At 66.5% G+C, this 115,343-nt stretch carries 94 protein-coding genes, 3 tRNA genes and 1 pseudogene (2 of these 98 cut by a window edge); 65 read left to right on the top strand and 33 right to left on the bottom strand.

The window, feature by feature from the left end; all coding sequences use genetic code 11:
• The 3 genes from acs to HAV18_RS23500 form a co-directional block, all read left to right on the top strand.
• Positions 1 to 197: the 3' end of an acetate--CoA ligase gene (gene acs / locus HAV18_RS23510; RefSeq protein ID WP_166960501.1), read on the top strand. It extends 1,786 nt beyond the left edge of the window; only the last 197 of its 1,983 coding nucleotides appear in the window; its start codon lies off the left edge, out of view; it ends in the stop codon at positions 195 to 197.
• An 83-nt stretch (positions 198 to 280) separates the two neighbouring features.
• Positions 281 to 625 (top strand): DUF4212 domain-containing protein, encoded by a 345-nt coding sequence (locus tag HAV18_RS23505; protein ID WP_166960498.1) that lies wholly within the window; start codon positions 281 to 283, stop codon positions 623 to 625.
• Between the two features lie 3 nt (positions 626 to 628).
• On the top strand, positions 629 to 2,644 hold the full coding sequence (locus HAV18_RS23500) for a sodium:solute symporter family protein (RefSeq protein WP_166960495.1): 2,016 nt from the start codon (positions 629 to 631) through the stop codon (positions 2,642 to 2,644).
• A 64-nt stretch (positions 2,645 to 2,708) separates the two neighbouring features.
• Here HAV18_RS23500 and HAV18_RS23495 read toward each other — a convergent pair whose 3' ends face one another.
• The gene (locus HAV18_RS23495) at positions 2,709 to 3,284 is read right to left on the bottom strand and encodes a hypothetical protein (RefSeq protein ID WP_243771760.1); all 576 of its coding nucleotides are present in this window, start codon (positions 3,282 to 3,284) and stop codon (positions 2,709 to 2,711) included.
• A 183-nt stretch (positions 3,285 to 3,467) separates the two neighbouring features.
• Complete coding sequence (locus HAV18_RS23490; protein WP_166960492.1) at positions 3,468 to 4,076, bottom strand: DUF2939 domain-containing protein; 609 nt, start codon at positions 4,074 to 4,076, stop codon at positions 3,468 to 3,470.
• 127 nt (positions 4,077 to 4,203) lie between these two features.
• Between HAV18_RS23490 and HAV18_RS23485 the strand changes: the two genes are divergently transcribed.
• Entirely contained in the window at positions 4,204 to 4,419 is a 216-nt protein-coding gene (locus HAV18_RS23485; RefSeq protein ID WP_166960490.1) for a hypothetical protein, read from the top strand.
• Positions 4,420 to 4,479: 60 nt separating this feature from the next.
• Here HAV18_RS23485 and HAV18_RS23480 read toward each other — a convergent pair.
• Together HAV18_RS23480 and HAV18_RS23475 are read right to left on the bottom strand one after the other, a co-directional pair.
• Positions 4,480 to 4,570, bottom strand: a tRNA-Ser gene (locus tag HAV18_RS23480).
• A 57-nt stretch (positions 4,571 to 4,627) separates the two neighbouring features.
• Positions 4,628 to 6,808: a TonB-dependent siderophore receptor gene (locus HAV18_RS23475; protein WP_166960487.1), complete on the bottom strand. Its 2,181-nt coding sequence runs from the start codon at positions 6,806 to 6,808 to the stop codon at positions 4,628 to 4,630.
• 348 nt (positions 6,809 to 7,156) lie between these two features.
• Between HAV18_RS23475 and HAV18_RS23470 the strand changes: the two genes are divergently transcribed.
• From HAV18_RS23470 to HAV18_RS23410, 13 genes are all read left to right on the top strand, one after another.
• On the top strand, positions 7,157 to 7,786 hold the full coding sequence (locus tag HAV18_RS23470; RefSeq protein ID WP_166960484.1) for a LysE family translocator: 630 nt from the start codon (positions 7,157 to 7,159) through the stop codon (positions 7,784 to 7,786).
• Positions 7,787 to 7,831: 45 nt separating this feature from the next.
• Positions 7,832 to 8,245, top strand: a complete 414-nt coding sequence (locus HAV18_RS23465) for a hypothetical protein (RefSeq protein ID WP_166960481.1) — start codon at positions 7,832 to 7,834, stop codon at positions 8,243 to 8,245.
• A gap of 239 nt (positions 8,246 to 8,484) precedes the next feature.
• Positions 8,485 to 11,262 (top strand): type VI secretion system tip protein VgrG, encoded by a 2,778-nt coding sequence (locus tag HAV18_RS23460; RefSeq protein ID WP_166960478.1) that lies wholly within the window; start codon positions 8,485 to 8,487, stop codon positions 11,260 to 11,262.
• A 23-nt stretch (positions 11,263 to 11,285) separates the two neighbouring features.
• On the top strand, positions 11,286 to 13,595 hold the full coding sequence (locus HAV18_RS23455) for a hypothetical protein (RefSeq protein ID WP_166960475.1): 2,310 nt from the start codon (positions 11,286 to 11,288) through the stop codon (positions 13,593 to 13,595).
• Positions 13,592 to 15,073, top strand: coding sequence for a virulence factor (locus tag HAV18_RS23450; protein ID WP_166960472.1), 1,482 nt, complete (start codon positions 13,592 to 13,594; stop codon positions 15,071 to 15,073). Before HAV18_RS23455 ends, HAV18_RS23450 begins: the two co-directional genes overlap by 4 nt.
• Before the next feature lie 9 nt (positions 15,074 to 15,082).
• Positions 15,083 to 15,346 (top strand): PAAR domain-containing protein, encoded by a 264-nt coding sequence (locus HAV18_RS23445; RefSeq protein WP_027784933.1) that lies wholly within the window; start codon positions 15,083 to 15,085, stop codon positions 15,344 to 15,346.
• Between the two features lie 47 nt (positions 15,347 to 15,393).
• Entirely contained in the window at positions 15,394 to 16,734 is a 1,341-nt protein-coding gene (locus HAV18_RS23440) for a virulence factor (RefSeq protein WP_166960469.1), read from the top strand.
• Positions 16,735 to 17,157: 423 nt separating this feature from the next.
• Positions 17,158 to 18,249: a toxic anion resistance protein gene (locus HAV18_RS23435; protein ID WP_166960466.1), complete on the top strand. Its 1,092-nt coding sequence runs from the start codon at positions 17,158 to 17,160 to the stop codon at positions 18,247 to 18,249.
• Between the two features lie 11 nt (positions 18,250 to 18,260).
• Positions 18,261 to 19,007, top strand: coding sequence for a VWA domain-containing protein (locus HAV18_RS23430; protein WP_166960463.1), 747 nt, complete (start codon positions 18,261 to 18,263; stop codon positions 19,005 to 19,007).
• A gap of 45 nt (positions 19,008 to 19,052) precedes the next feature.
• Positions 19,053 to 20,069 carry a DUF475 domain-containing protein gene (locus HAV18_RS23425; RefSeq protein ID WP_166960460.1) on the top strand — a complete coding sequence of 339 codons (1,017 nt, stop codon included), beginning with the start codon at positions 19,053 to 19,055 and terminating at the stop codon, positions 20,067 to 20,069.
• Between the two features lie 100 nt (positions 20,070 to 20,169).
• Positions 20,170 to 20,826, top strand: a complete 657-nt coding sequence (locus HAV18_RS23420) for a TerD family protein (RefSeq protein ID WP_166960457.1) — start codon at positions 20,170 to 20,172, stop codon at positions 20,824 to 20,826.
• A 51-nt stretch (positions 20,827 to 20,877) separates the two neighbouring features.
• Positions 20,878 to 21,744, top strand: a complete 867-nt coding sequence (locus tag HAV18_RS23415; protein WP_166960454.1) for a hypothetical protein — start codon at positions 20,878 to 20,880, stop codon at positions 21,742 to 21,744.
• Between the two features lie 144 nt (positions 21,745 to 21,888).
• Complete coding sequence (locus HAV18_RS23410; protein WP_021162444.1) at positions 21,889 to 22,509, top strand: HAD family hydrolase; 621 nt, start codon at positions 21,889 to 21,891, stop codon at positions 22,507 to 22,509.
• Positions 22,510 to 22,542: 33 nt separating this feature from the next.
• Here the strand turns inward: HAV18_RS23410 and HAV18_RS23405 are convergent, their stop codons facing one another.
• The gene (locus HAV18_RS23405) at positions 22,543 to 23,652 is read right to left on the bottom strand and encodes a fatty acid desaturase (protein WP_166960451.1); all 1,110 of its coding nucleotides are present in this window, start codon (positions 23,650 to 23,652) and stop codon (positions 22,543 to 22,545) included.
• A 204-nt stretch (positions 23,653 to 23,856) separates the two neighbouring features.
• On the opposite strand from HAV18_RS23405, the gene HAV18_RS23400 reads away from it, so the two are divergent.
• Entirely contained in the window at positions 23,857 to 24,894 is a 1,038-nt protein-coding gene (locus HAV18_RS23400) for an AraC family transcriptional regulator (RefSeq protein WP_166960448.1), read from the top strand.
• 61 nt (positions 24,895 to 24,955) lie between these two features.
• Here HAV18_RS23400 and HAV18_RS23395 read toward each other — a convergent pair whose 3' ends face one another.
• From HAV18_RS23395 to cysD, 5 genes and pseudogenes are all read right to left on the bottom strand, one after another.
• Positions 24,956 to 26,002, bottom strand: coding sequence for a beta-propeller fold lactonase family protein (locus tag HAV18_RS23395; protein WP_166960445.1), 1,047 nt, complete (start codon positions 26,000 to 26,002; stop codon positions 24,956 to 24,958).
• Entirely contained in the window at positions 25,989 to 27,356 is a 1,368-nt protein-coding gene (locus HAV18_RS23390) for an MFS transporter (RefSeq protein WP_166960442.1), read from the bottom strand. The genes HAV18_RS23395 and HAV18_RS23390 overlap by 14 nt, the downstream gene beginning before the upstream one ends.
• A 298-nt stretch (positions 27,357 to 27,654) precedes the next feature.
• Positions 27,655 to 28,842 carry a helix-turn-helix transcriptional regulator gene (locus tag HAV18_RS23385; RefSeq protein ID WP_166960439.1) on the bottom strand — a complete coding sequence of 396 codons (1,188 nt, stop codon included), beginning with the start codon at positions 28,840 to 28,842 and terminating at the stop codon, positions 27,655 to 27,657.
• Positions 28,843 to 28,971: 129 nt separating this feature from the next.
• Entirely contained in the window at positions 28,972 to 30,888 is a 1,917-nt protein-coding gene (cysN, locus tag HAV18_RS23380) for a sulfate adenylyltransferase subunit CysN (protein WP_166960435.1), read from the bottom strand.
• A pseudogene (gene cysD, locus HAV18_RS23375) lies at positions 30,888 to 31,808 on the bottom strand (sulfate adenylyltransferase subunit CysD); the annotation flags it as partial. The pseudogene cysD and the gene cysN, both read right to left, overlap by 1 nt.
• Positions 31,809 to 31,998: 190 nt before the next feature.
• Here cysD and HAV18_RS23370 point away from each other — a divergent pair.
• The 4 genes from HAV18_RS23370 to HAV18_RS23355 are packed head-to-tail and all read left to right on the top strand — an operon-like array spanning position 31,999 to position 36,129.
• On the top strand, positions 31,999 to 33,108 hold the full coding sequence (locus HAV18_RS23370; RefSeq protein ID WP_166960429.1) for a DUF1214 domain-containing protein: 1,110 nt from the start codon (positions 31,999 to 32,001) through the stop codon (positions 33,106 to 33,108).
• Positions 33,105 to 34,298, top strand: a complete 1,194-nt coding sequence (locus tag HAV18_RS23365; RefSeq protein WP_166960426.1) for a sulfotransferase — start codon at positions 33,105 to 33,107, stop codon at positions 34,296 to 34,298. The genes HAV18_RS23370 and HAV18_RS23365 overlap by 4 nt, the downstream gene beginning before the upstream one ends.
• Before the next feature lie 41 nt (positions 34,299 to 34,339).
• Positions 34,340 to 35,131, top strand: coding sequence for an SDR family oxidoreductase (locus HAV18_RS23360; RefSeq protein ID WP_166960424.1), 792 nt, complete (start codon positions 34,340 to 34,342; stop codon positions 35,129 to 35,131).
• Positions 35,132 to 35,148: 17 nt separating this feature from the next.
• Complete coding sequence (locus HAV18_RS23355) at positions 35,149 to 36,129, top strand: acetyltransferase (protein ID WP_166960421.1); 981 nt, start codon at positions 35,149 to 35,151, stop codon at positions 36,127 to 36,129.
• An 89-nt stretch (positions 36,130 to 36,218) separates the two neighbouring features.
• Here the strand turns inward: HAV18_RS23355 and HAV18_RS23350 are convergent, their stop codons facing one another.
• Together HAV18_RS23350 and HAV18_RS23345 are read right to left on the bottom strand one after the other, a co-directional pair.
• Positions 36,219 to 36,671 carry a nuclear transport factor 2 family protein gene (locus tag HAV18_RS23350; RefSeq protein WP_166960418.1) on the bottom strand — a complete coding sequence of 151 codons (453 nt, stop codon included), beginning with the start codon at positions 36,669 to 36,671 and terminating at the stop codon, positions 36,219 to 36,221.
• A 13-nt stretch (positions 36,672 to 36,684) separates the two neighbouring features.
• Positions 36,685 to 37,164 carry an SRPBCC domain-containing protein gene (locus HAV18_RS23345; protein WP_166960415.1) on the bottom strand — a complete coding sequence of 160 codons (480 nt, stop codon included), beginning with the start codon at positions 37,162 to 37,164 and terminating at the stop codon, positions 36,685 to 36,687.
• 342 nt (positions 37,165 to 37,506) lie between these two features.
• Between HAV18_RS23345 and HAV18_RS23340 the strand changes: the two genes are divergently transcribed.
• Positions 37,507 to 38,985, top strand: coding sequence for a deoxyribodipyrimidine photo-lyase (locus tag HAV18_RS23340; RefSeq protein ID WP_166960412.1), 1,479 nt, complete (start codon positions 37,507 to 37,509; stop codon positions 38,983 to 38,985).
• Between the two features lie 135 nt (positions 38,986 to 39,120).
• Here the strand turns inward: HAV18_RS23340 and HAV18_RS23335 are convergent, their stop codons facing one another.
• Together HAV18_RS23335 and HAV18_RS23330 are read right to left on the bottom strand one after the other, a co-directional pair.
• A complete protein-coding gene (locus tag HAV18_RS23335; protein WP_243771759.1) occupies positions 39,121 to 40,353 on the bottom strand; it encodes an MFS transporter in 1,233 nt (410 codons plus the stop codon).
• 187 nt (positions 40,354 to 40,540) lie between these two features.
• The gene (locus tag HAV18_RS23330; protein WP_166960409.1) at positions 40,541 to 41,482 is read right to left on the bottom strand and encodes a LysR substrate-binding domain-containing protein; all 942 of its coding nucleotides are present in this window, start codon (positions 41,480 to 41,482) and stop codon (positions 40,541 to 40,543) included.
• Positions 41,483 to 41,920: 438 nt separating this feature from the next.
• Between HAV18_RS23330 and HAV18_RS23325 the strand changes: the two genes are divergently transcribed.
• Together HAV18_RS23325 and HAV18_RS23320 are read left to right on the top strand one after the other, a co-directional pair.
• Positions 41,921 to 42,961, top strand: coding sequence for an alpha/beta fold hydrolase (locus HAV18_RS23325; RefSeq protein ID WP_166960406.1), 1,041 nt, complete (start codon positions 41,921 to 41,923; stop codon positions 42,959 to 42,961).
• Positions 42,962 to 43,144: 183 nt separating this feature from the next.
• Positions 43,145 to 43,906, top strand: coding sequence for a 4'-phosphopantetheinyl transferase superfamily protein (locus HAV18_RS23320; protein ID WP_166960403.1), 762 nt, complete (start codon positions 43,145 to 43,147; stop codon positions 43,904 to 43,906).
• A 30-nt stretch (positions 43,907 to 43,936) separates the two neighbouring features.
• On the opposite strand, the gene HAV18_RS23315 is transcribed toward HAV18_RS23320, so the two are convergent.
• The gene (locus HAV18_RS23315; protein ID WP_166960401.1) at positions 43,937 to 44,857 is read right to left on the bottom strand and encodes a glutamate/aspartate ABC transporter substrate-binding protein; all 921 of its coding nucleotides are present in this window, start codon (positions 44,855 to 44,857) and stop codon (positions 43,937 to 43,939) included.
• A gap of 213 nt (positions 44,858 to 45,070) precedes the next feature.
• Here HAV18_RS23315 and hutH point away from each other — a divergent pair, with 213 nt between their 5' ends.
• The 10 genes from hutH to HAV18_RS23260 all read left to right on the top strand — a co-directional run bounded on the left by hutH (position 45,071) and on the right by HAV18_RS23260 (position 57,450).
• A complete protein-coding gene (gene hutH, locus HAV18_RS23310; RefSeq protein ID WP_166960398.1) occupies positions 45,071 to 46,594 on the top strand; it encodes a histidine ammonia-lyase in 1,524 nt (507 codons plus the stop codon).
• A gap of 4 nt (positions 46,595 to 46,598) precedes the next feature.
• Positions 46,599 to 47,294, top strand: a complete 696-nt coding sequence (gene hutC, locus HAV18_RS23305; protein ID WP_166960395.1) for a histidine utilization repressor — start codon at positions 46,599 to 46,601, stop codon at positions 47,292 to 47,294.
• A gap of 38 nt (positions 47,295 to 47,332) precedes the next feature.
• On the top strand, positions 47,333 to 49,021 hold the full coding sequence (gene hutU / locus HAV18_RS23300) for a urocanate hydratase (RefSeq protein WP_166960392.1): 1,689 nt from the start codon (positions 47,333 to 47,335) through the stop codon (positions 49,019 to 49,021).
• Between the two features lie 2 nt (positions 49,022 to 49,023).
• Positions 49,024 to 49,647 (top strand): HutD family protein, encoded by a 624-nt coding sequence (locus HAV18_RS23295; RefSeq protein ID WP_166960389.1) that lies wholly within the window; start codon positions 49,024 to 49,026, stop codon positions 49,645 to 49,647.
• A gap of 4 nt (positions 49,648 to 49,651) precedes the next feature.
• On the top strand, positions 49,652 to 50,875 hold the full coding sequence (hutI, locus tag HAV18_RS23290) for an imidazolonepropionase (RefSeq protein ID WP_166960387.1): 1,224 nt from the start codon (positions 49,652 to 49,654) through the stop codon (positions 50,873 to 50,875).
• 4 nt (positions 50,876 to 50,879) lie between these two features.
• Entirely contained in the window at positions 50,880 to 52,256 is a 1,377-nt protein-coding gene (locus HAV18_RS23285; protein ID WP_166960385.1) for a formimidoylglutamate deiminase, read from the top strand.
• Between the two features lie 59 nt (positions 52,257 to 52,315).
• The gene (hutG, locus tag HAV18_RS23280) at positions 52,316 to 53,113 is read left to right on the top strand and encodes an N-formylglutamate deformylase (protein WP_166960382.1); all 798 of its coding nucleotides are present in this window, start codon (positions 52,316 to 52,318) and stop codon (positions 53,111 to 53,113) included.
• 757 nt (positions 53,114 to 53,870) lie between these two features.
• Entirely contained in the window at positions 53,871 to 54,677 is an 807-nt protein-coding gene (locus HAV18_RS23270) for a gamma-glutamyl-gamma-aminobutyrate hydrolase family protein (protein WP_166960376.1), read from the top strand.
• A 12-nt stretch (positions 54,678 to 54,689) separates the two neighbouring features.
• A complete protein-coding gene (locus HAV18_RS23265; RefSeq protein ID WP_166960373.1) occupies positions 54,690 to 56,027 on the top strand; it encodes a glutamine synthetase family protein in 1,338 nt (445 codons plus the stop codon).
• A 28-nt stretch (positions 56,028 to 56,055) separates the two neighbouring features.
• A complete protein-coding gene (locus tag HAV18_RS23260; protein ID WP_166960370.1) occupies positions 56,056 to 57,450 on the top strand; it encodes an aspartate aminotransferase family protein in 1,395 nt (464 codons plus the stop codon).
• Between the two features lie 22 nt (positions 57,451 to 57,472).
• Here HAV18_RS23260 and cysC read toward each other — a convergent pair whose 3' ends face one another.
• From cysC to HAV18_RS23245, 3 genes are all read right to left on the bottom strand, one after another.
• Complete coding sequence (gene cysC / locus HAV18_RS23255) at positions 57,473 to 58,042, bottom strand: adenylyl-sulfate kinase (RefSeq protein ID WP_347814783.1); 570 nt, start codon at positions 58,040 to 58,042, stop codon at positions 57,473 to 57,475.
• Positions 58,043 to 58,366: 324 nt separating this feature from the next.
• Positions 58,367 to 58,441 (bottom strand) — tRNA-Val (locus HAV18_RS23250).
• Positions 58,442 to 58,539: 98 nt separating this feature from the next.
• Positions 58,540 to 59,442: a LysR family transcriptional regulator gene (locus HAV18_RS23245; protein WP_166960364.1), complete on the bottom strand. Its 903-nt coding sequence runs from the start codon at positions 59,440 to 59,442 to the stop codon at positions 58,540 to 58,542.
• 173 nt (positions 59,443 to 59,615) lie between these two features.
• Here HAV18_RS23245 and HAV18_RS23240 point away from each other — a divergent pair, with 173 nt between their 5' ends.
• The 3 genes from HAV18_RS23240 (at position 59,616) to HAV18_RS23230 (ending at position 64,156) form a co-directional block, all read left to right on the top strand.
• Complete coding sequence (locus HAV18_RS23240) at positions 59,616 to 61,367, top strand: acyl-CoA dehydrogenase family protein (RefSeq protein ID WP_166960362.1); 1,752 nt, start codon at positions 59,616 to 59,618, stop codon at positions 61,365 to 61,367.
• On the top strand, positions 61,364 to 62,566 hold the full coding sequence (locus tag HAV18_RS23235) for a CaiB/BaiF CoA-transferase family protein (protein ID WP_166960359.1): 1,203 nt from the start codon (positions 61,364 to 61,366) through the stop codon (positions 62,564 to 62,566). Before HAV18_RS23240 ends, HAV18_RS23235 begins: the two co-directional genes overlap by 4 nt.
• Positions 62,567 to 62,737: 171 nt before the next feature.
• Positions 62,738 to 64,156: an MFS transporter gene (locus tag HAV18_RS23230; RefSeq protein WP_166960356.1), complete on the top strand. Its 1,419-nt coding sequence runs from the start codon at positions 62,738 to 62,740 to the stop codon at positions 64,154 to 64,156.
• A 139-nt stretch (positions 64,157 to 64,295) separates the two neighbouring features.
• Here the strand turns inward: HAV18_RS23230 and HAV18_RS23225 are convergent, their stop codons facing one another.
• On the bottom strand, positions 64,296 to 64,571 hold the full coding sequence (locus tag HAV18_RS23225; protein ID WP_006478357.1) for an oxidative damage protection protein: 276 nt from the start codon (positions 64,569 to 64,571) through the stop codon (positions 64,296 to 64,298).
• Positions 64,572 to 64,621: 50 nt separating this feature from the next.
• A complete protein-coding gene (gene argA, locus HAV18_RS23220; RefSeq protein ID WP_039364826.1) occupies positions 64,622 to 66,001 on the bottom strand; it encodes an amino-acid N-acetyltransferase in 1,380 nt (459 codons plus the stop codon).
• Positions 66,002 to 66,024: 23 nt separating this feature from the next.
• Here argA and hrpA point away from each other — a divergent pair, with 23 nt between their 5' ends.
• The 5 genes from hrpA (at position 66,025) to HAV18_RS23195 (ending at position 74,137) form a co-directional block, all read left to right on the top strand.
• Entirely contained in the window at positions 66,025 to 70,224 is a 4,200-nt protein-coding gene (gene hrpA, locus HAV18_RS23215; protein ID WP_166960353.1) for an ATP-dependent RNA helicase HrpA, read from the top strand.
• A gap of 181 nt (positions 70,225 to 70,405) precedes the next feature.
• Positions 70,406 to 71,395, top strand: coding sequence for a beta-propeller fold lactonase family protein (locus HAV18_RS23210; protein WP_166960350.1), 990 nt, complete (start codon positions 70,406 to 70,408; stop codon positions 71,393 to 71,395).
• 16 nt (positions 71,396 to 71,411) lie between these two features.
• Entirely contained in the window at positions 71,412 to 72,386 is a 975-nt protein-coding gene (locus HAV18_RS23205; RefSeq protein WP_166960347.1) for a sterol desaturase family protein, read from the top strand.
• Positions 72,387 to 72,497: 111 nt separating this feature from the next.
• A complete protein-coding gene (locus HAV18_RS23200) occupies positions 72,498 to 73,325 on the top strand; it encodes an EI24 domain-containing protein (protein WP_166960344.1) in 828 nt (275 codons plus the stop codon).
• Entirely contained in the window at positions 73,322 to 74,137 is an 816-nt protein-coding gene (locus HAV18_RS23195) for a molybdopterin-binding protein (protein WP_166960341.1), read from the top strand. The genes HAV18_RS23200 and HAV18_RS23195 overlap by 4 nt, the downstream gene beginning before the upstream one ends.
• A gap of 115 nt (positions 74,138 to 74,252) precedes the next feature.
• Here HAV18_RS23195 and HAV18_RS23190 read toward each other — a convergent pair whose 3' ends face one another.
• Positions 74,253 to 74,717 carry a rhodanese-like domain-containing protein gene (locus tag HAV18_RS23190; RefSeq protein WP_085039235.1) on the bottom strand — a complete coding sequence of 155 codons (465 nt, stop codon included), beginning with the start codon at positions 74,715 to 74,717 and terminating at the stop codon, positions 74,253 to 74,255.
• Between the two features lie 405 nt (positions 74,718 to 75,122).
• Here HAV18_RS23190 and glnA point away from each other — a divergent pair, with 405 nt between their 5' ends.
• The 4 genes from glnA to HAV18_RS23170 all read left to right on the top strand — a co-directional run bounded on the left by glnA (position 75,123) and on the right by HAV18_RS23170 (position 81,604).
• A complete protein-coding gene (gene glnA / locus HAV18_RS23185; protein WP_129512515.1) occupies positions 75,123 to 76,538 on the top strand; it encodes a type I glutamate--ammonia ligase in 1,416 nt (471 codons plus the stop codon).
• A gap of 160 nt (positions 76,539 to 76,698) precedes the next feature.
• Entirely contained in the window at positions 76,699 to 77,841 is a 1,143-nt protein-coding gene (gene glnL, locus HAV18_RS23180; RefSeq protein WP_166960338.1) for a nitrogen regulation protein NR(II), read from the top strand.
• Positions 77,842 to 77,887: 46 nt separating this feature from the next.
• The gene (gene ntrC, locus HAV18_RS23175; protein ID WP_166960335.1) at positions 77,888 to 79,405 is read left to right on the top strand and encodes a nitrogen regulation protein NR(I); all 1,518 of its coding nucleotides are present in this window, start codon (positions 77,888 to 77,890) and stop codon (positions 79,403 to 79,405) included.
• A gap of 90 nt (positions 79,406 to 79,495) precedes the next feature.
• Positions 79,496 to 81,604 (top strand): prolyl oligopeptidase family protein, encoded by a 2,109-nt coding sequence (locus tag HAV18_RS23170; protein ID WP_166960332.1) that lies wholly within the window; start codon positions 79,496 to 79,498, stop codon positions 81,602 to 81,604.
• Positions 81,605 to 81,625: 21 nt separating this feature from the next.
• Here the strand turns inward: HAV18_RS23170 and xth are convergent, their stop codons facing one another.
• Positions 81,626 to 82,402: an exodeoxyribonuclease III gene (xth, locus tag HAV18_RS23165; protein ID WP_166960329.1), complete on the bottom strand. Its 777-nt coding sequence runs from the start codon at positions 82,400 to 82,402 to the stop codon at positions 81,626 to 81,628.
• 183 nt (positions 82,403 to 82,585) lie between these two features.
• Here xth and HAV18_RS23160 point away from each other — a divergent pair.
• Positions 82,586 to 82,662: transfer RNA gene (locus HAV18_RS23160), tRNA-Met, on the top strand.
• Between the two features lie 161 nt (positions 82,663 to 82,823).
• Here the strand turns inward: HAV18_RS23160 and HAV18_RS23155 are convergent.
• The gene (locus HAV18_RS23155) at positions 82,824 to 84,248 is read right to left on the bottom strand and encodes a PoNe immunity protein domain-containing protein (protein WP_166960326.1); all 1,425 of its coding nucleotides are present in this window, start codon (positions 84,246 to 84,248) and stop codon (positions 82,824 to 82,826) included.
• A 238-nt stretch (positions 84,249 to 84,486) separates the two neighbouring features.
• Positions 84,487 to 85,179 carry an aspartate/glutamate racemase family protein gene (locus HAV18_RS23150; RefSeq protein WP_166960323.1) on the bottom strand — a complete coding sequence of 231 codons (693 nt, stop codon included), beginning with the start codon at positions 85,177 to 85,179 and terminating at the stop codon, positions 84,487 to 84,489.
• 137 nt (positions 85,180 to 85,316) lie between these two features.
• Here HAV18_RS23150 and dinB point away from each other — a divergent pair, with 137 nt between their 5' ends.
• A complete protein-coding gene (gene dinB, locus HAV18_RS23145) occupies positions 85,317 to 86,528 on the top strand; it encodes a DNA polymerase IV (RefSeq protein WP_166960320.1) in 1,212 nt (403 codons plus the stop codon).
• A 60-nt stretch (positions 86,529 to 86,588) separates the two neighbouring features.
• Here the strand turns inward: dinB and HAV18_RS23140 are convergent, their stop codons facing one another.
• The 4 genes from HAV18_RS23140 to fixL all read right to left on the bottom strand — a co-directional run bounded on the left by HAV18_RS23140 (position 86,589) and on the right by fixL (position 93,189).
• Positions 86,589 to 88,676, bottom strand: coding sequence for a M3 family metallopeptidase (locus HAV18_RS23140; RefSeq protein ID WP_166960307.1), 2,088 nt, complete (start codon positions 88,674 to 88,676; stop codon positions 86,589 to 86,591).
• Between the two features lie 232 nt (positions 88,677 to 88,908).
• Positions 88,909 to 89,769, bottom strand: coding sequence for a bifunctional methylenetetrahydrofolate dehydrogenase/methenyltetrahydrofolate cyclohydrolase FolD (gene folD / locus HAV18_RS23135; protein ID WP_060063379.1), 861 nt, complete (start codon positions 89,767 to 89,769; stop codon positions 88,909 to 88,911).
• Positions 89,770 to 90,037: 268 nt separating this feature from the next.
• Positions 90,038 to 90,676: an oxygen response regulator transcription factor FixJ gene (gene fixJ / locus HAV18_RS23130; RefSeq protein WP_006493245.1), complete on the bottom strand. Its 639-nt coding sequence runs from the start codon at positions 90,674 to 90,676 to the stop codon at positions 90,038 to 90,040.
• Entirely contained in the window at positions 90,673 to 93,189 is a 2,517-nt protein-coding gene (gene fixL, locus HAV18_RS23125) for an oxygen sensor histidine kinase FixL (protein WP_166960304.1), read from the bottom strand. The genes fixJ and fixL overlap by 4 nt, the downstream gene beginning before the upstream one ends.
• A gap of 273 nt (positions 93,190 to 93,462) precedes the next feature.
• On the opposite strand from fixL, the gene aceE reads away from it, so the two are divergent.
• The 3 genes from aceE to lpdA all read left to right on the top strand — a co-directional run bounded on the left by aceE (position 93,463) and on the right by lpdA (position 99,912).
• Entirely contained in the window at positions 93,463 to 96,159 is a 2,697-nt protein-coding gene (aceE, locus tag HAV18_RS23120; RefSeq protein WP_166960302.1) for a pyruvate dehydrogenase (acetyl-transferring), homodimeric type, read from the top strand.
• A 68-nt stretch (positions 96,160 to 96,227) separates the two neighbouring features.
• Complete coding sequence (aceF, locus tag HAV18_RS23115; protein WP_166960300.1) at positions 96,228 to 97,871, top strand: dihydrolipoyllysine-residue acetyltransferase; 1,644 nt, start codon at positions 96,228 to 96,230, stop codon at positions 97,869 to 97,871.
• Positions 97,872 to 98,148: 277 nt separating this feature from the next.
• Positions 98,149 to 99,912 carry a dihydrolipoyl dehydrogenase gene (gene lpdA, locus HAV18_RS23110; RefSeq protein WP_166960297.1) on the top strand — a complete coding sequence of 588 codons (1,764 nt, stop codon included), beginning with the start codon at positions 98,149 to 98,151 and terminating at the stop codon, positions 99,910 to 99,912.
• Between the two features lie 149 nt (positions 99,913 to 100,061).
• Here the strand turns inward: lpdA and HAV18_RS23105 are convergent, their stop codons facing one another.
• Together HAV18_RS23105 and HAV18_RS23100 are read right to left on the bottom strand one after the other, a co-directional pair.
• Positions 100,062 to 100,508, bottom strand: coding sequence for a hypothetical protein (locus tag HAV18_RS23105; protein WP_243771758.1), 447 nt, complete (start codon positions 100,506 to 100,508; stop codon positions 100,062 to 100,064).
• Positions 100,509 to 100,672: 164 nt separating this feature from the next.
• On the bottom strand, positions 100,673 to 101,239 hold the full coding sequence (locus tag HAV18_RS23100; protein WP_048248776.1) for a phasin family protein: 567 nt from the start codon (positions 101,237 to 101,239) through the stop codon (positions 100,673 to 100,675).
• A gap of 654 nt (positions 101,240 to 101,893) precedes the next feature.
• Here HAV18_RS23100 and pbpG point away from each other — a divergent pair.
• The gene (pbpG, locus tag HAV18_RS23095; protein WP_166960295.1) at positions 101,894 to 103,060 is read left to right on the top strand and encodes a D-alanyl-D-alanine endopeptidase; all 1,167 of its coding nucleotides are present in this window, start codon (positions 101,894 to 101,896) and stop codon (positions 103,058 to 103,060) included.
• 102 nt (positions 103,061 to 103,162) lie between these two features.
• Here pbpG and HAV18_RS23090 read toward each other — a convergent pair whose 3' ends face one another.
• Positions 103,163 to 103,972, bottom strand: a complete 810-nt coding sequence (locus HAV18_RS23090; protein ID WP_166960293.1) for an IclR family transcriptional regulator — start codon at positions 103,970 to 103,972, stop codon at positions 103,163 to 103,165.
• A gap of 183 nt (positions 103,973 to 104,155) precedes the next feature.
• Between HAV18_RS23090 and HAV18_RS23085 the strand changes: the two genes are divergently transcribed.
• The 12 genes from HAV18_RS23085 to iscX all read left to right on the top strand — a co-directional run bounded on the left by HAV18_RS23085 (position 104,156) and on the right by iscX (position 113,279).
• Positions 104,156 to 104,878, top strand: coding sequence for a (Fe-S)-binding protein (locus HAV18_RS23085; protein ID WP_166960292.1), 723 nt, complete (start codon positions 104,156 to 104,158; stop codon positions 104,876 to 104,878).
• Between the two features lie 34 nt (positions 104,879 to 104,912).
• Positions 104,913 to 106,325, top strand: coding sequence for a lactate utilization protein B (locus HAV18_RS23080; RefSeq protein WP_166960289.1), 1,413 nt, complete (start codon positions 104,913 to 104,915; stop codon positions 106,323 to 106,325).
• Between the two features lie 129 nt (positions 106,326 to 106,454).
• Positions 106,455 to 106,682 carry a hypothetical protein gene (locus HAV18_RS23075; RefSeq protein ID WP_043190346.1) on the top strand — a complete coding sequence of 76 codons (228 nt, stop codon included), beginning with the start codon at positions 106,455 to 106,457 and terminating at the stop codon, positions 106,680 to 106,682.
• A 101-nt stretch (positions 106,683 to 106,783) separates the two neighbouring features.
• Entirely contained in the window at positions 106,784 to 107,266 is a 483-nt protein-coding gene (locus tag HAV18_RS23070) for a low molecular weight protein-tyrosine-phosphatase (RefSeq protein WP_166960287.1), read from the top strand.
• A gap of 114 nt (positions 107,267 to 107,380) precedes the next feature.
• Complete coding sequence (iscR, locus tag HAV18_RS23065; protein ID WP_009691731.1) at positions 107,381 to 107,920, top strand: Fe-S cluster assembly transcriptional regulator IscR; 540 nt, start codon at positions 107,381 to 107,383, stop codon at positions 107,918 to 107,920.
• Between the two features lie 64 nt (positions 107,921 to 107,984).
• The gene (locus tag HAV18_RS23060) at positions 107,985 to 109,208 is read left to right on the top strand and encodes an IscS subfamily cysteine desulfurase (protein ID WP_166960285.1); all 1,224 of its coding nucleotides are present in this window, start codon (positions 107,985 to 107,987) and stop codon (positions 109,206 to 109,208) included.
• A gap of 68 nt (positions 109,209 to 109,276) precedes the next feature.
• Positions 109,277 to 109,684, top strand: coding sequence for a Fe-S cluster assembly scaffold IscU (iscU, locus tag HAV18_RS23055; protein ID WP_006481982.1), 408 nt, complete (start codon positions 109,277 to 109,279; stop codon positions 109,682 to 109,684).
• 65 nt (positions 109,685 to 109,749) lie between these two features.
• Positions 109,750 to 110,073: an iron-sulfur cluster assembly protein IscA gene (gene iscA, locus HAV18_RS23050; RefSeq protein ID WP_014896627.1), complete on the top strand. Its 324-nt coding sequence runs from the start codon at positions 109,750 to 109,752 to the stop codon at positions 110,071 to 110,073.
• A 97-nt stretch (positions 110,074 to 110,170) separates the two neighbouring features.
• A complete protein-coding gene (gene hscB / locus HAV18_RS23045; protein ID WP_011352560.1) occupies positions 110,171 to 110,698 on the top strand; it encodes a Fe-S protein assembly co-chaperone HscB in 528 nt (175 codons plus the stop codon).
• A gap of 54 nt (positions 110,699 to 110,752) precedes the next feature.
• A complete protein-coding gene (gene hscA, locus HAV18_RS23040) occupies positions 110,753 to 112,621 on the top strand; it encodes a Fe-S protein assembly chaperone HscA (RefSeq protein ID WP_166960282.1) in 1,869 nt (622 codons plus the stop codon).
• A gap of 87 nt (positions 112,622 to 112,708) precedes the next feature.
• On the top strand, positions 112,709 to 113,050 hold the full coding sequence (gene fdx / locus HAV18_RS23035) for an ISC system 2Fe-2S type ferredoxin (RefSeq protein WP_011352558.1): 342 nt from the start codon (positions 112,709 to 112,711) through the stop codon (positions 113,048 to 113,050).
• A 19-nt stretch (positions 113,051 to 113,069) separates the two neighbouring features.
• Positions 113,070 to 113,279: a Fe-S cluster assembly protein IscX gene (iscX, locus tag HAV18_RS23030; RefSeq protein ID WP_166960280.1), complete on the top strand. Its 210-nt coding sequence runs from the start codon at positions 113,070 to 113,072 to the stop codon at positions 113,277 to 113,279.
• 141 nt (positions 113,280 to 113,420) lie between these two features.
• Here the strand turns inward: iscX and HAV18_RS23025 are convergent, their stop codons facing one another.
• Both HAV18_RS23025 and lysS read right to left on the bottom strand, forming a co-directional pair.
• Positions 113,421 to 114,149, bottom strand: a complete 729-nt coding sequence (locus HAV18_RS23025) for a glycine zipper 2TM domain-containing protein (protein ID WP_166960278.1) — start codon at positions 114,147 to 114,149, stop codon at positions 113,421 to 113,423.
• Between the two features lie 346 nt (positions 114,150 to 114,495).
• Positions 114,496 to 115,343 carry the 3' portion of a lysine--tRNA ligase gene (lysS, locus tag HAV18_RS23020; protein WP_166960275.1) on the bottom strand. 679 nt of this gene lie beyond the right edge of the window, so the window shows 848 of its 1,527 coding nt (coding positions 680–1,527); the start codon falls outside the window, past its right edge; its stop codon occupies positions 114,496 to 114,498.

The following is a 115,343-nucleotide window of genomic DNA, read 5'->3' as shown; positions in this document are numbered from 1 at the left end:
GTGACTGGGTCGGCAAGCAGATCGGGCCGATCGCGAAGCCGAAGGACATCCGCTTCGGCGACAACCTGCCGAAGACGCGCTCGGGCAAGATCATGCGGCGCCTGCTGCGCTCGCTCGCGAAGGGTGAAGCGATCACGCAGGATACGTCCACGCTCGAGAATCCGGCCATCCTCGAGCAGCTCACCGAAGTGCGCTGACCGTACCGGTCGCGCATTACGCGCACGAGCCCCTGCGCGGCAATCCCGATTGCCGGCGCAGGGGCTTTTTGTTACATAACGGGATGACCGTTCCGACCCGACCCGCGCCTGCCGCGCCACCGCCCGTTCCCGAGCCGCTCGCACGTGCCCACGCGCGTTACTGGCGCTTCAACGTCGCGCTGATCGCGGTGCTGATGGTGATCGGCTTTTCGGTGTCGTTCGTCGTACCGTTCTTCGGGCCCGCGCTCGCGGGCGTCCGCTTCGCCGGGTTCAGCCTGCCGTTCTATGTCGGCGCGCAGGGCGCGATTCTCGTGTATCTCGTGCTGATCGCCGTCTACATCGGGCTGATGCAACGTGCGGACCGCACGCTGCGCCGCGCGTACGACGATCATGCGGCGCACGCCGGTAACGTGAATGGCGGGCGCTGATTCATGCTGACGCATCGACTGATCCGCGCGTATGCGCTCTACACGCTGGGGTTTCTCGGATTCGTGCTGCTGATGTGGCGGATCGAGCGCGCCGCCGGCTCCGGCGTCTGGATCGGCTACGTGTTCCTGTTCGTGCCGATCGCCGTGTATGCGGTGATCGGGCTGCTGTCGCGCACGTCCGATCTTGTCGAGTACTACGTGGCCGGGCGGCGCGTGCCGTCCGCGTTCAACGGGATGGCGACGGCCGCCGACTGGCTGTCGGCCGCGTCGTTCATCGGCCTGGCCGGCTCGCTTTATGCGACCGGCTACGACGCGCTCGCGTACGTGATGGGCTGGACGGGCGGGTTCTGCCTCGTCGCGTTCCTGCTTGCGCCGTATGTGCGCAAGCTCGCGCGCTACACGATTCCCGATTTTCTCGGCACGCGCTTTTCGAGCACTGCCGTGCGCGCGCTCGCGGCCGGCGCGGCGATCCTGTGTTCGTTCGTGTATCTGGTCGCGCAGATCCAGGGGATCGGCCTGATCGCGACGCGCTTCATCGGCGTCGATTTCGCGATCGGGATCTTCTGCGGGCTCGCGGGCATTCTCGTGTGCTCGTTTCTCGGCGGGATGCGCGCGGTCACATGGACACAGGTGGCGCAGTACATCATCCTGATCAGCGCGATCCTGATTCCGGTGTCGCTGATCGCGATGAAGATCGGGCTCGGCCCCGTGCCGCAGTTCAGCTACGGCAAGCTGATGGAGCGCGTCGCGGCGCGCGAGGCGCAGGTGCGCGATGCGCCCGACGAGCAGCAGGTGCGCGACGCGTATCGACGACAGGCCGCGGATATCCAGACGCGGCTCGACCGGCTGCCTTCGTCGTATGCGGATGCACGCCGGCATCTCGCCGACCAGCTGGCCGACCTGCGGCGCCACAACGGGCCGCTGCGCGAGATCAGCCAGCGCGAGCGCGAGCTGGCCGACTTTCCGCGCGATCCGGCGGCGGCGCGTGTCGCGTGGACGCAGGCGCGCGACGATCTGCTGGCCCGTGCCGAGCCGCCCGTGCCGATGCACGAGCCGTTTCCCGCGGCGAGCGATGACGAACGCAAGCCGCGCGAGCGGAATTTCCTCGCGCTGCTGCTGTGCCTGTCGCTCGGTACCGCGAGCCTGCCGCACATCCTGACGCGCTACAACACGACCACGTCGGTCGCGTCGGCACGGCGCTCGGTCGGGTGGACCCTGTTCTTCATCGCGCTGTTCTACCTGAGCGTGCCGGTGCTCGCGGTGCTGATCAAGTACGAGATCCTCGCGAACCTCGTCGGGCGGCCGTTCGCCGAATTGCCGGCATGGGTCACGCAATGGCATCACTTCGAACCCGACCTGATCAGCGTCGTCGAGGTGATTCGCGACGGCATCGTGCACTGGTCGGAAATCCAGATGCAGCCGGACATGGTCGTACTGGCCGCGCCGGAGATTGCCGGGCTGCCGTATGTCGTGTCGGGACTGATCGCGGCCGGTGCGCTTGCCGCGGCGCTGTCGACCGCGGACGGGCTGCTGCTGACGATCGCGAACGCGCTGTCGCACGACGTCTATTACTGCATGGTCGCGCCCGACGCGTCGAGCCAGCGGCGCGTGACGATCTCGAAGGTGCTGCTGCTCGGCGTCGCCCTGTTCGCGTCGTATGTCGCGTCGCTCAATACCGGGAAGATCCTGTTTCTCGTCGGCGCCGCGTTCTCGCTGGCGGCCTCGAGCTTCTTTCCGGTGCTGGTGCTCGGCGTGTTCTGGAAGCGCACGACGACGCGCGGCGCCATCGCCGGGATGGTGACGGGGTTGGCGGTGTGCGTGTACTACATCGTGTCGACCTATCCGTACTTCACGCAGTTGACGGGGTTCGCGGGGCGCACGTGGTTCGGAATCGAGCCGATCAGTTCAGGGGTGTTCGGGGTGCCGGCGGGGTTCGCGGTGGCGATCGTCGTGAGTTTGCTCGATGAAAAGCCGGATGACTATACGCGGGCGCTGGTGGATTACATCCGGCATCCGTGACGTGGGCGTCGTTCGGCATGCTCACGTGCCGGAAGCCGCCCGTACTGGCGCCGTGACGAGCGCGTCAGAGCGCGGAAATGCCGAGCTCGGCCCCCTTGGTCGTCTGCACCCGGCTGAAATCGCAGCTTCCGTCCGTCATGCCCTTGGCGTTCGGTATCGCGACGCAGACATACGCACGGATGCCATGCGGCAGTGCCACGTGTCGAAACTCGCCGACCTTGATCGTCGCGACCCGGTCCACGGCAAAGCGATCGTTGATCGGTGTCGCGCTCGACGGGATCGACATCGTCACTTCCGACGCGGCGGTCCCGGATTGCGATTTCAGCGTCTGGCTGCTGCCTATATCTCCGTTGACCGAGAAGCGTATTGCCGCCTGTCCTTCGGACACGCGTTGAACCGTGACCGCGAGCGTCGGCATGGCAATTCCCGCCGCGCATTTGCCGGCAGCGCACTCGCGAACGGAAAGCAGCATGCGAAATGGGGATGCAGGCTGGCCGATGGCCGACAGGTCGGTCGACGATCCGCCGTCGCGCAGCGCTTTCTCGGGCGGCGGGGGAGAGGTCACCGCGACGGTGGTGCTGATCGACGCCGGCGAAAATGCCGTTGCGCAAGCTGACAGCATCGTCGCAGCGACAACCATCAGGGCGAACCGTGGACTAAATCGCATGGATCTGACTCGCGGAGCTGAAACCTCGGATATCGTCAGAAGAATACACATCTTTAGCGCGCGGTGTTCGGGGTTCGCTGTCCGCCGCACGTTTGGCCCGAACGGGGAAGCGGATCGGCCGCGCCAGGGCGCCGGGGCCGGTCCGCTTCCGGGCGATCAGTTCGAACCGAACTTGTCGATCGGTACGTTGATTGCGCTCAGCTTCCAGGACCAGAGGCCGTCACGCTTGAAGATGAACGTCACCTCGTCGTCCGTTCCTTGTCGCGCAGTTGCGGTGACCGTCGACCAGTTCTTGTAGCCGACCGAATAGTCGGCCTTCGGCGTGCTGCTCGATGTTTGCGGCGTGGCGCTACCGTTGGACGCTGCATGCGCCGTTTCCGATGGTTCGGGAGCGGATGCCGGCACGCTGGCGTGCGCAGGTTTGGCCGCTCCCTGAGCCATCATGGTCATGACTCCCGCCGGCGTAACCATCGTGTCGATGGCCTGATTCACAAAGCCCATCGCCATCATCATTCCCAGGTCGGCGAATGAATTGCCTTTCATTTCGGGCGAATTCGCCATTTTCGCCTGCATCATGGCCATGAGTTGCGCACGCAGGCTTTCGCGCAACGATGGAAAGTCGACATGGGAAGAAAATGAGTCGGCGTCCTTGTCGGCAATGGCCGATCGCATCTGATGCATGGTGATGTATGGGCTCGCATAACTGGTTGCCACGCCTGCGGTTATTGCGATCCCGGCGACCGCCATCAGTGTTTTCTTTTTCATGGTCTCTACACGCGTTGATATCGTTTATCGGGAACGCAGTTTAACGGCCGCATTCTGGAAAATTTGAGTTGCCGACAATCCGAGGCACGGGTACGCGATCGTTATTCCATTTCGACGGATGGATTGAATGGCGTTGTCGTCGCGTCGAAAAAACAATGAAGCGATGAAGCGTGCGTTGAATTGCAGGGCCGGCGCGCTCGTCCGATGCCTGACGGCGGAAATCGACGCGAAGCGCGTGATGGCGGGCGTGTCGGCGCAGCGGGCGTCCGGGGCAGGCGGGGAGCGAATCGACGATGCAAGAACGCACATGGGCGCCGCCAAGCGTCGGCATACCGACGATTGACGGGCGCTTTGGCGTGCAGAAATGAAAAACGGGCCGAGCGGCCCGTTTTTGCTGATGTCCTGGCGGAGAGAGGGGGATTCGAACCCCCGATAGGCGATTAACCTATACACGCTTTCCAGGCGTGCGACTTAAACCACTCATCCATCTCTCCGGAAGACCGAGAGTATAGCAAACTCTGGCGGCAACCCGCCACTCCCTTCCGCAATCGTCAAAAATCCGTCGTCATCGACAGCCACACCGACCGCGGATCGCCCTGCGTGAGGTATCCGCCGGTCGTCGACGACCAGTACGACTTGTTCGTGACATTGCGCACGGTCGCACGGAACGTCGTCTTCCTGCCGAACAGCTCCGTCGCGTAACGCGCACCGAGATCGTAGCGGTCCCATGCCGGGATCGACATCGTGTTCGCGACGTCCAGGTACTGCGGGCCCGTGTGGATCCAGCGCGCGGTCAGCGTGAGGCCGCGCAGCATCGGCACGTCATATTCGGCGCCCGCGTTGAGCAGGAACGACGGCACGCCGATCGGCCGGTTGCCGTCGTTCGCGCCGCCCGCCGTGTTCTGCAGCGTCGCGTTGATGTACGTCGCGCCTGCGATCAGCCGCACGCCTTTCCAGGGTTCGCCGTACACGGCCGTCTCGACGCCGCGGTGCCGCTGCGTGCCGTCGGCGCCGAACAGGTTCGACACCGGATCGGTGTACGCCATCGGCTTCTCGATCTGGAACAGCGCGAGCGACGCGCCGACCTTGCTGGTGTCGTAGCGGATGCCGGCTTCGACCTGCTTCGACCGGAACGGCGACAGCGACTGGCCTGCATTGCGCGCGGTGTTCGGCGCGATTTCGCCCTGCGCGAGCGCTTCGCTGCGGTTCGCGAAGATCGATACGTTCTGCCACGGCTTGACGACGAGACCGAACACGGGTGTCGTAATCGCGTCGCTGTACGTCGATGACACCGCGCCCGTGTAGTCGAAATTGTCGACCGAGATCGACTGGCGGCGCGCGCCGATCGTGAACAGCACGCGGTCGCCGAGGAAGCCGAGCGTGTCGGACACCGCGACGCTGCGCAGCCAGGTCTTGTTGACCGTGCCCGGATCGCTCATGTCGCCGCCCGCATAGGCGGTCGGCGGGAACGCGACCGGTGACGGATCGTAGAGCGTCGTCGGGAACGCGCCCGACATCGTGTACGCAGACTGGCTGTCGATGCGGATGAACGATGCGCCGGCCGTCACGAAGTGCGACACGGGGCCGGTGGTGAAGCGGCCGCGCACACCGGCTTCGGCCGATTGGGCGTCCTCCTTGTGCGGCACGCTCAGGCGCGAGCCGGTCGTACCGGACGACGAGTAGGTCGGCGTGTAGTAGTCGCCGTGCTCGTTCGTATGCCGTGCTCCAGCCGACACATAGGCCGTCCACGCGGGCAGGAAATCGTATTCGGCGCGCACGATCCCGACCGTATCCTCGAGCTCGCTGAAGCTCCACGGCTGCGCGTAGTTGTGCGTCGCGGACGGCACGGCCGGCGCCTGGTTGCCGCCGATCAGCACGACGGGGCGGCCGTTGTCGATCCGCTCGCGCTGATACAGGAAGTCGCCGGACAGGCGCAGCTTGTCGCCGCGCCAGTCGAGCGACACGGCCGTCACGCTGTTGCGGTGGCGTTCGTCGTCGACGGCCGTGTCGCCGCCGCCGATCGACTGGTTCACGCGCACGCCGAACTGGCCGTCGCTGCCGAAGCGGCGACCGATGTCGACGTGCGTGCCGATCGAGCCCGACACCGAGCCGTCGACGGTGACGCGCGTGAGCGGCTTGTCGTCCGCGCGCTTCAGTTGCAGGTTCACGCCGCCGCCGACGGCCGAACCGTTCGGCGATGCACCGCTCAGGAACGCATTCGCGCCCTTGAGCACGTCGACGCGTTCGACCGCATCGGTCTGGACGAGCTGTCGAGGCGTGACGCCGTACAAGCCGTTCAGCGAAACGTCGTCGCCGGCGAGCTGGAAGCCGCGGATGACGAATACCTGCGAGAAGTTGCCGTAGCCGGACGCGCTGCGCACGGCCGGATCGTTGTCGAGCACGTCGGCGAGGGTGCGTGCCTGCTGATCCTCGATCAGCTTCGACGTGTAGGTGGTCATGCTGAACGGCACGTCGCTCGACTTTTGCCGGCCGAGCACGCCGTAATCCGCACCGCGCGCGACCTGGCCGCCGGCGTAGGTCGGCGCGAGGTCGCCGGGCAGCGGCTCGGCGGCGCCCGTCACGTTGATCGACGGCAACACTGACGTGTCAGGCGCGACAGGGGCGGCGGGCGCGGCCTGCTGGGCCTGCGCGGGGGCGGCGAGCGCGCAGGTCAGCGCAATGCCGAAGGCAATCGGCGTGAGACGCCGGGCGGGTAACGAAAGTGTCGACATGGGACGCAAATCGGGTGTGGTCGGTAATCCATCCCAGGGCGGCAGGTCGGAATCCGGGCGGTGTGACGCGTCCGTGCTGTCGCGGACGTGTTTTTATCGAGCGGCGGAGTCTAACGTAAACGAGAATCATTGTCGTTTACAAAAAATGGCTGCTCATTATTCGGGATGACGGGCGGGCGCCCTGCGGGATCGACGTCACGCAACCGCCGAACGGGCCTCGGGGCGAACATGCGATCATGAGCCGTTCGAATGCGTCGTCATGATTCGCGCGTGCCGGCAGCGGCCCGCGCGGCGAAAGGCGGCGATGCCATCCCGTTCGCAAGCTCCCTTCAGAAGGAACGCCACGCCATGTCGCTGTCCGCCTTGCTCGCTTTTGCCCTGATCCTCTCCGTCGGCGTCGCCACGCCCGGCCCGACGGTGTTGCTCGCCATGAGCAACGGCTCGCGGTACGGATTGCGTCACGCGATGGTCGGCATGCTGGGCGCCGTCACGGCCGATGTCGTGATGGTCGCGCTGGTCGGGTTCGGTCTCGGGATGCTGCTCGACGCGTCGGAAGCGGCATTCGTCACGCTGAAGCTGGCCGGCGCCGCGTGGCTCGCTTATGTCGGCGTGCGGATGCTGCTCTCGTCCGGCGGCCGCGCTGCCTCGCAGGCACTCGATCATGCGATGCCCGATCGCCGGACCGCGTTCCTGAAGAGCTTTTTCGTCGCAATGAGCAACCCGAAGTACTACCTGTTCATGTCCGCGCTGCTGCCGCAGTTCGTCGACCGGTCGCACGCGATCGCGCCGCAGTACGCGATCCTCGCCGCGACGATCGTCGCGATCGACGTCGTCGGGATGACCGGCTACGCGCTGCTCGGCGTGCATTCGGTACGCGTGTGGAAAGCGGCCGGGGAGAAGTGGCTGAACCGGGTCAGCGGGTCGCTGCTGCTGATGCTCGCGGGGTACGTTGCGCTGTATCGCAAGGCCGCGAACTGACGCGGCGATGCAGCGGGGAAGCGGCGCGCCGACACCGATGCGACGATGAAGCCGGTCGATCGCTTTGCGCTCGAGACGCACGACGGTCCGTATGAGAAGTGGCCGTCGCGCACGCATGTGCTTGTCGATGGCGTGCGTTCCGCGCTCGCCGTTTCCGGCTACGTGCTGCTTCGCCAGTTCGAGACACCGGCCGCGTATCTGCTCGTCACCGACTACGACTGCCCGTTCGAGGAAGCCGTTACGTTCACGCTCGTGTCGAAGGATTCGCCGAAGGTGCTCGCGCGGCGCACGGTCGGCGCGATGTATGCGTCGTGCCATCTGGACGACCTGACCTGGGCCGACGACCGGCATTTCAGCGCGACCTTCGTCGGGTTCGACGGACGATGGGATTTCACGATTCGTGACCTGGCGGTGCCGTTCGTCCTGCCCGGATTGGGAATGCGGCACGTACGGGGCTGACACCGTGACGACGATCGGGTGCCGCGGGATGAGGCCTGAACCGATTCGAAAGAATGTGAGTTTCTGAATCCGGCCGGACGCTTTGCAAAAAGCATTCTAAATCCTGTCAAAAAGCCGTCACCAACCTGACAATTTTGCTATGCTCGCCGAAAACCAGACGGGCGGCACTCCCAGGACGGACCAGCGGGCGTGATTGTCCGACGAATAACGAAGTAAAACAAAATCCTGAGAGTCACGCTGTGAATACAGCCGAATTGCTACGCACGTTTGCGTCCGGGGTGGTCGATCAGAACAATCGGCCGGTTCGCATGAACTGGGGGCCTGCTCAGAAGACACTCGAGCAGGTGCTTGCGCTTCAGTACGCCGACATCCGCGAAGGGTTGATGACGGGCGTCGAGGGGCATCTGACCTGCGTGTCCGCACGAGCCGATCTTCCGATCCGCAGCTTCATCGGGCTGCCGGTTTCCGTCGAGATGACGACCGATCGCGGGCGACTCCACACCATCAACGGCATCGTTACCGATGTTCGCACCGGACAGTCGGACGGTTCGCTGACCTGCTACCAGCTGACGATTCGCGACGTGCTGTCCGTGATGGAGCGGCGGACCAATTCGCGTCTGTTTCGCTCCAAGAGCCTGCCCGACATTCTGGGCGTGCTGCTTCAGGAGTGGCGCCAGCGCAGTTCGGCGCTCGCCGGCGCATTCGAATTCGATTTGTCCGGCCTGCATGGTGAACGATACCCGGCGCGCGAGCTGACGCGGCAGGTCAACGAGTCGGACGCGCACTTCATCCGGCGGTTGCTGCGGCGCGACGGTGCGACCGTATTCGTCAAGGCGGGCAAGGCCGGCGAGCGGGCGAACGGCAACGCGCACGACACGCCGGTTCATACGCTCGTCTTCGCCGACGACTCGATGAAGTTGCCGGAGACGCCCGCGGGCACCATCCGTTATCACCGCGACGCCGCCACCGAAGAACGCGACTCGATCACGCTGTGGGCGACGAGCCGCCGGTTGATCCCGGGCAAGATCGTTCGGCCGACGTGGGATTACAAGAGCGGCCGGATGTCGCAAACCGAGCAGGCGACGATCGTCGACCAGGGCGACGGCGGTAACGACCTCGGGCATTTGCTGGCCGATGCCGTCATCGATATCCCGCACGCCGGGGATTCGTCGTCCGACCTCGACCGGATCGGCAAGGACCGGATGCTGGCGCATGAACTGCGTGCCGAATCCGTCGACGGCGTGAGCAATGTGCGCGATCTGGCTGTCGGCCACTGGTTTGCGCTTGCCGAGCATCCGCAACTCGACACCTTGCCGTCCGAACAGCGGCAGTTCATCGTCACGTCGCTTCATCATCGCGTGCGGAACAACCTGCCGAAGGAACTGAACGAGCGCGCGCAATCGTTGTTCGCGGCGAGCCGCGTGCTGTTCAATGCGGTGCCGGCCGACGTGAGCGGCAAATCGGGCGACGAAAGCGACAGGCGCTACGAAAACACGTTTTCGTGCGTGCGGCGTGGTGTGCCGCTGACGCCTGCATACGATCCCCACGTCGACCTGCCGCCCGTGCATCCGATGACGGCTGTCGTCGTCGGCCCGGAGGGCGAGGAGGTGTTCTGCGATGAAATGGGTCGCATCCGTGTGCGGATCCAGGGGCTGAGTGCGGACGATCATGCGCACGCGCAGGGCGCGGGAACGAGCGGCACGCCATCCGACAGTGCGCCGGTGCGCGTCGCTTGCGCGCTCGCCGGGCCGAGTTTTGGCGCGAATACGTTGCCGCGCGTCGGCATGGAGGTGCTGATCGGTCATATCGGCGGCGATCCGGACCGGCTCGTCGTGATGGGCGTGCTGGCCAACGGGCCGAACATGCCGGCGACCTTCAGCCATACCGGCGCGCTGCCGGGCAACCGTTATCTGTCCGGTACGAAGACTAAGGAAATCAAGGGGCAGCGGTACAACCAGATCCGCTTCGACGATACGCCCGGCCAGATCAGCAGCCAGTTATCTAGCGAGCATGCGTACAGTCAGCTGAACCTCGGGTATCTGACGCAGCCACGCGACAACGGACAGGGTACGGCTCGCGGCGAGGGCGCCGAGTTGCGCAGCGATGCGCACGTGGCGATTCGCAGCGGCAAGGCGATGCTGATATCGGCCTGGGAGCGGCTGCGCGCGAACGACGGGCACTTGGCGCGGGACGAGTATCTGCAACTGATGCAGGAATGCGTCGAACTGTTCAAGAGCCTCGGCGACTACGCGGGCCAGCATCAGGGTGTCGCCCCGGACACACAGCCGCACGACGCGCTCGTGACCACGGTGAACGGCTGGCCGAATGGTGAGGCGTCAGGCGGCGGTGAATCGTCAGGCGCGTCGATGGCCGCAATCGGCATCACCGCGCCGGCCGGCATCAGCATGGCGACTCCGAAGACCGTGACAACCCATGCGGGCGGCAACGTCGATGTCGTCGCGCAGAACCACCTTCAGTACACGAGCGGTCAGCGGATCAACCTGCAGGCCGGGCATGGCGTGGCGATGTTCGCGCACAGCGAAGGCGTATCGGCGATCGCCAACCAGGGGAAGGTGACGCTGCAGAGCCAGAACGACGATACGCAGATCGACTCGGCGAAGAGCATTCAGATGACGGCGGGCGGGGGGAAGCTTGCGGGCATGGCCAGCGAGCAGGTCGTGTTCGTGACGTCGGGCGGCGCGTATTTGAAGCTGCATGGCGGCGATATCGAGCTCGGGTGTCCGGGGAGTTTCACCGTCAAGTCCGCGTCGCATACGTGGGCCGGGCCGGCGAGCATGAGCGCCGATTTTCCGAAGTTCGACCAGGGCTCGCTGGGGCGCGTGCCGAAGCTGGTCCGGGCCACCGACGGGCAGCCGGTCGAGGGCATGGAAGCCGAGGTGCGAAAGGCGTCGGGCGAGTTGATCAAGGGGAAGACCGATGCGCAAGGCAAGCTGGCGCCGGTCAGCAGCGATCAGTTCGAACAATTGGCGGTTCGCTTCTTCAAGTCGAGAACCTGAGCTGAGTCTTCAAGAAAAACAACATGTTCAACTACAACTTTGCGCAGAACCCGAGCGGGCAGACGTCGGCTGACGATGCGTCGCAGACTTCAGTGGGCGGTGGAGCGGGGACGACGCTGCTCAACCGCAACGACCTCGAATGCGTGATGCAGATGCCGCTGCCGGGCGTGGTCATCTTCGTGCACGGGGTGAATTCGGAAGGCGAATGGTTCAAGGACGCCGAGAAGGGGCTTTGCGACGGATTGAACCGGCGAATGGGACGCTATGACGATCAATTGTTCCATTTTGGGCCGGTAGCCGGTCAGATGACGCCGGTCAGCTATATCGAAAGCCTGACGTCCGATGGCTTCCTGAATCCAGAAATGTCGTCGAAGACGTACATCAAGCCAGATCCGTCCTTTTCGCCCGTCATTCATTTCCGGTGGGGATATGCCGCCAATGCTGAGGAGCTGAAGGAGTATGGCGACAAGATCATGCTCAACGAGAAGAATTACTGGGGCGGCGGGCCATTCGCGGGCGGGTGTTCGAGTCTGCCGGATCTGTGGAACGACGGGTTGCACGACCGGCTTTTTCTCTGGTTGACCGTCCAGCACATGAATTCGATCGGCAATCGCAAGATCTATTCGACGCCGCCGCGTACCTATGGCGTGCTGGGTGCGCTGCGGCTTGCGCGCCTGGTCGAATCGATCCGCAAGCGTCAGGCCGACGTGCCGATCACGATCGTGTGCCACAGCCAGGGCAACATGATCGGTCTCGCCGCTGCATTCCTCGGCGATCGGTTGCCGGAGGTGCAGGATCAGTGGGGCAAGAAAGGACGCTGCGTCGCGGACACTTATGTTCTTGCCAATCCGCCGTACAGCCTTGTGGAGAGCAACTTCACCGATACCTGGGCACAGCGCGGGGTACGCGACAAGAACGGGCACGTGGGACGCGAGACCTACGTCGCACGCAAGGAAACGCTGAGGGAGTACTTCGATATCCTGCGCGCTCGAGCCGATCTGGAGATGCCTGCGGAGGATCTTGATCGGGCGATGGAAAACGCCAGGCCGTCGGAGTGCGGGGGGAAGCCGTATAGCGCAGCCAAGGACCGGGAGGCGCACGGGTTGTACCAGAAGAACACCTACGGGAGAGTGACACTGTATTGCTGTCCGCATGATCAGGTCATTTCCGCCCTGACCGTTCAAGGGATCGGATGGCGCGGCATGAGTATCGACGAGATCAGTGCGACGAACGCGTGGGGTGTTTTCTCGCAACGTGTGTTCGCGTCGAATTTCGAGGTTGGCGGTGACAACAAGCTATACCGGTATTGGGAGAATGACTGGCGTAGTGACAAGAACAAAACGGAGGGATTTTGGTATCCCCCGTCACCGCCCGCGCGGTACGGTTTTGCGCGAGGCATGCATTCCAATGAGGGGTGGCTCGCGAAGTTTGTCACGTTTGTAACGAGCCCCGCCCTCTACCTGTTCAACTTGTCGGACATGGAGGTCAATGCCCCGCCGCCGAAAGAATGGGAAATCCCGATTACGGCACCGATGCTCGACAAGGAAACGCGCTTCTTTCCAAAGGCGTTGCGCTATGGCCAGCCGTCGGGCGCGTGCGATGCGGACGGAAAGCTGCTCAAAGGAGCAGATTTCAATGAGGGCTACGATCCGCCGTCTGCCGGACGCGATGCCGGCAAGAATGACAAGCGGGATGACGATCCGTACGATAACTTTGACGAAAAGTCGGAAAAAATCGCTTCGGACGAAGGCAAGGCGCTGAAAGCGAAGGGAGACGCGGCATCAGAGGCTGCGCAGCGATACGAGGATCATTCCATTCTCCGGATGGAGGCGCGGAGATCAGGGAATCGCCGTTGGGTCGACAAGGACGGAAATGTAGTCGGAGAAGACGATCCGGACGCAGCGAGCGCTGACTATACCGAATGGAGGAACAAGGAGATCTTCGAGATTCTGAACGGTGGGGACAAGAATAACCCCACCAATCATTCGACCATCATGACCAACAGCGAGCATGCTGAAAAAGCGTTGGCTTACGATGTGGCAATTGGACTTTGCTATTTGACTGCGGCAGATTTGTCGGAATTCAGAATCCAGGCTGATTGGAGGTTTGTAAAGGGTCTGGGCGATGATGATGGCGGTGATGGCGGTGATGGCGGTGATGGCGGCGATGGCAGTAATCCAATTGGTCAGATGGCGGAATATATTTCAACCGGAAAATGCAATAGATTATTTTTAAAGGATTGGGTTGCTACGGACGATTATGCAAAAATGCCGTCCAAGATACATGATGAAAGAGATGGTGGACTTTTCCTGAAGCTTGGGGGCATTTTATGAGGTCGGTCATTGCTACCTGGCCGCGCCGATTTGGAGTCGCCATCGCCGCGTTGCTTCTTGCGTTGGGAGCATCATTCTTGATATTGGTTTCGTCTGATGGGGCGACAGGAGTATCGTTGAGTATGGGAACTCTGATGAAACGTTTAGTATTGGTCCCGGGGCTGGTGGCAATCATGGTATTTGCATTTGCAACGGTGATTGCAGGGCCGAGCGCAGTTGCTGCCTCGTCGACCGAGAAGGTGATTCCGGTTGTCGGGACAGATGCGTCCAGGCCGTTCGTTGCTCAGGTCGTTGGGCTTGGTTGGATGAACCCGCTGCAGCGTAGGGATTACCCCACAGAGTGGCAAGTATTGTGGACGCTGGGCTTGGTAAAGCCGAATATCAATGATGACATGGTTCGAACCAATCCACGAAAATATTCTACGTTACAGCCGATTTCTATCGTGGCTGACGGTCGTTTGGGGCGCGAATCTTTTTCGGGGTTCTATAAAAAATACATCAATGAACTGCTAATACTTTTTCGTACGCGATATTTTACGAATGAGGGCTATTTTTATACGGTTAGCTCGGATGACCAGAGAAAGTGGCGCGAGTTGGCTGGAATGCATGTCGAGCTGGCAATTCCCGCTGGCCGACTCAATCCTGCGTTTGCGGCCTCGTACTTGCGCGGCCAGATCGCTAATATTTTCGAAATTGGGAACCCATCCGCAAAAAATTTATGGAGCCGCGATACGCCGCCCGATGTGCACGTGACATCAGGTCAAGGCAACGCCGGCTTCACGTCGCTGAACGCGGCGCTGGACTATCTGGCCGCGCACCCCGACAAAAGCGCATGGGTGATGAACTGGGACGCGCCGAGCTTTCCGCCGCAGGACGAACAGATCAACGAGAACATGGCGGTGCTGTTCCTCGCCGGCCCGGATCTGAAGACCGAGCGTGAGCCGCTGGCATGGATCGGCAAGGCTGTACGAAGCAACGTGAAGGATTTCGAGGCGAAGCAAGGCGCGAGCCGTGCAGTGCAGGCATGGAAATCGACGATCGACGCGGCGGCGAGCAATGCTGGCGTCACTGTCTCGTCGCTGAACTACGTCATTCACGACGCAGGCAAGGGCAGCGATGCTGCGTCGACGCGGATTGCCTCCCTATCGCAAACGCTGACAGAGGTGCTGCCGGAATACGATTTCCGTACGCAGACCTTCAACACAGCGGCGCTGCTCGGTGACATGGGGGCCGGCGCGGCGTTGACAGATGTGGTTCTGGCGATCGGCCGAGCGAATCACCTCGGCGGAAACGTGCTCGTAGCCGGAACGACCGACACCGAGCATTCGACCGCTGTGGTAGTTGTCGCACCGTCGAAGCTGACGCCGATCGACGCCGGCAAGAACTGGTTCCGCGCACGCGGTGAAAACAACGCGTACTTGCCGTGGTGGGGCCGTCGTCACGACGCGCGTCCGGCATCGCAAGGCTATTCGGAATAAGGAGCACGCATGCGCGGAATCATTCGAGTCGGCGACGCGACGAGCCACGGCGGTCAGGTCGTGACCGGCAGTGCGGTCAGTGAAGTGATGGGGCGGCCGGTTGCCCGACTCGGTGATACGTGTGTCTGCCCGATCGCGGGCCATCAGGCCTGCTTTATCGCCGAAGGCGATCCGCAGGTCATCGTCGACGGAAAACCCGCCGCATTCGATGGTCACAAGACATCGTGTGGCGCGACGCTGATTTCGAGTCTGGCGTCGTCCGGACGGGAATGAATTGTCGAACCGGCAGTCGTCGTTGGCACGGTCGATCGGGAATATCCATGCATCGCATCACTCTTGCAAGACGCATTGGGCTCGTCTCATTTGTCATGGCCGCCCTCTTGTCGGGCTCGCCGTTGCGGGCTGCGACGAGTACCGCGCCGGCGCAATCTGTCGAAGGTGTATCCGCCGCGCCGTTCGTTGCCCAGGTTGTCGGACTTGAATGGCTCAATCCGCTGCAGCGTCGTGACTATCCGACGGAGTGGCAATTGCTGTGGGCACTGGGGTTGGTGAAACCGAACACCAATGACGATATGGTCCGGACCAACCCCGTGAAATACTCGACCTTGCAACCGGTATCCATCGTCGCGGATGGCAACCGGGGAAGTGAGACGTTTTCCGGATTCTATGAAAAGTACGTCGACAAGCTGCTTGTGTTGTTTCGTACGCGCTATGTGACGAATCCGGATTATTTTTACACCGTCAGTTCGAAGTACAAGAGGGAGTGGCGTGAACTGGCCGGGGTGCGAGTCGAAGTCGCACTTCCTGTCGACCGCCTCGACCCAATAGCTGCCGGAGCGTACTTGCGCGACAGAATGGTGAATGCGTATGAAATCGGCAACCCGTCCGCAAAAAATCTTTGGAGCCGTGACACGCCGCCCGATGTGCGCGTGACGTCGGGCCAGGGAAATGCCGGCTTCACGTCGCTGAACGCTGCACTGGACTACCTGGCCGCGCATCCCGACAAAAGCGTGTGGGTGATGAACTGGGACGCACCCAGTTTCCCGCCGCACGACGAACAGATCAACGAAAACATGGTTGTGCTGTTTCTCGCTGGTCCGGGCTTGAAGACTGACCGTGAGCCGCTCGCCTGGATCGGCAAGGCCGCACAGAGCAACCTTCGGGATTTCGACGGGAGCACCGATGCAAAGCGTGCGGCACATGCATGGAGGTCGACGATTATCGATGCAGCGGCACGCGATGCGGGTGTCACCGTCTCGTCGTTGAACTACGTCATTCATGACGCGGGCAAGGGCAGCGACGCCGCGTCGGCAAGGGCTGCGCTCCTCTCGCAAGGACTCGCGGAAGCTCTGCCGGAAAGCGACCTTCGCGGACAGACCTTCAACACCTCGGCATTGCTCGGTGACATGGGTGCCGGTGCAGCCTTGACCAATGTGGCCCTCGCGATCGGCCGCGCAAATCACCTCGGTGGAAACGTGCTCGTGGCGGGAACGACTGACACCGAGCATCCGACTGCAGTGGTCGTCGTCGCACCGTCGAAGCTGACGCCGATCGATTCCAGCAAGAACTGGTTCCGGGCACGCGGTGGAAACAACGCGTACTTGCCGTGGTGGGGTCGCCGTCACGATGCAGGCCCGACGACACAAGGCTACTCGGAGTAGAACCCGACGCAAGGTGATTGCCGCGATACATCGCATGTCTGCACATCGACGCATATACCGGCGCCCGAGGCGTCGCGACGACACCCTCCTGGCATTAAGCAATCTGTAACAATCAGCGAAATGGCAAGAGACATATTCTTTCAAAATACTTTCTATTTTGTGCTGACCGCACTTCCCGGAAAATCCCGGTTCGAGCGCCATCAAGGCATTGGCCCGCGCGTCACCGGAGGCTGCATCGAGGTTTTTGTCGCATACATTACGGAGCGTATGAAAAGTGAAAGATTTTCCTTGCTTGACGCGCCGCACCGTCGCCATTTATTGTCCGTCTGCCGCCCGTGAGAGAGCACGGCGGCAATCGCGGATGCGCGCCTCGCACGCATCACAACACGCAGCAGAAAGCAGAAAAGGAAACGTGGTAGCCACATGAAGCCGCTATTCGATGACAAGAACTCCGATGCGGTAAGCGTTCGTCCTTCCACTCCGTCTTCGTCACCCGTCGCCGTGCCCGCCGCCGCCATCGCCGTGCCGGCAGCACGCCCGGCGGAGAATGTCCGCCTGATCACCGTCGACGAGATCGACCAGCTCGGCGCGACGCAGGGCACGCGGATCGCCGCTTTTTCCCAACAGATTCTCGCGAGCGTCCGCGCGTCGGATGCCGACCAGTTCGGCGACAAGCTCAACGAACTGATCGCGACCGCGAAGGGGCTCGATCCGCGCGGCGCCGACAAGGGCGGGCTGCTCACGCAGGTCACGCGGCTGTTTCGCTCGACCAAGGAGAAGCTGCTGTCGCAATACGAGTCGGTGAGCAAGCGGATGGACACGCTCGTCGTCGAGCTCGAGAGTCATGCGCAGCGCCAGAAGGCCGGCATCGACGAGCTCGAGCGGATGTACAACGACAACTACGCGCTGCACCAGGCGCTCGCGCAGTCGAAGGCGCATGGCGAAACGGCGCTCGCGACGCTGCGCGCGCATCTTGCGGCCGGCCAGCAGCCGGCGGACGATGCGTTCGCCGCGCAGCGCCTGCTCGACGTGAAGCGCAAGGTCGACGCGCTGGAAAGCAAGCTCGACGACCTCGATCGCGCAATGCTGATGTCGAAGCAGCTCGCGCCGCAGATCCGGATGGAGCAGGACCAGAAACGCACGCTGACGTCGAAGTTCATGACGATCAAGACCGTGCTGATCCCCGCGTGGACCAATGCGTTCGCGCTCTACCTCGAGCAGCTCAGCACGAAGCGCGCGGCGGCGCTCGCGAACGCGACGTACGACGCGGCCGACGAGGCGATCCGCGCGCAGGCCGACCTGAACCGCCAGAACGCGCAGGAAGTCGCGAAGCTCGGCCAGCGCCCGGTGATCTCGACCGACACGTTCGAATATGCGCAGCAGCAGCTGTTCGGCGCATTCGACGACGTCACGCAGATCATCGCCGACGGCAAGCGCCAGCGCGAGCAGGACGCGCCGCGCCTGCGCCAGCTCGAACAGGACCTGATCACCCGATTCGCTCCGAAGCACAACTGAGAGAACACCGCATGATTACGCTTGAGAAACGCGCGGCGAAGGTCGCGATCGTCCTCGAAAAACGCCAGATCCTGAAGCCGCCCGTCGTGCGCGTCGGCGCGGCGCTCGACATCTCCGGCTCCGCGAAGCCGCTTTACCAGTCGGGCGTGATCCAGGAGACGCACGATCGGATCCTCGGCATCGCACTGAAATTCGACGACAACGGCGAAGTCGACACGTGGACCTTCACCGAAGGCTACGACCGGCTGCCGACCGCGACGCCGGACAACTACGGCTCGTACATCTCCGACTACGTGCTCGAAGCGCGGATCGACAAGTGGGGCGGCACGCAGTACGCGCCGGTGATGAACGACATCGTCGACTTCTTCTTCCGCGCGCCGGAGCCGTCGCCGAAGCGCGAAGAGAAGCGCGGCTTCCTGAGCCGGCTGTTCGGCGGTGCGGACGAGACGCCCGCGCCGGCCGCCACCGCGCCGGTGAACGGCCATCTGCCCGCGTGGGTGCTGTTCGTCACCGACGGGCAGAACCCGAAGAACGACCGCAAGCGCGTGCGCCAGCTGCTGGCCGAGTCGCAGCACTACCCGCTGTACTGGTCGCTCGTCGGCGTCGGCGATCCGAGCGAATTCGGCTTCCTCGCGGAAGTCGCGGACGAGATGCCGAACGTCGGCTTCCTGCATCTCGAATCGCTTGAGATCAGCGACGAACAGATCTACGAACAGCTGATCACGCAGGAATTCTGCGACTGGGTACGCGCGAAGTAAGCGCGGCCCGCAGGCCATTTTTCTCGAAACTCGAAACCCCACATCATGTTGAAAGACTTCAAGATCCCGCTGTCGCTGACGGTGCTCGCGCTGGTCGCGGCGTATTTCCTCGGCGGCGTGAAGGACATGCTGATCGTCGCGGTCCTGTGCGTGCTCGAAATCTCGCTGTCGCTCGACAACGCGGTCGTCAACGCCTCCGTGCTCAAGAACTGGTCGGAGAAGTGGCGCAACCGCTTCATGGTGTTCGGCCTGCCGGTCGCCGTGTTCGGCATGCGGCTCGTGTTCCCGCTGCTGATCGTCGCCGTGATCGGCCACATCGGCATGTGGGATGCGCTGACGCTCGCGATCGAGTCGCCGGAGAAGTACGCGGCGATCCTGACCTCGGCGCATCACCAGGTGTCGGCATTCGGCGGCGCGTTCCTGCTGATGGTGTTCTTCAAGTTCATGCTCGACACCGAGAAGGACGAGCACTGGATCGGCTTCCTCGAAGGCCCGATGCGCCATCTCGGCCGGATCACCGCTCTGGAAGTCGCGCTGACGCTCGCGATCGTGATCGTCGCGTCGTTCTACGTGCCGTCGGCGGAGCAGGTCGGCTTCCTGCTCGCGGGCGCGTTCGGCGTGATCGGCTTCGTGATCGCACACGGCATCGGCGACCTGATCGGCGGCGAGGAAACGGGCACGCGCGTGGTGCGCGAAGGCGTCGCGGGTTTCATGTATCTCGAGGTGCTCGATTCGTCGTTCAGCTTCGACGGCGTGATCGGCGCATTCGCGCTGTCGAACAACATCTTCCTGATCGCGCTCGGCCTCGGCGTCGGCGCGGCCTATATCCGGGAGATGACGCTCGTGCTGCTGAAGAAGGGCACGCTCGCGCAGTATCGCTATCTCGAACACGGCGCGTTCTGGGCGATCGGTGCGCTCGCAACGATCATGTTCCTCGGCGTGAAGTTCGAGGTGCCCGAGGTCATCACGGGCCTGGTCGGCGCGGCGATGATCGCCGCGGCCGTGTGGTCGTCGATCGTCGTGCAGCGCAAGGAAGACCGCACCGCGGTGGCCGGCGAATAAGCACGCGTCACCCGCGGCACGAAAACCATCAACGAGGGGCCGCGCAGGGCGGCCCGGCATTGCCGCCGGCGCAACGGCGGTTCCAGCAGAAGAGGTTCAGATGATCAATTTGTCGAAAGGCGGTCGCGTCAACCTGTCGAAGGAAGCGCCCGGCACGCAGAAATTCCGCATCGGTCTCGGTTGGGACGCGAACGCAACGGACACGGGTACGGATTTCGATCTCGACGTGTCGGTGTTCCTGTGCAAGTACGACGCGCAGAGCAATCCGAAGCTGATCTCGGATCAGCATTTCGTGTTCTACAACAGCGAAGTGCGCACGATGGAGCGCAAGGACACCTTCATCCAGCCGGGCGACGATTTCCCGAAGCGCGGAATGCCGGCGTCGAAGTGCCTGGGTGTCGTGCATAGCGGCGACAACCGCACGGGCAGCGGCGACGGCGACGACGAAGTGATCTTCATCGACGTGACGAAGCTCGCCGCGGACATCGAGGAAATCTCGGTGGTCGTGACGATCGACCAGGCCGAAGCGCGCCGCCAGAATTTCGGGCAGGTGCGCAACAGCTACATCCAGATCGCCGACGAGGTGTCGGGCGCGGTGATCGCGAAGTACGCGCTCGAGGAAGACTTCTCGATGGAGACGTCGGTGCAGGTCGGCAGCTTCTATCGCCGCGACGGCCACTTCATGTTCAAGGCGGTCGGCGCCGGCTACAAACGCGGCCTGGGCGATTTCGTGCGCGCGTACGGCGGCGTGGTCTGACTGGTGGCAGCCCGGCCGGCGCGACACCGCCGTGCCGGGCAGGAAGCAGCGATGACGAATCCGTCCGACGAGCCGAAGCGGCTCGAGTTCGATACGACGCCCGAGCGCACGCCCGGGCGTCTTGCGTTCGACGCGCCGCCCGCGGCTGCGGCGCCGGGCGCGCGTGCGCCCGAGCGGCCGGCACCGCAGGCGCTCGACTTCGGGCCGGCGCCCGACAAGGCCGCGCGCACGGCGCCGGCGGAGGCGGTCGGCCGCGCCTTGTTCGGCGAATCGAACCATCCGCAGCTCGAAGCCTGCTTCCGCGCCGCGCAGGCCAGCTTCCCGAATCTCTATCCCGACTTCGCGCCGCGCATCGAGCGGCACATCCGGCAACTGGTGCCGCTCAAGCTCGCGACGGTCGCGACGATCGGCGACGGCGCGCTGGAGACGGCGGGCAACCTTGTCGAAGCCGTCGCTGCCACGACGCGCGAATTCAACGAACTCAGCGCGGCTGACATGATGGCCGGCATGCTCGCGCAGGCGACGCGCAAGGCCGGCATGTTCGAACGCTGGTTCGGCGCGGCGACGGGCCATGTCGACTACCGTGCGGCGCTCGGTGCGCTCAAGCAGTCGCTCGGCTTCTTTCCGCGCCGCACCGAGGAACTCGCCGCGAAGGTCCGCCATGCGGAAGAGAACCTCGTGGTCGTGCTCGCGGCGCTGAGCGCGGTGTCGGACGTCGTGCGCGCACCGGATGACGCGGGCGTCGAGCGCACGCTGTTCGATCGCCGCAACATCGTCGGGCAGGCGGTGCAGCAGATCCGCATGCAACCCGCGCAATTGCGCGGGCTCGACGAGCGCGTGACCGATCTGCTGTCGCGTGCCGATCACCTGATGAACGTCGTGCTGCCGGCGGCGCTGGCGGCGCGGCCGCAGCGTTGAGCGAGCGGCACGAACGGTAGGAATGCGCGCGCCGCGGCGCGCGCATTCGCTGCGCAGGCACACCGCCGCGTCACCCCGTTTCGCGTGGACCGGCGCGAGTCTGCTATCTTCCCGGGCATCTCATTGCTTTCCCGCCGATTCTCCATGACTGACCGCATCGTTGCCGCATTCGATTTCGACGGCACCATCACGACGACCGACAGCTTTCGACATTTTGTCCGCTATGCGGTCGGCACGCCGCGCTTCGCCTGGGCGGGGCTCCGCGCGCTGCCGTGGATCGTCGCGATGAAGGCAGGGCTGCTTTCGCGCGGCGATGCGAAAGCGAAGTTCGCGTCGTTCGCGTTCGGGCCGGTGCGCGAGGACGCGCTCGATGCGCAGGCGCGCACGTTCGTCGACACCTACCTGCCGGGCCTCGTGCGTCCGGAAATGCTCGAACGCATTCGTGAGCACAGGGCACGCGGGCACGAAGTCGTGCTGGTGAGCGCGTCGCCGTCGCTGTATCTGGAGAAGTGGGCAAAGACGGCCGGCTTCGATGCGGTGCTCGCGACGCGGCTCGCGTTCGAGCGCGGCACGTTTGCCGGGCGGCTCGACGGCGAGAACTGCTGGGGGCCGCAGAAGGTCGTGCGGCTGCGCGGATGGTGGGGCAACCGGCCGCCGAAACAATTGTTCGCGTACGGCGACAGCCGGGGCGACAAGGAAATGGCCGAGCTCGCGAACTGGTCGTGGATCCGCGGGCAAGGGCCGATGCCGCCGATCGGCGGCTGAGTCGGCGCGGCGCCGGCGTTTGCCGGTTTTACATCAAGCGTCGGCTTGCGCGTGGCGAGCGCGACGCGCCGGACGATACACGCCCCAGCGATTCGCACGCGAGAACGTGCCGACGTCGTTGAAGCGCACGCCGACTTCACGTAGCGCCGCATGCGCGGTGCGCGCGGTCAGCTGGCGGATGTAGAACGGGTCGCGCACCACGAAGTGATGGATCGCATGCGTGCTGCCGAAGTTGAAGCAGAACAGCTGGAACGGCAGCATCCACCACGGGTTGAGCACCTGCGTCTGCTGGATCACGTTGCGCGAATCGATATCGCCGAAGTAATGCATGTTCGAGCTGACGAAGTTGATGCAGAAGCTGCGCACGAAGTTCGGCCCGAGCCACACCACTGCGAGGAAATCGACGACGCTCATCACGCGTTCGACGATGGCCGGCACCGTCACCGGGTAGCCGAACGCATGCAGCGCGAACAGGCCGACGTGATAGACGATGAACGCATGCCACAGCACGTAATACACGTGACCGACCGGCATGTACGACGACACCTGCTCGACGCGCAACTGCACGCGTTCGACCGGATCCTGCACCGGCTGCGCGGCCACATACTGCTTCACCTTGCGGCGCATCGCGGCCGGCCGCAGCACGACGGCGAGCATGCCGTCCGCGATCATCAGCAGGCGCTTCACGCCCCAGCGCTCGCCGTTGGTGATGCCGAACTCCTCGAGATCCGATTCGCCGCCCGACACCTTGTGGTGATGCAGGTGCATGCGCCGCCGCGTCCACGGGTTGATCGTGCCGGGCCGCGTGAGCCAGCACAGCGCCATCATCAGGTGATAGGCCCACGGCGTCTTCTTGAAGTACATCAGGTGGATCAGGTCGTGCTCGAGCTCGTGGATCAGCGACGTGACGAACGCGGCGAGCGGCAGCGCGACGTACCACGCGATCGCCCCGCGCGCATACAGCCAGGCGATCGCGAGCATCGCGCTCACCGAGACGGCCATCACGGTCGCGCCGACGAGGTTCTGGTTGTCGAGCAACGGAAAGCGCGCGCGGATCGCGTCGCTCGCGGCGTTGACCTCGCGGCGGACGTACGCGACCTTGTCCGCGTCGTGGCGAAAGGCGGTTCGTGCGGGTTGGCTCATCGACCGGATTCCTGCGGAAAGAGTGGGGCGCAATGCCGATGTGACTAGCATAGGCGCGCACCCGACCGCCCGCGAGGGCCGCGGGTGCCAATGACGGTGTCATTTCGGGCCAGGATGGCCGGCCGGCGCGGCTAGAGTCTCGCCCCGGTGTCATTGCGGGCCAGCGGCGCTACAATCCGCCGAAACCGCTCCGGAGTCCGCCGTATGGCCCTGTCCGTCCCGGATGCCGCGCGCCAGTTGAACAAGGCGACGGTGTCGTCCGCGTATGCGCTGTTCATGCTGATGCTGGCCGAGGAGCGCGGCATCGACGGCGGCCGGATTCTCGCCGGCTCGGGCGTCGAGCGCGACCGGCTCGCGCAGCCCGATGCGCGCATCACGCCGCTGCAACAGGCGGCGATCGTGTTCAACCTGCTCGACGCGACGGACGATCCGTCGATCGCGATCGAGATCGGCCTGCGCAGCAGCCTGACGAAAGCGGGACTGATCGGCTTCGGGCTGATGAGTTGCGCGACGCTCGGCGAGGCGATTGCGCTCGGCATCCGCTACCTGCCGACGCGCGTGCCGTTCTTCTCGGTGCGGCTCGCGCGGCTCGACGGGACCGTCGACATCGACGTACTCGAAGCGTTTCCGCTCGGCCGGCTGCGACAGTTCGCGGTCGAGAACTTCCTGGTCGAGACGGCGATCCTGTTCAATTCACTGCTGTATCCGGTGCCGGGGCGCACGCTGCAGTCGCGCGCCGAACTCCATTTCGAATGGGCCGAGCCGCCGTGGTTCGAGCGTTATCGCGCGCGGCTGCCGCGCTGCCATTTCGACGCGCGCGCGAACCGCATCCGCTGCGACGCCGCGTTGCTCGACGAACCGATCGGCACCGCGAACGCGCATACCGCACAGATGATCGTGCAGCAGTGCGAGGCTGAACTCGCGCGGCTCGGTTATGCGGAAAGCATCGTCGAGCGCGTGCGCAACCTGCTGATCTGCGGCGAGGTCGGCTATCCGGCGGTCGACGACGTCGCGCGCGAGCTGCATGTGTCGGCGCGTACGCTCAAGCGCAAGCTCGCCGAGTACGGCGCGACCTATTCGGCGCTGCTCGACGAGATCCGGTTGCGCGACGCGCTGCGGCTGCTCGAGGGGACGCGGCTGCCGGTAGACGAGATCGCCGCGCGTGTCGGCTATACGGATCGCGCGAACTTCACGCGTGCGTTCAAGCGCTGGACGGGTGTCGCGCCGAGCGAGCGGCGCTGAACGCGGGCATGAACCCGCCTGCGTGGCGGGCCTGCCGATTCATGCCCCCCGTGTCCCCTTCTCAGACGATCGCGACCCAGTTCGCGCCGCGCCCGCCCGGCACGCGCGCGTGCGGCGACAGCGCGCCATCGTCCGGCGCGATCGCATACACCGACACGTACTCCGATTGTTCGCCGCAGGCGACGAGCCAGCGCCCCGACGGGTCGATCGCGAACCCGCGTGGCTGCGTCTCGGTGGCGCTCGCGTGCGCGGGTTCGAACGTGCCTTCTTCGGTGCGGCGATAGCAGAGCAGGCGGCTCGACGTGCGTTCGCTGACGTAGGCGAAGCGCTCGTCGGGGCTCAAGTGCAGATCGGCGGCCCAGACGGAAGGCTCGGCAGGCGCGGGAGGCCGCGCATGGCCTTGCGCGAGTTCGGCGACGGCCGGATGGCGTGCGCTCACGTGCGCATCGCCGAGCCGGCCGGTGGCGGGATCGCGCGCGAACGTGGCGAGCGTGGCCTGGAATTCGCTGACGACGGCGAGCGTGCGGCCGTCATCCGCGAACTGCAGGTGACGCGGGCCGAAGCCGGCCGGCACGCGCGTTTCGCCGTGTTCGACCGCACGCAGGCCGGCCGCGTCCTCGACGAGCGCGAAGCTGAACACGCGGTCCGAGCCGAGTGAGCTGACGTACGCGAAGCGGTTGTCCGGCGACACGATCACCGAGTGCGCGTTCGCGATGCCGTCCGCGACCTGCCGCGGCGTGCCGTCGCCGTCGCGTACGCGCGCGGCGTCGTAGAGGCTGAGCGAATTCCCGCCGTACGACGCGCCGAGCAGCCAGCGGCCGCTGCGGTCGAGCGACAGGTACGCGTGGCTCGCGTCGATCGCGGTCGTGCCGATGCGCGCGAGCGCGCCGGTGACGGCGACGCGGAACGCGACGATCGTCGGCTGTTCGCCGCGCGTCGCGACGTAGAGCCGCGCGCGGTCGGCCTGCACGGCGATCGGCATCGCGACGTCGGCTGCGGGATAGCGGGCGAGCGGCGTGAGCGTGCCGTCGCCGGTGAGGGAGAACGTGGCGAGGTCGCCGTCGGCGGCATTCGAGACGACGACGGTCAGGCGGTCAGTGTTCGGCATGGCGGAGCATCGAAGCGTTCGTGAAGGATTCGTCGGCCGGCAGGCCGCGCGGCGGATCGCTGCGCCGGTGCGTGCGCGCGAACAGCGCGGCGACCGCGGCGACGAGCGAAGCGATCGCGAGCGCATACAGCCCGCCCGTGATCGAACCCGTATGTTGCTTCAGATAGCCGAACGCCGTCGGCGCGACGAAGCCGCCGAGGTTGCCGACCGAGTTGATCAGCGCGATCACGGCCGCGGCCACGCGCGTGTCGAGATAGCCTTGCGGGATCGGCCAGAACAGCGACGACGCGGCCTTGAAGCCGAGCGCGGCGAAGCAGATCGACGCGAACGACCACACCGGATCGTGCGACGTCGACGCGAACAGCCCGCACGCGGCGAGCACGAGCGCGCACGCGAGCCAGCGCTGTGGATGCTTCCATTTCGACGACAGCACCGCGAAGCCGTACATCGCGCCGATCGCGATCATCCACGGAATCGTGTTGTACAGGCCGACCTGGAAATCGGTGAGGCCGCCCATCTTGCGGATGATGGTCGGCAGCCAGAACGTGGCCGCGTAGATCGTCAGCTGGATCGAGAAATACAGGAAGCAGAACAGCATGATCTGCGGGTCGCGCAGCAGCGCGGTGGCGCGCACCGGCACGTTCGAGCGCACGTCGCGCGTCACGCGTTCCTCGTCGAGCGCGTTCTGCAGCGCCGTGCGTTCTTCCGCCGTGAGCCACGTGGCATCGCGGATGTGCGATTTCAGCAGCAGCCAGCTCGCGCCGCACAGCGCGACGGAGAACAGCCCTTCGATCAGGAACATCCATTGCCAGCCTTCGAGGCCGAAACCGCGGATCGACAGCAGCGCGCCGGTCACGGGCCCGGACAGCACCGACGCGAACGCGGAGCCGCCGAGGAAGATCGCCATCGCCTTGCCGCGTTCCTGCGGCGGCAGCCATTGCGACAGGTACAGCACGACACCGGGGAAGAAACCGGCCTCGGCCACGCCGAGCAGGAAGCGCAGCGTGTAGAACGACGTGTCGTTCCACACGAACGCCATCGCGGCCGCGACGATGCCCCACGTCGCCATGATGCGGGCAAGCCACACGCGGGCGCCGTAGCGCTGCATCAGCAGGTTCGACGGCACTTCGAACAGCGCGTAGCCGACGAAGAACAGCCCGGCGCCGAGGCCGTACGCGGCCGCGCCGATGCCGATCGACGCTTCGAGGTGGCGATCGACGAAGCCGACATTGACGCGGTCGATGTAGTTCGCGATGAACATGATGAGCACGAGCGGCAGCACATGCCACTTCACTTTCGAGACGGCGGACGCGAGCGGGTCGCGTCCGGGCAGGGCGGGCGAGGGCGGGTTCAAGCGTGTCTCCGGTCGGGCGGCGGCGGACGGGGCGGTTGCTCGCGTCGGCGTCTGGGTGGCGGTTTGTATGGTATGTCGTCGTATAACATGGTACGCCTGAGTGCCGAGGAAGACGTCGCGGGTTTACCCGAAAAATACCCGGATATTGGGGAATTTCATGAGGTGCGCGGGTGGTTCATTCATGTCTGATGACGTATGACGTGAAATGAGCATGCGTCAATCGCCGGGTAGCCGGTTGCGACCCGCGCTCGTGGGCGCAGCGGCCGGGTAGCGTGTCCGGCCGCTGCCGTTGCGGCAGCTACGCCATCGACACGACGCTGTTGAGCAGCGTCTTCACGAGCACGGCCTGCCGCGTCGCGCCCGTTTTCGCGAAGATGCCGCGCAGGTGCGCGCGGGCGGTGTTCTTCGTGATGCCCGTCGCGGCGGCCGCTTCGTCGAGCGTCAGCCCGTCGACGAGTAACAGCGCGATTTCGGTTTCCATCGGCGTGAGCCGGAACAGCCGGTGCAGCATGTCGCGCGACGTCTGCGGCGACGACGCGGGATCGCGCACGAACACCGCGACGGCCGGCCGGTGCTGGCGGTCCTCGGCGCCGCGGTAGGGCGCGAGCGGGCGCAGCAGCACGCTCAACGGCATCGCGCCGCCGGGGCGCGACAGCGTGGTGGCTTCGATGCGGGCGAGCGCGCCCGCGCGGAAATGCTCGAGCGCGGCTTGCAGCGCCTTCTGCAGCCGGCGCTCGTCGAGCGGGCACGACGCGTGGAGCCGCTCCTGGCGCACGCACAGCCCGTCCTGCTGCTCGATCAGCCGCTCGGCGATGCGGTTGCGCTTGATCACGCGGCCGTCCTCGTCGACGATCGCGGTGCCGACATCGAGCCGGTCGACGGTGCCCGCGTACAGCGCACGTTCGGCATCGAGCACGTCGAACGCGGCGTGCAGTTCGACCGCGCGCTGCAGGTGCGGCAGGAGCGTCGCGACCTGCGCGCGTTCGGCCGCGTCGAAATCGCAGCCGCCGTGCGCGCGGCTCACGAAGAACGCGCATTCGACGCCGCGTTCGCCGCGCAGGTTCGCGCCGAGGATGTAGCGCAGGTCGAGCGGCTGCAGGTACTGCCGGTAGAAATCGTGCGCGCGCCACGCGGTTTCGCCGAACAGCCGGTCGGCCGTGAAGACCTGGCCGGGCGGATGGTCGAGAAACGGGCACAGCGCATAGAACTGCTCGCTGTACGACGGCTCGCCGGGCAGCAGCGGGCCGTGCGCCGACGCGTTGATGATGAGCCCGTGCCGTGCGCCGCCCGGATTGCGCAGCACCAGTGTCGTGAAGCTCGCGTCGAGCCGCACGCGGACCGCTTCGAGGAAGCCGGCCCACGGGGTCGCTTCCGACGGGCCCTGATAGACGAGCCCGAGCCACGCGCTGAGTTCGCGTGCCGTCCACGCCGCGTCGTCGAAACCGTCGTGCGCGGCCGGATCGCCGGGTGCCAGCGCGATGGGCATGCTCGTGTTCTCCTGGATCGGGATGAAGGATTCCCGAACCAGCATACCGGCCGGCCGGCGGCCCGCGTCATCCGAACGGAGTAGGCGGCGCGGCAAGCGGGCAACCGTCAGGCTGCCCGCTTGCGGCGTTTACGCCGCGCGCTCGCGCAGCAGGTAAGCGACGATGCGGTCGGCTGCTTCCTCCGGTGACTCGGCCACCGTGTCGACGCGCAGTTCGGGCTGCGCGGGCGGCTCGTACGGCGAGTCGATGCCCGTGAAGTGCTTCAGCTCGCCGCGCCGCGCCTTCTTGTACAGGCCCTTCGGATCGCGTTCCTCGGCGACCGAGAGCGGCGTGTCGACGAACACTTCGACGAACTCGTCGGGGCCGACGAGCGCACGCGCCATCTCGCGTTCCGCGCGGAACGGCGAGATGAACGACACGAGCGTGATGAGCCCCGCGTCGAGCATCAGCCGCGCGACTTCCGCGACGCGCCGGATGTTCTCCACGCGATCGGCCTCGGTGAAGCCGAGATCGCGATTCAGCCCGTGCCGCACGTTGTCGCCGTCGAGCAGGTACGTGTGCTTGCCGAGCGCGTGCAGCCGCTTCTCGACGAGGTTCGCGATCGTCGATTTGCCGGCGCCGGACAGCCCCGTCAGCCAGACGATGCGCGGCGTCTGCGCCTTCTGCACGGCGCGCGCGGCGCGGTCTACGTCGACCGCCTGCCAGTGCACGTTGTGCGCGCGGCGCAGCGCGAAGTGCAGCATCCCGGCGCCGACCGTGTCGTTGGTGAAGCGGTCGATCACGATGAAGCCGCCCGTGTGACGGTTGCGGTCGTACGGATCGAACGCGACGGGCCGGTCGAAGCTCAGGTTGCACACGCCGATTTCGTTGAGCGCGAGCGTGCGCGCGGCGAGATGCTCGCGCGTGTTCACGTCGATCTTGTACTTCGGCGTCGCGCAGGTCGCGCCGACCGTCTGCGTGCCGAGCTTCACGAGATACGGGCGGCCGGGCAGCATCGGCTCGTCGTGCATCCACACGAGTGTCGCCTCGAACTGGTCGGCCACCTCGGGCGGCGCATCCGCGCGCGCGATCATGTCGCCACGGCTGATGTCGATCTCGTCGGCGAGCGTGAGCGTCACCGCGTCGCCGGCGCGTGCGATGTCGCTTTCGCCGCTTTGCGTGATCACCGATGCGACACGGCTCTCCTTGCCGGACGGCAGCACGCGCACGCGCTCGCCGACGCGGATCTCGCCCGACGCGATGCTGCCCGCATAGCCGCGGAAGTTCAGGTGCGGGCGGTTGACCCACTGCACGGGCAGCCGAAACGGTTCGTCGCGCGTCACGCGCGCGGCGAGCGGCAGGTGGTCGAGATGCTGCATCAGCGACGCTCCGGCGTACCACGGCATCCGCGCGCTCGGCGCGATCACGTTGTCGCCTCGCAGCGCCGACATCGGGATGCTGACGATGTCGGCGAGCCCGAGTTCGGCCGCGAACGCGCGATAGTCGGCGTCGATGCGCTCGAACACGGCCTGGTCGTAGTCGACGAGATCCATCTTGTTGATCGCGAGCACCACGCGCTTGATGCCGATCAGCGCGACGAGATGGCTATGGCGGCGCGTCTGCGTGAGCACGCCCTTGCGCGCATCGATCAGGATCACCGCGAGATCGGCGGTCGACGCGCCGGTGATCATGTTGCGCGTGTATTGCTCGTGGCCGGGCGTATCGGCGACGATGAACTTGCGTCGTGCGGTCGCGAAGAACCGGTACGCGACATCGATCGTGATTCCTTGCTCGCGCTCGGCCGACAGGCCGTCGACGAGCAGCGCGAAATCGAGTTCGCCGCCCTGCGTGCCGACTTTCTTCGAATCGGCTTCGAGCTGCGTGAGCTGGTCGTCGAACAGCATGTTCGACTCGTACAGCAGGCGGCCGATCAGCGTGCTCTTGCCGTCGTCGACGCTGCCGCACGTGATGAAACGCAGCAGGTCCTGGGTTTGGGAGGCGTCGCCGGCGGACGCGGTAGCGGCGGGGCGCGCGAGCGTGTCGGTCGCGGTGAGTACGTGTGCCATCAGAAATATCCCTCCTGTTTCTTCTTTTCCATCGAACCGGCCGAATCGCTGTCGATCAGTCGTCCTTGCCGTTCGGACGTGCGCGTCTCGCGCATCTCCTGCAGGATGTCGTCGAGCGTCGTCGCATCGCTGTCGATCGCGCCCGTCAGCGGATAGCAGCCGAGCGTGCGAAAGCGCACCTTGCGCATCTGCGGCTGCTCGCCGTCGCGCAGCGGCAATCGTTGATCGTCGACCATGATCAGCGCGCCGTCGCGTTCGACCACGGGCCGTTCCTTCGCGTAGTAGAGCGGCACGATCGGGATGTCGTGAAGCTGGATGTACTGCCAGATGTCGAGTTCGGTCCAGTTCGAGATCGGGAACACGCGCAGGCTTTCGCCCTTGCGCTTGCGCGCGTTGTACAGCGACCATAGCTCGGGGCGCTGGCGCTTCGGGTCCCAGCGGTGCTGTTCCGAGCGCAGCGACACGATGCGTTCCTTCGCGCGCGATTTCTCCTCGTCGCGGCGCGCGCCGCCGAACGCGGCGTCGAAGCCGTAGTGATCGAGCGCCTGCTTGAGCCCCTGCGTCTTCCACACGTCGGTATGCACGGCCGAGCCGTGCGTGAACGGGTTGATGTCGTTCGCGACGCCCTCGGGGTTGATGTGTACGCGCAGGTCGAGGCCGAGGCGCGCGGCCGTTTCGTCGCGAAACGCGATCATCTCGCGGAATTTCCACGTCGTATCGACGTGCAGCAGCGGAAAGGGCGGCTTCGCCGGGTAGAACGCCTTCATCGCGAGATGCAGCATGACCGAGCTGTCCTTGCCGATCGAATACAGCATCACCGGGTTTTCGCTCTCGGCGACCACCTCGCGCATGATGTGGATGCTTTCGGCCTCCAGCCGCTCCAAGTGGGTCAACATCGTTCGTCTCCTTGTTTCATGCCGGCGCCGCGCGACATGTGCGGCGTTTCGTGCATGACGCCAACGGTATCGAGCGAGCGGCCTGCCGCTCTTCGTCCGGGTGGACTAAACCGGCATGCGGCGACGGAGCGGATCTTTCCTTAGTCCACCCGGACGAAGAGGTGCGCGACGCCGGCGCTTAAGGTAAGCGCTCGACCATCGGCGGAGACGACACATGACGGACGACACACGTGCCACGCAATTGCTTTCGGGCCAGACCTGGGCCGATTTCTGCGACACCCTGAAACGCAGCGGACAACAGATCCTGCGCGCCGAAGCGCCGGACGATCCGCTGACACGCGCGGAAGGCTTCCGCTACCTGAGCCGGCTGATGCGCATCGCGCTCGAAATGCACGTCGAGTTCGCGGACGGCGCGTGGCCCGGCTTTTTCTCGCCGTCGCATGAGACCGCGAAGATCGGCGCGGACAATCCCGACAACCTGTACCAGTACGCGCGCCTCGACGGCCGCTGCGAATACCGCGTGACGGGGCGGCGCGGCACGGTCGCGTACCTGAGCTTCGGCACGCAGAAGGGCGGCTACGAAACCGACGGCAAGATGCTGCAGACGGGCTTTCTCGACGCGAAGCAGCTCGAGATCGCGCCGGACGGCAGCTTCGAGATCGTGCTGAGCGAGACGCCGCGCGCGGGCAATTGGGTGCGCATGGAGCCGGGCACGAACGCGCTGCTCGTGCGCCAGACCTTCCTCGATCGACGCACGGAAACGCCTGCTCAACTAAAGATCGAGCGCATCGGCGCCGGCGATCGCCCGGCGCCGCTCGACCCGCTCGTGCTGCACGGCGGCCTCACGCGCGCCGCGCAATTCGTCGAGCAGACGTCGAAGCTGTTCGCGGACTGGGCCGCGAGCTACCGGTCGCACGTCAACGCGCTGCCGCCCGCCGACCAGGCGCTGTGCCAGTCGGTCGGCGGCGATCCGAACATCTACTACTACCACTCGTGCTGGGCGCTGGCCGACGACGAAGCGCTCGTGATCGACGTCGATACGGTGCCCGACTGTGATTTCTGGAACGTGCAGCTCAACAACTACTGGATGGAGTCGCTCGACTATAGGCACTTCGACATCTGCGTGAACAAGCACAGCGCACGGCGCAATGCCGACGGTGGCGTGACGGTGGTCGTCGCGGCCGCGCGGCCGGGTGATGCGAACTGGCTCGATACGGCCGGGCATCGCACCGGCACGATCTGCTGGCGCTGGGTCGGTGCCGTGCAGCCGGTGCATCCGCGCACGCGGGTCGTGAAGCTCGCCGCGCTGAAGGAGGCCGCATGAATGCGCCGCTCGACCAGATTCGTACGCTGCTGGCTCCCGACGGACTGATTGCCGAGGCCGTGTCGCGCACGGGCGGGCTCACTGCATTCGGCGACGGGCCGTATCGCGAGGCGCTCGACGTGATGTGCGCGTCGCTGATCGACGAAGCGAAGCTGTCCGCACGCGGCGCGGAGATGATGCGCGAGAAGCTCGTCGGGCAACTCGTGAACCGGCTCGTCGTCGAGGATTACTTCCGGCGTCATCCGGAGATCGCGGACATCGCGATCGACGATCCGCTCGTGATCGTCGGCCTGCCGCGCACGGGTACGACGCTGCTGCAGCGGCTGCTGGCCGTCGATCCGCGCTTTCATACTGCCGCGTGGTGGGAAACGCGCTACCCGGCGCCACTCACCGGCGAGACGCTTGCCGAGCCGACCGTGCGCATTGCCCGCGCGCAGGCCGAAGTCGCGATGATGGTCGACTGCATTCCGCAGATCCTGACGATCCATCCGCTCGATGCGATGCTCGCCGACGAGGAGTTCATGCTGATGGAGCATTCGTTCGTGTGCGCGATGGATTCGTACGCGAACGTACCGCGCTACACGGCGTGGCTCGCGCGGCAGGATCTCACGCCGGTCTACACGTACCTGAAGCGGATGCTGCAGTTCCTGCAGTGGCAGAAGGCGCGGCGCGGTGTTGCGCCGGCGCAGCGCTGGCTGCTGAAGACGCCGCAGCACCTGCATGCGCTCGACGTGCTGTGCCGCGTGTTTCCGCGCGCGCAGGTCGTGCTCACGCATCGCGACCCGGCGCAGACGATTCCGTCGATGGCGAGCATGGCGCTCACGCTGTGGCAGATGTATGCCGACGATCCCGATCCGCTCGCCGTCGGCGCGCAGTGGAACGCGGGGATGGCGCGCGCGATCGGCGCGGCGATGGTGGCACGTGACGCCCTGCCGACCGGCCGGTTTCTCGACGTGCGTTTCGAGGACACGGTGTCGAATCCGCTCGGCGTTGCCGAGGCCGTGTACGCCTTCGCCGGCATGCCGCTCGATGCCGCGCAGCGCGCGGCGATGACCGACTGGATGGCGCGCAACGGCCGCGACAAGCGCGCCGCGCACGACTATTCGATCGCGCGCTTCGGCTTCACCGATGCGCAGCTCGCGCACGACTTCGCCGCGTATCGCGAGCGGCACCTGCGGGCGGCCGGCTGACGGCCGCACCCGCGAGACGAACGACAACCAGGAGACAACCCATGTTGCTGAAAGACAAGATCGTTGTAGTTTCAGGGATCGGGCCGGGGCTCGGCGTGAAGCTCGCCGTCGAGGCCGCGCGCGAAGGTGCACGCGGCGTGGTCGTCGCGGCGCGCACGATGGAGAAGCTCGACGACGCGGAGGCCCGGATCGGCGCACTCGGCGTCGACTGCGACGTGCTGAAGGTGAAGACCGACATCACCGATCGCGCGCAATGCCGGCAACTCGCGACCGAGGCCGTCGAGCGCTTCGGCCGGATCGATGCACTCGTGAACAGCGCTTTCGTGCACGGCACGTTTCCCGAACCGGTAGAGGAGGCCGACCTCGACGGCTGGCGCGCGGTGTTCGACACCAACGTGTTCGGCACGATGGCGCTCACGCAGGAAGTCGTGCCGCACATGAAGCGGCGCAAGCGCGGGGCGATCGTGATGATCAACACGCAGGCGACCCGCAAGCCGTTTGCAGGGGAAGGCGGCTACGCTGTATCGAAGGGGGCGCTCGCAGTTGCGGCAAAATACCTGGCGCGCGAACTCGGCGTGCACGGCATTCGCGCGAACAGCATCCACATGGGGTGGATGTGGGGCGTGCCGACCCAGACGTATTTCCGGCAGGCGGCCGCCGAGTACGGGATGACGGAAGAGCAGATCATCGCGCCGATCGCATCGAACATCGCGCTTGCGAAGCTGCCGACCGACGACGATTGCGCGCGTGCGGCGCTGTTCCTCGCGTCGGACTACGCGAACGCGGTGACGGGCGCGACGCTCGACGCAAATGGCGGCGATTTCATGCCCTGACGATGGAGCAAAGGATCATGCAGGACAACCATAACGAACAACACTTCTTTGCATTCAACGGCGATGCAGACGGCCTGTGCGCGCTTCAGCAACTGCGGCTCGCGGAGGGCGTGCACGGCACGCTCGTGACCGGTGTGAAGCGCGACATCAAGCTGCTCGAGCGGATCGACGCGCGCGCGGGCGACATCGTCACCGTGCTCGACGTATCGCACGACCAGAATCGCGATGCGTGCGCGCGGCTGCTGCGCGACGGCGCGACGGTCCGCTATTTCGACCATCACTTCGCGGGCGAGCTGCCCGACGATCCGCGCTTCGACGCGCATATCGACACGTCGGCCGACGTCTGCACGAGCGCGATCGTGAACCGCTATCTCGGCGGCCGGCATGTGCGCTGGGCGATCGTCGCGGCATTCGGCGACGAGTTGCCGGCGCTCGGGGGCGCGCTTGCGCGCGAGCATGCGATCGACGACGCGGAGCGCGACACGCTCGCCGAACTCGGCCTTTACCTGAACTACAACGCGTACGGCGAGTGTGTCGGCGATCTGCATTTCGACCCGGCGGCGCTCGCCGACGCGATGCTGCCATGCGTCGACCCGCTCGATTTCGTGCGCGAGACGGCCGTGTTTGCCGCACTGCGCGACGGCTACCGCGACGACATGGCTCGTGCGTGCGCACTTGCGCCGCTGCGCGAGGTTCCCGGCGCGACATTGGTCCGGATGCCTGATCATCCATGGGCGCGGCGTGCGACGGGCATGCTCGCGAACGAGCGGATGCGCAATGCGCCGCATGCGGCACTCGCGGTGCTGTCGCCGCGCGCGGACGGCGGGCTCGTCGTCAGCGTGCGCGTGCCCGATGGCCGGCCGCTCGGCGCCGACGAGTTCTGCCGCGGCTTTGCGACCGGCGGCGGGCGCAAGCGCGCGGGCGGTATCAACCATCTGCCCGAAGCCGAGTTCGACACGTTCGCCGAGCGATTCGAGGCGGCGTTCCGGCTCGATTGACGCAACGGCCTGAGATGCGCGCGCCGTGCAGCCATTGCACGGCGTGCGCATCGTGGCCGGTGCATGATGGCCCCCGCATTTTGGTCCGATCACCCGGTCGCGCCCGCGAGCACGGCCGGCACGTTGTGGCCGTAGCAGCGCTCCTCGACGCGCTCGGCGATGCGCCAGCCCGGTGCCGTACGCACGAACCGGTCGACGTACCACAGCCCGAGAAACATCACCTGCGTGCCGCCATCCGGCAGCACGACTTCCATCGGATTGAAGCAGATCGTGCGACCGCGCGCGGTGTCGCCATCGAGCCGGATCGACAGGTTGCCGACCATATGCTGGTACTGCGGAAACTGCGGCAGCACGGTGCGCAGCCACGCCTTGACTTCCGCGTAGCAGCCGGCGATGCCGCCCATCGCGCGATAGTCGATCGCCGCGTCGGGCGTGAACACCGCGTCGAGCGCGTCGAAGTCGCGGGTGTCGATCGCGCTCGAATACGCGACGATCAGTTCGCGGATGTCGTGATGGTCGGACAGCGTTTGCAGATCGGGCATCGGCGGCTCCCGGTCACGCGCTTTTGCGCTTGCGTGCCGCATGCAGTGCTTCTGCGCGCTGCTTCACGTCGCGCGCGCACTGGTCGAAACCCTGTTTCACCCACGCACCGTGGTTCTGCATGATCGTGTCCGCGTTGATGCCGAGGAACTGGTCGGTCGTGAAATAGCGGCAGCGCTGCGCGTCGATCGCATCGATGTACTGGTCGCGGCGCGCGGCGTCCTTGTTGTCGTCGGTCGGGCGCTGCTCCCACGACAGCAGGCGTTCCGGTTCGCAGGCGACGAGGATCTCGCTGACGGGAATCACGGTCTCCGTGCCGGGAATACGCACCTGCATGTGCACGAAATCGCCGAGCTTGCCGGTCGTTTCGAAACCGACGCAAAACGTGTTCCATTCGCCGTAGCGGGGGAAGTCGGTCAGCACTTCCCAGACGACGGAAGCCGGTGCGTCGATGTCGACGGTGATCGAGGTGACGAGATTCGAGGGTTTGGTCATGGGGGTTTATCGGGTGAGGCTGCGCGCCCGGCTGGCCGGGCGCCGCAGCGGTCGGATAGGTCCGCGACGGCATCGGCCGGCGCGCATGGCAGGGGCGGGACGGAACGCGCGGTGCCGGTAGCGGCCGGCAGGTGCCGCGCAGCGCACCCGACATCGAGCGTAGGCCGGCGCATGCGGCGAAGAATCGTCGGAATGGACTAAGGCGTTTCACCGGGGGGGCAGCAGCGGGTACGACGGCCGTGACCGTCGACGCCATCGGCACGCGGGGGCGTCGAACGTCGACACCACGCAGCGCAGCCGCGACAATACGGGTCTCTTCCTGCTTTCGTCATCGAGGTGCCCGTGCCCGCCAAGTCGTCCGTTGCTCCCGCGATCGTCTGGTTCCGCGACGATCTGCGCGTGACCGACCAGCCCGCGCTGACGCGCGCGGCGGCATCGGGCCGGCCGCTCGTGTGCGTATTCGTCGACGACACGGGTGCTGGCGCGGGGCGAGCGCTCGGCGGCGCGGCGCGCTGGTGGCTGCACGGGTCGCTGGCCGGGCTCGACGCGGCGCTGGCGCGTCATGGCGGACGCCTGCTGCTGTTGCGCGGCGACGCGCCGCGCGAGATCGAGCGCGTCGTGCACGACACGGGTGCGCAAGCCGTGTACTGGAACCGTCGTTATGCGCAACCGCAGCGCGACGCCGACGCGGCGCTGAAGGCGTCGCTCAAGGCGCGCGGTGTCACGGTCGAGAGCAGCAACGGCAGCCTGCTGAACGAGCCGTGGGAGGTGCTGACGGGCAGCGGTGGGCCGTACCAGGTGTTCACCGCGTACTGGCGCGCGGCGCGCCGCGATCGTGCGGTCGTCGCGCCGCTGCCGGCGCCCGAACGGATCGGCTTTTATCCGTGGCCGAAGGCGGTGAGCGACCGTGCGCTGGCGCTCGACGCGCTGGCGTTGCGTCCGCCGGTGCCGAATTGGGCCGGCGGCCTGTGCGACGCGTGGCCCGCACCCGACGAAGACGGCGCGCACGCGCAGCTCGACGCGTTCCTGACGACGTCGCTGGCCGATTACGCGGATGCGCGCGACCGTCCCGACCGGCCCGCGACGAGCCGGCTGTCGCCGTTCCTGCGCTTCGGCAACGTGTCGCCGCGACAGGTGTGGCACGCGGTGCAGGGTGCCGCGCAGGCGGGCGGCGCGGCGTGCGCGGCGGGCGCCGACAAGTTCCTGAGCGAACTCGGCTGGCGGGAATTCAGCTACATGCTGCTGTACCACTTTCCGGCACTCGCGACCGACAACTTCCGCACGCAGTTCGATGCGATGCGGTGGCGCGACGATCCCGCCGCGCTGCGTGCGTGGCAGCGCGGGCTGACCGGCTATCCGCTCGTTGATGCGGGCCTGCGCGAACTGTGGACGACCGGCTGGATGCACAACCGTGTGCGGATGGTCGTTGCGTCGTTCCTGATCAAGCACGTGCTGATCGACTGGCGCGCGGGCGAAGCGTGGTTCTGGGACACGCTGGTCGACGCCGATCCCGCGAACAACGCGGCGAGCTGGCAGTGGGTGGCCGGCTGCGGCGCCGACGCCGCGCCGTATTTCCGCATCTTCAATCCGGTCGCGCAAGGGCGGAAGTTCGACCCGGATGGCGCGTACGTGCGACGCTGGGTGCCCGAGCTTGCCGGCCTCGACACCGCATCGATTCATGCGCCGTGGGAGGCTACGCCGCTGGAGCTCGACGCGGCGGGTGTGCGGCTCGGACTCGACTATCCGGAACCGCTCGTCGAGCATGCGGCCGCGCGTGACCGCGCACTCGATGCGCTGGCGGCATTGCCGAAGCGCCGCTGACCGCCCGCATCGGGGCGCCGCATCAATTGCAGAACGCGACGTGCTCGAGCAGCGCGTACGCGACGCCCGAATCGAAGTAGGCCGCGCCGCACCACGCGACGAACGCGAGCGTGCCGGCGGCCAGTGCTGCGCGGATCATGCCCATGCCGCGTTGCCCGATGCCGGACGCGCGACGCGCGCGTCGTTGATCGGCAGGTGCAGCAACGCCGCGAGTACGCCGAGGGCGATCGAGCCGATCCACAGCGGCATGTACGAATGGGTCGCGTCGTACACGAGCGCACCGAGCCAGACACCGAAGAAGCTGCCGAGCTGGTGCCCGAAGAACACGAAGCCGAACAGCGTCGCGATGTAGCGCACGCCGAACACCTGCGAGATCACGCCGTTCGTCAGCGGCACGGTGCCGAGCCACGTGAACCCCATGACGGCCGCGAACACGTAGACGCTCGCGGGCGACAGCGGCGCGGCGACGAACGCGGCCATCGTGAGCGCACGCACGAGGTACAGCACCGACAGCACGTACTTGCGCCGCAGCAGTCCGCCGAGATGGCCGCACGCATAGGTGCCGGCCACGTTGGTCAGCGCGATCAGCGCGAGCGAGATGCTCGCGTGGCGTGCCGGCAACCCGTGGTCGAGCAGGTACGCCGGAAGATGCGTCGCGATGAAGGCGAGCTGGAAGCCGCACGCGAAGAAGCCCGCGTTCAGCAGCCAGAAGCCGCGATGCGCGAATGCCTCGCGCACGGCTTCGCCGATCGACTGGTCGGGGCCGGCGGCTGCGCCGGCAACCTGCGCGGGCCGGTCGCGCAGCAGCACGGCGAGCGGCGCGAGCAGCGCCGCGACGAGCGCCAGCGCGATGAACGCATGCCGCCAGCCGATGCCGCCGATCAGCTCCTGCGCGACGGGCACCATGCAGAACTGGCCAAGCCCGCCGATCGCGCCCGCGACGCCGAGCGCCCAGCCGCGCCGGTCGGGCGGAAACAGGCGGCTCAGTGCGCCATAGATCGAGGCGAACGCCGAGCCCGACAGCGCGATGCCGATCACGAGCCCGGCGCCGACCGTGAACATGCCGGTCGTCGCCGCATGCGCCATCGTGACGAGCCCGGCCGCATAGAGCAGCATTCCGGCGACGATCACGCGCAGCGAGCCGAAGCGATCGGCGACCATGCCCGTGAACGGCTGCGCGACGCCCCAGATCAGGTTCTGCAGCGCCAGCGCGAGCCCGAACGCTTCGCGCGACCAGCCGTGGTTGAGCGACACCGGCGCGAGGAACAGGCCCTGCACGTGGCGGATGCCGAGCGCGGCGCCCATGATCAGGCCGCCGGCCAGTACGGGCAGCCAGCGGCGGCGGACTTCCTGCTCGATCGGGGTCATGCGTGTCTCCGGATGAAGGTGCGCGGCGAAACGGCCGCGCTCGATCCGATTAGACGATCGGGACCGTTGCCGCTCAAGCGATCATTCGGTCAGGTTGGCATGCGTGCGGAGAATGCGACGAGGGGTGCTCGGGATGGGGCGGAAGCGTCCGGCCGCGGTCAGCGGCATTCGCCAAACCGGCTCCGCCCTACGCCGATGCCGGGTCGTGCGCACGTATCGCGGTATCGCATTCGGCTGCTTCGGCGAGCATCCAGTCGCGGACGTCTGCGACTTCGCGGCGCGGCGCCGGATCGTGCTGGAACAGCCAGTAGCCGTACGCCTCCGACAGCGCCTGCGTGTGCGGCCCGAGCACCGCGAGCCGCCCGTCCGCGAGCATCGGCGCGACGAGCGCGAGCCGCCCGAGCGCGATGCCCTGGCCGGCGATCGCGGCCTGGATCACCTGGTCGTACTGGTTGAAGCGCAGCACGCCTTTCGGGCGCGCGTCGCCGAGTCCGGCCGCGAGCAGGTGCGTGTGCCACTGCAATTGCGGCTGCGGCGGCCCGTCGAATTCGAGCAGCACGTGGCCGGCGATCGCGGCCGCGTTCGTGACGGGCCGCGCCGCGAGCGCGGGATGGGCGACCGGCACGACGATCTCGTCGAACAGGTGCAGCGCGCCGGCCGGCGCGCGGTCGCGCGGACAATAGCGGATGCCGAGGTCGATGCCTTCGGCGCGCAAATCGAGTACCTTGTCGTTCGCGGCGACGCGCAGGTCGATCTCCGGCAGGCGCGCCTGCAGCCGCCCGAGCCGCGGCAGCAACCACAGCGCGGTGACACCGATGCTCGCGGTGATCGTGACGGGCTGGCGCTCGCGCGCGGCGGCGAGCGACGCGACGGTGTCCTGCAGGCCGTGCAGTGCCGCATCGGCGACCCGAAACAGCCGCTCGCCTTCCGGCGTGAACGCGATCTTCCGGTAGCCGCGCTGCAGCAGCGCGACGCCGAGATGTGCTTCGAGCGCGTGCACCTGGCGGCTGACCGCCGATTGCGTGACGCACAGGTCCTGCGCGGCGAGCGTGATGCTCATGCGGCGGCCGACGGCGACGAAACCGCGGACGAGGTCGAGCGACGGGAGACGGACGAGCGGCGTTGACATGCGCGTGACTCATGCGAACGGAGCAGCAAGATTGGTTGAGAACGCGGGGCGCGTCAAGTTCAATGGAGGCTGGAGCGGGCTCGGGCGGCGAAGCATGGGGCTGGAGCAGGCGGCGGGGCGTTGACGCCCTGGCCGAGTGCGAAGCATGGGCTCGGGCAAGCACCGAGGCGCCACCCGAATCGAACGTGAAGTAGGGGGCTGAGGAAGCGCCAAAGCGCTAACTCGGGCCGACCGCGAAGCACGGGATGCGAGTAAGCGCTGAAGCGCCAACCCGGATCGACCGCGAAGCATGGGACCCGAGTAAGCGCCAAAGCGCTAACCCGGACCGACCGCGAAGCATGGGACCCGAGTAAGCGCCAAAGCGCTAACTCGGACCGACCGCGAAGCATGGGGTCCGAGTAAGCGCTAAAGCGCTAACTCGGACCGACAGGAGACTCGATGACGATTTCGAACGAAGGCAGCGGAACGACGCAGGGCAGCCGCGCGGCGGGCGCATTGCCGCCCGAGCCCGTGACGCTGCGCGCGGCCGACGGCTATGAATTGCGCGGCCATGTATGGCGCCATCGCGGCGGCAGTGTCGCGCGGCCCGTGACGGTCATCAATTGTGCGACGTCGGTGCGTTGCGATTACTACTTTCGTTTCGCGGCCTGGCTGTTCTCACAGGGGCGCGACGTGCTCGTCTACGACTATCGCGGCATCGGCGGGTCGCGCCCGGCGCAGCTCGCGAAGCTGCGCGCGAACTGGCTCGACTGGGGGCGGCTCGATTGCGAAGCCGCGCTGCAATACGCTCGCGACGCGTTTCCAGGCCAGCCGATCGACGTCGTCGCGCACAGCATCGGCGGGTTCGCGCTCGGGCTCGCGGCATCGAACGGACACGTGCGGCATGCGGTGACGGTCGGCGCGCAGTACGCGTACTGGCGCGATTACCTGCCGGCCGAACGGCGGCGCATGTGGTGGAAGTGGCACGTTGCGATGCCGGTGCTCGCGACGGTGTTCGGCTACGTGCCCGCGAAGCGGCTCGGCTGGATGGAGGACACGCCGCGCGGCGTCGCGTTGTCGTGGGTGCGCTCGCAGGCGCGCTTCGAGGATGGCTATACGAGCGGCCCGCTCGCTGAACCCGCCGCGAGCCGCGCCGCGTTGCCCGCCCGCTTCGCGGGGCTGTCGGCGCCGATGCTCGCGATCGGCCTCGACGACGACGGGTTCGGCACGGTCGAAGCGATCGAGCGGCTGGTCGGCTACTACACGGGCAGCGACGTCACGCATCTGCGGATCGGGCCGGCCGACATCGGCGTCGATGCGATCGGCCATTTCGCGTTTTTCCACAGCCGCTTCACCGACACGTTGTGGCCGCTTGCGTTGTACTGGCTGCAGCACGGCGTGCTGCCGGCCGATGCGCCGGGCCGCGTGCGCGCGCTCCACCCGGCGTCGCGCGGGCGGGCAGCGGGCAGCGGCGTGCCGGGCGTCGCCGCGAACGGGTGATGCACGGCGGCTGCCCGATGCGTCGCAGGCATCGCGTGTTGCCGTGCGCGGCCTTCGCATGCCGCTCATGAAGCCGCTCCGGTTCGATGCGGCCGCGGCGATCCGCACACCCGCCGGCTCGTACGCCGGCGCGATCGATTAACATCGGGCCTTCCCTTTCACAGCACAGGCTGCCGCGCATCGATGTCCATTCCGTCCGATTCCGCTTCTCCGGCCGACACCCCCCGCGCGTGGCGCGTGCACGCGCTCGATGTGCCGCCCGCCGCAGCCCGCGCGGGTGTGCGGGTCGTGCGCATCGATTTCGACTGGAGCATCCCGCTCGCCTCGCCGGCCTATGCGGCACTGAGCGATGGCGAACGCGCGCGTGCCGCGCGCTTCATGCGTCACGAGGATGCGGTACGCAGTGCCGCGACGCGTGCCGCGCTGCGCGACGTGCTCGGCGCGGCCCTCGGGGTCGCGCCGCACGCGGTCGCGATCGTCGTCGACGAATCGGGGCGGCCGTCGCCGGCCCCCGCGTATCAGACGGAACTCGATTTCAACGTGTCGCATGCAGGCGCCCACGCGTTGCTCGCGTGGGCGCCCGCGGGCCGCGTCGGCGTCGATATCGAGTGTTGTGACCGCGCGGCCGACTGGCGTGCGCTGACGCGCGAAGTCTGCGCGCCCGCCGAGGCCGCCTGGCTCGACAGCACGTCGCCCGCCGCGCGCGCGGCGGCGTTCATGCGCGTGTGGTCGGCGAAGGAAGCGCTGCTCAAGGCGCTCGGCACCGGCATCGTCGGCGGGTTGCGTGCGTTCGCGGTCGTGCCGCCGCGCGATGTGGCGACACCCGCGACGACGATCGTCGACCCGGCCGCGCCGGCGGCCGGCGTCGCGGCGTTCGATGCCGCGTGGCTCGATGCGGCGCCCGGCTACGCGGCGTGCGTCGCGTGGACGCGCACGCGCGCATAGCGCAGGTCACCGCACGTCAACCGGCGTCGCTCATTCGAGCGGCGCGTCGTTCGGCGCCGCGTAGCGCGCCTTGATCACGTCGCTCATCGGGAAGTCGAACGCGAGCCCCTTCGGCGGCACCGGCTTCAGGAACCACCTGTCGTACAGCGCGTCGATCTCGCCGCGCTTCATCAACTGCACGAGCACGCCGTCGACGAGCGCCTTGAACTGCGGATCGTCCTTGCGCAGCATGAACCCGTAGGCTTCCGACGACTGCGGCGTGCCGACGATCTGCCAGTCGGCCGGCTTCGCGGCGAGCTGGCGCACGCCCGCGAGCAGCACGTCGTCCATCATGTACGCGGCCGCGCGGCCCGATTCGAGCGTGAGGCGTCCTTCGCCGTAGTCCTTCGCGCTGATGATCTGCACGTTCATCTTCTTTTCCTCGTTCATCCTGCGCAGCAGGCGCTCGGACGTCGTGCCCTGGTTCGTCACGACCGTCTTGCCGGCGAGGTCGGGGAAGTCGCGGATGCCCGAGCTCGTGCGCGTGAGCAGGCGCGTCGTCGCGACGAAGAAGGTGGTCGAGAAGGCAACCTGCGCGTGACGCGCGGCGAGGTTCGTGGTGACGCCGCATTCGAGATCGACGGTGCCGTTCTGCACGAGCGGGATGCGGTTCTGCGACGTGACGGGGATGAAGCGCACCTGCAGGTCGGGCTTGCCGACGCGCGCCTTCACGGCGGCAATCACGCGGTCGCACAGGTCCTGCGAGAAGCCGATGACCTTGCCGTTCGCGTCGACGTAGGAGAACGGCACCGACGTTTCGCGGTGGCCGATCGAGATCAGGTTGCTCTGCCGGATCTTCTCGAGCGTGCCCGAGAGCGGCTCCGCGGCGAACGGGGCGCCGCATGCGAGTGCACACGCGGCGGCGAGCAGGCCGCGGCCGAGCAGGGCGGTGAAGCGGGGCGGGAAGTGCATGACGGTCTCCGTGACAAATGGTGATCCGTATGTTGCCAAAGACAAAATAATTGCAACATATGTTAAGAGTCGGATCCCGCCAACCGATCCGGCGGGCCCCACCGGGCATCAGGGAAACTCCCAAGTCGAAATCGGTGAAAAACGGGTTGTCTAGACAAGTTCAGGTGGCTACACTTCAAACCACTCCGAACTTGTCTAGACAGGATTGCTCACATGATTACGTTGACCCCCGGCCACCTGACCCTCCCGCAACTGCGCCAGATCGCACGCGAATCCGTGCAGCTGACGCTCGACCCGGCCAGCTTCGCGAAGATCGACGCCGGCGCGAAGGCCGTCGCCGACATCGCCGCGAAGGGCGAGCCGGCCTACGGCATCAACACGGGCTTCGGCCGCCTGGCCAGCACGCACATCCCGCACGACCAGCTCGAACTGCTGCAGAAGAACCTCGTGCTGTCGCACGCGGTCGGCGTCGGCGAGCCGATGGCGCGCTCGTCGGTGCGCCTGCTGATGGCGCTGAAGCTGTCGAGCCTCGGCCGCGGCCACTCGGGCATCCGTCGCGAAGTGATGGACGCGCTGATCACGCTGTTCAACGCAGACGTGCTGCCGCTGATCCCGGTGAAGGGCTCGGTCGGCGCATCGGGCGACCTCGCGCCGCTCGCGCACATGTCGGCCGTGCTGCTCGGCGTCGGCGAAGTGTTCATCCGTGGCGAGCGCGCAAGCGCAGTCGACGGTCTGCGCGTCGCGGGCCTCGCGCCGCTGACGCTGCAGGCGAAGGAAGGCCTCGCACTGCTGAACGGCACGCAGGCATCCACCGCGCTGGCGCTCGACAACATGTTCTCGATCGAAGACCTGTACCGCACCGCGCTGGTCGCGGGTGCGCTGTCGGTCGACGCGGCGGCCGGCTCGGTGAAGCCGTTCGACGCCCGCATTCATGAACTGCGCGGCCATCAAGGCCAGATCGACGCGGCAGCGTCGTATCGCGACCTGCTCGAAGGCTCGCCGATCAACCAGTCGCACCGCGATTGCGACAAGGTGCAGGATCCGTACAGCCTGCGCTGCCAGCCGCAGGTGATGGGCGCGTGTCTGGACCAGATGCGCCATGCAGCCGACGTGCTGTTGATCGAAGCGAACGCCGTATCGGACAACCCGCTGATCTTCCCGGACACCGGTGAAGTGCTGTCGGGCGGCAACTTCCACGCGGAACCCGTCGCGTTCGCGGCCGACAACCTCGCACTGGCCGCAGCTGAAATCGGTGCGCTGGCCGAGCGCCGCATCGCGCTGCTGATCGACGCGACGCTGTCGGGCCTGCCTCCGTTCCTCGTGCGGGACGGCGGCGTGAACTCGGGCTTCATGATCGCCCACGTGACGGCTGCCGCGCTCGCATCGGAAAACAAGACGCTCGCGCACCCGGCGTCGGTCGACTCGCTGCCGACTTCCGCGAACCAGGAAGACCACGTGTCAATGGCGACGTTCGCCGCGCGCAAGCTCGCCGACATCGCCGACAACACGAAGCACATCCTCGCGATCGAACTGCTGGCTGCCGCACAAGGCGTCGACCTGCGCGCGCCGTACCACACGAGCCCGAAGCTGGCGCCCGCGATGGAAACGATCCGCGGCAAGGTTGCGCACTACGAGCTCGACCACTACTTCGCACCGGACATCGCAGCGATCGCGAAGCTCGTCGGCGAGCGCGCGTTCGCGAAGATCGCGCCGTTCTCGTTCGCATCGGAACAGTAAGCCCATGAGCGCGCCGGTCTACCAGGAGATCAAGGATTTCATCCTGGGCCGCATCCACGCAGGCGAGTGGGAGGAGGGCGACCAGGTGCCGTCCGAGAACGAGCTGGCGCGCGAATTCAAGGTGGCACGCATGACCGTCAACCGCGCGCTGCGCGAGTTGACGGCCGAGCAGGTGCTCACACGCATGAAGGGCGCGGGCACCTACGTCGCGCGGCCGAAGTACGAGTCGACGCTGGTGGCGATCCGCAGCATCTCGGAGGAGGTCGGCGCGCGCGGGCATGCGTATCACGCCAGCGTGCTCGGCCTCGACACGATCCGCGCCGACGAGGCGCTCGCCGACGAGATGCAGGTGACGGTGCGCACGAAGCTGTTTCACTCGCAGGTGCTGCACTTCGAGAACGACGAGCCGGTGCAGCTCGAAGAACGGTGGGTGAATCCGGCGGTCGCGCCGGATTACGCCGGGCAGGATTTCACGAACACGACGCCGAACCTGTACCTGATGCGCGCGGCTCCGCTGCAGCGCGTCGAGTACCGGATCGAAGCGGCGGCCCCGGCGCCGGAGCGGCGCGAGCAGCTGCGGATGGACGACGTCGAGCCGTGTCTGGTTTTACATCGGCGCACCTGGTCGCAGGGCGTCGTCGCCTCGGTGGCGAATCTGTGGCATCCCGGCAGCCGTTATCGCTTCACCGGGCATTTCTGATTCCTATTTGATATTCATTTCCCTCGGGAGCAGTCGTCATGAACCATCCGAAACACATCGATCCCCGTCTCGATCCGACGCGCACGATCCGCGCGCCGCGCGGCAGCGAGAAAGTTTGCAAGACCTGGCTGGCCGAAGCGGCCTACCGGATGATCCAGAACAACCTCGACCCGGAAGTCGCCGAGCATCCGCATGCGCTCGTCGTGTACGGCGGCATCGGCCGCGCGGCGCGCAACTGGGAATGCTACGACCAGATCCTCGCGTCGCTGAAGGATCTCGAAGAGAACGAGACGCTGCTGATCCAGTCGGGCAAGCCGGTCGGTGTGTTCCGCACGCACAAGGATGCACCGCGCGTGCTGCTGGCGAATTCGAACCTCGTGCCGCACTGGGCGAACTGGGACCACTTCCACGAGCTCGACCGCAAGGGCCTGATGATGTACGGCCAGATGACGGCCGGCAGCTGGATCTACATCGGCAGCCAGGGCATCGTTCAGGGTACCTATGAAACGTTCTTCTCGGTCGCGAACCAGCACTTCAACGGCGATCCGTCGGGCCGCTGGATCCTGACGGGCGGCCTGGGTGGCATGGGCGGCGCGCAGCCGCTGGCCGCGACGATGGCCGGCTTCTCGATGATCGCGGTCGAATGCGACGAGACGCGTATCGACTTCCGCCTGAAGACGCGCTACGTCGACAAGAAGGCGACGACGCTCGACGAAGCGCTCGGCATGATCGAGGAAGCGAAGCGCACCGGCAAGCCCGTGTCGATCGGCTTGCTCGGCAACGCGGCCGACGTGTTCCCGGAACTCGTCAAGCGCGGCATCACGCCGGATTGCGTGACCGACCAGACGAGCGCGCACGACCCGATCAACGGCTACCTGCCGCAAGGCTGGACCGTCGCGCAATGGCGCGAAGCGCAGAAGGTCGATCCGCAGAGCATCGTGAAGGTCGCGAAGCAGTCGATGGCCGTCCAGGTGCAGGCGATGCTGGATCTGCAGGAGCGCGGCGCGGCAACGCTCGACTACGGCAACAACATCCGCCAGATGGCGCTGGAAATGGGCGTCGAGAACGCGTTCGACTTCCCGGGCTTCGTGCCGGCGTACATCCGCCCGCTGTTCTGCGAAGGCAAGGGCCCGTTCCGCTGGGTCGCGCTGTCGGGCGATCCGGAAGACATCTACAAGACCGACCAGAAGGTGAAGGAGCTGATCCCCGACGATCCGCACCTGCACAACTGGCTCGACATGGCGCGTGAGCGCATCGCGTTCCAGGGCCTGCCGGCACGGATCTGCTGGGTCGGCGTGAAGGATCGCTATCGCCTCGGCCAGGCGTTCAACGAGATGGTCAAGAACGGCGAACTGAAGGCCCCGATCGTGATCGGCCGCGACCACCTCGACACGGGTTCGGTCGCAAGCCCGAACCGCGAGACGGAATCGATGAAGGACGGCTCGGACGCCGTGAGCGACTGGCCGCTGCTGAACGCACTGCTGAACACCGCAGGCGGCGCATCGTGGGTGTCGCTGCACCATGGCGGCGGTGTCGGCATGGGCTTCTCGCAGCACTCGGGCGTCGTGATCGTCGCCGACGGTACCGCCGAAGCGCACGAACGCCTCGGCCGCGTGCTGCTGAACGACCCGGCGACGGGCGTGATGCGCCATGCGGATGCCGGCTACGAACTCGCGCAGCAGACGGCCCGCGAAGCCGGCCTGAAGCTGCCGATGCTCGGCCGCTGAGCATGACGGCGCTCCACCAGGCGCCGGTGAACGCGACGCTGGCCGCCGCGCTGATCCGCGCAGCGGATCTCGTCGCGTCGCCATGGAAGAACGGCGGCGGCGTGACGCGCGAAATCGGCGCGTTCCCCCCGGGCGCCGCGCTCGACGCGTTCGCGTGGCGCGTGAGCGTCGCGGACGTCGGCACGGCCGGGCCGTTCTCGCGTTTCGACGGAATCGACCGCACGCTCGTGCTGCTGTCCGGCGCGGGCATGACGCTCGCCGAGGAAGGCGGCGCACGCCACGTGCTCGACGCACCGCTGGCCCGCGCGGATTTCGCGGGCGAGGCGGCGATCGACGCGACGCTGCATGACGGCGCGACGCGCGACTTCAACCTGATGACGCGTCGTTCGGCCGCGCGCGGCACGCTCGACGTGTGGCGCGCGGGCGCGCACCGCTCCGGGCACGCCGATACTGTGCTGCTGCATTGCGCGGCCGGCGAGGCCGCCGTTGAAATCGACGGCAAGCACTACACACTGCAAGAAATGGACACGTTGCGGCTCGATGGGCCGCGGCGTGCGTTTGACGTCGTCGTGAGCGGTAGCGGCGCGTTGCTCGCCGTGTCGCTCGCCATCGGCGAACGAGACTGAACGCATGAAACCGACTGTCTGGCATCACCTGAGGCTGTGTCCGCACGGCCATCCTGACGAGACGATCGACGACGCGGCGATCGCCGTCGACGAAACCGGCACGATCGCCTGGCTCGGCGCGATGTCCGCGCTGCCGCACGGTTATGCCCACTGGCAGCGCGAGGATCTGCATGGCGCGTGGGTGACGCCTGGCCTCGTCGACTGCCATACGCACCTCGTGTACGGCGGCACGCGTGCCGACGAATTCGCGCAGCGCCTCGCGGGCGTCAGCTACGAGGAAATCGCGCGGCAGGGCGGCGGGATCGTGTCGACGGTGCGCGCGACACGCGCGGCCGACGAGACGACGCTGTTCGTGCAGGCCGCCGCGCGGCTGCAGCCGCTGCTCGCCGAAGGCGTGACCGCGATCGAGATCAAGTCGGGCTACGGGCTCGACCTCGCGAGCGAACGCAAGATGCTGCGCGTCGCGCGCCAGCTCGGCGAGCGTTTTCCGGTCACGGTCTACACGACCTTCCTCGGCGCGCATGCGCTGCCGCCCGAATACGCAGGCCGTGCGGACGCATACATCGACGAAGTGTGCAACCGGATGCTGCCGGCGCTGGCCGACGAGGGGCTCGTCGATGCGGTCGACGTGTTCTGCGAACGCATCGGCTTTTCGCTCGCCCAGACCGAGCGCGTGTTCGAAGCCGCGACACGACGCGGGCTGCCCGTGAAGCTGCATGCGGAGCAACTGTCGAACGCGGGCGGCACGGCGCTCGCCGCGCGTTATCGCGCGCTGTCTGCCGACCACCTCGAATTTCTCGACGAAGCCGGCATCGAGGCGATGAAGGCGGCCGGCACGGTCGCCGTTCTGCTGCCCGGCGCGTACTACTTCATCCGCGAGACGCAACTGCCGCCGATCGAGCTGCTGCGCAAGCACGGCGTGCCGATCGCGCTCGCGACCGATCACAACCCCGGCACGTCGCCGCTCGAATCGCTGCTGCTGACGTTGAACATGGGCTGCACGTTGTTCCGCATGACGGTGCCCGAAGTGCTGCAGGGCGTGACGCGCCATGCGGCCGCGGCGCTCGGCCGCGCGGATCGCCACGGCGCGCTCGAGGTCGGTCGCCAGGCCGACTTCGCCGCCTGGTCGGTCGGCTCGCTGGCGGAGCTCGCCTACTGGATCGGCCGGCCTCTGTGCGAGCAGGTCGTACGCGGCGGCACGACCGTGTTTCGCCGGATCAATGGATAGCCTTATGACCGACACCCTGTTGTTCGCTGACCATGCGTACCTGCCCGATGGCTGGCGCCGTAACGTGTTGCTGCGCTGGGACGCGGCCGGCACGCTGACCGGCGTGACGCCCGACACCGATGCCCCGGCAGGCGTCGCGCGTGCGGCCGGGCCGGTGCTGCCCGGCATGCCGAACCTGCATTCGCACGCGTTCCAGCGCGCGATGGCGGGGCTCACCGAATACCGCGCGAATCCGGCCGACAGCTTCTGGAGCTGGCGCGACCTGATGTACCGCTTCGCGCTGAAGATCACGCCCGACGCGCTCGCGGCGATCGCGCGCTGGCTGTATGTCGAGATGCTCAAGTGCGGCTACACGTCGGTGTGCGAATTCCACTACGTGCACCACACGCAGGACGGCTCGCGTTATCCGCAGATCGCGGAACTCGGCACGCGCGTGATCGACGCCGCGCGCGAGGCCGGCATCGGCATCACGATGCTGCCGGTGTCGTACCAGTTCGCCGGCTTCGGCAACAAGCCGCCGCGCGACGACCAGCGCCGCTTCATCAACACGCCCGATGGCCTGCTCGAGCTGCTCGACACGATGCGTCGCGTGGCGCCGGAGCACGGCGGGCTGCGCTACGGCGTTGCACCGCACTCGCTGCGGGCGGTCTCCGAGAACGGGTTGCGCGTGCTGCTCGAGGGGCTGCCCGACGATGCGCCCGTGCATATCCATATCGCCGAGCAGACGGCCGAAGTCGACGACTGCGTGCGTGCGTACGGCGCACGCCCCGTGCAATGGCTGCTCGATCGCTTCGACGTCGATGCACGCTGGTGTCTCGTGCATGCGACGCATGTCGACGCGGCCGAAACGGCAGCGCTCGCGAAGCGTCGCGCGGTCGCCGGCCTGTGCCTGACGACCGAAGCGAACCTCGGTGACGGCGTGTTCCCGGCTGTCGACTATCTCGCGCAAGGCGGCGTGATCGGCGTTGGCTCCGACAGCCATGCGTCGGTCGAATGGCGTTCCGAGCTGCGCCTGCTCGAATACGGGCAACGGCTCGTGCACCGCGCGCGCAACGTGCTGGCGAGCGGCACGCAGGCGCATGTCGCCGATCGCCTGTTCGACGCGTCGCTCGCGGGCGGCGCGCAGGCCAGCGGGCGGCGTGTCGGTGCGCTGCGTGAAGGGTGCCGCGCCGACTGGCTCGTGCTCGATCCCGATCATCCGGCGATCGCCGAACACGACAGCACGTCGTGGTTGTCGGGTATCGTGTTCGCGGAGCACGGCGAGACGCCGGTGCTCGACGTCTATACGGGCGGCGAGCGCGTCGTGAGCGGCCGCCGCCATCGCGACGAAGCCGTCGCGTATGCCGACTACCGCGCCGCGCTGGCGCAACTGCTGCGCTGACGCGCGCAACCGGCGCACGCCGCATGCGTGCGCCGGCAGACCTTTAACGGTAATGCGACATGACTGAACAACCGGCTGTATTCACGCTGAAGCAGGGCACGCTGCCGCTGCTGATCTCGATCCCGCACGCAGGCACGCACATCCCCGACGACATCGCCGCGACGATGACGGCCGACGCGCGTTTCGTCGACGATTGCGACTGGCATCTCGAGCGGCTGTACGGATTCGCGGCCGGCCTCGGCGCATCGATCCTCGTACCGTCGCATGCGCGTTACGTCGTCGACCTGAACCGTCCGCCCGACAACGAGAACCTGTACCCGGGGCAGGACACGACGGGGCTCGTGCCGGTCGATACGTTCGACAAGGCGCCGCTATATCCGGCGAACGCGCTGCCCGGCAATGACGAGATCATGCGTCGCCGCGATCGCTACTGGCTGCCGTATCACGACGCGCTGCAACGCGAGGTCGCGCGCCTGAAGCGCGAGCATGGCCGCGTGCTCGTGTGGGAAGCGCATTCGATCCGCTCGCACGTGCCGCGCTTCTTCGACGGCCGCCTGCCGGATTTCAACTTCGGCACGTCGAGCGGCACGAGTGCCGCGCCGGGTCTGGCAGAAGCGCTGGCCACGCGCGTGCTCGAACATGGCGGCTATACGGCCGTCGCGAACGGGCGCTTCAAGGGCGGCTACATCACGCGTCACTATGGCGTGCCCGATACCGGCGTCGAGGCTGTGCAGCTCGAACTCTCGCAGATCACCTACATGGAAGAGACGCGTCCTTACGCGTATGACGAAACGCGTGCGGCGCGGATTGTGCCGCTATTGCAGACGCTCGTCGAAACCGCGCTCGCGCATCGCTGAACACGGGCCGCACGGATGCGGCAGCGCGGCGGAGCAGGTGCATCGCAGCCCGCCGGCACGCAGCGTGCCGCACCGATGCAATGCACAACACGGCATCGATCCACACGATCGATGCCGTTTTTTTCGTCTGGCTTTCGTCTGATCGATGCGGTCATCGGTACCTGAAAATTTGACGCAATTTCTAGGTGATATAAGCTGAATGTCAGGAAGTCGTCACGCGCGCATCGGCGGCGGGCCATCGATCGTGGCCGCGCCGCGCCGGAATTCGCTGCGAGACACCTTGCCGACGTGTCGCCGCGCGGCATTGCCGCATGCGCTTGATCGCGACACGTGTCCTGCATTCATCCGTCAGTCGAGTACGATCGTGAAAGCCGCCAGCCCTTCGATACGCCGGACGCGAAGTCCGTCGGCGGGCGCGCCGCCTCAGGCCGGGCCGATCCGGCATGCTGATCGCGGCACGCGTGCCGCCGCTTTACGCGAGCCTCGTTTCTTCGCCATTTCCCATCGCGGCCTGCGCCGCTTCAATCTCGTGGCTGCGCACGTGTTCAGCGCGGTGCAGTGCGACGGCAGCGCATCGTTGTTGCCCTAGCGTCCTTTTCCGCTTCCGTTCCGGGTTGCACCGCCTGTTGCCGCATCGTTCGCGCGGCAGGATCGCGCTTGAGCATGCGCCGCGCCGTGGTGCGCGCGTGCGGCGCCGGCGCGAGCCTTCATCGTCCCGTGTGCGAACGTGTCGCGCACGATTGCCGGAGAGACCCCCATGCGTGCGCGCCCGATCGTAGCCGTTACCGCCGACCGTATCCTGCGCGGTGCGCATCCGAACCACACGGCGGGGGAGAAGTACCTGGCCGCGCTCGTCGACGGTGCCGGCGCGCTGGCATTCGTGCTGCCCGCGCTCGGCGCGCGCCAGCCGGCCGATGCGATCGTCGCGGCGGTCGACGGGTTGCTGTTGACCGGCAGTCATTCGAACGTCGAGCCGCATCATTACGGCGGCGCCGCGAGCGCGCCCGACACGCTGCACGATCCCGCGCGCGACGCGACCGCGCTGCCGCTGGTCCGCGCGGCGATCGAAGCGGGCGTGCCCGTGCTCGCGATCTGTCGCGGCATGCAGGAGCTGAACGTCGCCTACGGCGGCACGCTGCATCAGCGGCTGCATGCGACGGCCGGCTTCGACGATCACCGCGAGCGGCCGGCCGATCCGCTCGAGCGGCAGTACGGCCCTGCGCACGTCGTGCAGTTCGCACCGGGCGGCCTGCTGCAGCGGGTCGCACGTGGCGCGCGGGAGGCGACGGTCAATTCGCTGCACGACCAGGGCATCGCGCAGCTCGGCGCGGGGCTCGTCGTCGAAGCCAGCGCGCCGGACGGACTGGTCGAGGCCGTCAGCGTGCGCGGTGCGCACGCGTTCGCGCTCGGCGTGCAGTGGCATCCCGAATGGCGCTACGCGGAACAGCCGCTGTCGCGCGACATCTTCGCGGCATTCGGTGCGGCCTGCCGCGCGCGCATGACGCATCGCATTCATGCAGCCGGTGGCGCAATGCCGTCGCCGGCCGCATCCGACGTCGACTGATAGAGGCCGATCATGCAACCCGAACTGAGCGAATTCCTGCGACAGCACCGCATCACCGAAGTCGAGGCGATCATCCCCGACATGGCCGGCATTGCGCGCGGCAAGATCATCCCGCGCAACAAGTTCGAATCCGGCGAATCGATGCGCCTGCCGCAGGCCGTGATGGTGCAGACCGTCACCGGCGACTACCCGGAGGACGGCACGCTGACCGGCGTGACCGATCCCGACATGGTGTGCGTGCCCGATCCGTCGACGATCTGCCTGATTCCGTGGGCCGTCGATCCGACCGCGCAGGTGATCCACGACTGCGTGCACTTCGACGGCTCGCCGGTCGAGATCTCGCCGCGCTACGTGTTGCGACGCGTGCTCGACCTGTACAAGGCGAAAGGCTGGCAGCCGGTCGTTGCGCCCGAGCTCGAGTTCTATCTCGTCGACATGAACGCCGATCCCGACCTGCCGCTGCGTCCACCGGTCGGCCGCACCGGGCGCGCGGAAACCGGCCGCCAGTCGTATTCGATCGAGGCCGTGAACGAGTTCGATTCGCTGTTCGAGGACATCTACGAATACTGCGAGATGCAGGGGCTCGATATCGAGACGCTGATCCACGAGGTCGGCGCCGCGCAGATGGAGATCAACTTCGTACACGGCGATGCGCTGTCGCTGGCCGACCAGGTGTTCCTGTTCAAGCGCACGGTGCGCGAGGCGGCGCTGCGCCACAACATGTACGCGACGTTCATGGCGAAGCCGATGCAGGACGAGCCGGGCTCGGCAATGCATATTCACCAGAGCCTCGCCGACGCGCGCACGGGGCGTAACCTGTTCTCCGACGAAGACGGTGCCGTGTCGCCGATGTTTCACAGCTATCTCGCGGGGCTGCAGAAGTACACGCCCGCGCTGATGCCGATCTTCGCGCCGTACATCAACTCGTATCGCCGCCTGTCGCGCTTCATGGCCGCGCCGATCAACGTGCAGTGGGGCTACGACAACCGCACGGTCGGCTTCCGCATCCCGCAGTCGGGCCCGTCGGCGCGCCGCATCGAGAACCGGATTCCGGGCGTCGACTGCAATCCGTACCTCGCGTTCGCGGCGACGCTCGCCGCCGGCTATCTCGGCTTGTCGCAGCAGCTCGCACCGACCGAGCCGATCGCGTCGGACGGCTACAACCTGCCGTATCAGCTGCCGCGCAATCTCGAGGAAGGCATCTCGTTGATGGCGGCCAGCACGCCGCTGGCCGGCATTCTCGGCGACAAGTTCGTGAAGGCGTACCTGGCGCTGAAGGACACCGAATACGAAGCGTTCTTCCGCGTGATCAGCTCGTGGGAGCGCAGGCATCTGCTGCTGCACGTCTGAGCGTGCGGCACGGTTATCCGGAGGAAACATGACCGATCGAAACGAAGCCTTCTCACCGCACTCGACCGCCGAATACCGCGCGCTCGATGCCGCCCACCACATCCACCCGTTCTCGGACATGGGCGCACTGAACCGCGCGGGCAGCCGCGTGATCGTGAAGGCCGATGGCGTCTACCTGTGGGACTCGGACGGCAACAAGATCATCGACGGGATGGCCGGCTTGTGGTGCGTGAACGTCGGCTACGGCTGCAAGGCACTCGCCGACGCCGCGTATCGCCAGCTGCAGGAACTGCCGTTCTACAACACGTTCTTCAAGACCACACACCCGCCGGTGATCGAACTCTCCGCGATGCTCGCGGAAGTGACGCCGGCCGGCTTCAACCACTTCTTCTATTGCAACAGCGGCTCGGAAGGCAACGACACCGTGCTGCGCCTCGTGCACCAGTGCTGGCGCGTGCAGGGCCAGCCGCAGAAGAAATACGTGATCTCGCGCAGGAACGGCTACCACGGCTCGACGATCGCGGGCGGCACGCTCGGCGGGATGGGCTACATGCACGAGCAGATGCCGTCGAAGGTCGAGCACATCGTGCACATCGACCAGCCGTATTTCTTCGGCGAAGCGGCGGTCGGCGAAACGCCCGAGGCATTCGGCCTTGCCCGCGCGCAGCAACTCGAGGCGAAGATCCTCGAACTCGGCGCGGAGAACGTCGCGGCATTCATCGGCGAGCCGTTCCAGGGCGCGGGCGGCGTGATCTTCCCGCCGTCGACGTACTGGCCGGAAATCCAGCGGATCTGCCGCAAGTACGACATCCTGCTCGTCGCCGACGAAGTGATCGGCGGCTTCGGACGCACCGGCGAATGGTTCGCACACCAGCACTTCGGCTTCGAGCCGGACCTGATCACGATGGCGAAGGGCCTCACGTCGGGCTACGTGCCGATGGGTGCCGTCGGCATTCATGAACGCGTGGCGCGGCCGATCATCGACAACGGCGAATTCAACCACGGCCTCACGTACTCGGGCCACCCGGTCGCGGCGGCCGTCGCGGTCGCGAACCTGAAGCTGCTGCGCGACGAAGGGATCGTCGAGCGTGTGAAGAACGACATCGGGCCGTACTTCCAGCGCCGGCTGCGCGATGCGCTGGCCGACCATCCGATCGTCGGGGAGATTGCGGGAGCGGGGCTGGTCGCGGGCGTTCAGCTTGCGCGCGACCGTAACCGGCGCGAGCGGTTCGGTGCGAATGTCGATATCGGGACGATCTGCCGCGACTTCTGCTTCAACGGCAACCTGATCATGCGTGCGACCGGCGACCGGATGCTGCTGTCGCCGCCGCTCGTGATTCGCGAGGCGGAGGTCGACGAGATCGTCGACAAGGCGAAGCGTGCGTTCGATGCGACGGCTCAGCGGGTGGGGCGTTCCACGTGAGCCGTTGTCGCGCCCGCCGTGACTACACGTGGGCGTAGCGCTGCAGATCGAATTCGATGATGCGCGCGACGCAAGCCGGGATGCTCGTCGTTCCGGTATCGAGGACGAGATCGGCGCAGACGGGTGCTTCGTATGGATCCGAGATGCCGGTGAACTGGCGGGTCTGGCCGGTGATTGCCTTTGCATACAGACGCTTCGGATCCCGCGCGGAGCAGGTCTCGATGTCGGTCTGCAGGTAGATTTCCACGAAGCGCTCGCGGCCGATGATGTCTCGTGCGAGTTGCCGGTCCGCGGCGTAGGGGGAGATCAGCGCAACGATTACCGTGATGCCCTGGGCGTTCAGCAGCTTCGCTATTTCGGCTGTGCGTCGACAGTTCTCCGCGCGGTCTTCGCGTTTGAAGCCGAGATCGGGCGACACACCCGCGCGGAGTTCGTCGCCGTCGAGCATGCAGACGGGGATCTGGTGTTCGCGAAGGTGGGCAGCGACCTGGCGCGAAAGTGTGGATTTGCCGGCGCCGCTCAGGCCGGTCAACCACAAGGTATGTGACGTGGACAGTGTCATGGCTGCTTCGGAACGGTGCGCACGGGTCACGCGATGCGTGATCCTGTGACTGGAACGGGAGCCGACGCTGCCTCGGTCGGCCGTTATCGTTGGGCGATTCTATTCAGCCGCTATCTGGCAGATGTTACGGATTGGTTACCGTGCATTACGCATACCGGGTCGCGAGAGTGGGCGGTGCGCGTTGCGGGGCCGAGTGTTCCCGAGTGTTCGAGACGCAGGGGATGTGCGAGGGGCGATGAACGGCGTCCGGCATGCGTTGGCGGCTCGGCGCCGAGTCGGACGGGGCAGCAATGGCGTGGCGCGAAGCCAAAACGAAAAGGGCCTGCGTCGTGAGACGCAGGCCCTTGAATTCTTTGGTGGGCGGTACTGGGATCGAACCAGTGACCCCTGCCGTGTGAAGGCAGTGCTCTACCGCTGAGCTAACCGCCCAAAGAAGCTGAAATTATGTCAGTGCTTTGAGGGTCTGTAAAGCACTTTCTGCAAATATTTTTCAGATACCCGCAAATACCTGCGAGCCGGCCGTGCGCTCAGCCCGCGAGCGCGGGCAGCGCGTCGATCGATGCGCGCACGTAGTCGGCGAAGCGCAGCGCAACCGGTTCGGCCGCGCCGCTGCGCTTCAGTGCGAGCGTGCGCGATTCGAGTGATGCATCCTTCAGCGGCCGGAACGCGAGCCGGTCGCTCTTCACCTGCTGCAACACGCGCGGCACGAGCGCGATACCCATCCCGAACTCGATCATCGACAGGATCGTCTGCCACAGCCGTGCCTCGTGGCGGATCAGCGGGCTGAAGCCGGCGTTCACGCATTGCGCGATGATCAGGTCGTGATAGTGCGGTGCCGCTTCGCGCGGGAACAGGATGAAGGGTTCTGTGGCCAGCGCGGCGAGCGCGACCTGCCTGCGCCGCGCGAGCGGATGCGCGGCCGGCAGGCAGCACACGAATGGCTCCGCATAGACGGGCACCGATTCGACCTCGGGCGGGAAGTGGCCCCAGTGCGCGTAGCCGAGATCGATCTGGCCGCGCTGGATCGCCTGCACTTGCGCCTGGGTGTTCATTTCGCTCAGCACGACCTCGACGCCCGGGTAGTCGGCCTCGAAGCGCTGCACGGCATCGGGCAGCCCGCGGTACAGCATCGAATGAACGAAGCCGATCCGCAGCCGGCCCGCGAGACCGGACGCGGAGCGCACCGTCAGGCGTTCGGCCTCGGCCGCCTGCAGCAGCAGCCGGCGCGCTTCGCCGAGCAGCACCTCGCCCGCGTTGGTCAGCGCGACGGTCTTGTTGGTGCGCGAGAACAGCTGGACGCCGAGCGTGTCCTCGAACTTGCGGATATCGAAACTCAGCGCCGGCTGCGAGATGAACAGGCGCTTCGCCGCGCGCCCGAAATGCAATTCCTCGGCGACCGCCACGAAGTAGCGCAACTGCCTCAGTTCCATGGTGTCTCCTCGCGGCGTCGGCATCGATAAGCGATATCTATCGTACCGGATAAATCCTGTATTGGACGCTTATCGATCGCGCGCCTACGCTCTGCGGAAGGCTTTGCGCGGGACTGGCCGGGTGCCGCGGCGGCGCCTCCAGCCGACGTGCAGGCAACCCAGGAGACGCACGCATGAACGACACCGCTCGCACGCCGGACGCCGGCGCATCCAACATCCCCGACAGCCGGGGCATCAATTTCTTCACAGCCGATCCCGACCTCGGCGCGTTGCTGAAGCTGCATCTCGGCGACGCGCACTATGCAGCGTTGGAGCCGCGCCTGCGCGCGCTCGGCGCACGCGTGTCGGGCGAGCTCGACGAATGGGCGTCGCGCGCGGACAAGCACCCGCCCGTGCTCGAGCACCGCAACCGGCGCGGCGAGGCCGTGCAGCGGATCGACAAGGATCCCGCGTACGTCGCGCTCGAACGCGTTGCATATGCGGAGCTCGGGCTCGCGTCGCTGAGCCACGGGCCGGAATCCGTGCCGCCGCTCGTCAAGTACGCGCTGACGTTCCTGTTCGTGCAGGCGGAATTCGGGCTGTGCTGCCCGGTCAGCATGACCGATTCGCTGACGCGTACGCTGCGCCGCTTCGGCGATCCGGCGCTCGTCGCGCGCTACCTGCCGATGCTTGCGTCGCGCGACTTCGACACGCTGTACCAGGGCGCGATGTTCATGACCGAGCAGGCGGCGGGTTCCGACGTCGGCAGGATCGCCACACGGGCGACGCGCGAGACGGACGCGCACGGCGAGACCGTCTGGCGCCTGACCGGCGACAAGTGGTTCTGCTCGAACGCGGACGCCGATCTCGCGATGGTGCTCGCGCGGCCCGACGGCGCGCCGGACGGCATCAAAGGCCTTGCGCTGTTCCTGCTGCCGAAGACACTGCCGGACGGCACGCGCAACCGCTACCGGATCGTGCGCCTGAAGGACAAGCTCGGCAGCCGGTCGATGGCGAGCGGCGAGATCGCACTCGAAGGTGCGCAGGCCTGGCTGATCGGCGAAATCGGCCGCGGCTTTCACCAGATGGCCGACATGATCAACATGTCGCGGCTGTCGAACGGTGTGCGCGCGGCGGGGCTGATGCGGCGCGCGCTGAACGAGGCGCTGCACGTCGCCGCGCACCGCGAGGCGTTCGGCCGCAAGCTGATCGAGATGCCGCTGATGCAGCGCCAGTTGCTGAAGATGCTGCTGCCGGCCGAGGCCGCGCGCGCGATGTTCATGCAGATCGCGCTGCTGCTGCCGCAGGCGGATGCGGGCGACGAGCAGGCCGCGCGCTGCGTGCGGATCCTGACGCCGCTGATCAAGTTCCGCGCGTGCCGCGATGCGCGGCGCGTGACGGGCGACGCGATGGAAGTGCGCGGCGGCACCGGCTACATCGAGGAGTGGAGCGACGCGCGTGTCGTGCGCGATGCGCATCTCGGCTCGATCTGGGAAGGCACGAGCAACATCGTCGCGCTCGACGTCGCGCGGGCCGCGCAGCGCGAGCAGGCGCTCGATGCGCTGCGTACGTTTCTTGGCGACCGCCTCGGCGCGGCGCCGCTGCCCGACGCGAGCCGCGCGGCGCTGCGGCGCATCCTCGCGCGCGCCTGCGACGCGCTCGCGCGGGTCGCGGCGGAAGGCGACGACGCGCGCGTGCGGCAGGCCGCATCCGCGCTGTACTACGCAAGCGCGGCCGTGCTGATGGCGTGCGAGGGTGCGCGGCTCGCGCCGGATTTCCGGCGTCTCGCGCTTGCGCACCTGGTCGTGCGCCACAAGCTGCTGCCGGTCGATCCGCTTGCGCCGGCATCGCGCGACGACGAATCCGCCGCCTACGACGCGCTGCTGCGCGGCACGCCGATCGCGCTCGATACCGCGCTCGACCTGCTGCCGGAGGTCGAACGATGACCGCTTCGCGTGGCGCACTGGACGGCCTGAAGGTCGTCGACCTGAGCCGTGTGCTCGGCGGCCCGTACTGCACGCAGGCGCTCGCCGACCACGGCGCGACGGTGGTCAAGATCGAGCCGCCGGACGGCGACGAGACGCGCGGCTGGGGGCCGCCGTTCCTCGGCGATACCGCGTGGTATTTCATGGGCGTCAACCGCAACAAGGAAGGGCTCGCGCTCGACCTGTCGCGCGACGAGGGCCGCGCGATCCTGTGGCGCCTGCTCGAAGAGGCCGACGTGCTCGTCGAGAACTTCAAGCCCGGCACGCTCGCGCGCTGGGGGATGGATTACGCACGCGACCTGCAACCGCGCTTCCCGCGGCTGATCCACTGCGCGGTGACGGGCTTCGGCGAAGGGGGGCCGCTCGGCGGGCTGCCCGGCTACGACGCGGTGATCCAGGCGATGGCGGGGCTGATGAGCGTCAACGGTGAGCGCGACGGCGATGCGACGCGTATCGGCCTGCCGATCGTCGACATGGTCACGGGCCTCAATGCGCTCGCGGGCATCCTGCTGGCGCTCGCGGAGCGCGAGAAGAGCGGGTGCGGACAGTCGATCGACATCGCGCTGTACGACTGCGGCGTGTCGCTGCTGCATCCGCACCTGCCGAATTTCTTCGGTTCAGGGCGCGTGCCGGCGCGCAGCGGCAACGCGCATCCGAACATCGCGCCGTACGACAGCTACCGCACGGCGACCGTGCCGATCTTCCTCGCGATCGGCAACGACCGGCAGTTCGCGCGGCTCGTCGCGCATCTCGGCGTGCCGGCGCTCGCGGGCGATCCACGCTTCGTCGACAACCGCAACCGCTGCGCGCACCGTCCCGAGCTGAAGGCCGAACTGGAAGCACGGCTCGCCGAGCACGCATGCGAGCCGCTCGCGCGCGACCTGATGGCGGCCGGCGTGCCGTGCGGGCCGGTGCGAACGGTGGCCGACGTCGCGCACGATCCGCATGCGCTGCACCGGAACCTGTTCGTCGAGATCGGCGCGTATCGCGGCACGGCGTCGCCGGTGAAGTTGTCGCGCACGCCGGCCACCTATCGTTCGCCGCCGCCCGCGCTGGGCGGCGACACGCGCGCGGTGCTCGATCGCCTCGGCGTCGATCCCGCGCTTCAGCAGCAACTGCTCGAGGCCGGTGTTCTGAGGGCGGCGCCCGACCAGACGTGACCGGCCGACGGGGCCCGCAGGCGAGCATGACGGGCCGGCAGGCCGCAACGAAAAGCAGCGCAACACAGGGCAACGCAACCTGAAGCAACATCGCCGGCCGGCGGCGTAAAGCCGGTCACCCGGAAAAGGCGCGCGACAGTCGCGCCACCGATCACAGACATGGAGACATCGATGAGCCGTCCGCAATCCCCGTCCGCCGCTCAGCCGCAGCCGCGGCCCGGCCGCGCCGCCTTCGCGGCGTTCGTCGGCACCACGATCGAGTGGTACGACTTCTACATTTACGGCACCGCCGCGGCGCTCGTGTTCGGCAAGGTGTTCTTTTCGAGCACGATGGATCCCGGCGTCGCGACGCTGCTTGCGTTCGTCACGTTCTGGGCCGGCTTCGCCGCGCGGCCGCTCGGCGGCATCGTGTTCGGGCATCTCGGCGATCGTGTCGGCCGCAAGACCGCGCTCGTGATCACGCTGGTGATGATGGGGCTGGCGACGACCGGCATCGGCCTGTTGCCCGGCTACGCGCAGATCGGCGTATGGGCGCCGGCCGGCCTCGTCGTGCTGCGCGTACTGCAGGGCATCGCGGTCGGCGGCGAGTGGGGCGGCGCGGTGCTGATCGCGAGCGAGAACGCGCCGAAGCATCGCAGCATCCTGTATGCGGCGTTCGCGCAGCAGGGTTCGCCCACCGGCAACCTGCTCGCGACCGCCGCGTTCTTCGCGCTGAGCGCGCTGCCGACACCGTCGTTCCTGATGTGGGGCTGGCGCATTCCGTTCCTGCTGTCGGCCGTGCTCGTGATCATCGGCATGGTGATCCGGCTGAAGCTCGAGGAGTCGGCCGACATGCAGCGCGTGCTCGCGCGCAAGCGCACCGTGAAGCTGCCGCTGCGCGACGTCGTGCGCGATCACTGGGTGGTCGTGCTGCTCGCGGCCGGCACGCTGCCGGTGATCAACGTCACGTACTTCCGCAGCACGTTCGCGCTGTCATGGGCGACGAAGGAGCTCGGCTACGCGCAGGGCACGTTCCTCGGCATCCTGTCGATCTCGCTCGTCGTGCAGTTCCTGCTGCAGCCGGTCGGCGCGTGGTTCGTGTCGAAGGTCGACATGCGCCGCGCGATGTGCTGGATCCTGATTCCGGAAATCGTGCTGATGCCCGTGATGTTCCATGCGCTCGCGACGCGGTCGTACTGGGTGGCCGTCGCGGGCATGTGCATCTCGACGATTCCGTCGGCGATGTTCTATGGCGCGGTCGGCGGCGTGCTCGCGCGGGTGTTCCCGGCGAACATCCGCTACACGGGCCTGTCGCTCGCGTATCAACTGAGCGCGCTCGTCGTCGGCGGCGGCACGCCCGTGCTCGCGCAGGCGATCCTCAATGCGACCGGCAGCATCGTGGGCGTCGCGGTCGCATCGGGGCTTTACGCGTTCGTGTCGCTCGTCTGCATGCTGGCGCTGCTGAATCGCACCGGGTATCGCGCGGACGAACTGTCGACGGCCGAACGCAGCGACGCGGCCGAATGGGGCACCGAAGGCGGCAGCGCGGAATCCGCGGCTGACGGGAATGCACAGCCGGGCGAAGGCGGTGCGCTGAAGCCGGCCGGCTGAGCGGCACGCAACGCTGCCGCGCGGGAGGCCGGAACGCATCGGATGCGTATCGCCAAAAGAAAACGGCACCGTGCGAAACACGGTGCCGTCTTTCCCAGAGCGCGCGGCCGGCAGGCTGCCGGCCGCGCGCGTCGCGTCATCAGCCTTCCGTCGGCGGCACGTAGCCGGACGCCTGGTCCGCGCCGTCGCCGAAGAAGTACTTTTCCGTCTGCTTCATCAGGTACTGGCGCGCGCGCGGGTCGGCCATGTTCAGGCGGTTCTCGTTGATCAGCATCGTCTGCTGCTTGAGCCAGCCCTGCCACGCTTCCTTCGAGACGCTCTCGTAAATGCGCTTGCCGAGTTCGCCCGGCAGCGGCGGGAAATCGAGGCCTTCGGCTTCCTTGCCGAGCTTCGCGCATTGAATCATTCGAGCCATCGTGTACTTCTCCTGTAATCGAACTGGGGGGAGGGCAGTCGTGCCTGCGCTCAGAGCTGCTTCATCAGCACGAGCGACTTGCGCTGCCAGTTATAGAGTTTGCGGCGGTCTTCCGGCAGGTCGTCGACGCTGACCTTGACGAAGCCGCGCTTGAGGAACCAGTGCTCGGTGCGCGTCGTGAGCACGAAGATGTGCGTGAGGCCGCGCGCGCGGGCGCGCTGCTCGATGCGCTTGAGCAGGCGTTCGCCGTCGCCCGAGCCCTGTGCTTCCGGCGCGACCGTCAGGCACGCCATCTCGCCGATCTTCTCCTGCTGGTACGGATACAGCGCCGCGCAGCCGAACAGCACGCCATCGTGCTCGATCACCGAGAAGTGGTCGATGTCGCGTTCGATCTGGTGGCGGCCGCGCCGCACCAGCGTGCCGTCCGACTCGAGCGGCTCGATCAGCGACAGGATGCCGCCGACGTCGTCCGGCGTCGCCTCGCGCAGGCTCTCGAGGTTCTCGTACGAGATCATCGTGCCGACGCCATCGTGCAGGAACAGTTCGAGCAGCATGCTGCCGTCGAGCGACTGCGGGATCAGGTGGGCACGCGTCACGCCGCCGCGGCACGCGCGGATCGAGTGCTTCAGGAAGAACGCGTCGTCGCCCTGGACGTTGCCGGAATCGAGCAGCTCGGCGGCGGCGTCGAGCGACATTTCGCGCACCAGCTCGCCTTCGTCGTCGACGATGCCGGGCGCTTCGGTCAGGAAGATGATCTTGTCGGCGCGCAGCGCGATCGCGGCCGCCGACGCGACGTCTTCCATCGACAGGTTGAACGCTTCGCCGGTCGGCGAGAAGCCGAGCGGCGACAGCAGCACGAGCTTGCGGCTCGCGAGCGAATGACGGATCGATTCGGCGTCGATCTTGCGCACGATGCCCGTATGCGCGAAATCGACCCCGTCGAGAATCCCCACCGGCCGCGCGGTCACGAAGTTGCCCGACACGACGCTGATGTGCGCGTGCGCCATCGGCGAGTTCGGCAGACCCTGGCTGATCGCGGCCTCGATGTCGAGACGCACTTCACCGGCCGCTTCCTTCGCGGATTCGAGCGCGCGCGCATCGGTGATGCGCAGGCCGTGCGAAAACTCGGATTCGACACCATGCAGGCTCAGCTGCTCCTCGACCTGCGGGCGCGAGCCGTGCACCAGCACGATCTGGATACCCATCGCCTGCAGCAGCGCGATGTCGGACACGAGCGCGTTCAGGAGCCCCTGCTGCACCACCTCGCCGCCAAACCCCACGACGAACGTGCTGTTGCGGAACTTGTGGATATAGGGCGCGACGGAGCGCATCCAGTCGACGAACTGCGCGTGACTGGCGGCCGAGTCGTCGGCGGCCGGCGGCGTCGTGGCGCCGGTCTGGGCGGGGGGGAGGTCGGTTTGGGAATTCATGGGCGGGATTATAATGCGCCCCCATGTCGAATGTTTCTAAAAGTCCCGCGCCGACGCGGGCCAATACGCCGTCGGCCCGGCACCCGGATGGTGCGGCCGATGCACGCGAGCAGCAGGGCCAGCCGCCGCGCCAGCAGCAGGACAAGCCGGCGGGCACGCCGGCACACGCGCCGCGCGGTGACGAACGGCGCGGCGATGCGCGCCAGCCGGCCGCGAAGGGCGCACCGCAGGCAACGGGCGAGCGCCCCCCGCGCCGCGAGCGTGCGCCGCGCGCCATCGTCGCGCCGAATCCCGTTCCGCCGATCACGTACCCCGAAAGCCTGCCCGTGTCGGGCAAGCGCGACGAAATCGCGCGCGCGATCGCCGGTCATCAGGTTGTCATCGTCTGCGGCGAAACCGGCTCGGGCAAGACCACGCAGCTGCCGAAGATCTGTCTCGATCTCGGCCGCGGCCTCGGTGCCGGCGGCACGGGCCTGATCGGCCATACGCAGCCGCGCCGGCTCGCCGCGTCGTCCACCGGCCGCCGGATCGCCGAGGAACTCGGCACGCCGTTCGGCGAGGTGGTCGGCTACAAGGTGCGCTTTACCGACAACCTCGCACCGGGCGCGTCCGTGAAGCTGATGACGGACGGCATCCTGCTCGCCGAGACGCAGACCGACCCGCTGCTGAAGGCGTACGACACGCTGATCATCGACGAGGCGCACGAGCGCAGCCTGAACATCGACTTCCTGCTCGGCTACCTGAAGGAAATCCTGCCGCGGCGCCCGGACCTGAAGCTGATCGTCACGTCCGCGACGATCGACGCCGATCGCTTCGCGCGCCATTTCGGTACCGACGAGCGCCCGGCGCCCGTGATCGAGGTGAGCGGGCGGCTGTATCCGGTCGAGATGCGCTACCGGCCGGTGGCAGAAGATCGCCCGGCCGTGAAGAACGCCGAAGGCACGGGCGGCCGCGACCGCGTGAAGACCGCGCGCGAAGCCGAGCGCGACCTGATGGACGCGATCGTCGACGCGGTCGACGAGTTGTGCCGCGAAGGCCCCGGCGACGTGCTGGTGTTCCTGCCCGGCGAGCGCGAGATTCGCGAGGCGGCCGAGGCGCTGCGCAAGCACCATCCGCCGCACACCGAGATCCTGCCGCTGTTCGCGCGGCTCTCGGCCACCGACCAGGACAAGGTGTTCAAGGCGTCGAATGCGCGCCGGATCGTGCTCGCGACCAACGTGGCGGAAACCTCGCTGACGGTGCCGGGCATCCGCTACGTGGTCGACACGGGCCTCGCGCGCGTGAAGCGCTATTCGTACCGGAACAAGGTCGAGCAGCTGCAGGTCGAGTCGATCTCGCAGGCGGCCGCGAACCAGCGCGCGGGCCGTTGCGGCCGCGTGGCCGACGGTATCTGCATTCGCTTGTACGAGGAAAGCGACTACCAGGCGCGCGCGCGCTTCACCGATCCGGAAATCCTGCGCTCATCGCTTGCGTCGGTGATCCTGCGGATGAAGTCGCTGCACCTGACGGCGATCGAATCGTTCCCGTTCCTCGAACCGCCGCCCGGCCGCGCGATCGCGGACGGCTATCAATTGCTCAACGAACTCGGCGCGGTCGACGACGACAACGCGCTGACGCCGCTCGGCCGCGAACTCGCGCGACTGCCGCTCGACCCGCGGGTCGGCCGGATGATTCTGGCCGCACGCGACCAGCAGTCGCTGCGCGAGGTGCTGATCATCGCGAGCGCACTGTCCGTGCAGGACCCGCGCGACCGGCCGATCGAGGCGCAGGAGCAGGCCGACCAGGCGCACCGCCGGTTTGCCGACGAGCGTTCCGAATTCCTGCAGTGGCTGAAGATCTGGGCGTGGTTCGAAGAGGCGGTTGCGCACAAGAAGTCGAACCGCCAGCTCATCGACGCATGCCGGCAGAACTTCCTGTCGCACCTGCGGCTGCGCGAGTGGCGCGACGTCCATTCGCAGCTGCTGACCGTCGTGCGCGAGCACGGTTGGCGGCTCAACGAAACCGAGGCGACTTACGAGCAGGTCCATCTGGCCCTGTTGACCGGGCTGCTCGGCAACCTCGGCATGAAGGCCGACGACGATCCGCACTATCTCGGCGCGCGCGGGATCAAGTTCTACCTGTGGCCGGGCTCCGTGCTCGCGAAGAAGGCCGGCCGCTGGGTGATGGCGGCCGAGCTCGTCGAGACGAGCCGGTTGTACGCGCGCTGCCTCGCGAAGATCGAGCCCGAATGGGTCGAGAAGATCGGCGCGCACCTGCTGAAGAAATCGCTGTCGGAGCCGCACTGGGAAAAGCGCCCGGCGCAGGTCAGCGCGTTCGAGCGCGCGACGCTGTACGGGCTGCCGATCTACCACCGCCGGCGCGTCGCGTTCGGCAAGCAGGATCCGGCGCGTGCGCGCGAGCTGTTCATCCGGGGCGCGCTGGTCGAAGGCGAATTCGACACGAAGCTGCCGTTCTTCGCGCACAACCGCAAGCTGCTCGCCGACATCGAGCAGCTCGAGCACAAGTCGCGTCGGCAGGACGTGCTGGTCGACGACGAGCTGATCTACGCGTATTACGACCAGGCGATCCCGGAAGGCATCCACACGGGTGCCGCATTCGAGCGCTGGTATCGCGACGAGGTGAAGAAGGGCGGCCAGCCGGAGGACAAGCAGCGGCTGCTGTACCTGTCGCGCGACGACCTGATGCGCCACGAGGCGGCCGGCGTGACGACCGAGCTGTTCCCGAAGCGCGCGACGATGGCCGGCGTCGAGATGGCGCTCACGTATCACTTCGAGCCCGGCACGCCGCGCGACGGCGTGACGCTCGCGGTGCCGCTGTACGCACTGAACCAGGTCGACGCGCGCCGCTGCGAGTGGCTCGTGCCGGGGATGCTGAAGGAAAAGGTGCAGTTGCTGCTGAAGTCGCTGCCGCAGAAGCTGCGCCGGCACTGCGTGCCGCTGCCCGAGTACGCGGCCGGCTTCGTCGAACGGATGGGCCGCGAGCGCTTTGGCGCGGGCGGGCTCGTCGAGGCGCTGATCGCCGACGTGCGCGGCGAGACGCAAATCGCGATGAAGACGGCCGACTTCAAGCTCGAGACGCTGCCCGCGCACCTGTTCATGAACTTCAAGGTGATCGACGAGCACGGCCGCCAGCTCGCAATGGGGCGCAATCTCGCGCAGCTTCGCCAGGAGCTGGGCGCGCAGGCGCAGCAGCAGTTCCAGAAGATCGCGGCGGCGTCGACGATCGCGACGGGCGGCGATGCCGATGCAGGTCAGCCGGTCGGCCAGGCGCCGGCGGCGCCCGCCACTGCCGGCACCGCCGGTCGCGGCGCGAAGGCCGGCAAGGGCGCGGCGCCGCAGACGTCCGCTCCGGCGGAAGCCGGCGCGACCGCGCTGTACGAGAACCTGACGACGTGGAATTTCGGCAAGCTCCCCGAGCTGCTGGAGATCCGCCGGCGCGGCCAGACGCTGTACGGCTACCCGGCGCTCGTCGATCGCGGCACGCATTGCGACGTCGAGGTGTTCGATTCGCCGGAGGAGGCCGCGCGCATTCACCGGGCCGGCCTGCGGCGGTTGTTCGCGCTGCAGCTGAAGGAGCCGATCAAGTTCCTCGAGAAGAACCTGCCGGGCTTGCGCGAGATGGCGATGCAGTACATGTCGCTCGGCACGCAGGACGAGCTGCGCGACCAGCTGATCGACACGGCGCTCGACCGCGCGTGCCTGCAGGATCCGCTGCCCGACGACGATGCGAGCTTCCACGCGCGCCGCGACGAGGGCCGCAGCCGCCTGAACCTGCTCGCGCAGGAAATCGCGCGGCTGGTCGGGCAGATCCTGGCCGAATACGCGGGGCTCGTGAAGAAGCTCGCGCAGGCGAAGCCGTTCGCGCAGGCGCATGCGGACCTGCAGCAGCAGCTCGCCGCGCTGGTCGGCAAGCGTTTCGTGATCGACACGCCCTACGCGCAACTGGCGCACTTCCCGCGCTACCTGAAGGGCATCGCGCTGCGGATCGACAAGCTGAAGGCCGATCCGGCGCGCGACGCGAAGCAGTCCGGCGACCTGTTGCCGCTCGCCCAGCAGTACCAGCGCGCGGTGTCGCAGCGCGGCGGCGTCGCGGATCCGCGGCTCGCGGAATTCCGCTGGCTGCTCGAGGAATTGCGGATTTCGCTGTTCGCGCAGGAACTGCGCACGCCGATGCCTGTCTCTGTCAAGCGTCTGCACAAGGTCTGGGAGTCGATGCAGCGCTAGCGCAACATCGGCTTCCCGGGTCCCGCACCGGCGGCTGGCCCCGGCCGGCCGCGCGGCGCTTGCCGCGCCGGCCAGCCGGGCCGCCGCCGCGTGCGTCGAAGTGGCGCAATGCCGGCTTCCGTCAACCGGCCGGGCCGGTTGAACGTTTTACAATGACGGTTGTTCCACGACGTGAGTCTTCATGCGCACTTTCCTTTCCCTCGGCCGCACGCTCGCGCTGGCCGCCGCCGTGCTGGCGCCCGCCGCCCACGCGAATAACGTGATCATCCTCAATTCGGCCGAAGCGACGCTTTCCCTGATCGACCAGCAGACCCGCCAGGTCATCGGCACGATGCCGACCGGCAAGGAACCGCACCACCTGATGGCGACGCCCGATAATTCGTCGCTGATCGTTGCAAATTCGGTCTCGAACAGCCTGATGTTCCTCGATCCGAAGACGGGCAAGCTGCAGCGCACCGTCGAGGGTATCGACGATCCGTACCAGCTCGGCTTCTCGCCCGATCGCAAGTGGTTCGCGGCCGCCGGCCTGCGCCTCGATCGCGTGGACATCTACGGCTACGACGGCCGCGACCTGAAGCTCGTGAAGCGCGTGCCGCTCGAAGTGATGCCGAGCCACCTCGCGTTCACGAAGGACAGCAAGACGGTGCTCGTGTCGCTGCAGGTGTCCGGCGAGATCGCGGCGATCGATCTGCCGACGCAGACGGTCAAGTGGAAGATGAAGGTCGGCAAGGTGCCGGCCGGCCTGTGGCTCACGCCGGACGACAAATACCTGCTCGTCGGCATGACGGGCGCGGATTACGTTGCGGTGGTCGACTGGCGCAACCAGAAGGTCGTCAAGCAGATCTACACCGGCAAGGGCGCGCACAACTTCCGTTCGCTCGCCGACGGCACGCACGTCGCCGTGACGAACCGGGTCGCGAACACGATCAGCATCATCGACGAGAACACGCTCACCAACGTCGGCGACATCACCGGCCTGCTGCCGGGCCCGGACGACATGGAGCTGTCCGCCGACAAGAAGACGCTGTGGGTGACGTTCCGCTTCGCGAAGAAGGTCGGGATCATCGACCTCGCGTCGCGCAAGCTGGTGCAGACGATCGCCGTCGGCCGTTCGCCGCACGGGATCTACTTCTACGACCGCGCGCCGTGGCGCGCCGCGAACGGCGCGTGACGGGCGGGGGCGAACGATGCTGCACCTGATCGATGCGTTCGTGTCGGACATCCAGACCTGGCTGTACGTCGACGTCGTGCAACCGCTCCTCTTCAAGTTCAACCTGATGGACTATGACGAGGACACCTACGACGCGCTGTACTGGGTGATCGTCGGCGCGCTGCAGATGGTGCTGATGTTCGTGCTGCTGCGCCCGTTCGAGGCGCTGCTGCCCGTCGAGCGCTGGACGAACCGCCGTGCCGTGCGGGTCGACGTGATCTACACCGCGATCGCGAAGCTCGGCATCTACTCGCTGTTCTTCTTCTTCGCGCTGCAGCCGGTGTTCGACAACTTCCAGGCGTGGCTGCGCCTGCACGGCATCGCGAACGTCAACCTCGACTACCTGTGGCCGGGCGTGACCTCGAAGCCGATCGTCGCGTTCGCGATCTATCTCGTCGTGCTCGATTTCGCCGGCTACTGGTATCACCGCTGGCAGCACAAGTTCGGCATCTGGTGGGAGCTGCACGCGGTGCATCACAGCCAGCGCCAGATGTCGCTGTGGTGCGACGACCGCAACCACGTGCTCGACGACGTGATCCAGTCGTGCTTCTTCGCGGCGATCGCGCTCGTGATCGGCGTGACGCCGTCGCAGTTCGTCGTGCTGACTGCGTTCACCAATTTCATGCAGAGCATTCAGCACACGAATGCGCGGCTGTCGTTCGGCTGGCTCGGCGAGCGCCTGTTCGTGAGCCCGATCTTCCACCGGCGCCACCACGCGGTCGGCTACGGCCACGAAGGCACGAAGTACGGCTGCAACTTCGGCGTGCTGTTCCCGTGGTGGGACATGATGTTCGGCACCGCGTCGTGGAACCGCACGGTCGAGCCGACCGGCATCCGCGACCAGGTCGAGGGCGTGTCCTACGGCGAAGGCTTCTGGTCGCAGCACGGCCTCGCGTTCGTGCGGATCTTCCGGCGCCTGTTCCCCGCCAAGCGCGGCGCGGCATCGGCCTGATCCGGCCCTTCCCACGTTGAGCGGCTCTCCCACGCGGCCCGCATGTGCTTTGGCGCATGCGGGCCGCGTGGTTTATCCTTTCCCCGTTTTTCTCTGTCGATACAGGCTCGCATGAACGACTTGCTGCGCTCTTTCGTCCGGGCGCTCGCCAGCGCGCTGCACCCGCGCATGCTGTGGCTCACCCTGATGCCGTTCGTCGTCTCGGCGCTGCTCTGGGGTGCCGTGCTGTGGTTCTCGTGGCAGACGCTGCTGGATATCGCGCGCGGCGCGCTCGACGGCTTCGTGCTGACGGCCATGCTGTATCGCGCGTTCGACGCGATCGGCATGTCGCAGCTGCATGCGGTCGTCGCGCCGTTCGTGGTCGTGTCGCTCGCGATCCCGCTGATCGTACTGACGGTGCTGCTGCTGATCGCGACGATCTCGATGCCGGTCGTGATCAAGCACCTGTCGAACCGGCAGTTCGCGGCGCTCGAGTCGAAGCGGGGCGGCACCTTCTTCGGCAGCGCGTTCAATTCGCTCGGCGCGGCGCTCGTCGGCGTCGTGCTGCTGGTCGTCACGATCCCGCTGTGGCTGATTCCGCCGTTCTTCGCGCTGCTGCCGCCCGTGATCTGGGGCTGGCTCACGTACCGCGTGATGACCTACGACGCGCTCGCGCTGCACGCGAGCCGCGACGAGCGCCGGGCGCTCGTGCGCCAGCACCGCTGGCCGCTGATCGGCATCGGCGTCGCGACCGGGCTGCTCGGCACCGTGCCGACCTTCGTGTGGGTATCGTCGGTCTGGATGATGGTGCTGTTCCCGTTCGTCGCGGCGGCCATGATCTGGGTTTACGCTTTCATCCTCGTCTTCTCGGCGCTGTGGTTCGGGCATTACTGCCTGCGCGCGCTGGAGGACCTGCGTGCGAGTTCGCGCGCCACCGCAATCGACATGGGGCAGGCATGAGCATCGGCATCATCATCATCGGCGACGAAATCCTTTCGGGACGCCGGCAGGACAAGCATCTGGCGAAGGTCATCGAGCTGCTCGGCGCGCGCGGCCTCGCGCTCGACTGGGCCGAATACGTCGGCGACGATCCGGCGCGCATCACGGCGACCCTCGCCCGCGCGATCGCGTCGGGCGACATCGTGTTCTCGACCGGCGGGATCGGCGCGACGCCGGACGACCACACGCGCCAGTGCGCGGCCGCCGCGCTCGGCGTGACGCTCGAGCTGCATCCGGAAGCGAAGGTGCTGATTTCGGAGCGGATCCGCGAAACGCACGCCGATCCGGCCACGCCGGTCGACTTCGAGTCGCCGGAGAACCAGCACCGCTTCAACATGGGTGTGTTCCCGGTGGGCGCGACGATCATCCCGAACGGCTACAACCGGATTCCCGGTTTCTCGGTCGGCGACCTGCACTTCGTGCCGGGCTTCCCGGTGATGGCGTGGCCGATGATCGAATGGGTGCTCGATACGAAGTACGCGCATCTGCATCATGCGACGCCGCACGCGGAGCGTTCGCTGTACGTGTTCGAGCTGCCGGAATCGACGCTCACGCCGCTGATGGAGCGCATCGAGCGCGATTTCCCGGGCGTGCGCGTGTTCAGTCTGCCGAGCGTGGGCGATACGGAGCGCGGCGGGATCTATGCGCGCCGTCACATCGACCTCGGCGTGAAGGGCGAGCCGGAAGCGGTCGCGGCCGCGTACGTGAAGCTGCGCGAAGGCGTGCACCTGCTCGGCGGCGACGTCGTCGAACCCGAGACGCCGCGCGCCTGAGCGGCCCGCCAACCGGCGGCACAAAAACCACGGGCCGCGCAACGCGGCCCGTCATCGGCATGTCATCGCCCGGCTCGACGATGAGGTTGTCGTCACCGGCGGAAGCGGCGCGCCGTCAGGCGCCGATCCACGGCAGTTTCCGGAAGCACCAGCCGTCGACCGTCTTGCGGTGGCCCTCGGCGTCCTTCGCGCCCTCGAAGCCTTCGAGCAGGTCGAACGCCTTCGTGAAGCCGGCCTGCGTGGAGGCGACCGCGGCGAGTTTCGAGCGCGCGGCGCTGCGGCACAGGAACAGGATCGGTGTATCGGCCGGGAGGGCCGCCTTCAGTTCGTTGACGAATTCGGCGTTCGGCACGCCGCCCGGGTAGCGCGTCCATTCGAGGTGCAGGTACTGGCCGTCGCCGACCAGCGGGCGGCCGATCCAGTCGAGTTCGGCGCGGGTGCGCACGTCGACGAGGCGCGCCGACGGATCGAGCTGCAGCAACTCGAAGGCTTCGGCCGGCAGCAGCGCCCCGGCGTAGTTGAGCGCGCCTTGGGCGCGGCGTTCGTCGGCCTTCGTGTAAAGCTGGTCGAGCGTACTCATGGCAGGGAGCCTCCTATCGGTCAAACGAACATTCTAGCGCGGCGTCGCGGCACGGATGGCCGTGTGGGGTACGGTGCGCGCACCACACACGCGCTCACCAAAAAAGTGCAGAATGGCGCGCATGCACCAGAATGATTCCGTGGCCGCGGTGCGTTGCGACGATTGCACCATGGCGGTGCCATCGAGCGGCGGGCGGTGCGACGTCGAGCCCCGGAATTGCGCAGCCCGGCCCCGGCGCGGCGAGCGCCGGCGCGATTCGCGCCAATCTTGCGCACAGGTGGCACGGAAGCTGCTTTATAGAATTCGGTCGAATCGGGGCGCGCTGCGCCAAAGCAAGATCCCGATCAGCTCGATAAACGAGGCGGTTCCCAGTCCGCCAGAATTGTTCAATCAGGAGAAGAGGTTATGAGTAAAACCGTCGCCGACGTCATGCAACTCGTGAAGGACGAGGACTGCAAGTTTGTCGATTTCCGCTTCACGGACACGCGTGGCAAGGAACAGCACGTGTCGGTGCCGGTTTCGGCGTTCGACGAAGACAAATTCGAAAGCGGCCATGCATTCGACGGTTCGTCGATCGCGGGCTGGAAGGGTATCGAGGCGTCGGACATGCTGCTCATGCCGGACCCGAACGCAGCCTTCATCGACCCGTTCTATGAAGAGTCGACCCTCGTGCTGACCTGCGACGTGGTCGAGCCGGCCGACGGCAAGGGCTACGAGCGCGACCCGCGTTCGCTCGCGAAGCGCGGCGAAGCGTACCTGAAGAGCACGGGCATCGGCGACACGGCCTACTTCGGTCCGGAACCGGAATTCTTCATTTTCGACTCGGTCCAGTGGAACACGGACATGTCGGGCTGCTTCGTGAAGATCAACTCGGAAGAAGCGCCGTGGTCGGCAGGCAAGGAATTCGAAGGCGGCAACACGGGCCACCGTCCGGGCACGAAGGGCGGCTACTTCCCGGTCGCGCCGGTCGACACGTTCCAGGACATGCGTTCGGAAATGTGCCTGCTGCTCGAACAGCTCGGCATCCCGGTCGAAGTGCACCACCACGAAGTGGCGGGCCAGGGCCAGAACGAAATCGGCACGAAGTTCTCGACGCTGGTCGAGCGCGCCGACTGGACGCAATGGTCGAAGTACATCATCCATAACGTCGCGCACTCGTACGGCAAGACGGCGACGTTCATGCCGAAGCCGGTCGTCGGCGACAACGGTTCGGGTATGCACGTTCACCAGTCGATCTGGAAGGACGGCCAGAACCTGTTCGCGGGCAACGGTTACGCCGGCCTGTCGGAACTGGCGCTGTTCTACATCGGCGGCATCATCAAGCACGCTCGCGCGCTGAACGCGATCACGAACCCGACGACGAACTCGTACAAGCGTCTGGTCCCGCACTTCGAAGCACCGGTCAAGCTCGCTTACTCGGCACGCAACCGTTCGGCATCGATCCGCATTCCGCACGTGTCGAACCCGAAGGGCCGCCGTATCGAAACGCGCTTCCCGGATCCGATGGCGAACCCGTACCTGTGCTTCACGGCGCTGATGATGGCCGGCCTCGACGGGATCCAGAACAAGATCCATCCGGGCGAAGCAGCGGACAAGAACCTGTACGACCTGCCGCCGGAAGAGGATGCAAAGATCCCGACCGTCTGCGCGGGCCTCGACCAGGCACTCGAAGCGCTCGACAAGGATCGCGAGTTCCTGACGCGCGGCGGCGTGTTCACGGACGGCATGCTCGATGCATACCTCGCGCTGAAGGAGCAGGAGCTGGCGAAGTTCCGCATGACGACGCACCCGATCGAGTTCGAGATGTACTACTCGCTGTAATCGGCGATGGCGCTTCGATTCAGCGCCGTTTTGCCGGTTCGTTCCCGCCGCGCGGTTGGCGGCGGGGGCGGCGGAGTCTGAAAGGGGCGGCGTCCAGCCGTCCCTTTTTTGTTCCGGTGATTTTCCTTTTCTGGCCCGTTGAGGCGCGACAAGCACGCAGATGGTTCTGAAGAATCTGATCAAGGCGAAAACGGGGCAGCCCGAGCGACTGACGGACGACGAGCGGCTCGCACGCTCGGGCCTGCTGGCGGGGCTGGAAGCGCTGCCGACGGTCGTGATCGTGCTCGACCGCAAGACGCTGCGGATCGCGTTCGCGAACCCGTCGGCGGAGGCGATGCTCGACATCTCGCGCCGGCAGCTCGCACAGCGGCCGTGGGGCGAGATTTTTCCGAACGCGAACGAGCTGGCGTCGACGATCACTGCGATCGGCGAGGAACGCTTTCACGCGACGCACCTCGATACCGTGCTCGACCGGCCCGGCCGCGAACCGCTGCACGTGCATGCGATCGTCGGCTTCCTCGAGACCTCGCCCGATTTCGTGCTCGTCGAGCTGTTCGAGAACGAACGGCAGTCGCGCACCGATCGCGAGGAGCGCATCCACGACCTGACCGCGGTCAACAAGCAGTTGATCCGCAACCTCGCGCACGAGATCAAGAATCCGCTCGGCGGCATTCGCGGCGCAGCCCAGCTGCTCGAATTCGAGCTCGGCGAGCGCGAGCGCGGCGAGTTGCGCGAATACACGCAGGTGATCATCAAGGAGTCCGACCGCCTGCAGACGCTCGTCGACCGGTTGCTGGAGCCGCACCGGCACCCGCACATCGTCGGCGACGTGAACATTCATGAAGTATGCGAACGCGTGCGCGCGGTGATGCTCGCGGAATTCCCGCGCGGGCTCACGATCGAGCGCGACTACGACGTGAGCGTGCCGGACCTGCGTGGCGACAAGGAGCAACTGATCCAGGCGTTGCTCAACATCGTGCGCAACGCCGCACAGGCGCTGCGCGAACGGATCGCGCAGGGCGACGCGAAGATCGAGCTGCGCACGCGCATCGCGCGCAAGGTGACGATCGCGAAGCGCCTGTACCGGCTGGCACTGGACTTGCACGTGATCGACAACGGGCCCGGCATCCCGGAAGAAATCCGCGACCGGATCTTCTACCCGCTCGTGTCCGGGCGCGACGATGGCAGCGGTCTCGGCCTGACGCTCGCGCAGACGTTCGTGCAGCAGCATGACGGGATGATCGAGGTCGAAAGCCGGCCCGGACGTACCGAATTTCAGATCCTGCTGCCGCTCGACCATTGAGCGGCGGCATGGCGATTCACCAGATTCACCAATATCTGACCGACCTATGAAGCCGATCTGGATAGTAGACGACGACCAATCGATCCGCTGGGTGCTCGAAAAGGCGCTCGCCCGGGACAGCTTCGCGACGAAGAGCTTCGCGAACGTGCGTGATGCGCTGGCCGCGCTCGACCACGAGACACCGCAGGTGCTCGTATCCGACATCCGGATGCCGGGCGGCTCGGGCCTCGAGTTGCTGCAGGCGATGCACGAGCGCCTGCCGGGCCTGCCCGTCATCATCATGACGGCGTTCTCCGATCTCGACAGCGCCGTCGCGGCGTTCCAGGGCGGCGCGTTCGAATATCTCGCGAAGCCGTTCGACGTCGACAAGGCGGTCGAGCTGATCCGCCGCGCCGTCGAGGAAAGCCTGCGCGGCGGCGCGCCGCAGGACGAGCGCGTGGCCGAGGCGCCCGAGATGCTCGGCCAGGCGCCCGCGATGCAGGACATGTTCCGCGCGATCGGCCGCCTGTCGCATTCGGCCGCGACCGTGCTGATCACCGGCGAATCGGGCACCGGCAAGGAGCTCGTCGCGCGTGCGCTGCACCGTCACAGCCCGCGTGCGAACGGGCCGTTCATCGCGCTGAACACCGCGGCGATTCCTAAGGATCTGCTCGAATCCGAGCTGTTCGGCCATGAGCGCGGCGCGTTCACCGGCGCGCAGACCACACGGCAGGGCCGCTTCGAGCAGGCCGAGAACGGCACGCTGTTCCTCGACGAAATCGGCGACATGCCGTTCGACCTGCAGACGCGCCTGTTGCGCGTGCTGTCGGACGGGCAGTTCTATCGGGTCGGCGGGCACAACCCGCTGCGCGCGAACGTGCGCGTGATCGCCGCGACGCACCAGAATCTCGAATCGCGCGTGCGCCAGGGGCTGTTCCGCGAGGACCTTTACCACCGGCTCAACGTGATCCGGCTGCGCCTGCCGCCGCTGCGCGAACGCAGCGAGGACATCGCGCTGCTCACGCGCCACTTCCTGCAGAAGAGTGCGCGCGATCTCGGCGTCGAGCCGAAGCGCGTGTCCGACGAGGCGCTGGCTTACCTCACGTCGCTCGCGTTTCCCGGCAACGTGCGCCAGCTCGAGAACCTCGCGAACTGGCTGACCGTGATGGCGCCCGCGCAGACGGTCGAGATCAAGGACCTGCCGCCCGACCTCGTGCCGGCCGGTGCGCCGGTCGTCACCGCGGGCGACGGTGTGGACGCACACGTCGGTGGCGGCGATGCGGCGCTCTCGGCATCGCTGACCGGTGCGGCACCGGTGGCGTCCACGCCCGTTGCGGCCGCGCCGAACGGCAGCGCGCCGGCCGGCTATCCGCTGTGGGAGCACGGCCTGCGCACCGAGGTTGCACGGCTGTTGCGCGAGAACTCGGCCGACGTGATGGACGAACTTGCACGCCGCTTCGAGGCGGCCGTGATTCGCGAGGCGCTCGACTTCACGCGCGGCCGCAAGGTCGAGGCCGCGGAGCGGCTCGGCATCGGCCGCAACACGATCACGCGCAAGATCCAGGAACTCCATCTGGAGCCCTGAGCACGATTTCGCGGCATGCGCGGGCATCGCGCATGCCGCGATCGGACATAATCGCGGTTTGCACGTCGTTTGCCATTCCGCCGATCCTCAATGTCCGATTCCTTCCGCTGGCCCGCCGGGGCCGACCCGTTCCGTTTCCTCGAAGCGCTCGACAGCAAGCGCGCCCGCACGTGGGTCGACGAGCAGAATGCGCGCACGCGCGCCGCGCTGCGTGACGACGACGCGTATCGCGCGCTGACGGCGCGCCTCGCAAAGGCGTACCTGCCGCGCGAACGCCCGGTGATTCCAACCCGCTGGCGCGACTGGGCGTATGACCTGTGGCAGGACGATCTCCATCCGAAGGGGCTGTGGCGCTGCACGCGCTGGGATGACTGGCGTGCGGGCCGGCCGGCGTGGGAAACGCTGCTCGACGTCGACGCGCTCGGCGCGGAGGAGGGCGAGTCGTGGGTGTTCGAGCAGGACGCGATCCTGTATCCGGACGGCGATCGCGCGCTGCTGTCGCTGTCGCCGGGCGGTGCCGACGCGGTCGTCGTGCGCGAATTCGATCTCGTCGAACGTCGTTTCGTCGAGGGCGGCTTCACGATCGACGAGCCGGGGCATCACACGGTCGGCTGGATCGATCGCGATACCGTCTACGTGAGCTGGGATCGCGGCGAAGCGCATGCAACCGCGGCCGGCTATCCGTATGAAGCGCGGCGCTGGGTGCGCGGCACGGCGCTTGCCGATGCGCCCGTCGTCTTCCGCGGCGAACCCGACGACATCAGCGCGGGTGCGGGGTTCGATCCGACGGACAACCGCCACGTCGCGTGGCGCAGCGTCGACTTCTTCGACGCGCATGCGTACCGGCTGACCGACGCGGGCGAATGGGCGCGCTACGACGTGCCGACCCATGTCGAGGTCGGGTTCTGGGAAGGCTGGCTCGTGCTGGAGCCGCGCCTCGACTGGGATTGCGATGGCGTGCGCCACGCGGGCGGCTCGCTGTTGGCGATCCGCGAGCAGGCGTTCCTGGCCGGGTCGCGCGAACTCACGACGCTGTTCGCACCGCAACCGTCGACCTCCGCGTGCACGTGGACGCACACGCGCACGACGCTGATCGCGAGCTGGCTCGACGACGTGCACAACCGCACGATGCTGTGGCAGCCGCGGCAGGCCGACGATGGCACATGGACGTGGGATGCGCGGCCGTTCGACTGGCCGGGTGACGCGCAGATCGACGTCGAGCCCGTCGAGTCGACGCTGAACGACGAGATTTACGTGGACGTCGACACCTATCTCGATCCGCCCGAATGCTGGCTGGCCGATCTTGCCGACCGTGCGGACGATGCGTCGTCGCGCCGCGTGCTGCTCGACCGGCCGCCGGTGCAGTTCGACGCGGCGGGGCTCGTCGTGCGCCGCGCGAGCGCGCGTTCGCAAGACGGCACGATGGTGCCGTACACGCTGATCGGGCCGCGCGATGCACTCGACGTGACCGACGGCGCTGCGCGTGTCGCGCGGCCGTGCCTGCTGTCGGGCTATGGCGGTTTTGCGATCCCGAACCTGCCGGGCTACAGCGACGCGTTCGGCATCGGGTGGCTCGAGCGCGGCGGCGTGATGGCGTTCGCGCATATCCGCGGCGGTGGCGAGTTCGGGCCGCGCTGGCACGTCGATGCGCAGCGCGAACACCGCCAGCGCTCGTTCGACGATTTCATCGCGGTGGCCGAGGATCTGGCCGCGACCGGCGTGACGAGCGCCGCGCAGCTCGGTATCGAGGGCGGCAGCAACGGCGGGCTGCTGGTCGCCGCGTGCATGGTGCAGCGCCCGGAGTTGTTCGGCGCGGTGCTCTGCCGCGTGCCGCTGCTCGACATGCGGCGCTACCCGAAGCTGCACGCGGGCGCCGCGTGGCTCGACGAGTATGGCGACCCGGACGATCCGCACGAAGGTGCGGCGCTGGCCGCGTACTCGCCGTATCACTGCGTGCGCGAAGGCGCCGCATATCCGCCGTTACTGCTGACGACGTCGACGCGCGACGACCGCGTGCATCCCGCGCATGCGCGCAAGATGGCCGCACGCATGCATGCGCTCGGTCACGAACGGGTGTGGTACTGGGAGAACACCGACGGCGGCCACGGCAGCGCCGACGATCTGGAACGCGCGGAAGCCGATGCGGCGGAATTCGGGTTCCTGTGGGCCCATCTCGGGCCGGCGCCCGCGCGTCGCTGAACGCGCGGGCGGATTGGACGATCAGCCGACGACCGCGACGACGGGCGTGTGGTCGGACGGCTGTTCCCACGTGCGCGGCGTGCGATCGACCTCGCACGACGTGCAGGTCTCGGCGAGCGCCGGCGACAGTAGGATGTGGTCGATGCGCAGCCCCGCGTTGCGGCGGAAGCCCATCATCCGGTAGTCCCACCACGTGAAGGTCTTCTCCGGCTGTTCGAAGCGGCGGAACGCATCGACGAAGCCGAGTTCGATCAGCTGCGCGAAGTGCGCGCGCTCCTGCGGCGACACGAGGTTCTGGCCTTCCCATTTCGCCGGGTCGTGCACGTCGCGGTCTTCCGGTGCGATGTTGTAGTCGCCGAGTAGCGCGAGCTTCGGGTAGCGCTGCAGCTCGGTGCGCAGCCACGCCTGCAGCGCGTCGAGCCATTGCATCTTGTAGACGAACTTGTCGGAGTCGGGCGCCTGGCCGTTCGGGAAATACGCGGACACGATGCGCACGCCGTCGACCGTCGCGGCGACCACGCGCTGCTGCGGATCGTCGAAGCCGGGGATGTTGCGCACGACGTCCGCTTCGTCGACCGACAGCGTGTCACGCGCGAGGATCGCGACGCCGTTGTAGGTCTTCTGGCCCGTGAACCAGCTGCGGTAGCCGGCGGCTTCGAGATCGGCGCGCGGGAATTTCTCGTCCGGCAGCTTCAGTTCCTGCAGGCACAGCACGTCGGTGCCGCTTTGCGCGAGCCAGTCGAGCACGTGCTGCTTGCGGACGTTGAGCGAGTTGACGTTCCAGGTGGCGATTTTCATGAACGGGAGTGTGCGTGCGGGGTGAATGCGAAGGCCGCCATCTTACCGCGAGCACGCGGCGCGAACGCGCCTGTCGTGCGGGGCGAGGGCAGTGCCTCGCACCGCTGTCACGGTGGACGGAGAAGAAATTGTGACAAAAGTGTTGACGTGAGTGCTCCCTCACCCTATAATTTATTTCTCTGACGCGGGGTGGAGCAGTCTGGCAGCTCGTCGGGCTCATAACCCGAAGGTCGTAGGTTCAAATCCTACCCCCGCAACCAAGCACACCAGACGATGTGCAGCGCAAATGACCGATGCGCGCTTCGTCGACAGGAACCCGGCCTCGTGCCGGGTTTTTTGTTTTCCGGCCTCGGCACGATGTGCTGCGGTGTGCCGGCCCACGGCCGCCCGGCTCGTGCGGATTCGCCGGGCCTTGCCCCGATCAACGTATGCCGTCCCGTGCCGTGTGCTGCGCATCGTAGCTGCGCGCGAAGTCGGCGAGATCCTTCGGATACGTCAGCCGATTGCGCAGGGTGCTGTCGTCGAGCGCCAGCAGATAGGCCGCCGCTGCCGCTTCGATGGCCCAGTAGCCGAAATAGATCTTGTGACCTTTTCCCTTCGCACCGATGTCGAGATGGCCGTCGTGCCAGGTCGCGTCGTGCATCGCCGGATACCATGCGTCGAGATAGGCGGCGATATCGTCGACGCATTCGGCCTTCGTGTCGCGGTAGAAACTGAAGACGAGCGGGCGATACGGTACGTCGTGAAACCACTGGTCGACATCGAAGCGGCCTTCGAGTTCGTACGCGAGCAGGTCTTCGTACAGCGTATCGCGTGCGCGATAGGCGGGATCGAACATCGCGGCGATGCGCGGGAGCAGGTCGCGGCGATGTAGCAGGTAGCAGAAGCCGATCAGCTGCATCACGGTTTCGTAGTCTTCGATGTCGCCGAACCCGAGCGGCGGCAGGCGATCGTTCTCCTCGTGTGCGCGGCACGCGTCGGCGCAGCGCTCGTATGCCGCGATCACCGGTTCGAGCGCATCGCGCAGCAGCGTCAGGTCCATGCCGCTCGTGTACATCAGCAGAAAGCGCGGGTAGTGGCCCGAAACGAGATAGCGTGCCGCCAGCGCCTTCCGTTCGTGGTCGGTGCTGCCCACCGGTGCGACGTGTTCAGACCAGTAGGCGACGCGCTCGTCCAGATACGGCTGCAGCCAGTTGAAATAGTCCTCGCTCAGGAATCGCTGGCGCCGCGACGCGCGAAACGCATCGGAGCCGGCAGCGTCGCTGCGCAGGTCGTCGGCCGACAATCCTCCCGATGCGACGAATTCGTCGTAGGTCGCGTCACGTGGCGGCTGCTGTCGTGAGAAATAAGCGTGAGACAGGCCGCCGAAGCCGAATCCCCACACCCAGTCACGCGGCTCGTCGATCTCGAGCAGGCTTCGTACGCGTTGTGCATCGTTCGCCGTGATGCATGCCTGTATCTGCGTCCAGGTTGCGTGGCAGGATTCGCGCGCGACCGCGATGAAGTCGTCGGCGTCGGACAGCCACGACAACTCGTCGAGATCGGCCGAAAAGGCTGCGGGCCGCCCGTTCTCCGTCAGGCGAGTGGCCTGCTCTCCGAGATACCGGAGCGCGCCGTCGAACTGGCGCGCCAGCCATGGTGTCTCGCCGCGACGTGCATGCTGGCGGAGAAAGGCGGCGAGCGTGCCCAGCCGCCCGATGGCAGCGCCTGCATCGCAGGTCAGGTTGTCGGTGTCCGCGTTGCCGAATACGCGCTGATCGGCGATCGCCGCGCCTCTGGCGCCATCGGCCAGCAGGATGCGCCACAAGGTCGGAAAATGGTTGCTGGTCTCGGCGACCTGGGTCATGCGCCCGCCGTTGCCGGTGTCGCTCCGAAGGTACAGCCATGCGCGATTTCCCATTCGGCAAATCGTCCTGATCGAGGTGGGGTCGATATCCTACCAAGTCGTCCGGCGTGGCGTTTCGCGAATGCATGGTCCTGTTCGTCGACGCCTGTCCGTCGGCTGCCCGGGAACGGATCGATCAACGCATGCGTCTGGCCGCGAATCACGGTGACGCCGCCGCACGGCCGGCACATCGCGCGCGTCAGCGCGCCGCCCACTCGACCGCCGCCTTCGCATGTAGCGCGGTCGTATCGAATACCGGCAGCGGCGAGTCGTGCTCGCCGATCAGCAGCGTGATTTCCGTGCAGCCGAGGATCACGGCCTGCGCGCCTTGCTGCGCGAGTTTTTCGATGATCGTCACGTACGTCGCGCGCGATTCCGGCGAGATGATGCCGTGGCACAGCTCGTCGTAGATGATCCGGTGCACGTCGTCGCGCCCGCGTTCGTCCGGCACGAGCACCTCCATTCCGAACTTGCCGCGTAACCGCTCCGCGTAGAACGGCAGCTCCATCGTGTAGCGCGTGCCGAGCAGCGCGACGCGCTCGACGCCCGTATCGCGCAGCGCGGTGCCGGTCGGATCGGCGATGTGCAGGAACGGCAGCGTCACCGCGGCTTCGATCGCATCGCATACGCGATGCATCGTATTGGTCGTCAGCACGACGAGGTCGGCGCCGGCCGCTTCGAGCTGCCGCGCGGCGCCGGCCATCCGGTCGCCGAGCGCCGCCCAGTCGTGCGTGCGCTGCAGTGCTTCGATCTCCGCGAAATCGACCGTGACCAGCACGCTCTTCGCGTTGTGATGCCCGCCGTGCAGCGCCTTCGAATGGCGATTGATCATCCGGTAGTACTCGGCCGACGATTCCCAGCTCATTCCGCCGATCAATCCGATCGTCTTCATCCGTCACCTTTGCGTTTCGTGTATTGCGGCAGACGAGTATAGGTGCCGCGGCCCGCGCCCCGCCGGAACGATCCGCGCAAAGCGGGCCGGTACGGCGCAGCCGGGCGCGGCCGCACGCGACAGTTGAAACCGGCACTGTGTTTTTGTACAGTATCGGCACCGTGAACCCGACCATCATTCCGCCTGCCGATCCGCACGTGCCGCCGCCTGGCGACGCGCTGCCGCGCATGCGCAAGATCATTCACTGCGACTGCGACTGTTTCTACGCATCGGTCGAGATGCGAGACGACCCGTCGCTGCGCAACCGGCCGCTCGCGGTCGGCGGCCGGCCCGACCAGCGCGGCGTGATCGCGACCTGCAACTACGAGGCGCGGCGCTACGGCGTGCATTCGGCGATGTCGTCGGCGCTGGCGATGCGCAAGTGCCCGGACCTGCTGATCCTGCCGACCGCGATGGACAAGTACCGCGCGGCGTCGCGGCAGATCATGGCGATCTATCGCGACTACACGCCCGACGTCGAGCCGCTGTCGCTCGACGAGGCGTATCTCGACGTCAGCGGGTCGGAGCGGTGCCAGGGCAGTGCGACGCTGATTGCACGGGAGATCCGCCAGCGCGTGTACGACACGGTCGGCGTGACCGTGTCGGCCGGCGTCGCGCCGAACAAGTTCATCGCGAAGATCGCGTCCGACTGGAACAAGCCCGACGGGCTGTTCGTCGTGCGGCCGCACCAGATCGACGCGTTCGTCGCGGCGCTGCCGGTGCGCAAGCTGCACGGCGTCGGCAAGGTGACGGCCACGCGGCTCGACCGGCTCGGCATCCAGACCTGCGCGCAGTTGCGCGACTGGCCGCTGATCGACCTGCACCGCGAATTCGGCGCGTTCGGACGGCGGCTGTACGAACTGTCGCGCGGGATCGACGAGCGGCCCGTGCAGGCCGACCAGGAGCGCAAGTCGGTCAGCGTCGAGACGACCTACGTCACCGATCTGACGACGCTCGAACAGTGCGCGGAGGAAATCCGCCGCCTCGTCGTGCAACTCGATGGGCGAATCGCACGGGCGGGCGCCGCGCGGTCGATCCGCAAGCTGTACGTGAAGATCCGCTTCGCCGATTTCCAGCGCACGACGGTCGAGTGCGTGGCCGACGCGACGCATGCGGACACGGCCGTCACGCTGCTCGCGAAGGGGCTGCAACGCCGTGCGCAGGCGGTACGGCTGCTCGGCGTCGGCGTGCGCATCGACGAGGATACCGCCGAGCGTCACGGGCAATTCTCGCTGTTCGACGACGAAGCCGGGCACGCGGACCATGCCGACAACGCGGGCGACGCAGCCGACGAATCCCCGGCGCCATGAAAAAAGGCACCGCCGCAGCGGTGCCTTTCGATGCAGCCGGACGAACCGGACAGCGCGCGCTCAATGCGCGGGCGCGGCCATCCCGTTGTGGCGCAGCAGCGCATCGATCTGCGGCTCGCGGCCGCGGAACGCCTTGAACGATTCCATCGCCGGGCGGCTGCCGCCGACCTCGAGGATTTCACGGCGATAGCGCGTGCCGGTTGCCGCGTCGAGCACGCTGCCGCTCGCGGCAGCCGCTTCTTCGAACGCCGCGTACGCATCGGCCGACAGCACCTCGGCCCACTTGTAGCTGTAGTAGCCGGCCGCGTAGCCGCCCGCGAAGATGTGGCTGAACGTGTTCGGCCAGCGCGAGAACGCGGCTTGCGGGATCACGTGATAGCGTTCGTTGATCTCGCGCGCGAATGCGGTCACGCCGGTGGCGCCCGCCGGGTCGAAGTCGACGTGCAGCAGCATGTCGAACATCGAGAACACGATCTGGCGCAGCGTGCCGAGCCCGCTCTGGAAGTTCTTCGCGGCGATCATCTTGTCGAACAGCTCGCGCGGCAGCGCGGCGCCCGTGTCGACGTGCGACGACATCGACGACAGCACGTCCCATTCCCAGCAGAAGTTTTCCATGAACTGCGACGGCAGCTCGACGGCATCCCATTCGACGCCGTTGATGCCCGACACGCCGAGCTCGTCGACGCGCGTGAGCATGTGGTGCAGCCCGTGGCCGAATTCATGGAACAGCGTGATGACTTCGTCGTGCGTGAAGCACGCGGGCTTGCCGCCGATCGGCGCCGAGAAGTTGCAGGTGAGATAGGCGACGGGCGTTTGCACGCTGTTGCCGCGCTTCGCGCGCGAACGCGCGTCGTCCATCCACGCGCCGCCGCGCTTGCCTTCGCGCGCGTACAGGTCGAGATAGAACTGCGCGACGAGCGAGCCGTCGCGGTTCTCGACGCGGAAGAAACGCACGTCCTTGTGCCACACCGGCGCATCGTCCGGCTTGATCTGCACGCCGAACAGCGCCTCGGTGACGGTGAACAGGCCCTTCAGCGCGGCCGGTTCCGGGAAGTACTGCTTGACCTCGTTTTCCGAGAACGCGTAGCGCTGTTGGCGCAGCTTCTCGGCCGCGTACGCGACGTCCCACGGCGCGAGTTCGGCGAGGCCGAGTTCCTTCGCGGCGAACGTGCGCAGCTCGTCCCAGTCCTTGTCCGCATGCGGGCGCGCGCGCGTCGCGAGATCCTCGAGGAACGCGATCACCTGCTGCGGCGATTCGGCCATCTTCGGCGCGAGCGACACTTCGGCGAAGTTGCGGTAGCCGAGCATCTGCGCCTCTTCGCGGCGCAGCTTCAGCGCATCGGCGACGATCGCCGTGTTGTCCCATTCGGCCTTGCCGTCGCCGTACTGCGGCCCGAGTTCCGACGCGCGCGTCGCATAGGCGCGGTAGAGCGTCTCGCGCAGCGCGCGGTTGTCGGCGTATTGCAGCACCGGGAAGTACGACGGGAAGTGCAGCGTGAATTTCCAGCCGTCCTTGCCGTCCTTTTGCGCGGCTTCACGGGCGGCCTCGATCGCGTCGCCGGGCAGGCCGGCCAGTTCGGCGTCGTCCTGCACGAAGTAAGCGTACGCGTTGGTCGCGTCGAGCACGTGATCGGAGAATGCCTTCGACAACGCGGCCTGCTGTTCCTGCAGTTCGGCGAAGCGCGGCTTCTGGTCCTCGGGCAGCTCGGCGCCCGACAGGCGGAAATCGCGCAGTGCGTTGTCGAGGATCTTCTTGCGTTCGGTGGACAGCGTTGCGTATTCGGCGCTCGCGGCGATCGCCTTGTACTTCTCGTACAGCGCGAGGTTCTGGCCGACGCTCGACCAGAATTCGGTCACGCGCGGCAGGTTCTCGCCGTAGGCGGCCCGCAGTTCGGGCGTATCGGCGACCGCGTTCAGATGGCCGACGATGCCCCAGGCGCGACCGAGTGGCTCCGTCGCGTGCTCGACCGTCTCGACGATTTCTGCCCAGGTTGCCGGCGTCGCAGCCGCGCTTGCCGTTTCGACCGCGCGGTTGGCGGCATCGAGCAGCGTGTCGAGCGCGGGCGTCACGTGTTCCGGGCGGATCTCGCCGAAGCGGGGCAGGCCCGAGAAGTCGAGAAGCGGGTTGGTGTTGGCGCTGGCGGACATAAGACTCCCTGTCTGTTGCCGGATGAACCGGAGTGAAAAGGGTAAGGCGCGCAAAGCAACGCGGCGCCCGATATCGACATTATTGGGGCGCATCGCGCGCTTTCCAATCGTTAGTTTCTAACGAGGCGATTGACGCGGGGTCGAATGCGGGGCGTCGGGAGGCGCGGCCGGCGCGATGCGGCCGGCGAGGCACCGGCACGCGGAACCGCGTGCCGGTTGAACGGGCAGGGGGTCAGGCGGCTGCGTCGGCGGCGCGCTCGGCGGCTTCGATCGTATTGATCAGCAGCATCGTGATGGTCATTGGGCCGACGCCGCCCGGCACCGGCGTGATGTGGCCGGCCACTTCCTTCACGCCCGCGAAGTCGACGTCGCCGCACAGCTTGCCCGCATCGTCACGGTTCATGCCGACGTCGATCACCGTCGCGCCGGGCTTCACCATGTCGGCGGTCAGAATGTTGCGCTTGCCGACCGCGGCGACCACGACGTCGGCCTGCCGCGTGTGCGCGGCGAGGTCGCGGGTCTTGCTGTGGCAGATCGTCACGGTCGCGCCGGCGTCGAGCAGCATCATCGCCATCGGCTTGCCGACGATGTTCGAGCGGCCGATCACGACCGCGTTCGCGCCCTGCAGCGGGATGTCGTGTGCCTCGAACATCTTCATCACGCCGTACGGCGTGCACGGGCGGAACAGCGGCTTGCCGGTCATCAGCGCGCCGGCGTTCGCGATGTGGAAGCCGTCGACGTCCTTCTCCGGCGCGATCGCCTCGATCACCTTGTGACTGTCGATGTGCGCGGGCAGCGGCAGCTGGACGAGGATGCCGTGGATTTTCGGGTCGCGGTTCAGCTCGTCGATGCGTGCGAGCAGGTCGGCTTCCGACAGCGTGGCCGGGTACGCATCCTTCAGCGAGAAGAAACCGTTGTCCTCGCACGCCTTGATCTTGTTGCGCACGTAGACTTCGCTCGCCGGGTTGGCGCCGACGAGGATCACCGCGAGACCGGGCTGGTGGCCACGTGCGGTCAGGGCGGCGGCGCGTTCGGCGGCCTGTGCGCGCAGAGTCTTCGAAAGGGCGTTGCCGTCGATGAGGAGGGCTGTCATGGTGGTGGTCCTGCCGGGAAGTTGGAATGCGGGCGTGCGACGCACGAAGCGCCGCAGCAAAGCACGCAATTATACCGGTCGCTTGCTGTCGTCCGACAGCGAATGAGCGGGAAGCGTCACGGCCGCGGCGCTCGCACGCCGGGAGGAAAGGAAAGGCCGCCGCCGCGCGAGTGGGCCGCATCGCGCGGGGCGGCCGGAACAGGCCGTTACGTCATGGGCGGAAGCGCCCCGCGACCGGGCGGGCAGTGCCGCCGCGGCCGGCACGCGCTCAGGCCTGCTTCTTCGACAGCGCGAGGCGCAGCAGGTCGGCCACCGTGTTGACGTTGAGCTTTTCCATGATGTTCGCGCGGTGCGCTTCGACCGTCTTGATGCTGATGCCGAGATCGTCGGCGATCTGCTTGTTCAGGCGGCCTGCGATGATCCGTTCGAGCACCTGTTGCTCGCGCGCGGTCAGCTTCGACAGGCGTTCGCTCGCGGCACGCTGTTCCTGGACGCTCTTGCTTTCGCTTCGGGCCTTGTCGAGCATCCGCTCGACGAGCTTGCGCAGCTCGGCTTCGTCGAACGGTTTCTCGATAAAGTCCATCGCACCCTTTTTCATCGTCGAGACAGCCATCGGCACGTCGCCGTGACCCGTGACGAAGATGATCGGCAGCGCGGCATTGTCGGCGATCAGGCGTTCCTGCAGTTCGAGACCGCTCATGCCCGACATCCGCACATCGAGGATCAGACATGCGATCTGGCCGGCCTGCTGCGCCGGCTGATACGCATCGAGGAATTGCTCGGCGCTCGAGAAGCATTGCACGCGATAGCCGTTCGCCTCCAGCAGCCAGCGCAGCGAGTCCCGTACGGCCTCGTCGTCGTCGACGACGAAGACGGTTTCCTGAGTGGTGGTGACAGGGCTATTCATAGTTCTCCCGTAACGGTGTGTGATGCCGATGCCTCGCGCCCCCCTCGGCCGAGATCAGCGGGTTCCCCAATGGGCAGGCTGCAGTGGAACGTCGCGCCGGAAATGCGGCCATCCGGCTCGACGTTATTGACCACCCACAGACGCCCCCGATGCGATTCGATGATCGAACGGCAGATGTTCAGCCCCATGCCCATGCCATCGGACTTGGTGCTGTAAAACGGTTCGAACAGGCGTTCGGCGGTCGCTTCGTCGACGCCCGGACCCTGGTCGATCACGCGGATGTCGACGAATCCCGCATCGATGTCGGCGACGACGCGGATCACGCCGTCCGCCGACGCCGGCTTCACGTCGGCCATCGCCTCGGCCGCGTTCTTCATCAGGTTCATCAGCACCTGCTCGATCAGCACGGGGTCGACATAAATAATAGGCATTCTTGCGAGGATTTCCGTGACGATCCGGATCCTGCGCTTCCTGGCCTCGATTTCGGCAAGCCCGACCGCGTCGGCGACGATGTCCGCAACCCGCGCCGGCTGGCGCTTCGGCTCGCTGCGCTTCACGAATTCGCGGATCCGCTTGACGATCATCCCCGCGCGCAGCGCCTGCTGCGCGGTCTTTTCCAGCGCGGGCTGCAGCGTCTCCGGCGTGCCGCGGCCGCTCTTGACGAGTGCGAGCGTGCCCGAGCAGTAGTTGTTGATCGCGGCGAGCGGCTGGTTCAATTCGTGAGCAATCGACGACGCCATTTCACCCATCGTCATCAATCGGCTCGTGAACTGCAGCTTCTCTTCCTGCTGGTGCGCGAGTTCCTGTGCCTTCTTGCGGGTCGTGATGTCGGTCGCGATCTGCATCTGCGCGAGGTGGCCGTCCACCCACTGGATGTACTGGCGGCGCACCTCGAACCACTTCTGGATGCTCTCGACGTACACCTCCTGCGCGTCCGCCGTGCTGCTCGTCAGCGCGGCGGCCGGCAGGCCCGCGAACGCATCGACCATGTCGATCGAGTCGGACGATGCCTGTGCGCGGTCGAAGCCGCCGCCCGACAGTTCGAGATGGCCGTCCGGGCGGATGCCGAACAGGTGGCGGTAGTAGCGGTTCGCGAACAGCAGCTCGGCCTCGTCGGCGGCCAGCACCGACACCGCGGCATCGAGGCTTTCGAGCACCGTCGTGAAGCGCTCGTGCGCAGCCGCGAGTTCCTCGCGCGCGCGCTTCGGTTCGGTGATGTCGGTCATCGATGACATCCAGCCGGTCTGGCGGCCGGAGCTGTCGATCAGCGGCGACACATACAGGCGCGCATGGAACAGCGTGCCGTTCTTGCGCCGCACGCGCAGCTCGAAGCCCGAGCTCGGTGCCTTGCCGCGCAGCGTCATGTCGAGCTGGCGCTGCATTTCCGGGTAAGCGTCGCGCGGCCAGTACGGGAACGGCGCGACCTTGCCGACGAGGTCGGTTTCGTCCCAGCCCGTCATCCGGCAGAACGCGGGGTTCACGTGCGTGATGCGGCCGTGCATGTCGAGCACGCGCATGCCGATCAGCACCGAGTTTTCCATCGCGCGGCGGAAGAACGCTTCGGCGTACAGCGCCTGCTGCGCCTCGAAGCGCTGGCGCGTGTGCTTCCACAGGCTCCAGAGGCTCCACAGCACGAAGCACGACAGGCCCGCCACGAGCCACACGAGCGTGTTGTTGGTCAGGTTGGTGAGTTGCGGGAAAGCGTACACGCGCACGGTCAGCCCCTGGCCGGGCGGATCGAGCGGCAGGTCGTAATGCGAGTCGCGCGGCAGGCGCGGGCGCGTCGACGTGGACGACAGCTCGCGGTTGTTCGCGTCGGTGATCGAGATCTTGTACTTCGACGACAGTTCCTGCGGGATGTCGTGCTTCAGGATGCCTTCGACCGAGAACACCGCGGCGATCGAGCCGAGGTACTCGCGGTCGCCGCGCATCACAGGCGTCTGCAGCGTGATGAAGCCGTTGCCGAAGTCGTCGTAGATCAGCGGCGAATAGGCCTGGCGGCGCGTGCCGCGCGCTTCGTCGTAGGCGCCGCGCACGGCGTCCTGCATCTGCGCTTCGCCGGGCTTCGCGAGCCGCTGGCCGAGCAGCGGCGGATGCACGGTCGGCCAGCGCTGCACGCCGGGCGACGTGTACCAGTTCAGGTAGAGGATTTCCGGATGCGTTTGCATCACGTCAGCGACGGCCATCTGGAACGCGTTCTGGTCGAGGCGGCCGGACGCGAGATCGCGCGACAGCGCCTGAAGCTGTTCCTGCGCGCCCGTCATCGACAGGCGGATCTGCTGCTGGGCCCACGCGACGTTACGGAAGAGGGTGTCTTCCTGCTGCTGCTGTTCGCGGCGATTGAGGCTCCACAGGATGAGGCTCATCACCACCAGGAACACGAGGATCGACAGCAGTGGCGTCAGCAAATAGGAATTGGACCACCACGGTCCGTGGTGCCAACGGGACGGCTGCGACTCCGCCGGCGGGCCCGACGGTCGCGCCGAGCGTGCGAAAAGCCGATCGGTCAACATGGCAGGATTGTAGCGCAGCGCAATACATGGAAAACCTATACCGGATATGTTGAACGGAAACGGATTTGTTCCGCCGCGGCGTGCCGGAGAGCCCCGAAATATGGGTGCAGCGCAGCAATATTCCGTATTGCGAGAAAAGATCTCACAATTCGAAAATTTTGTTGCGCAGGCCCGCGCACGCTCATTACAATCCGCTGGAGCTTGCCCGCAGCCGGTCGCGTCGCGTCGTCTGCACGAGAGCGATCCTCACATTCCAGGACCCAGGAGACGAGAATGTCCGCTGTACCGAACGAAGTGATGAAATATGTCGCCGCCGAACGTGACGACGACCCGCAAGAAACCGTCGAGTGGCTGGAGTCGCTCGATGGCGTGATCTCCTCCGTGGGCACCGGCCGCGCGCATTACCTGATCGAAAAGCAGATCGAGTTCGCCCGCATGCACGGCGAACACCTGCCGTTCTCCGCTAATACCCCGTACATCAACACGATCCCGGTCGGCGCCCAGGCGAAGATCCCGGGCGACCAGGACCTCGAGCACCGCATCCGTTCGTACACGCGCTGGAACGCGCTGGCGATGGTGCTGCGTGCAGGCAAGGACACGAACGTCGGCGGCCACATCGCATCGTTCGCATCGGCCGCGACGCTCTATGACGTCGGCTACAACCACTTCTGGCACGCAGCGTCGGAGCAGCACGGCGGCGATCTCGTGTTCGTGCAGGGCCACTCGTCGCCGGGCGTCTACTCGCGCGCGTTCCTGCTCGGCCGCCTGAAGGAAGAGCAGCTCGACAACTTCCGCCAGGAAGTCGACGGCAACGGCATTTCGTCGTACCCGCACCCGTGGCTGATGCCGGACTTCTGGCAGTTCCCGACCGTGTCGATGGGCCTCGGCCCGATCATGGCGATCTACCAGGCACGCTTCATGAAGTACCTGGAGGTGCGCGGCATCACGAAGACGGAAGGCCGCAAGGTGTGGGCATTCCTCGGCGACGGCGAGACGGATGAACCGGAATCGCTCGGCGCGATCGGGATGGCGAGCCGCGAGAAGCTCGACAACCTCGTGTTCGTGATCAACTGCAACCTGCAGCGTCTCGACGGCCCGGTGCGCGGCAACGGCAAGATCATCCAGGAACTCGAATCGGAGTTCCGCGGCGCCGGCTGGAACGTGATCAAGGTCATCTGGGGCAGCCGCTGGGATGCGCTGTTCGCGCGCGACAAGTCGGGCGCGCTGATGCGCCGCATGATGGATGTCGTCGACGGCGAGTACCAGACGTACAAGTCGGAATCGGGCGCGTTCGTGCGCGAGCACTTCTTCAACACGCCTGAACTGAAGGCGCTCGTCGCCGACTGGTCGGACGACGACATCTGGGCGCTGAACCGCGGCGGCCACGATCCGCACAAGATCTACGCGGCGTTCCACGAAGCCAGCAACACGAAGGGCGCGCCGACCGTCATCCTCGCGAAGACCATCAAGGGTTACGGGATGGGCGAGTCGGGTCAGGCGATGAACATCACGCACCAGCAGAAGAAGCTGCCGGTCGAGCAACTGAAGAAGTTCCGCGACCAGTTCCGCTTGCCGATCACCGACGAACAGATCGCCGACGTGCCGTACCTGAAGTTCGAGGAAGGCTCGAAGGAACTCGAATACATGCGCAAGCAGCGCATGGACCTCGGCGGCTACCTGCCGCACCGCCGCGAGAAGGCGACGTCGCTGCCGGTGCCGGCACTCGATGCATTCGAGCCGCTGCTGAAGGGCACGGGCGAAGGCCGCGAGATCTCGACGACGATGGCGTTCGTGCGGATCCTGAACATCCTGCTGAAGGACAAGGCGCTCGGCAAGCGCGTCGTGCCGATCGTCCCGGACGAATCGCGCACGTTCGGCATGGAAGGCCTGTTCCGCCAGATCGGTATCTGGAACCAGCAGGGCCAGAAGTACGTGCCGGAAGATTCCGACCAGCTGATGTTCTACAAGGAATCGGAAACCGGCCAGATCCTGCAGGAAGGCATCAACGAAGCGGGCGGCATGTGCGACTGGATCGCGGCGGCGACGTCGTACTCGACGCACGGCGAGATCATGGTGCCGTTCTACATCTTCTATTCGATGTTCGGCTTCCAGCGGATCGGCGATCTCGCATGGGCCGCAGGCGACATGCGTTCGCGCGGCTTCCTGCTCGGCGGTACCGCGGGCCGCACGACGCTGAACGGCGAAGGTCTGCAGCACGAAGACGGCCACTCGCTCCTGTGGGCGGCATCGGTGCCGAACTGCGTGAGCTACGACCCGACGTTCGGCTATGAACTCGCGGTGATCATCCAGGACGGTCTGCGCCGCATGGTGCAAGACCAGGAAGACGTGTACTACTACGTCACGGTGATGAACGAGAACTACGAGCACCCGGCGATTCCGCAGGGCGAGCACGTGGCGGCCGACATCATCAAGGGCATGTACGCGTTCAAGAAGGCCGACGCCGACAAGAAGGCGCCGCGCGTCCAGCTGCTCGGCGCGGGCACGATCTTCAACGAAGTGATCGCTGCCGCCGAACTGCTGAAGAACGACTGGGGCGTCGCCGCCGACCTGTGGAGCGTGCCGAGCTTCACCGAGCTGGCGCGCGAAGGCCATCAGGTCGAGCGCTGGAACCTGCTCCATCCGACCGAGGAGCGCCGTCTGTCGCACGTGCAGAAGTGCCTGAAGGACACGCAGGGCCCGGTCATCGCGTCGACCGACTACGTCCGTGCGCTGGTCGACCAGATCCGCGGCCAGATCGATCGCCGCTTCGTCGTGCTGGGCACCGACGGTTTCGGCCGCTCGGATACCCGCGAGAAGCTGCGTCACTTCTTCGAAGTCGACCGTCACTGGGTCACCGTCGCCGCGCTCAACGCGCTGGCCGACGAAGGCACGATCGAGCGCAAGGTGGTCGCGGACGCGATCGCCAAGTACAACCTCGATCCGTCCAAGCCCAACCCGATGACCGTTTAACGCACACGCCGTGTGATGCCGCGCGTCGCTCCCGCGAGGAGCGCGCGCGGCCATGGAGACAGAAACAGATGAGTCAAGCGATCGAAGTGAAGGTGCCGGATATCGGCGATTACAAGGACGTGCCGGTGATCGAGATCGGCGTGAAGGTCGGCGACACGGTCGAGCCCGAGCAGTCGCTCGTCACGCTCGAGTCCGACAAGGCGACGATGGACGTCCCGAGCCCGGTAGGCGGTGTCGTGAAGGAAATCAAGGTCAAGGTGGGCGATTCCGTGTCGGAAGGCTCGCTGATCATCCTGCTCGAAGGCGGCGCCGCGGCGCAGGCCAATGGCGCGGCTGCGCCGGCCGCAGCACCGGCTCCGGCGGCAGCGCCCGCGCCGGCCGCGGCGGCACCGGCTGCCACACCGGCAGCAGCCGGCGGCACGTTCGAAGTGAAGGTGCCCGACATCGGCGACTACAAGGACGTTCCGGTCATCGAGATCGGCGTGAAGGTCGGCGACACGGTCGAGAAGGAACAGTCGCTCGTCACGCTCGAGTCGGACAAGGCGACGATGGACGTGCCGAGCCCGGCCGCCGGCGTCGTGAAGGAAATCAAGGTGAAGGTGGGCGATTCGGTGTCGGAAGGCACGCTGATCGTGCTGCTCGAAGCCGCAGGTGCAGCGGCTGCCGCACCGCAGGCGAGCGCGCCGGCTCCGGCCGCTGCAGCGCCTGCGCCGGCTGCTGCACCGGCACCCGCGAAGGCCGCGCCGGCACCGGCTGCCGCTGCGCCGGCCGCAGCGCAGTCGGGTGAATACCGCGCCAGCCACGCGTCGCCGTCTGTACGCAAGTTCGCGCGCGAACTCGGCGTCGAAGTCGCACGCGTGCAGGGCTCGGGTCCGAAGGGCCGCATCACGAAGGAAGACGTCACGGGCTTCGTGAAGGGCGTGATGACGGGCCAGCGCGCGGCACCGGTCGCGGCAGCCGCGCCGGCAGGCGGCGGCGAGCTGAACCTGCTGCCGTGGCCGAAGGTCGACTTCTCGAAGTTCGGCCCGTTCGAGGCGAAGCCGCTGTCGCGCATCAAGAAGATCTCGGGCGCGAACCTGCATCGCAACTGGGTGATGATCCCGCACGTCACGAACAACGACGAAGCGGACATCACCGAGCTCGAAGCGCTGCGCGTGCAGTTGAACAAGGAGCACGAAAAGGCGGGCGTGAAGTTCACGATGCTCGCATTCGTGATCAAGGCGGTCGTCGCCGCGCTGAAGAAATTCCCGACCTTCAACGCCAGCCTCGACGGCGACAACCTGGTGTTCAAGCAGTACTACCACGTCGGTTTTGCCGCGGACACGCCGAATGGCCTCGTCGTGCCGGTGATCCGCGATGCGGACAAGAAGGGCCTCGTCGATATCGCGAAGGAAATGGCCGAGCTGTCGAAGGCCGCACGCGACGGCAAGCTGAAGCCGGACCAGATGCAAGGCGGTTGCTTCTCGATCTCGTCGCTCGGCGGGATCGGCGGCACGAACTTCACGCCGATCATCAACGCGCCGGAAGTGGCGATCCTCGGGTTGTCGCGCGGCCAGATGAAGCCGGTGTGGGACGGCAAGCAATTCGTGCCGCGCCTGACGCTGCCGCTGTCGCTGTCGTATGACCATCGCGTGATCGATGGCGCGGAAGCCGCGCGGTTCAATGCGTATCTCGGCGCGTTGCTCGCGGATTTCCGTCGCATCATTCTTTGATGAGCGGGGAGTGGCTCGCGGGGGGCGTGGGTTTTTTGTCGGTGATCCGCGCCTCGTCGTTGAACCTGTTTTGCTAACGGTCTATTAGCGTCGCCCCTGCGCGGGGCGGCGGTCACTTTTCTTTGTCTTCCAAAGAAAAGTAACCAAAAGAAAGGCGCGTCCTTGGGCGGACGGCAAAGGTGGTTCTGCCCAGCGTCGCGTTCTTTTGCCAGGCCGTAGCGGGTTCTTCCGCGGGTTTCTCCCTCTCTGTCTGCAGTCAATCAAGAAGGGGACAGTAATGAGTCTCATCGAAGTCAAGGTTCCGGATATCGGCGATTTCAGCGGCGTCGATGTCATCGAAGTCAACGTACAACCGGGCGACGTGATCGAAAAAGAGCAGACGCTCATCACGCTCGAATCGGACAAAGCCTCCATGGAAGTGCCCAGCGACGTCGCCGGCACCGTCAAGGAAATCAAAGTCAAAGCCGGCGAGAAAGTCTCGCAAGGCACCGTCATCGCCATCGTCGAAGCAGCAGGTGCGGCCGCTCCCGCGAAAGCGCCCGAAGCGCCGAAGCCCGCAGCAGCTGCACCGGCACCGGCCGCAGCCGCTCCGGCACCCGCGCCGCAAGCCGGCAGCTACGCAGGCGCCGCCGACATCGAATGCGACATGCTCGTGCTCGGCGCCGGCCCCGGCGGTTACTCGGCCGCGTTCCGCGCAGCCGACCTCGGCATGAAGACGGTACTCGTCGAACGCTACTCGACGCTCGGCGGCGTGTGCCTGAACGTGGGCTGCATCCCGTCGAAAGCACTGCTGCATACGTCGCTCGTCGTCGAAGAAGCCGCGGCGCTCGCGTCGCACGGCATCACGTTCGGCAAGCCGGAAGTCGATCTCGACAAGCTGCGCGACTTCAAGGGCGGCGTCGTCAAGAAGCTGACGACGGGCCTCGCCGGCATGGCGAAGGCACGCAAGGTCGAAGTGGTCACGGGCGTTGGTGCATTCGTCGATCCGTTCCACATGGAAGTGCAGGGCGAAAACGGCAAGAAGGTCGTCAAGTTCAAGCAGGCGATCATCGCCGCGGGCTCGCAGGCCGTGAAACTGCCGTTCATGCCGGAAGACCCGCGTGTGGTCGATTCGACCGGCGCACTCGAACTGCGCCAGTTGCCGAAACGCATGCTCGTGATCGGCGGCGGCATCATCGGCCTCGAAATGGCGACGGTGTACTCGACGCTCGGCACCGAGATCGACGTCGTCGAAATGATGGACGGCCTGATGATGGGTGCGGACCGCGATCTCGTGAAGGTCTGGGAAAAGTACAACGCGAAGCGCTTCGGCAACGTGATGCTGAAGACCAAGACGGTCGGCGCGGAAGCGAAGGAAGACGGCATCTACGTGAAGTTCGAGGGCGAGAAGGCGCCGGCGGAAGCGCAGCGCTACGACCTCGTGCTCGTCGCGGTGGGCCGCAGCCCGAACGGCAAGAAGATCGGCGCCGACAAGGCCGGCGTCGCCGTCACGGATCGCGGTTTCATCGACGTCGACAAGCAGATGCGCACGAACGTCCCGCACATCTTCGCGATCGGCGACGTCGTCGGCCAGCCGATGCTCGCGCACAAGGCCGTGCATGAAGGCCACGTCGCAGCGGAAGCCGCGCACGGCGAAAAGGCGTACTTCGACGCACTGCAGATCCCGTCGGTGGCGTACACCGATCCGGAAGTGGCGTGGGCCGGCAAGACGGAAGACCAGTGCAAGGCCGAAGGCATCAAGTACGGCAAGGCCGTGTTCCCGTGGGCTGCATCGGGCCGCGCGATCGCGAACGGCCGCGATGAAGGCTTCACGAAGCTGATCTTCGACGAGGAAACCCATCGCGTGATCGGCGGCGCGATCGTCGGCCTGAACGCAGGCGACCTGATCAGCGAAGTGTGCCTCGCCGTCGAGATGGGCGCGGACGCGGAAGACATCGGCAAGACGATCCATCCGCACCCGACGCTCGGCGAATCGGTCGGCATGGCCGCCGAGTTGTACGAAGGCGTCTGTACGGACCTGCCGCCGCAACGCAAGAAGTAACGTGCTGGCACGGCTGGCCAGGTGCCGGTCATGAGAAACGCCGCCGCTCGGGAAACCCGAGCGGCGTTTTTTTATTGATGCGCAGCCAGGGCCGGGCGGCGCAGCCTATGCCGAAGGCGCGGTACCGCGCACACGCAGAACGGCGGGATCTACTTCGCCGCCCTGACAAATTGCGGGGTGGTGCCGAGTTTTTCGCCGAGTTGCTTCATGAACGCGTGCAATTCGTCGCGTGGCGCGGCAGCGCCGTGCGGCGGGGGCGTCTCGCCCATCGTGACATTGACCCAGAGGTAGGACTTGTTCGGATTCGATTTCGCGGGTGTCACCACGATCACGTAGCGGTAATGGCTGGTTTTATCCTCTCCCGCGATCACGTGTTCCTCGGAAATACCCACCATTCCGTTCTTCGCCAGCAATGCCTGGGCCGCGTCCACTATGCCGGCAAACGGTAGCTCGAACGCATACATTTCCATCGACTCTGGCGTTTCTGCCTGTTGAGGCGTCGCGTTGGGTGGCGCGGCCGCGACCAAACCGGGTAGCGCAAGCGTCGCGACGGAAAGGGCGGTGGCGACGGTGATGGATCCGAGCGTTCTGAACATCAATGAAATGAAGGCGAAACGTACTTCTTGTTGATTTGATTGCCCCCTGATGCCGCGCAACGGAAGACGGCAATGACCCGCAGGGACCGTCGCCGGATCGCATGTTCCGGCACCAGAAACGAAAAAGCCGCGCTGTGCGCGGCTCTTTCAGGAGCAGGGGACGCTTACGCGGCCGGCTTGCTCGTACGACGTGCGGCAGCGGCGGTGGCGGCCTTCGTTGCGACGGCAGCCGCAGCGTTGAAGTTCGTTTCAGCGATTTCGACGGCTTGCTTCGCTGCCTTCTGAACCGTTTCGTACGTGGTGTTCGCAGCGTTCAGTGCCGACTTCAGCGCGGCGACAGCCGTTTCCGAACCGGCCGGGGCGTTCTTCGCGACGTTGTCGACGAGTGCCTGGACCTTCTTGTTCTGCTCTTCGAATTGCGCTTCAGCAACCTTCGCGAATTCGGCTTGCGTCGACGACGCGATTTCGTACAGGTGACGGCCGTACGACAGCACCTTTTCCGCGACCGGCTGCGACAGGCTCGCTTGCAGCGCGATCAGTTCCTGTGCGTCCTTCACCGACAGCAGGCGCTGTGCGTTTTCCTGGCCTTCGGCCAGCGTCGACTTCACGACCTGCAGGTTGAGTTCGATCAGCTTTTCGACGCCTTCGAATGCCTTGGTCGTCAGACCGAACAGGCTTTCGAGGTTGGCTTTCTGTGCGGCGGCGATTTGCTCGGGGGTCAGCAAGGACATGTCCAGCTCCTGAAAAGCGATCGCGTCGATCGCTGGGTAAAGGGCACTACGACGGGGAACCTCGGATGCGCGTGCTTTGTGCAACGCAGCAATGAAGCCTATTTTAGGGCAGAGAAAACCGTTGTCAAGTATTTTTTGTGCGTTGCACAATCGCGACAAATTATCGATAAAACAACGAGTTATCGTGGTCGTTCGGAATCGGTTTCACGTGCGATCCCAGATGGTGCGCACGGCGGCGGGGCAGGCGCGGCGCACCATGATCATGCACAGGTAAACCTGACAGGCCTGTGGAACGTTATCCTTCTGTTCCTGTCGAAAAACGCGCCGTTTCGATGTGCGTACCGTGGCGACCTACCGCCGCCACGGCCGAGACTGGCTCTCCAGGCACGCCGAGCGCCGGATACGTAGTTTCCCCGCTTTAAATCGCCTCCGAAGTGACGTTATCTCAATTAACCGTGTGGTAATCGGGAGACGGGTACTGTCGGGCAGCGTATCCCATGAATTTTTTCGATGGGAGCGGGAGGGTTCATTGGTCAGAGGTTGGCCGACCCTTACATTCCGGTTTAACGACGATCGGTAAGTGCCTAATATTGCTCTTTTTTTCAGCTTTAACTACACTTGCGGAAACCTCCCGCCCGCTTTGTCCAGACCCCAATGAAAGCCGAATCGTTTTCACCGCGCAGATTGTTGCAGAGCATGACGCTCGGCACGGCTGTGTCGGTCGCAGTCGCCTTGCTGGCGACCACCGCGGCCGTCGCGCCCGCTGACGCCTTTGCCGCCACTGCGAAGACCCAACAAGCCGCCAAGAAAAAGGCTGTCGCTCCTGCTTCGTCCGCGAAGAAGAAGTCGGCCAAGGCCGCCTCCGACAAATCCGCCAAGGTCGCCGCAGCCGACGCGCCGCGCGCGAAGGCTTCGCGCAAGCGCATGACGCTCGCGTCGAACGTGCATGGCGGCCATCACGGCGCAGTTCGCAAGGTCGCGTTCCAGCCGCGCCGGCCGACGGTCGGCCAGGCCTTCGGCCTGCACGACACGCCCGACGCGCTCGCGCTGCGATCGAGCGTCGCGTATGTCGTCGACCAGAATTCGGGCGAGCCGCTGTTCGACAAGAATTCGCACGCCGTCGTGCCGATCGCGTCGATCTCGAAGCTGATGACGGCGATGGTCGTGCTCGACTCGAAGTCGCCGATGACCGACCAGATCGAAGTCACCGACGAAGATCGCGACTACGAGAAGGGCACGGGCTCGCGCCTGTCGGTCGGCTCGGTGCTGTCGCGTGAAGACATGCTGCACATCGCGCTGATGGCGTCGGAAAACCGCGCGGCCGCTGCGCTGTCGCGTTACTACCCGGGCGGCCGTCCGGCGTTCATCGCGGCGATGAACGCGAAGGCGAAGTCGCTTGGCATGGCCGATACGCACTTCGAGAATTCGACCGGCCTGTCGAGCTCGAACGTATCGAGCGCGCGCGATCTGGTGAAGATGGTCAATGCGGCGTACCAGTACCCGATGATCCGTCAGTTCTCGACCGATCGCAGCTACGAGGTGTACACGGGCAAGCGCAACCTCGCCTACAACAGCACGAACGCGCTGATCCGCGGCAACGGCTCGTGGGACATCGGCCTGCAGAAGACGGGCTTCATCAACGAAGCGGGTGAATGCCTCGTGATGCAGGCAACGATCCATGGCCGGCCGATGGTGATGGTGCTGCTCGATTCGTTCGGCAAGTATTCGCGTTTCGCCGACGCGGCACGCCTGCGCAACTGGCTCGACGCCGGCGGCGGCGAGCGCCTGACGGCAGCCAACACGCCGAATGGCGGGACCTGATCGCGTTTGCGGCGGTTCGCCGTCGTGCAGATCGGTCACAAGAAAAAGCCCCGCAATCGCGGGGCTTTTTCGTTCGGGAGAAGCGAGGCCGGTGAGGGCGGCTCATGCCTGCCGCTGCAACCCGTCCGCATCCTTCGCGGGCGCCGGCCGGTAGCCGAGCGATTCCGAAATGGTGAGGGCCGTACGGCTCAACTGGCCGAGCCACGCATCCTGCAGACGATCGGCCGGCGCCGACAGCGACAGGCCCGCGACGAGTTTGCCCGAGTCGTCGTAGATGCCGGCCGCGATACAGCGCACGCCGAGTTCCAGTTCCTCGTTGTCGCGTGCGCACGATTGCTGGCGCACGATCGTCAGCTCGCGCTCGAGCTTCGCGATGTCGGTGATGCTGTTCTGCGTATGGCCGGACAGCCCCGTGCGCGTCGCATAGGCGCGCACGCGCGACGTTTCGTCGGCCGCGAGGAACAGCTTGCCGACCGACGTGAGGTGCAGCGGCGCGCGGCCGCCGATCGCACGGACGACCTGCATCCCGGAACGCTCCGAATAGGCGCGCTCGATATAGACGATCTCGTCGCCCTGACGCACCGACAGGTTCACGGTCTGCCCGGTGAGGCGGTGCAGCTCGCGCATCGGCATCAGCGCCGCGTCGCGTACCGACAGGCGTGCCTTTACGAGGTTGCCGAGCTCGAGCAGCCGCATGCCGAGGCGATACGTGCCGGGATCGGAGCGGTCGACGAGACGGCAGGTCACCATGTCGTTGAGGATGCGGTGCGCGGTCGACGGGTGCAGCTCCGTCCGCTGCGCAAGTTCCTTCAGGCTGACAGGGTCGCTGTGCGCGGCGAGCGCGTCCAGCAACCGCATCATGCGTTCGATCACCTGGATCGACGTTTTTGAATCCGGGGTGGATTGGCTCATGTCGGGGGAGAAATCGGTTGACGCGTCAAGCGAGGTTGCAACGATTGTATCTCGTATCGTGAAAAAAGCGAACGCCGTTCGAGGAAGTCCTCGTTTCGCGCAGCCCGGGCTTGTGCGCGAGCCGGCGTTGGTCTTGCCGGCCAAACGGCGGATAATGAGAGCCGTTTTCTCGAAGGAGCACGTATGCGAGTCGGTTTGTTCGTGACCTGCCTGGTCGATCTGATGCGCCCCGAAATCGGTTTTTCGGCGCTCAAGCTGATTCGCGACGCCGGCTACGAGGTGATCGTGCCGCCCGCGCAGACCTGCTGTGGCCAGCCGGCCTACAACTCGGGCGAACGCGGGCTCGCCCGCGATCTCGCGGAAAAGACATTGCGCGAGTTCGAGCAGTTCGATTACGTCGTCGCGCCGTCGGGTTCGTGCGGCGGAATGATCCGCGCGCACTACGGCGACCTGTTCCGCGACGACCCCGAGCTGATGGGGCGCTACACGCGGTTCCAGCAGAAGGTCTACGAACTGACCGATTTCCTGGCGAATGTCGCGAAGGTATCGCTCGCGCCGGGTGAATTCACGGGGCCCGTCACCTATCACGATTCGTGCTCGGGCCTGCGCGAACTCGGCGTGAAGGCGCAGCCGCGCGCGCTGCTCGCGCAGCGCGGCATTGCGGTCACCGAGATGAAGGACTGCGAGCACTGCTGCGGCTTCGGCGGTACGTTTGCGATCAAGTACGGCGACATTTCGGCGGCCATCGCGGATGAAAAATGCGCGAACGTGCGCGCGTCGGGCACGGGGGCCGTCGTGCTCGGCGATCTCGGCTGCATGCTGAACATCGAAGGGCGGTTGCGCCGCACCGGCGACCGCGACACCCGCGTGCTGCACGTCGCGCAGGTGCTGGCGGGCGACGTCTGACGCCCGGTTCCGCTCACTTTTCCCCGATACCGCGATGCAAGTCCAATCGATGCATTTCAAGGCGCGCGCCGGCCAGAAGCTGGCCGACCAGCGCCTGCAGCAGAACCTGAAGAAGCTGTCGACCAAGTTCGTGTCCGCGCGCGCCGACGCGATGACCGCGATCGACTTCCCGGCCACGCGGGCCGCGCTGAAGGCGCGCCGCAATCGCGCGCTGGAGAACCTCGACGTGTGGCTCGAGGCTTTCGAGCGTGAGGCGACGCGGCGCGGCACGACGGTGCTGTTCGCCGAAACGACGGCGGACGCCGCGCGGCTCGTGGCCGACATCGCGCGCCGTCACGACGTGAAGAAGGTCATCAAGACCAAGTCGATGGTGTCCGAGGAAATGCGCCTGAACGCGGTGCTCGCGGAAATGGGCGTGCAGTCGATCGAGACGGATCTCGGCGAATACATCCTGCAGATCAACGATAACGAGCCGCCCAGCCACATCATTGCGCCCGTCGTGCACAAGGACAAGGACGAGATCGCCGACCTGTTCGCGCGCACGCACCACCGCGAGCGGCTCACCGAGATTCCGGACATGACGCGCGAGGCGCGCGAGGTGCTGCGCCCGCATTTCATGTCGGCCGACATGGGCGTGACGGGCGGCAACTTCGTGATCGCCGAGACCGGTTCGGTCGCGATCGTGACGAACGAAGGGAACGAGGGGATGTGCACGGTGATGCCGCGCGTGCATGTGGCGGTGACGGGCATCGAGAAGGTGCTGCCGACGCTCGAGGATCTCGCGACCGCGATGCGCCTGCTGCCGCGTTCCGCGACGGGGCAGAAGACGTCGAACTATTTCTCGCTGCTGACCGGGCCGCGCGGGCCGGACGACGAGGACGGCCCCGAGCACAACTACGTGGTGCTCGTTGACGGCGGCCGCACGGGGCTGATCGGCGGCGAGTTCCAGGAGATGCTGCGCTGCATCCGCTGCGGCGCTTGCATGAACCATTGCCCGGTTTACCAGAAGGTCGGCGGCCATGCGTACGGCTGGGTCTACCCGGGGCCGATGGGGTCCGTGTTGACACCGAGCTACGTCGGGCTCGACCGCGCGCTCGACCTGCCGCAGGCCGCGACGCTCTGCGGCGAATGCGACAGCGTGTGCCCGGCCGGGATCCCGTTGTCGCACCTGTTGCGCACGCTGCGCGAGAAGCAGGTTGAGCGGCACCTGCGGCCGTGGCGCGAGCGGGCGGCGCTCGCCGCATGGGGCTTCTTCGCGCGGCGGCCGATGCTGTATGCGCTGACGACCAAGCTTGCCGTGCGCGTCCTCGAGCGGCTGGGCGGCAACGGCGGCACGCTGCGGCGCCTGCCGATGATGGGCGGCTGGATGGATACGCGCGACATGCCGACACCGACCGGGCGCACGTTCCGCGAACTGTACGCGGCGTCGCAAAGCCACCTCGGCTGACGACTGTTCATCCGGCGACAACAGTGCGTTCGCTATTTGTATATTTATCTCGATAGGTGCGGTCTATAGAATCCTGTCTGTAGTCCCCGGAATTGGGTTTCGGGGTACGAGGTCAAGGAGGTCCGCATCATGAGAAAGACAATATCGATGTACTGGCCGCTGGCAATCGTCGTTCCGCTGGCTGCGGCTGCCTATCTGCACGCGATGGCCGATGCGCCGTCGCGTGGCCCGCTGGCGGTGCACCAGGCGTCTGCCGAACTGGCGCGTGCGGTGTCGTTCGGGCTGGTCGGCGATGCGGCGAAGCCGCTGCCGGCAGCGTCCGGCGACGTTGTGCTCGCCGCACCGAAGGCGCTGTAATGCACGGCGCCGTCGCTTTGCGCGGCGGCGCGATTTCGGCCGCCTTTGTATAATGGCGTGCTGTTCTCCAACGCGGTCCGCCGCGGCTTTCCGATAGTGCGATGACCCGCGTTTCGATCTGTTTCGTCTGTCTCGGCAACATCTGCCGTTCGCCCACCGCGGAAGGCGTGATGCGTCGCCAGGTCGACGCGGCCGCGCTGGCCGACCGGGTCGCGATCGATTCGGCCGGCACGGGTGACTGGCATGTCGGCGAGCCACCCGATACGCGTGCGCAGGCTGCCGCTCTTGGCCGTGGCTACGACCTGTCGGCGCTGCGCGCACGACAGGTGAGCGCGGCGGATTTCGAGCGCTTCGACCTGCTGCTCGCGATGGACGAGGCGAATCTCGCTGAGTTGCGCCGCCGCTGTCCGCCGCAGCATCACGGCAAGGTGCGTTTGCTGATGGAGTTCGCGCCGGATTCGGCCGAAACCGAAGTGGCCGATCCCTATTTCGGCGGCGCGCAGGGCTTCGAGCACGTGCTCGATCAGGTCGAGCGCGCGTGCGCGGGCCTGCTGGAGACGCTCCGGGCCCGTACGGAGCGCTGATCGCGCGGTATTCAGCGGTCTGCGAATACCCTTTCAAAAGCATGGATACTTGACTAAATTCGTCAAATATTTATACTTGACCAAAATCGTCAAGATTGCAGTCCCCTAGACACCATGAGACTCACCACCAAAGGCCGTTTCGCCGTCACGGCGATGATTGACTTGGCACTGCGCCAGGAGCAGGGCCCGGTGACGCTTGCAGGCATCAGCCAGCGCCAGCGGATTTCGCTCTCGTATCTCGAACAGCTGTTCGGCAAGCTGCGCAGGCATGAAATCGTCGAATCCGTGCGCGGCCCGGGCGGCGGCTACAACCTCGCGCGTCGCGCGCAGGACGTCACCGTTGCCGACATCATCATCGCGGTCGATGAACCGCTCGACGCCACGCAGTGCGGCGGCAAAGGCACGTGCGACGGCTCGAAGCAGCCCGACGGCCATTGCATGACGCACGAGCTGTGGTCGACGCTGAACCAGAAGATGGTCGAATACCTCGATTCGGTGTCGCTGCAGGATCTCGTCGATCAGCAGCGCGCTCGCGAGGGCGCACCTGCGGTGCTGCGCGACCGGCGCACGCCGGAGCCCGTCGCGGCGCCGGCCGAGCCGGTGCGGACGATGCCGCTCGGCCCCAATTCGGTGTTCAACATCGCGAGTTCGTGAGCGCGAAAGCGCCGCCATACCCCATAACGCACATAGTCCCTGCACAGAATTCCCGGAGCGACAGATGACCCAAGACACTCTCCACCTGCCCATCTACATGGATTACAGCGCGACGACGCCCGTCGATCCGCGCGTGGTCGACAAGATGGTGCCGTACCTGCGCGAGCAGTTCGGCAACCCGGCGTCGCGCAGCCACGCGTATGGCTGGGACGCGGAGCGTGCGGTCGAGGAAGCGCGCGAGAACGTGGCCGCGCTCGTGAACGCGGATCCGCGCGAGATCATCTGGACGTCCGGTGCAACGGAATCGGACAACCTCGCGATCAAGGGTGCCGCGAACTTCTACAAGGGCAAGGGCAAGCACATCATCACGGTGAAGACCGAGCACAAGGCCGTGCTCGATACGTGCCGCGAGCTCGAGCGCGACGGTTTCGAAGTCACCTACCTCGACGTGAAGGATGACGGCCTGATCGACCTCGACGTGTTCAAGGCCGCGCTGCGTCCGGATACGATCCTCGTGTCGGTGATGCACGTGAACAACGAGATCGGCGTGATCCAGGACATCGAGACGATCGGTGAAATCTGCCGCGAAAAGGGCATCGTGTTCCACGTCGACGCCGCACAGTCGACCGGCAAGGTCCAGATCGACCTCGCGAAGCTGAAGGTCGACCTGATGTCGTTCTCGGCGCACAAGACCTACGGCCCGAAGGGCATCGGCGCGCTGTACGTGCGCCGCAAGCCGCGTGTGCGCATCGAAGCGCAGATGCACGGCGGCGGCCACGAGCGCGGCATGCGTTCGGGCACGCTGGCGACGCACCAGATCGTCGGCATGGGCGAGGCGTTCCGCATCGCACGCGAAGAAATGGCGACGGAAAACGAGCGCGTTCGCATGCTGCGCGACAAGCTGCTGCGCGGCCTGTCGCAGATCGAGGAAACGTACGTGAACGGCGACATGGAGCGCCGTGTCCCGCACAACCTCAACATCAGTTTCAACTTCGTCGAAGGCGAGTCGCTGATCATGGCGATCAAGGACGTCGCGGTGTCGTCGGGCTCCGCATGTACGTCGGCGTCGCTGGAGCCGTCGTACGTGCTGCGTGCGCTCGGCCGCAACGACGAGCTGGCACACAGCTCGATCCGCTTCACGGTCGGCCGCTTCACGACGGAGCAGGAAGTCGACTTCGTGATCAACCTGCTGAACAGCAAGATCGCGAAGCTGCGCGAACTGTCGCCGCTCTGGGAAATGCACCAGGAAGGCATCGATCTGTCGACGATCGAATGGGCCGCACACTGAGCGCCGGATTGAACATACCCGCGGGCGGATTCGCGCACGCAGACGTAACGAGTCAAGGAGTCTGAGTCATGTCTTACAGCAACAAGGTTCTGGATCACTACGAAAACCCGCGCAACGTCGGTTCGTTCGCGAAGGACGACGACACGGTCGGCACGGGCATGGTCGGCGCGCCGGCCTGCGGCGACGTGATGAAGCTGCAGATCCGCGTCGGCGCGGACGGCGTGATCGAAGACGCGAAGTTCAAGACCTACGGTTGCGGTTCGGCGATCGCGTCGAGCTCGCTCGTCACCGAGTGGGTGAAGGGCAAGACGCTCGACGAAGCCCTGTCGATCAAGAACACGCAGATCGCCGAAGAACTCGCGCTGCCGCCGGTGAAGATTCACTGCTCGATCCTCGCGGAAGACGCGATCAAGGCAGCCGTGGCCGACTACAAGAAGCGCCACGACACCAAGGAAGGCGATCAGGCAGCAGCCTGAGCGGCATCGAGCGGCTAGAGAAGGAAACGCGGCGGGCCCCGGTGGCGCGCCGCGGCAAGGACATCATGGCAATTACACTGACCGAAAAAGCAGCACAGCACGTCCAGAAATACCTCGTCCGTCGCGGCAAGGGTGTGGGCCTGCGGCTTGGCGTTCGCACGACCGGGTGCTCGGGGCTCGCGTACAAGCTCGAGTATGTCGACGAGCTGGCTCCCGAGGATCAGGTGTTCGAGAGCCATGGGGTGAAGGTCATCGTCGACCCGAAGAGCCTTGCGTATATCGACGGCACCGAGCTCGACTTCGCACGCGAAGGCCTGAACGAAGGGTTCAAGTTCAACAACCCGAACGTGAAGGACGAGTGCGGCTGCGGCGAATCGTTCCGCGTATGACAGCGCGGATCTCCGCGCGATGCGGGCAAGAGGCGGCACGGGCCGCCTTTTTAATGTGCGGCGTTTGCCGCGCGACGAACCGGAATTGAACGCGACGATGGTCTCGCTGAAAGACAGCCACTTCGACCTGTTTCACCTGCCGGCGCAATTCGCGCTCGACGAGACTGTGCTCGACGCCGCCTATCGGACGGTGCAGACGCAGGTGCATCCGGACCGCTTCGCGGCAGCCGGCGATGCGCAGAAGCGCATCGCGATGCAATGGGCCACCCGCGCGAACGAGGCATACCGCACGCTGCGCGATCCGCTGAAGCGTGCGTCGTATCTGCTGTCGCTGCGCGGTGTCGACATCGGCGCGGAAAACAACACCGCGATGGAGCCCGCGTTCCTGATGCAGCAGATGGAGTGGCGCGAGGGCATCGAGGATGCCGCGGCCGCCCGCAACGTCGACGCGCTCGACGCGCTGCTCGCCGAGTTGCGCGAAGAGCGGCGCGTGCGTGTGGAGCGCCTCGGCACGCTGCTCGACAGCGGCGCCGATCAGGCGGCCGCCGAGGCCGTGCGCCAGCTGATGTTCATCGAACGGGTCGCGTCGGAAGTGGGCGCGCAGATCGAGCGTCTCGAAACTTAACCGCGTGCCTTGCGGCACGCGCAGCAAACGGGCCGAGCGCCCGAACGAACCAAGATGGCTTTACTGCAAATTTCCGAACCGGGCATGGCGCCGGCGCCGCATCAGCGGCGGCTCGCCGTCGGGATCGATCTCGGCACGACGAACTCGCTCGTCGCGGCCGTGCGCAACAGCGTGCCCGAAGTTCTGCCGGACGAAGCGGGCCGTGTGCTGCTGCCGTCGGTGGTCCGCTACCTCGAGAAGGGCGGCCGACGCATCGGCCAAGAGGCGAAAGAGCAGGCCGCGACCGATCCGCGCAACACGATCGTGTCGGTCAAGCGCTTCATGGGCCGCGGCAAGGCCGAGGTCGAAGGCGCGGCGAACGCACCGTACGAATTCGTCGATGCGCCGGGCATGGTGCAGATCCGTACTGTCGACGGCGTGAAGAGCCCGGTCGAAGTGTCGGCCGAGATTCTCGCGACGCTGCGCTATCGCGCGGAAGATTCGCTTGGCGACGACCTGGTCGGCGCGGTGATCACGGTGCCCGCGTATTTCGACGAAGCGCAACGTCAGGCGACCAAGGATGCCGCGCGCCTCGCGGGTCTCAACGTGCTGCGCCTGCTGAACGAACCGACCGCTGCGGCGATTGCCTACGGTCTCGACAACGGGGCCGAAGGCCTCTACGCGGTATACGACCTCGGCGGCGGCACGTTCGACCTGTCGATCCTGAAGCTGACGAAGGGCGTGTTCGAAGTGCTGGCCGCGGGCGGCGATTCCGCACTCGGCGGCGACGATTTCGACCATGCGCTGTTCGATCACGTGCTTGCGCAGGCCGGCATCGATGTGAAGACGCTTGCGCCCGAAGACGTGCGCCTGCTGCTCGACCGTGTGCGCGTGCTGAAGGAAGCGCTGTCGTCCGCGCCGCAGGCGTCGCTTGACGTCACGCTGTCGGGTGGCGCGCACCTCGTGCAGACGATCTCGCACGACACGTTCGCGTCGCTCGTCGAGCCGCTCGTGCAGCGCACGCTCACGCCGACCCGCAAGGCGCTGCGCGACGCGCAGGTCACGGCGGCCGACATCAAGGGTGTCGTGCTCGTCGGCGGCGCGACGCGCATGCCGGTGATTCGCGACGCGGTCGCGAAACATTTCGGTCAGCCGCCGCTCGTGAACCTCGATCCGGACCAGGTCGTCGCGCTCGGCGCGGCGATCCAGGCCGACCTGCTCGCAGGCAATCGCGGCACCGGTGACGACTGGCTGCTGCTCGACGTGATTCCGCTGTCGCTCGGCGTCGAGACGATGGGCGGCCTCGTCGAAAAGATCATTCCGCGCAACTCGACGATTCCGGTTGCGCGCGCGCAGGAATTCACGACCTTCAAGGACGGCCAGACCGCGATGGCGATCCACGTCGTGCAGGGCGAGCGCGAGCTCGTCGCCGATTGCCGGTCGCTCGCGCGCTTCGAGCTGCGTGGTATTCCGCCGATGACGGCCGGCGCCGCGCGCATTCGCGTGACCTACCAGGTCGACGCGGACGGCCTGCTGTCGGTGTTCGCGCGAGAACAACTGTCGGGCGTCGAGGCGTCGGTCGTCGTGAAGCCGTCGTACGGCCTTGCCGACGACGACATCGCGAAGATGCTCGAGGACAGCTTCAAGACGGCCGAAATCGACATGCGCGCACGCGCGCTGCGCGAAGCACAGGTCGAGGCCGAGCGGATGCTCGAGGCGACGCAGGCTGCGCTGGCGGCCGACGGCGAACTGCTCGATGCGGACGAGCGCACGCAGGTCGACACGTTGGCCGCGGCGCTGCGCGCGGTGGCGCAAGGCGACGATACGAACGCGATCGAAGCGGCGACCAAGGCGCTGGCCGACGGCACCGACGAATTCGCGGCGCGCCGGATGGACAAGAGCATCAAGCGCGCGCTGTCGGGCCGCCGGCTCGACGAGATCTGAACTCACGACTGCGCATTGGCCGGTAACGGCCCGCGCGATATTGAACCGTGCGGCGCCTGGCGCCGCACCCTGACTGACGGAACGGACATGCCTCAACTGGTGGTGCTGCCTCACGTCGAACTGTGCCCGGATGGCGCAGTGATCGACGCGACGCCCGGCAAGAGTATCTGCGACAACCTGCTCGAACACGGGATCGAGATCGAGCATGCATGCGAGAAGTCGTGCGCGTGCACGACGTGCCACGTGGTGATCCGCGAAGGCTTCAACGATCTGACGCCGTCCGAGGAGGACGAGGACGATCTGCTGGACAAGGCGTGGGGCCTCGAGCCGACGTCGCGCCTGTCGTGCCAGGCGATCGTGAAGGAAGATTCGGACCTGGTGGTCGAGATTCCGAAGTACTCGATCAACCACGCGAAGGAAAACCACTGACAGGAACCGGAGGCAGGCGATGAAATGGACCGATTCGCGTGAAATAGCGATTGCGCTGGCGGACAAGCACCCGGACATCGACCCGCAGGGGATCAACTTCGTCGACTTGCGCCAGTGGGTGCTCGAACTCGACGGTTTCAACGACGATCCGAAGCATTCCGGCGAGAAGATCCTCGAAGCGATTCAGGCCCACTGGATCGACGAATCGGACTTCGACGACGAGGACTGAACCCCGCATGCGCCGCAACGGTGCAGACGGCCGGGCATGAAAAAAACGGCTCGTGAGCAATCGCTCACGAGCCGTTTTCATTTTCAGGCCGGTTCATCAAGCTGGCTCCGCGCGCGTGACGCGGGCAGGGGAATCACGCGATCACGCGCCGACCAGCGTGCCGTTCTCGATCCGCACGCGCTGGCCCTGGCCGAACGGCGGCGGGTTGTGGTACGTGAACGTGCGCGTCGCGCCGCTCTCCATCTGCACTTGCACCTGATAGTCGGTTTCCGCGCGCACCTGCTTCTCGACCTGATTGCCGGCGAGACCGCCGCCCAGCGCGCCGATGATCGTCATCGCGGTGCGGCCGTTACCGTGGCCGAACTGGTTGCCGAGCAGGCCGCCGGCTGCAGCGCCGCCCACGGCGCCGATCCCCGAGCTCTGGCCCGGCGTGCGCGTCTGCGAGATCGCGACGACCGTGCCGCAGCTCTGGCAGTAGGTCTGGGCCGGCGCCGACGGCTGCTGCGCGTATTGCGGCGGCTGCGGTGCCGTCGTATGACGGCGGTGCGGTGCAGCCGGGCGCGGCGCGGGCTTCGGCTCGGCTTGCGCGACGGCAGCCTTCTGCTGCGCAGCGGCTTGTTCGGCCGCCTGCTGCTGGGCCTGTGCGGCCAGCGCGGCGCTGGCGGCTGCGGCCGTATCGACGGCCGGCTGCGAGGCGATCAGCGCGGCCTGGGTCTGGCCGTTCTGTTCGTTGCTGCTGCTGGCCTTCGGGAACACGCCCGTGATCGCTGCCGTTGCCGCGAGGCTGGCGACGATGACGGCGCCGGCGGCGGTGGCGATGAGCGGGTGGAGGCGTTGCTTTTGCGGCGTGGTCTGATTCTGGTTGTCCATTTTTTTCTCCGATGTCGATCCGGGTCGGCACTGCGGGCCGGGCCGGATCCCACGCTCGGGAGCGAGCAGACCTGGCGTTCCTGCGCCTGGTTCTGGTCCCGTGGTCATGCGTGGTGACGCAACAGGAGTGTCATTCACCAGCGCGCGGCGCACCGTATCAAGGTGTAACGAATTGCAGCGGGGCGCAGGCAGCCGTGGCAGGGAAAACCCGGAGAAGGCAGGCGCGGCGAGGGAATAAAACGGGGATGGATCGAAAGCCGGCGAACGGCGGCTGGCGGGACTTACGCGTCGTTACAAAGCTGACGCGTGCGCGCCGCGGGGCGCGGCGCACACGCGGGTGCAGCGATCAGTCTTCGCGGCGCAGATGCGGGAACAGCAGCACGTCGCGGATCGTCGGGCTGTCGGTCAGCAGCATCACCAGACGGTCGATGCCGATCCCGCAGCCACCGGTCGGGGGCATCCCGTATTCGAGCGCACGGATGTAGTCGGCGTCGAAGAACATCGCTTCCTCGTCGCCTGCATCCTTCTGCTCGACCTGCTTCTTGAAGCGCGCGGCCTGGTCTTCCGGATCGTTCAGCTCCGAGAAGCCGTTCGCGATTTCGCGGCCGGTCATGAACAGCTCGAAGCGCTCGGTGATGCCCGGCACCGTATCCGATGCGCGTGCGAGCGGCGACACCTCGACCGGGTAGTCGATGATGAAGGTCGGCTCCCACAGCTGCGCTTCGGCCGTTTCCTCGAACAGCGCGAGCTGCAGCGCGCCGATGCCCGCGTTCAGGAACGCCGGCTGCGACACGTCGACGCCGAAGCGCTTCAGTTCGGTGCGCAGGAACGCGTCGTCCGACAGCTGGCCGGCGGTGTAGTCCGGTGCGTACTTCTGGATCGCCTGCGTGATCGTCAGACGATGGAACGGCTTCGCGAGGTCGAGCTCGCGGCCTTGATACTGGATCGTCGCGGTGCCGAGCGCATCGATCGCCGCCTGGCGGATCAGTTGCTCGGTGAAGTCCATCAGCCAGCGGTAGTCGGTGTACGCGGCGTAGAACTCCATCATCGTGAATTCCGGGTTGTGGCGCGGCGACACGCCTTCATTCCGGAAATTGCGGTTGATTTCGAACACGCGTTCGAAGCCGCCGACGATCAGGCGCTTCAGGTACAGCTCCGGCGCGATGCGCAGGAACATCTGCATGTCGAGCGCAT

Source organism: Burkholderia sp. D-99, from assembly GCF_011605345.1.
Classification (GTDB): domain Bacteria; phylum Pseudomonadota; class Gammaproteobacteria; order Burkholderiales; family Burkholderiaceae; genus Burkholderia.
Note: the sequence above shows the minus strand (reverse complement) of the source record. Positions and strands in the feature narration are given on the sequence as shown.

What these genes read in the sequence shown, in the direction of transcription:
- hutH (WP_166960398.1), top strand. Translation starts at nt 45,071, where the DNA reads ATGATTACGTTGACCCCCGGCCACCTGACCCTCCCGCAACTGCGCCAG.
- aceF (WP_166960300.1), top strand. Translation starts at nt 96,228, where the DNA reads ATGAGTCAAGCGATCGAAGTGAAGGTGCCGGATATCGGCGATTACAAG.
- HAV18_RS23450 (WP_166960472.1), top strand. Translation starts at nt 13,592, where the DNA reads ATGAGGTCGGTCATTGCTACCTGGCCGCGCCGATTTGGAGTCGCCATC.
- HAV18_RS23400 (WP_166960448.1), top strand. Translation starts at nt 23,857, where the DNA reads ATGGCCCTGTCCGTCCCGGATGCCGCGCGCCAGTTGAACAAGGCGACG.
- HAV18_RS23405 (WP_166960451.1), bottom strand. Translation starts at nt 23,652, where the DNA reads ATGAGCCAACCCGCACGAACCGCCTTTCGCCACGACGCGGACAAGGTC.
- HAV18_RS23315 (WP_166960401.1), bottom strand. Translation starts at nt 44,857, where the DNA reads ATGCACTTCCCGCCCCGCTTCACCGCCCTGCTCGGCCGCGGCCTGCTC.
- HAV18_RS23155 (WP_166960326.1), bottom strand. Translation starts at nt 84,248, where the DNA reads ATGACCCAGGTCGCCGAGACCAGCAACCATTTTCCGACCTTGTGGCGC.
- HAV18_RS23235 (WP_166960359.1), top strand. Translation starts at nt 61,364, where the DNA reads ATGACCGCTTCGCGTGGCGCACTGGACGGCCTGAAGGTCGTCGACCTG.
- HAV18_RS23435 (WP_166960466.1), top strand. Translation starts at nt 17,158, where the DNA reads ATGAAGCCGCTATTCGATGACAAGAACTCCGATGCGGTAAGCGTTCGT.
- HAV18_RS23345 (WP_166960415.1), bottom strand. Translation starts at nt 37,164, where the DNA reads ATGACCAAACCCTCGAATCTCGTCACCTCGATCACCGTCGACATCGAC.
- HAV18_RS23240 (WP_166960362.1), top strand. Translation starts at nt 59,616, where the DNA reads ATGAACGACACCGCTCGCACGCCGGACGCCGGCGCATCCAACATCCCC.
- HAV18_RS23245 (WP_166960364.1), bottom strand. Translation starts at nt 59,442, where the DNA reads ATGGAACTGAGGCAGTTGCGCTACTTCGTGGCGGTCGCCGAGGAATTG.
- argA (WP_039364826.1), bottom strand. Translation starts at nt 66,001, where the DNA reads ATGAATTCCCAAACCGACCTCCCCCCCGCCCAGACCGGCGCCACGACG.
- HAV18_RS23330 (WP_166960409.1), bottom strand. Translation starts at nt 41,482, where the DNA reads ATGTCAACGCCGCTCGTCCGTCTCCCGTCGCTCGACCTCGTCCGCGGT.
- iscU (WP_006481982.1), top strand. Translation starts at nt 109,277, where the DNA reads ATGTCTTACAGCAACAAGGTTCTGGATCACTACGAAAACCCGCGCAAC.
- iscA (WP_014896627.1), top strand. Translation starts at nt 109,750, where the DNA reads ATGGCAATTACACTGACCGAAAAAGCAGCACAGCACGTCCAGAAATAC.
- HAV18_RS23320 (WP_166960403.1), top strand. Translation starts at nt 43,145, where the DNA reads ATGTCCATTCCGTCCGATTCCGCTTCTCCGGCCGACACCCCCCGCGCG.
- hrpA (WP_166960353.1), top strand. Translation starts at nt 66,025, where the DNA reads ATGTCGAATGTTTCTAAAAGTCCCGCGCCGACGCGGGCCAATACGCCG.
- HAV18_RS23470 (WP_166960484.1), top strand. Translation starts at nt 7,157, where the DNA reads ATGTCGCTGTCCGCCTTGCTCGCTTTTGCCCTGATCCTCTCCGTCGGC.
- HAV18_RS23200 (WP_166960344.1), top strand. Translation starts at nt 72,498, where the DNA reads ATGAACGACTTGCTGCGCTCTTTCGTCCGGGCGCTCGCCAGCGCGCTG.
- HAV18_RS23085 (WP_166960292.1), top strand. Translation starts at nt 104,156, where the DNA reads ATGCGAGTCGGTTTGTTCGTGACCTGCCTGGTCGATCTGATGCGCCCC.
- HAV18_RS23230 (WP_166960356.1), top strand. Translation starts at nt 62,738, where the DNA reads ATGAGCCGTCCGCAATCCCCGTCCGCCGCTCAGCCGCAGCCGCGGCCC.
- HAV18_RS23495 (WP_243771760.1), bottom strand. Translation starts at nt 3,284, where the DNA reads ATGGTTGTCGCTGCGACGATGCTGTCAGCTTGCGCAACGGCATTTTCG.
- HAV18_RS23150 (WP_166960323.1), bottom strand. Translation starts at nt 85,179, where the DNA reads ATGAAGACGATCGGATTGATCGGCGGAATGAGCTGGGAATCGTCGGCC.
- fixJ (WP_006493245.1), bottom strand. Translation starts at nt 90,676, where the DNA reads ATGAATAGCCCTGTCACCACCACTCAGGAAACCGTCTTCGTCGTCGAC.
- HAV18_RS23285 (WP_166960385.1), top strand. Translation starts at nt 50,880, where the DNA reads ATGACCGACACCCTGTTGTTCGCTGACCATGCGTACCTGCCCGATGGC.
- HAV18_RS23090 (WP_166960293.1), bottom strand. Translation starts at nt 103,972, where the DNA reads ATGAGCCAATCCACCCCGGATTCAAAAACGTCGATCCAGGTGATCGAA.
- hutG (WP_166960382.1), top strand. Translation starts at nt 52,316, where the DNA reads ATGACTGAACAACCGGCTGTATTCACGCTGAAGCAGGGCACGCTGCCG.
- HAV18_RS23505 (WP_166960498.1), top strand. Translation starts at nt 281, where the DNA reads ATGACCGTTCCGACCCGACCCGCGCCTGCCGCGCCACCGCCCGTTCCC.
- HAV18_RS23080 (WP_166960289.1), top strand. Translation starts at nt 104,913, where the DNA reads ATGCAAGTCCAATCGATGCATTTCAAGGCGCGCGCCGGCCAGAAGCTG.
- ntrC (WP_166960335.1), top strand. Translation starts at nt 77,888, where the DNA reads ATGAAGCCGATCTGGATAGTAGACGACGACCAATCGATCCGCTGGGTG.
- HAV18_RS23225 (WP_006478357.1), bottom strand. Translation starts at nt 64,571, where the DNA reads ATGGCTCGAATGATTCAATGCGCGAAGCTCGGCAAGGAAGCCGAAGGC.
- HAV18_RS23475 (WP_166960487.1), bottom strand. Translation starts at nt 6,808, where the DNA reads ATGTCGACACTTTCGTTACCCGCCCGGCGTCTCACGCCGATTGCCTTC.
- HAV18_RS23060 (WP_166960285.1), top strand. Translation starts at nt 107,985, where the DNA reads ATGACCCAAGACACTCTCCACCTGCCCATCTACATGGATTACAGCGCG.
- glnA (WP_129512515.1), top strand. Translation starts at nt 75,123, where the DNA reads ATGAGTAAAACCGTCGCCGACGTCATGCAACTCGTGAAGGACGAGGAC.
- HAV18_RS23500 (WP_166960495.1), top strand. Translation starts at nt 629, where the DNA reads ATGCTGACGCATCGACTGATCCGCGCGTATGCGCTCTACACGCTGGGG.
- HAV18_RS23105 (WP_243771758.1), bottom strand. Translation starts at nt 100,508, where the DNA reads ATGTTCAGAACGCTCGGATCCATCACCGTCGCCACCGCCCTTTCCGTC.
- HAV18_RS23100 (WP_048248776.1), bottom strand. Translation starts at nt 101,239, where the DNA reads ATGTCCTTGCTGACCCCCGAGCAAATCGCCGCCGCACAGAAAGCCAAC.
- fixL (WP_166960304.1), bottom strand. Translation starts at nt 93,189, where the DNA reads ATGTTGACCGATCGGCTTTTCGCACGCTCGGCGCGACCGTCGGGCCCG.
- hscA (WP_166960282.1), top strand. Translation starts at nt 110,753, where the DNA reads ATGGCTTTACTGCAAATTTCCGAACCGGGCATGGCGCCGGCGCCGCAT.
- fdx (WP_011352558.1), top strand. Translation starts at nt 112,709, where the DNA reads ATGCCTCAACTGGTGGTGCTGCCTCACGTCGAACTGTGCCCGGATGGC.
- HAV18_RS23425 (WP_166960460.1), top strand. Translation starts at nt 19,053, where the DNA reads ATGTTGAAAGACTTCAAGATCCCGCTGTCGCTGACGGTGCTCGCGCTG.
- xth (WP_166960329.1), bottom strand. Translation starts at nt 82,402, where the DNA reads ATGAAAATCGCCACCTGGAACGTCAACTCGCTCAACGTCCGCAAGCAG.
- HAV18_RS23360 (WP_166960424.1), top strand. Translation starts at nt 34,340, where the DNA reads ATGTTGCTGAAAGACAAGATCGTTGTAGTTTCAGGGATCGGGCCGGGG.
- cysN (WP_166960435.1), bottom strand. Translation starts at nt 30,888, where the DNA reads ATGGCACACGTACTCACCGCGACCGACACGCTCGCGCGCCCCGCCGCT.
- HAV18_RS23350 (WP_166960418.1), bottom strand. Translation starts at nt 36,671, where the DNA reads ATGCCCGATCTGCAAACGCTGTCCGACCATCACGACATCCGCGAACTG.
- HAV18_RS23455 (WP_166960475.1), top strand. Translation starts at nt 11,286, where the DNA reads ATGTTCAACTACAACTTTGCGCAGAACCCGAGCGGGCAGACGTCGGCT.
- HAV18_RS23335 (WP_243771759.1), bottom strand. Translation starts at nt 40,353, where the DNA reads ATGACCCCGATCGAGCAGGAAGTCCGCCGCCGCTGGCTGCCCGTACTG.
- HAV18_RS23270 (WP_166960376.1), top strand. Translation starts at nt 53,871, where the DNA reads ATGCGTGCGCGCCCGATCGTAGCCGTTACCGCCGACCGTATCCTGCGC.
- HAV18_RS23365 (WP_166960426.1), top strand. Translation starts at nt 33,105, where the DNA reads ATGAATGCGCCGCTCGACCAGATTCGTACGCTGCTGGCTCCCGACGGA.
- folD (WP_060063379.1), bottom strand. Translation starts at nt 89,769, where the DNA reads ATGACAGCCCTCCTCATCGACGGCAACGCCCTTTCGAAGACTCTGCGC.
- HAV18_RS23070 (WP_166960287.1), top strand. Translation starts at nt 106,784, where the DNA reads ATGACCCGCGTTTCGATCTGTTTCGTCTGTCTCGGCAACATCTGCCGT.
- HAV18_RS23295 (WP_166960389.1), top strand. Translation starts at nt 49,024, where the DNA reads ATGACGGCGCTCCACCAGGCGCCGGTGAACGCGACGCTGGCCGCCGCG.
- HAV18_RS23395 (WP_166960445.1), bottom strand. Translation starts at nt 26,002, where the DNA reads ATGCCGAACACTGACCGCCTGACCGTCGTCGTCTCGAATGCCGCCGAC.
- glnL (WP_166960338.1), top strand. Translation starts at nt 76,699, where the DNA reads ATGGTTCTGAAGAATCTGATCAAGGCGAAAACGGGGCAGCCCGAGCGA.
- HAV18_RS23410 (WP_021162444.1), top strand. Translation starts at nt 21,889, where the DNA reads ATGACTGACCGCATCGTTGCCGCATTCGATTTCGACGGCACCATCACG.
- HAV18_RS23140 (WP_166960307.1), bottom strand. Translation starts at nt 88,676, where the DNA reads ATGTCCGCCAGCGCCAACACCAACCCGCTTCTCGACTTCTCGGGCCTG.
- HAV18_RS23440 (WP_166960469.1), top strand. Translation starts at nt 15,394, where the DNA reads ATGCATCGCATCACTCTTGCAAGACGCATTGGGCTCGTCTCATTTGTC.
- HAV18_RS23260 (WP_166960370.1), top strand. Translation starts at nt 56,056, where the DNA reads ATGACCGATCGAAACGAAGCCTTCTCACCGCACTCGACCGCCGAATAC.
- pbpG (WP_166960295.1), top strand. Translation starts at nt 101,894, where the DNA reads ATGAAAGCCGAATCGTTTTCACCGCGCAGATTGTTGCAGAGCATGACG.
- HAV18_RS23420 (WP_166960457.1), top strand. Translation starts at nt 20,170, where the DNA reads ATGATCAATTTGTCGAAAGGCGGTCGCGTCAACCTGTCGAAGGAAGCG.
- HAV18_RS23205 (WP_166960347.1), top strand. Translation starts at nt 71,412, where the DNA reads ATGCTGCACCTGATCGATGCGTTCGTGTCGGACATCCAGACCTGGCTG.
- HAV18_RS23210 (WP_166960350.1), top strand. Translation starts at nt 70,406, where the DNA reads ATGCGCACTTTCCTTTCCCTCGGCCGCACGCTCGCGCTGGCCGCCGCC.
- HAV18_RS23430 (WP_166960463.1), top strand. Translation starts at nt 18,261, where the DNA reads ATGATTACGCTTGAGAAACGCGCGGCGAAGGTCGCGATCGTCCTCGAA.
- HAV18_RS23170 (WP_166960332.1), top strand. Translation starts at nt 79,496, where the DNA reads ATGTCCGATTCCTTCCGCTGGCCCGCCGGGGCCGACCCGTTCCGTTTC.
- HAV18_RS23445 (WP_027784933.1), top strand. Translation starts at nt 15,083, where the DNA reads ATGCGCGGAATCATTCGAGTCGGCGACGCGACGAGCCACGGCGGTCAG.
- HAV18_RS23490 (WP_166960492.1), bottom strand. Translation starts at nt 4,076, where the DNA reads ATGAAAAAGAAAACACTGATGGCGGTCGCCGGGATCGCAATAACCGCA.
- HAV18_RS23385 (WP_166960439.1), bottom strand. Translation starts at nt 28,842, where the DNA reads ATGCCCATCGCGCTGGCACCCGGCGATCCGGCCGCGCACGACGGTTTC.
- HAV18_RS23025 (WP_166960278.1), bottom strand. Translation starts at nt 114,149, where the DNA reads ATGGACAACCAGAATCAGACCACGCCGCAAAAGCAACGCCTCCACCCG.
- iscX (WP_166960280.1), top strand. Translation starts at nt 113,070, where the DNA reads ATGAAATGGACCGATTCGCGTGAAATAGCGATTGCGCTGGCGGACAAG.
- HAV18_RS23415 (WP_166960454.1), top strand. Translation starts at nt 20,878, where the DNA reads ATGACGAATCCGTCCGACGAGCCGAAGCGGCTCGAGTTCGATACGACG.
- aceE (WP_166960302.1), top strand. Translation starts at nt 93,463, where the DNA reads ATGTCCGCTGTACCGAACGAAGTGATGAAATATGTCGCCGCCGAACGT.
- HAV18_RS23265 (WP_166960373.1), top strand. Translation starts at nt 54,690, where the DNA reads ATGCAACCCGAACTGAGCGAATTCCTGCGACAGCACCGCATCACCGAA.
- iscR (WP_009691731.1), top strand. Translation starts at nt 107,381, where the DNA reads ATGAGACTCACCACCAAAGGCCGTTTCGCCGTCACGGCGATGATTGAC.
- hutU (WP_166960392.1), top strand. Translation starts at nt 47,333, where the DNA reads ATGAACCATCCGAAACACATCGATCCCCGTCTCGATCCGACGCGCACG.
- HAV18_RS23325 (WP_166960406.1), top strand. Translation starts at nt 41,921, where the DNA reads ATGACGATTTCGAACGAAGGCAGCGGAACGACGCAGGGCAGCCGCGCG.
- HAV18_RS23190 (WP_085039235.1), bottom strand. Translation starts at nt 74,717, where the DNA reads ATGAGTACGCTCGACCAGCTTTACACGAAGGCCGACGAACGCCGCGCC.
- hutI (WP_166960387.1), top strand. Translation starts at nt 49,652, where the DNA reads ATGAAACCGACTGTCTGGCATCACCTGAGGCTGTGTCCGCACGGCCAT.
- HAV18_RS23465 (WP_166960481.1), top strand. Translation starts at nt 7,832, where the DNA reads ATGAAGCCGGTCGATCGCTTTGCGCTCGAGACGCACGACGGTCCGTAT.
- HAV18_RS23370 (WP_166960429.1), top strand. Translation starts at nt 31,999, where the DNA reads ATGACGGACGACACACGTGCCACGCAATTGCTTTCGGGCCAGACCTGG.
- lpdA (WP_166960297.1), top strand. Translation starts at nt 98,149, where the DNA reads ATGAGTCTCATCGAAGTCAAGGTTCCGGATATCGGCGATTTCAGCGGC.
- HAV18_RS23195 (WP_166960341.1), top strand. Translation starts at nt 73,322, where the DNA reads ATGAGCATCGGCATCATCATCATCGGCGACGAAATCCTTTCGGGACGC.
- hscB (WP_011352560.1), top strand. Translation starts at nt 110,171, where the DNA reads ATGGTCTCGCTGAAAGACAGCCACTTCGACCTGTTTCACCTGCCGGCG.
- HAV18_RS23485 (WP_166960490.1), top strand. Translation starts at nt 4,204, where the DNA reads ATGGCGTTGTCGTCGCGTCGAAAAAACAATGAAGCGATGAAGCGTGCG.
- HAV18_RS23075 (WP_043190346.1), top strand. Translation starts at nt 106,455, where the DNA reads ATGAGAAAGACAATATCGATGTACTGGCCGCTGGCAATCGTCGTTCCG.
- hutC (WP_166960395.1), top strand. Translation starts at nt 46,599, where the DNA reads ATGAGCGCGCCGGTCTACCAGGAGATCAAGGATTTCATCCTGGGCCGC.
- HAV18_RS23355 (WP_166960421.1), top strand. Translation starts at nt 35,149, where the DNA reads ATGCAGGACAACCATAACGAACAACACTTCTTTGCATTCAACGGCGAT.